The sequence below is a fragment of the Cellulosimicrobium sp. I38E genome, from assembly GCF_001647255.1.
Classification (GTDB): domain Bacteria; phylum Actinomycetota; class Actinomycetes; order Actinomycetales; family Cellulomonadaceae; genus Cellulosimicrobium; species Cellulosimicrobium cellulans_E.
Genome location: NZ_LUAZ01000002.1, coordinates 1 through 110,775 on the forward strand (window position 1 = coordinate 1; position 110,775 = coordinate 110,775).

Genomic DNA, 110,775 nt, shown 5'->3' on the forward strand with positions numbered 1-110,775 from the left:
GCCGCTGCTCTACTGCAACGGGCAGTTCGCGACGCAGCGCTACTGGAAGCGGGTCGTCGCCGCGCTCGGCCCCGGGTACCGGCACCTCACCTTCGACGAGCGCGCCCGCGGCCGTTCACGCACCTCGGCCGACTACGGCTTCGAGGCCGCGGTCCGCGACGTCGCCGCCGTGCTCGACGCGCGCGGCGTCGAGCGGGCGCTCCTGGTCGGCTGGTCCTACGGCGCGGTCGTCGCGGCGCACTGGGCCGACCGTCACCCCGAGCGGACGGTCGGCACCGTCCTCGTGGACGGCGCGTTCCCGCACGACTGGCTCGACGACGCGATGGAGGAGCGCATCCGGATGCTGTTCCGGCGCCTCGCCTTCCTGCGGCCCGTGCTGCGACCGCTCGGCCTGCTCCCGCAGATGACGGCCGCCCAGCAGGCGGAGAGCAACATCGAGCTCGGGAGGATCTCCCGGGAGCGGGAGCTCGCTCCCGTGCTGGACCGCATCACCGTGCCGACCCGGTACGTCGTCGCCTCGGGGACGTCGTTCGGCAGCCGCGGCGACGAGCAGGAGGTCATCCGCGCGAGCCTCGACCAGGTGACGCTCCGCAACCCGCACGTCGCGCTCGCGGCCAAGGTGCGGAGCAACCACGGCGCGATCCTCCGCAACGACGCGCCCGCCGTCGCGGCGGCGGTGGAGGCCGTCGCGACGCTCGCGGCGGACTCCCCGGGCACGCCGGGCTCCTAGGGTGGGGGGACGACCCGAGGAGGACGACGTGCTCGATCCGAGCGAGACCGACGGCCAGCCCGCCGTGCGGCGCGACGTGCGACCGCACGGGCACGGCGCATGACCACGACGTTCCGTCCGGGGACGGTCCGCGAGGCCACGGGCGGCATCGTCGCCCTGGGTCTCGCGACGTTCGTCGCCATCACGACCGAGCTGGTGCCCGTCGGTCTCCTGCCGCTCCTCAGCGCGGACCTGGACGTCACGGAGTCCGTCGCGGGGCTGCTCGTCACGGCGTACGCGGTCATGGTCGCGGCGCTCGCCGTGCCGCTCACGCTCGGCACGGCGCGCCTCCCGCGCAAGGGCCTGCTCCTGACGACGCTCGTGCTCTACACCGTGAGCAACGTGCTCGTCGCCGTCGCGCCGACGTTCGCCGTCGTCGCGGCGGCGCGGGCGCTGGGCGGCGCGTCGCACGCGGTGTTCTTCTCGGTGAGCATCGGGTACGCGTCGCGGCTCGTGCTGCCGCACCTCACGGGGCGCGCGCTCTCGCTCGTCACCACGGGCGCGGCGGTCGGGTTCGTGCTCGGCGTCCCGCTGACGACGACGCTCGGGACGGCGATCGGCTGGCGTCCCGCGTTCGGCGTCCTCGCGGGCGCGTGCGCGCTGGCGACCGTGCTCATCGCGTTCCTGCTGCCGCCCGTGCCGGGGGGCGGGGCTCCGCCGTCGGACGCGTCGAGCACGAGCCGACGCTCCGCGCTCGCGGTGGCGACGACCACCAACTCCCTCGCGTACCTGGGCCAGTACACGGTCTACACCTTCGTGTCGCTCCTGCTCCTGGGCGCGGGCCTCCAGGAGTCGGCGCTCGGCCCGGCGCTCCTCGTGCTCGGGGCGCTCGGCCTCGTCGGGACGGCGTTCGCCGCCGCGCGCCTCGACCACCGGCCGCGCCGGACGACGGTCGTGACGCTCGTCGCGGTCGTGGCGGGCATGCTCGCGGTCGGGCTCGCGTTCCCCGGAACCGTCGGGGTGCTCGTCGCGATCGGGGTGTGGAGCGCGGGCTTCGGCGCCGTCGCGCCGGTGTTCCAGGCGGCGGCGATCCGCGCGCACGGGGCGTCACCGGATCTCACGGGCGCGCTCGTCAACGCGACGTCGAACGTCGGCATCGGCGGGGGCGCCGCGCTCGGCGCGCTCGTCCTCGCCCGCTCCGGGCTCGACGTCGTCCCGTTCGTCGGGGCGGGGATCGTCGCCGTGGCGCTCGTCGTGGTCCTCGTCGCGCGGCGCACGTTCCCCGCGGCGCCGGCCGCGGCGGTGACGGACGCGGCGGTGACGGACGCGGCGGTGACGGACGCGGCCGTGACGGACGCGGCGGTGACGGAAATGCCCTCCGACCAGGAGCACCCGCGCGCCTAGGGTGGCGGGATGACGACGACGGTCAGGCAGGTCCAGGTCACGTTCGACTGCGCGCAGCCGGAGCGCGTCGCCCGGTTCTGGTGCGAGGTGCTGGGCTACGTCCCGCCGTCGCCCCCGGAGGGCTTCGCGACGTGGGACGACGCGAACACCGCGCTCCCGCCCGAGCAGCGGGACGCGTGGTTCGCGTGCAGCGACCCGACCGGCGCGGGTCCGCGCCTGTACTTCCAGCGCGTCCCCGAGGGCAAGGTCGTGAAGAACCGGGTGCACCTCGACGTGCGCGTCGGCACCGGGCTCGTCGGCGCCGAGCGTCTCGCCACGCTCGAGGCCGAGCGCGACCGGCTCGTCGCCCTCGGCGCGACGTGCGTGCGCGTGATGGTCGCGGACGAGGAGAACGAGTCGTGCATCGTCATGCAGGACGTCGAGGGCAACGAGTTCTGCCTGGACTGACCCCGAGACTGCTGACCGCGGAGCCCGCTCGCCGCGCTGCGGCTCAGCGCAGGAACGGGTCCATGATGGCGGCCACCGCCTCGGCGGCGCGGTCGGCGTCCGCGCCGGCGATCGCCTCGACCAGCTCGTGGTGATGCCGGTGCGCCGCGTCCTCGTCCTCGTTCTCCTCGTCGCGCATGTGGACGGCGAAGACGTCGAGCATGCTCGAGTACAGCGTCACGTACAGGGGGTTGTGCGTCGCCTCCACGATCGCGCGGTGCAGGTCGAGGTCCGCGCTCGCACGCGCGTCGAGGTCGTCGGTCGACCACGCCGCCTCCCGCCGGTCGCGCAGCTCGCGCAGCAGCACGACGTCGGCGTCCGTGCGGCTCGCGGCGGCGAGCGACGCCGCGGTGCTGTCCAGGGCGAGGCGCAGCTCCAGGTAGTGGCGGCGGCTCCCCCCGGCGAGCTGGCGCTCGAGGGTGCCGGTCAGCTCGGAACGGGAGATGACGAACGTGCCGCGCCCCTGCTCGCGGCGCAGCAGGCCGGCGTGCACCAGCGACTGGAGCGCCTCGCGGACCGTGTTCCGCCCGATGCCGAACTCGGCCACCAGGGCGACCTCGGTCGGGATGCGCTCGCCGACCGGCCAGCGACCGGAGACCACCTCGTCGCGGAACCGTGCCGCCGCCTGGTCGATGAGTCCTACTCGACGCAGCGGCTCGCGCGTGTCAGACTGCTCAGGATTCATCCCATGATCCTATCGTCGGCCGACCTCACAGCGGAGCTCTTCATGGCCACACTCTCCCCTACCCGCGTCCCCGCAGGGCGTGTCCGCCTCACCCTGTGGGCCGGGCTCGCCGTCGCGCTGACGGCGATCAACCTCCGGACGGCCGTCACGGGGTTCACCCCGCTGCTGGAGACCATCGGCGCCGACCTCGGCTACGGCGTGGCCGTCGCCGGGCTGCTCGGCACCGTCCCCGCGGTGTCGTTCGGTCTCTTCGGGTTCCTCGCCCCGGTGGTGACACGCAGGTTCGGCCTCGAGCGCACGGCCACGGTCGCGCTGGGGCTGACGGCCCTGTCGCTCGTGCTGCGCGCCGTCTCCCCGTCGACCGGCTGGCTCGTGGCGTCGACCGTGCTGGCCCTCGCCGGGATCGGCGCGGCGAACGTCGTGATCGTCCCCCTGGTGAAGGCGTGGTTCCCCGACCGGATCGCCCTGTGGACGTCGCTCTACCTGATCCTCATGCAGACGGGGCAGTTCGTCGCCCCGCTCCTGGCCGTCCCGGTCGCCGAGGCGACCAGCTGGCGGTTCTCCGTCGGGATCTGGGCGGGCCCGGCGGCGCTGGCCGCCGTCGTCTGGCTCGTCCTGGCGACCCGCCTGCCCGCCGACCACCATGCGCCCGCGGCGACCGCCGCCTCCGGGACGAGGCCGCGGATCGGACGGTCGTCGACCGTGTGGGGCCTCGTCGTCCTGTTCGCGGCGATCTCGCTGTCGAACTACGGGATCATCACCTGGGTCCCGGCCGTCCTCACCGACGCAGGCGGCAGCGCCGCGCTCGGCGGCACCATGGTCGCCCTCTACTCCGCCTGGGGCATGGTCGCCGCGCTGGTCGTGCCGCACCTCGCCACGCGGCTGGCGAACCCGTTCGTCGTGGTCGTCGTGTGCGCCGTCGTGCTCGTGACCGGGTACCTCGGCCTGCTCCTCTCCCCGCTCGACGGCACCGTGCTCTGGATGTGCGCGCTCGGCATCGGGGTGAGCACGTTCCCCCTGTGCATGACCCTCATCAACCGGCGGACCCGGACGCCGCAGTCCGCGTCGGCCGTGTCCGGCTTCGTCCAGGGCCTCGGGTACGCGCTGGCGTGCTTCGGCCCGATCGGCCTGGGCCTGCTGCGCGAGGCGACCGGGTCGTGGTCGATCCCGCTCCTCGTGCTCGCCGCCACCGCCGTCCCCGGGGTGGTCGGCGGCTGGTTCGCCTGCCGCCCGCGCTTCGTGGAGGACACCGTGCCCCCGGCCCCGGAGCCCGTCGCCGACCGGCTGCCGCCGCGCTGATCGCTACCTGCACGAACCTCGCACGTCGGGCGCACCGGCGGCGCCCGACGGTGCGCCAAGGTCGTCCCCATGCTCCTCTCGCCGGCCGACACGGTCGCGCTCGTCGCCCTGTGCGCCGCCACCCTCGTCGTGACCGGGGCGATCTCGACGCATACCGGGCCGAGCAGCCGGCTCGCGGACGCGGCACGCCGCGCGTCGCCGTCGTTCCTCGTCGCCCTCGTGCTTATCGGCGCGGTGGCGGCCACGCAGCTCGGCACCGACGAGTCCTTCTGGTACCGGCACGGTCTGGTCGGCCTGTTCGCCGGGCTCGCGCAGTACGCGGCCGTCCTGATCGCTGCGCTGGCGGTCGTCGTCGGGGTCGGACGGCTCGTGGTCGCCGCCGCCCGACGGCGCGTGCCGGCTCCACCGAGCACCTCGACGCCCGTCGGGCCGCGCACCCCGACGTCCGCGGAGCCCAGGACGCGGGAGGCGACGGACGACACGCTCGTCCGACGCCGCACCGGGCCGTGGGTGGCCGTCGCGACCGGGACGGCGCTGCTCGCCGCGCACGTCGCCGTCCGCGCGCTCTCCGGCGACGGGTTGCTCGTGCTGCACGGCGTCGCGCTCCGGGCCGCCTGGGTGAACGTCCTGGTCCCCGCCGGGCTCGGGCTCGTGCTGGCCGGGTCGTGGGTGCTCAGTGTCCGGGGGCGGCGACCCGAGGGCTCGTGGCGCCTTCCCGCAGGCGCGGAGGTCGCCGGGTGCCTCGTGGGCGTCGGCCTGCTCGGAGGCGCGGCGCTCGACCTGGCCCTGACCGGGGGCACGACGACGCTCGTGCTCCCGGCGCGCGCGGGGGCGACGTGCGACGTCGTGGTCGAGCAGTGGACGTTCCTGTTCACGGGTGGAGTCGACGTGCTCGCTCTGCCCCACGGCGACGTCGTCGCGACGAGCGTCCTGACCGACGGCCCGGTCACTCTCGAGGAGCGCTTCCCGTTCCGCGAGCCACCGGCCTTCTCGGCGTACGACCTCGCCTGGGACGAGCACGGCGCGACGCTCTCGTTCGACGCCTCCGACGAGGAGACCCCGTGGGAGGTCGTGCGGGTCGACTGCCCGTGAAGCACCTCAGCCGCAGGGCAGCAGGGCGGAGCGGGTCTCGGTCACGTCGGCGAGCTGGACGTGCGCGCCGTCCGCGGTGAAGCCCACGGCGTACCGACCGTCGCGGAGGGGGTAGCCGACCAGGTCGGGGATCGTCGTCACGCGCGTCACGACCGACCCCGACCCGGAGTAGAGCGTGACCGGCCCGGTGAAGATGTCCTCGCTCTGGCGGACGACGATCGTGCAGGCACCCGCGGGGTCGCGCGCGACGACGACGTCCGTGCCGGTCGCTCGCACGGCGTGCCCGGTCACGGTCCCCACCAGGAGCAGCGCACCGGCCGCGCATCCCACCCGAGCCCAGAAGCGCCCGAACGGCATGACCGCCACGCCCCGCTGACGCTGCCGCGCCCTCGTGACGACCGCGCCGACCTGCACCGCCGCCAGGACGAGGACGATCAACGGCCATCCTGCCTGCGCGACGGCGAGATCGAGCAGCGCCTGCAGAATCCTCGCGATCCACCACCCGCCCGTCAGCGCGAGCACCGCGGTGAGGGCTGTCGCGACAGCCCCGACCCAGACGACCGCGCCCTCCCACACGCGCACCGGCCCGGGACGACGAAGCAGGGCACGCGCCACCACGCCGGCTGTTGCGGCCACCCCCAGCGCGGCGAGGGAGGTCACGGTCGGGTCCAGCGCTCCCCCGGGACCGACCAGCAGCAGCCGGTCGGCGAGCGCGGGGACGAGCGCACCGGTCGCGAGCACCGCCGCGGCGAACACCGCGAGGACGGTCCCGGCCCGCCGCCGTCGGTCTCGCGGCTCCGGCTCGCGGACGGTCCCGTCACCGGCCACGGCGCCGTCACCCGCGCCGGGATCGAGGTCGCCGATCGGCTCTGCACCGGGACGGTGGGGCGTCGTCACGCTCCGCACCCTAGATGCCTTCACGCCCGTCAGATCGGCCGCGCACAGGATCGGCGCGGGCTTCTCACAGGTGCACTCTCCTTGCGGACGACCTGGCGCCGGGCCACGTGCCACCCCGGGACCCCAGAGGCCCTACACCGGGGCGACCGCGCGTCAGGTGGTCGTGACAGCCGCTCGTGGGACGACGGCCGGGACGCCGTCGAGCACGACGCTCCCCGCCCTCGAGAACGACATGGGGGTCGTTATCCGGCGGATAACGACCCCCATGTCGTGTTCGGCACCGTCGGGACGGGTCGAGAGGGTCCTGCTATTGGCCCGTGAACGTGAACTGCGAGCCGGGCTCCTTCGCGACGTCGCCGTCACGCGAGTTCGTGACGGTCACGTTCGACAGGATCGCGTTGCCGCGGGCGCCGCCCATCGCGAGGATGCCCGAGCCGTTGTTGGACTGGTCGATCCGCACGTTCGTGATCTTCACGTCCGGCATGTTCCCGCCACCGTTCTTGAACTGGATGCCGTCGTACGTGGAGTCGACGATGTCCGTGTCGCGGATGGTGACGCCGACGATGTCGTGCGTCTGCGGGAAGATCGTGATCGCGCCGAACTCCTGGTCCTCGTTCCAGAACGCCCCGCCGGTGCGGTAGAGCCCGTTGTTGGCGATGAGCGTCGTCCCCGAGAACGGCAGGGGGTCGTGGTCGGTCGCCAGCATGATGCCCGGGTAGTTCATGGTGTCGTAGACGAGGTTGTTCTCGATCGAGTTGTCGTAGCCGCCGTAGATCGCGATGCCGTTGGCACGCCACGGGAGCTGGACGGTGTTGTTGCGGAACGAGTTGGAGTGGCCGATGTCCACGGCCCGGTCCTTGACGTACGGGTTGGCCCAGACGGCGAGCGCGTCGTCGCCGGTGTTGCGGAACGTCGAGCTCACCACCGTCGAGTTGCGCGTCCCGTTGCTGAAGTTGATGCCGTCCGCGTAGGTGTTCCGGATCCGCATCCCGGAGAAGACGATCCCGTCGCCCGGGTTCCACAGCTCCGGGATGTTGGAGTAGTCGCGCCCGACCCACACGCCGACGTTCGCGTGCTCGATCCACACGTTGGTGATCTTCGTGTTCTTGCCGAAGCGGCCGTTGAGCCCGACGCCGCCCTCCTCCTGGGCGTTGTTGCCGCGGATCGTGCCGGAGCCGAAGATCGCGAGGTCGGAGATCTGGGTGTTGTCGTCGATGTCGAACCCGAAGTTGCCCTCGTGCGGGTGGTTGATGACGCCCGGGGCGAGGTGCGGCGGGATGAGGCTGTAGAGCTGCGAGTGCCACATGCCCGCACCGCGGATCGTCACGTCGCGGATGCCCACCTGGTTGTGCATGCCGCGGTTGAGCGGGTCGTCGGTGAGGATCTTCTTCTCCTGGCGCCACTGCCCCGCCGGGATCCACACGCAGTCGATGTCGCCGTTCTGGTTCGCGGTGACGGCGGCCTGGATGGCGGCCGTGTCCTCGAGCCCGTCGTTCGGCACGGCGCCGTACTCGGTGATCGACGTGCACCCCGCGGGCTTCGCCAGCGGCGGGGCGACCTGCTCGAGCTCGACGAGGTCGATGACGTAGAACGCCGCGTCGTCGCCCGCGTCGCGCTGGAGCTTGAACACCGTGCCCGCGGGGAACGACCGGCCGAGCAGCGCGTGCGACTCGTCGAAGAGGCGGCGTGCGTCGCCGCCCGGGGTGTTGACGAGGCCCTCGGGCTGGTCGGTCGTGCCGTAGAGCCAGGCGTGCTTGGACGAGAGCGTCAGCTTCTGCACGAACTGGCCGTCCGCGTAGAGGCTGATCGTCTTCTCCTGGCCCCCGCCGCCGGGGGCGTCGGGGATCGAGTTGCGCACGACGATCGAGTTCGTCGGGTTGGTGGACGTGAACTGGACGTACTGGCCCGTGCTGGTCAGGCGCACGGACTGGCGGCCCGACGACTCGGTCGCGAAGTTCGTGTGCCCGAACGTGCGCAGCGCGTCGGTCTGGAGCAGCGTGCCCGTGTACTGGCCGTCCTCGGCCTCGTACGTCGTGTACGGGACGGCAGCGCCGCGCCCGACGGTCACGGCGAGCGTGCCGGTGTTGTTGTCCTCGTTCGTCTCGGCGACGACGCCCGTCGCGTCGGCCGTCGCGGTCACGGTGACCCCGCCGTTCGTCGCGGTCCACGAGCCGCTCGGCGTGACGGTGACGGTCGCGCCCGCGGCGACGGCCGGCGTCGTGCCGTTGAGCGTCGTGGAGCCGGCGACGACGCGTGTCACGGACCCGGCCGCGACGGGCTGGTTGCCGCGGTTGCGGACCTGGACCGAGAACGTCACGGCCGAGCCGACGGCCGGGTTGGCCGGGTTCGAAGAGACCGAGACGACCTCGAGGTCCGGACCGGGCGCCTCGCCCACGACGAGCTTCGCCGGGGCCGTGAACGCGTTGTCCGTCTCGTCCTGCTCGGCCACCGTGTTCGCCGGGTCGACGACGGCGCCGACCGTGTACTCGCCCGCGGGCCGGGTGCCCGCGGCGACCTGGACCTGCGCGCTCGCGCCGGGCTGGAGCGCGGCGACGGCGGCCGAGCCCGCGGTCGACCCGCCGAGCTTCCCGTCGAGGGTCGTGGCCGACGACGCGCGGTCGCCCGTGTTCTTCACCGTGGCCGTGAGCGTCACGGGGGTCGTCGCCGTGGGCGACGCCGGGGACGCGGTCACCGCGGTGACGGTGAGGTTGGGGTTGGGCGCGGGGGCGCCGTAGACCTCGAGCTCGGCGACCTGGCCGTTGCCCGCGCCCGTGTTGCCGGTGAAGCGCAGGCGCACGTCGGTGGCGGTGCCGGTCACGGGCACGTCGACGAGGTTGCCGCTGCCCGGCGCGAACGCGTAGCCGGCGGACGCCTTGAGCTCCTGCCAGGCGCCCGTGCCGGTGCGGCCCCACACGGAGAACGTCTGCGTGCGCGGCCCCCACGCGGGGTCGGGGTTGAGCCGGACGCGGACGCTGCTGAGCTGCGTGGGCGCGGCGAGCGCGACGTCGAGCGTCGACGGGTACTGCCCGCCCGCGCCCTCCCAGTAGGTCGTCGCGCTGCCGTCGACCGCGTTCGCGGCGACGAACTGCCACTCCGTCGAGGAGGCCGTCGCGGGACGGCTCTTCGCGTAGTTGGTGCCGGTCGGGTCCGTCGGGCCGGTCGGATCGGTCGGGTCGGTGCCGCCCGTGGGCGTGCCCCACACCTGGAGCTCGGACACCTGGCCGTTGCCCGCGCCGGTGTTGGCCGTGAAGGCGAGGCGCACCTCGTCGACCTCGGCGTCGAGCGGGATCTCGACCTTGTTGCCGCTCGCCGGGTCGAACCCGTACGCCGCCGACGCCTTGAGCGTCCGGAACGACGACTCGCCGTCGGAGCGGCCGAGCACGCTGAACGTCTGCGTCCGCGACGACCACACGGAGGGCGGGGGCAGCGTGACGACGACCCGGTCGACGTCGGCCTCCGCCCCGAGGTCGACGGTGAGGTGCGACGGGTACTGGCCGCCCGCGCCCTCCCAGTAGGAGCTCGCGTTCCCGTCGTTGGCGTTGCCCGCGACGTACGTCTGCGTCACCGACGACGCGGCGATCGGCTTGCCGAGCGCCAGGTTGGTGGCGTTCGCGGCGTGCGCCACGGCGACGACGCCGAGCGGCGCGACGAGCGCCAGCGCGGCGCCCGCCACGACCGTGTGCTTCCAGGGGGTTCTCATGAACGTCCTCGTTCTCCCGCAAGGGCGGGCTCGTCCACCCGCGGGCAGCGGTGCCCGACGGCGGGCGCGACCGTGCTGGTGCCGCGCCACCGTCACGGGTGGGTCGGGTCAGGGCTGGTTCAGCGTCGGGACCGGGATCGACGCAGGTCGAGACCGGTCGGCCGGGAGTGCCACGAACGACCCGTCAGGGATGGTCACCGGTCGGACCCGTGGCGGAATTCGAGAGTTGCAGCGTGTGCACTGCTTTGTGCTGGGCTTCTGTCAACTTCTTGCGTCGTGCAGTACGGACGTTACGAGACGGACATCCGGGGCGTCAAGGGTGGGCGCGGAGCGGGTACCTGGCGCGACGATGGACCGGGAACCCCGGAGACGAAGGAGTCGTGCGATGGCGAAGTACCTGATCTCGTTCCCCAGCGGCGAGATGGACCTCGGTCCCGGCGGCCTCGAGGCGGCCGCGGACGCGGCGCACGCGGTCGTGCGCGAGGCCAAGGAGGCCGGCGTCTGGGTGTTCGGCGGCGGGATCGACGAGAGCGTCCCGCCGGTCCTGGTCGCCGGGGACGGCACCGTCACCGACGGCACGTACCCGCAGACGGCCCGGCTCGAGGGCGGCTACACCGTGCTGGAGGTGCCCACGCGCGACGAGGCGCTCCGGTGGGCCGCGAAGATCGCCGTCGCCTGCCGGTGCCGGCAGGAGGTGCGCGTGTTCCAGGACGACCCCGAGAGCTGACGGTGCCCTGTGCGCCGTCGGCCCCGGGTGGCGCTCGGCCGAGCGGCGACGTGACAGGGTAGGCCCGTGCCCGACGACGCCACGCTGCGCGATCCGCTCCCTGATCCGACCCTCGACACGGAGACCGGCGCCAGTACGGCGCCCGGCGCGGGCGACGACGACGTCACGCCGACCGGGCGCCGCCCACGTCGACCGTCGCTGCTGCGCGAGACGGCGATCATCGTGGTCAGCGCGCTCGTGCTGTCGCTGCTCCTCAAGACGTTCCTGGTGCAGGCGTTCTTCATCCCGAGCCCGTCGATGGAGGACACGCTGGTCGAGGGCGACCGGGTGATGGTGTCCCGGCTCGTGCCGGGCGCGTTCGACGTGCACCGGGGTGACGTCGTGGTGTTCAAGGACCCGGGCGGGTGGTTGCCGCCGCCGGTGCCGCAGGCCGAGAGCCCGGTGTCGGAGGCGGTGCGCGCGGCGCTGACCTTCGTCGGTCTGCTGCCGCAGGACACCGGCGAGCACCTCATCAAGCGGGTGATCGGCACGCCGGGCGACCACGTGGTCTGCTGCGACGCGGAGGGGCGCGTGAGCGTCAACGGGGTGTCGATCGACGAGGCCTACATCAAGCCCGGATCCGAGCCGAGCGAGCTCGCCTTCGACACCACCGTGCCCGCGGACATGCTGTTCGTCATGGGCGACAACCGGCAGAACTCGGCGGACTCCCGGTACAACACGGACAAGCCCGGGGACGGGTTCGTGCCGATGGGCAACGTCGTGGGGACGGCGTTCGTCAAGGTCTGGCCCCTGTCCCACCTGGGCCTGCTGCGCAACCCCGGCGACGTGTTCGCCGACGTCCCCGCTCCGGGCGTCGGCGACGAGGGGTGACGACGCGCTGACCGGTCGCGGCTACCCGGCGGTGTGCGCGAGGCCGGCCGACACCGCCGCCGCGCGCAACGCCTCGCGGGCGGCCGCCACCTCCGGGTGCGTCCCGGACCCGCGGCGGTAGGCCAGGGCGGTCCTGCGGCGGATCGCCAGGGGCGTGAGGACCACGCCGTCCGGGGCGCCCCCGGCCGCGAGGTCCGGCACGAGGGCGACGCCCTGCCCGGACGCGACCAGGGCGAGGACGGCGCCGAAGTCGTCGGCGTGATGACGGATGTTCGGCGCGTAGCCCGCGGCCTCGCAGGCCCTGGCCGTAAGGGCGTGGCACAGGGTCCCGGGCGTCCCGGCGATCCAGGGTGCGTCCCGACGGTCGGCGAGCGACCCCGCGTCCAGCGCGGCCAGGTGGACAGTCTCCTCCATCAACGGCTCCGCCTCGATGCCGGGGCCGACCGCGAGCGGGACGTGGTCGTACTCCTGGACCAGGGCCACGTCGACCGCGTCCCCGCGCAGCGCGTCCGGGACCGTGGCGGGGTCAAGCTCGGAGACCAGGAGGCGCAGTCCGGGGTGGTCGGAGCTCAGGCGCACGACGGCGGGCGTGAGCAGGGTCGGCACGGCCGTCGGGAAGACGCCGATGCGCAGCGTCCCGCGGAGCGTCGAGGCGGCCGACGCGAGGTCGGCGTCGGCCTCGCGGAGGATCTCGAGGATCTTCTCGGTGTGCCCGACGAGCGTCTCGGCGGCCGCGGTGAGCCGGACCCGGCGGCCCGACCGCTCCAGGAGCGGCACCCCGGCGTCGCGCTCGAGCGCGGAGAGCTGCTGAGACACGGCCGAGGGCGTGTAGGTGAGCGCCTCGGCCACGGCGGCGATCGTCCCGCGGTGCGACAGCTCGCGGAGCAGCCGGAGCCTGCGGACGTCGAGCATAAGAAGAACTTACGGCATGCCGTACGAACCTGAACTGGACCGGGGGGAATTGACGGCCGAGAGTTGCGGCCATGGAGCTCTCCGGCCTCTACGTCCCCCTCGTCACGCCGTTCACCGACGACGACCGCCTCGATCTCGACGCGCTCGCAGCGCTCGTCGCAGCGGTGCTCGACAAGGGCGCGACCGGCGTCGTCGCCCTGGGCACGACCGGAGAGCCGGCGACGCTGACCCGCACCGAGGCGCGCCAGGTCGTCGACGTCTGCGCCGCGGTCTGCGCGGGACGCGACCGGCAGCTCGTCGTCGGCACGGGCACGAGCAGCACCGCCGCGTCGGTCGACCTGATCGCCGACCTCGACCCCGGGGCGACCGCGGCACTCGCCGCGGTCCCTGCCTACACGCGTCCCTCCCAGGAGGGCGTCGTCGAGCACTTCCGGCACCTCGCCGCGGCGTCCCCCGTCCCGCTGGTCGTCTACAACGTCCCGTACCGGACGGGCCTGTCCCTGACCGCGGACACGCTCCATCGGCTCGCCGACCTGCCCGGCGTGGCCGGGTTCAAGCACACGGTGGGCTCGATCGACGACACCACGGTCGCGTTCCTCGGCGCGCTGCGACCCGACGTGTCGGTGCTGGCCGGTGACGACCTGTACATCGGCCCGCTGATCTCCCTCGGCGCCCGCGGCGCGATCACCGCGAGCGCCAACGTCTCCCCGCGCGCCTACGCGGAGCTGGTCAGCGCGTGGAGGCACGGGCCGGCCCACCACGCCCGGGCGGCGCACGACGCGCTGGTCCCGCTCACGCGCGCCCTGTTCGCCGAGCCCAGCCCGGCGGTGATCAAGGCCGTCCTCGCCGCCGAGGGCCGCATCGCCAGCCCGCGCGTGCGGCTCCCGCTGCTCCCGGCGACCCCGGCTGCCCTCTCGGCGGCCCTCGCGTACCGTGACGCGCCGTCGGCTCCCTTGAGGTGACGGGACCCGACCGTCCGCCAGGCGTCCGTCTGCACGACGGCGTCGTACCCACCAGGGGTGCGGCGCCGTCGTCGTGCGGGCCGAAGGTCAGCAGTCATCCCAGGAGTTGAGGCAGAGGCTGTCCTCGAGGCGCGGTTCCTTGGGCAGCACCTCGACAGGCCCCTCCTCGAGGTACGTGTCCCACACGGTGAGCACGACCTCTCCGGAGTCCTCGGGTGGCCCGGCGGTGGTCGTTCCCGAGACCTCCAGGAGACGGCGCTCGACAGGGTCGTACACGTACCGGTAGCGCTCGGTCTGGACGGGCTCGGTCCCTTCGCCCCCGGTGGTGATCACCGACTCCAGCCCCACTCCGACGCGTCCTTGCCGGTCACGGACCTCGCCGAGCGCCGTGGCCGTGGGCTGGTTCGTCATCACCGTCCACAGCGCGTCCCGCAGGGCAGGAGGCGCCGGGCTGCGCCCGATGAAGGAGCCGGCGATCTGCAGCACCTCGTCCTCCCTCGGGTTCGGCCGCTGGTACAGCACGGGGACGCTGTCGCGCAGGACGGTCTCGAGCTCGGCGGGGTCGGTCGGGAGCGCGTAGAAGGTGTCCCAGCCGAGGTCCACAAGCACACCGTCCAGCAGCAGCTCGCGCCCCCAGGGGTGCGGGCCGACGCCGGTGGCGGACTCGAGGTCGCCGTCGTTCATCACCAGCCCCGGCCGGTCGTTGCCGAACCACTCGTCGAGGACGTTGACGTGCTCGTCCCCGTTGCTCTCGACCTCGTGGATCTCGCGGCGCAGGTGCCAGTACGGCGCGTCGGGCCAGCCCGGTCCGAGCGCGGGAGCGGCATCGACCGTCGGAGCCGGCTCCTCGGTCGCGCTCTCCGCAGGCTCCGGGCTCGTCGTCGTGGTGCTCGTGGCGGGCATGACCGGGGTATCGCGTGGTTGCGGTGGTACCAGGGCGAGAGCGCCGGCGACCAGGCCGCCGCACAGCGCTCCGACACCGAGAGTCACGCCGACCGCTCGTCCCGCGCGGCGGCGGCGACCGGCCCGGAGGACCCGGGTGTGGTCGACGGCGACGTCGGGCGTGAGCTGCGAGACGGAGCGCAGCCGCAGGACGAACTCCTCGTCGTTCATCGCTCCTCCTTCAGGGTCTCGGTCGTGGTCGTCTCGTTCGCGAGGATCCGGCGCAGGTGCGCCAGGCCCCGCGACGCGGCCGACTTCACCGCGCCGACGCTCAGCCCCAGCTCGTCGGCGACCTGCCGCTCCGGCAGGTCGAGCAGGTAGCGCAGCACCACCACGCGTCGACGCTGCGGACTCAGCTGCACCAGGGCTCGGACGAGCGCGTCTCGCTCGGCGTGGCTGCCCTCCACCGACGCGCGCTCGCGTGCGGGCACCTCGTGCGGCTCGGTGAGGAGCTCTCGTCGGTGCTTGCGCCAGTGATCGATGCGCGCGTTCGCCAGCACCCGCCGCGCATAGGCGATCGGGTCTCCCTCGCGCGCTCGGGGCCACGCGACGTACGTGCGCACCAACGCGTGCTGCACCAGCTCCTCGGCCCGGTGCACGTCCCCGCACAACAACCACGCCGTCCGAGAGAGCGCCGGCTGCGCGTCGACCATGAACGCCGTGAACTCCACGTCCCGCTGGGTGCGGGCGCCCGCCCCGACAGCAAGCACGACCTCGTCGCCCTCACCGATCGCCGCCACGAAACCCCCCGTCACCGTCATGCACAGAACACGGTCCCGGATCGCCAAAGGTTGCTCGCCGATCCGGGCACGACGGTCGGATCACCGCGGACTGTCCGGAGACCTGACACGCCGGAACGAGGACGGCCCGCGATCCGGTGGCGAATTTCCGTTGCCTCCCGGCGCGCACCCGTCGAGTGTGTCGGCATGCTGATCAGACGCGAGCGCCCGTCGGACGTCCAGGCGATCCGGGCGGTCACCGCGGACGCCTTCTCCGCGGTCGAGCATTCTGCACCACCGGTCGAGCCCGACGGCGCGCCCGGCGAGGCCACTCTGGTCGGGTGGCTGCGCGAGGACAGCGGGTGGATCCCGGAGCTGTCGCTCGTCGCCGAGACCGGGCTGCCCGACCCGCAGGTCGTCGGACACGTCGTCGCCACCCGCGGGCGGCTCGGGGACCGGCCGGCCCTCGGGCTCGGGCCCCTCAGCGTCCGGCGCGACCACCAGCAGCGCGGGGTCGGTTCCGCCCTGATGCACACGATCCTCGGTGCGGCGGACGCCCTCGGTGAGCCCGTCATGGTGCTGCTCGGGGAGCCGGCCCTCTACTCCCGGTTCGGGTTCGTGCCCGCCAGCACCCTGGGGATCGAGGCTCCCGAGCCGGCGTGGGGTGACTACTTCCAGGCGCGCGCCCTGAGCGCCTGGCAGGACGAGTACGCGGGACGGTTCACCTATGCCGCCCCGTTCGACCGCCTCTGACATGACGCCGCGCGCCGCGCGCACGACGGCGAGACGCCGACCACGCACCCGGGTGACGAGCCCGCCCCTTCCTAGCCGAGCGCGACGACCGCGACCCCCGCCGCGACGGCGAGGGGTGCGAGCACGAGTCCTTGGCGCACCACGTGCCATGCGGGCGGCGGCCCCTGCTCGAACGCGTGGCGGCGGTACTGCTGCCACCACAGCACCGTCGCGAGCGACGCCCACGGCGTGATCAGCGGCCCGGCGTTCACCGCGACGAGGAGCGTCGCGAGCCGGTCGACGCTCTCCCCCGCCGCGGGCAGCAGCGCGAGGAACGCGGGCAGGTTGTTCACGAGGTTCGCGGCGACGACGCCGGTCGCAGCGAGCCGTGCCAGGTCGCCCGGCCCGTCGCCCGTGCCCGCGACGGCGGCGAGGAGGTCGCCGAGCCCGTGCGCATGCCACGTCTCCACGAGCACGAACAGCGCCGCCACGACGAGCGCCGACCGCCACGGCAGCATCTCGCGCACCGGCACGAGGGGTCGCACGCGCCGCCACCACGTCGCGAGCGCGAGCACCGCGGCGCCCGCGAGCGCAGTCGGCGCGACGGGGAGCTCGACCGCGAACGCGACCGCCAGGAGTGCGACGACCGCGGCGGTGACGCGCAGGAGCAGCCGGTCGGGCGGCGTCGGGCCAGCTCCCGCGAGGGTGAAGCGTCCGCCCAGGTCACGGCCGTGCAGCGCGAGGAGGACGACGACCGTGACGGCGAGGACCGCGAGCGCCGGCGCCCACATCACCCCGACGTACCCGGTGCCGAACCGGTGCGCCGCGAGCAGGTTGGTGAGGTTCGAGACGGGCAGGAGCAGCGACGCCGTGTTGGCGAGCGCGAGGACCGTGAGCGCGAGCGGCAGGGGCCGCGTGCCCGTGCGGCGCGCGAGGGCGAGCACGACAGGCGTGACGAGCACCGCCGTCGTGTCGAGCGACAGCACGACCGTGCTCGCCGTCGCGAGGACGACGACGAGCCCCCACAGGACCAGGCGCCGCCCCCGGGCGAGCCGCGCCGCCCGGCCCGCGACGGCGTCGAACAGGCCCGCACCCGCGCACAGCTCGGCGACCACGGTGATGGCGAGGAGGAAGACCAGGACCGGGCCGGTGCGTGCGAGCAGGTCTCGGGCGTCGGCGGGCGGGAGCAGCCCGGTCGCGGGCAGCACGACGACGACCACCGCCGCGAGGAGCCAGAGCGGCACGCGGCGGCGCGCCGGTGCTCCCGAGGCGTTCACGTCGTGATCGTAGAGCCCGCGGCACGACCACGAGCGCTCAGGGGCGCGACGTCGGCCCGTCGCCCCGGGGCGCGCAGCACCCGTCGGCGCAGGTGGCTGCCTCGCCCTCGCCGACCAGCGCCGCGGCGGGCGCGCAGCACGCGTCCCCGCGCCAGGCCTCGACGCCCTCCTTGACGGCGACGGCAGCGATGACGAGGGCGGCGACCGGGTCCGCCCAGGACCACCCGAGGGTCGCGTTGAGCACGAGCCCGACGAGCAGCACCGCTGACAGGTACGTGCACAGGAGCGTCTGCCTCGCGTCCGCGACGGCGGACGCCGACCCGAGCTCGCGGCCCGTGCGGCGCTCGAACCACGACAGGAACGGCATGACGACGAGGCTCAGCGCCGCGAGCCAGATGCCCACGACGGAGTGCTCGGGCTCGGCAGCGCCGAGCAGCGACCGGACGGCGTCGACGGACACGAAGACCGCGAGGCCGAAGAACGAGACGGCGATGACGCGCAGCGCGGCCCGCTCGCGCCGGTGCGGGTCGGGCGCGGCGAACTGCCAGGCCACCGCGGCGGCGGAGAGCACCTCGACGAGCGAGTCGAGCCCGAACCCGACGAGCGCGGCCGACGACGCGACGCGGCCCGCGGTGATCGCGACGACCGCCTCGACGACGTTCCACGTGATCGTCGCCGCGACGACCCACCGGACCCTCCGCTCGAGGACGGCACGACGCGTGGCGGTCGGGGCAGCGGGTCCGGGCGGCGTGCGGCCGATCGAGACGGACGTCATGAGCACGAGCACCCGTCGGGGCCGCAGCACGTGGGGTCGACCTGGACGACGAGCCGCAGCAGGTCGTCGAGGGCGGGGGCCAGGTGAGGGTCGGCGAGGCGGTACCAGGTGCGACGACCGTCGGGGATCGCCTCGACGAGCCCGCACCCGCGCAGGCACGCGAGCTGGTTCGACATCACCTGGCGCGAGACGCCGAGCGCGTCGGCGAGGTCGGACGGGTAGGCCGGCGCCTCGCGCAGCGCGAGCAGGACCCGCGTGCGCGTCTCGTCCGACAGGGCGTGTCCCAGCCGCGCGAGCGCCGCGGTGTGGGTGAGCGTGACCGTCTCGACCATGCACGCGACAGTACACGCTCCCATGTATTCATGGAACCATGTATCAACACGGCGCCACGGGCCGCGGCGCCTTCCGTTAGTATCTGCGTATGCGTGAAGATACGAAGGCGTGCACCTTCGGGGTCGACAGTCAGTACGTCGAGCTCGCGGCGGAGGTGTTCTCGCTGCTCGCGGACGCGACGCGGGTCCGGATCGTCCTCGCCCTGCGCGACACCGAGCTGCCGGTCAACGCGCTCGCGGAGATCGTCGGCAAGTCCCCGACGGCGGTCTCGCAGCACCTCGCCAAGCTCCGCTGGGGCCGCATCGTGCGCGCGCGCCAGGAGGGCAACCGCGTCTTCTACTCGCTCGTCGACGAGCACGCGCGCACGCTCGTGACCCAGGCGGTCTTCCAGGCGCAGCACGCCGTCGACGACCATCCCGCGCACCACGCCGACGACGCGCACGCCGCGCTCGACGGGTCCTCCCCCACCGCCGGGGACGCTGTGGATGCCGAGGTACGGCGGTGAGCACGACCCGCCCGGCCGCCGTCGACCACGACCACGACCACGACCACGACCACGACCACGACCACGACCACGACCACGACCACGACCACGACCATCCTCACCCGACCGGGCTGCGCGGCTGGCTGCACGAGGTGTTCGTGCCGCACTCGCACGACGCCGCGGACTCGATCGACGACGAGCTCGTCGCGAGCGGCCAGGGCATCCGGGCGGTCAAGGTGTCCCTCGTCGTGCTGGGCGCGACGGCGCTCGCGCAGCTCGGCATCGTCGCGGTCAGCGGGTCCGTCGCCCTGCTCGCGGACACCGTCCACAACCTCTCCGACGCGCTCACGGCCGTGCCGCTGTGGATCGCGTTCGTGCTCGGCCGTCGTGCCGCGACGCGCCGGTACACCCACGGTTACGGCCGGGCCGAGGACCTCGCGGGGCTGTTCATCGTCGCGATGATCGCCCTCTCGGCCGTCGTCGCGGGCGTCGAGTCGGTGCGGCGCCTCGCCGATCCCCAGCCTGTGGACAACCTGGGCTGGGTGATCGCGGCGGGGATCGTCGGCTTCGCGGGCAACGAGGCGGTCGCCGTCTACCGGATCCGTGTCGGGCGGCGCATCGGCTCGGCCGCGCTCGTCGCGGACGGCGTGCACGCGCGCACCGACGGGTTCACGTCCCTCGCGGTCGTGCTCGGCGCGCTCGGCGTCCTCGCGGGCCTCCCCCTCGCGGACCCGCTGGTCGGCCTGCTCATCACCGCCGCGATCCTGGTGCTCCTGTGGGGCACCGCGCGCGACGTCGGGCGCCGGCTCCTCGACGGCGTCGACCCGGACCTCACGGACCGGGCGCGCCACGCGCTCGACGGCGTGGACGGGCTGGACGGTGTGGACGACGTCCGGCTGCGCTGGTCGGGCCACCGCCTGGCCGTCCAGGCGCGCGTCCTCGTGCCGCCGCAGACGCCGGTCGCCGCAGCCGACCAGGTCACGGCCGCGGCCGACGCCGCGCTGCGGCGTGCGCTGCCGTCGGTCGGGACGATCGACGTCGTGGTGGCGCCCGCCCGCTGACCGGCCGCCGGCGTCCCGCGCCGCCGAACCGGGGCTCGCTCCCGATCGGGCGCTCCCCCGGGCCGCCGAACCCGGGGTTCCTCCCCACGGGGCTGCGATCGTCGGGAGCGACCCCGGGTCCGGCACCGGAGGGAGCGCGGGCGGACGTGGGTGGTCGGCGTGAGGATGGAGCATGCTGCTCGCCGAGGTCGCCGCCACGTCCGACGCCGTCGCCGCCACGCGCTCGCGCCTCGCCAAGCGCGCGGCCATCGCGGACCTGCTGCGCCGCGTCGCCGCCGACGCCGGCCCGTCCGGCACCGCTGACGACACCGACGACGGCGGCGACGGAGGCAGGCGCGACGAGGTCGAGATCGCCGTCGCGTACCTCGCGGGCGAGCTGCGCCAGCGTCGCACGGGACTCGGATGGCGGTCGCTGCGCGACCTGCCCACCCCGGCCGAGGAGCCGAGCCTCACGCTGACCGCCGTCGACGCGGCGTTCGCCCGCATGGCCGACCTCTCCGGTCCGGGCTCGGCGACGGCCCGCCAGGCCGAGGCTGGCGCGCTGTTCGGTGCCGCGACGGCGCGGGAGCAGTCGCTCCTCGCGGGGCTCGTCTCGGGCGAGCTGCGGCAGGGCGCGCTGGACTCGGTCGTGGTCGACGCCGTCGCCGAGGCCGCCGGGGTCCCCGCCGACGCGGTGCGCCGCGCGGTCATGCTCGCCGGAGCGACGGGACCGGTCGCGCGCGCCGCGCTCACGGCCGGGAGCCCCGAAGCCGCGACCGAGGCCCTCGCGACGTTCCGGCTCACGGTCGGCCGCCCCGTCCGGCCGATGCTCGCGCAGTCCGCGCCCGACGTCGGCGCCGCGCTCGAGAAGCTGGGCGCCGGCCCGGCGACGGGCAGCGACGACGACGCGGGCGACCACCCGCCGTCGGGCACCGCCGTGGCCGTGGACGTGAAGCTCGACGGGATCCGCATCCAGGTGCACCGCGACGGGGACGACGTGCGCGTGTTCACGCGCTCGCTCGACGACATCACCGAGCGCGTCCCGGAGATCGTCGCCGCGGCCCGGACCCTCCCGGCCCGGACGCTCGTGCTCGACGGCGAGGCGCTCGTCGTCGGGCCCGACGGCGTCCCGCGCCCGTTCCAGGAGACCGCCGCCCGCTCCGCGACCCAGGGCGAGCGCAGCGCCGCCGAGGAGGCCGAGCTCGCGGCCTCGCTCGAGCTGTCGCCGTTCTTCTTCGACGTGCTGCACGTCGACGGCCGCGACCTGCTCGACGAGCCGCTGCGCGACCGGCTCGCGGTGCTCGACGATGTGGCCGGGACGCACGCCGTCCGGCGCCTCGTCACCGACGACGCCGACGCCGCGGCCGCGTTCTTCGAGGGCGCCGTGGCCGAGGGGCAGGAGGGCGTCGTCGTGAAGTCGCTCGACACCCTCTACGCGGCCGGGCGGCGCGGCGCGGGCTGGGTCAAGGTCAAGCCGCGGCACACGCTCGACCTCGTCGTGCTCGCTGTCGAGCAGGGCTCGGGCCGGCGCCGGGGGTGGCTCTCGAACATCTGGCTCGGCGCGCGCGACCCCGACGGCGGGTTCGTCATGCTCGGCAAGACGTTCAAGGGCATGACGGACGAGACGCTGGAGTGGCAGACGCGACGGTTCCGCGAGCTGGAGACCTCTGACGACGGGTACGTCGTGCACGTGCGGCCCGAGCAGGTCGTCGAGATCGCGTTCGACGGGCTCCAGCGCTCCACCCGCTATCCCGGCGGCCTCGCGCTCCGGTTCGCGCGCGTGCTGCGCTACCGCGACGACAAGACCGCCGCCGAGGCCGACACGATCGACGCCGTGCGCGCGCTCGCGCGGTAGGGCGCGGTCAGCGCGGGCGGGCCGAGGGGTCCGGCGCGACGAGCCGGACGGTGCCGTCCCGGTCGACGAGCGCCCGTCGGCCGGACGCGTGGTCGAGGACGTCGACGACGTCGTCGTCCGGCGTCACCGTCACGGTGAACAGCGGCCGGCTCCCGCCGAACGGCGGGTACGGCTGGAGCGCACCCACCCCGGCCTCGGCGCGCGCCCTCTGCTCCGGCGTCAGCAGCGCCCACGAGAGCCGCTCGCGCAGCCAGGGCGGCTGCGTCTCGACCGACCGCGGGAACCGCTCCAGGTCGCGGGCGAAGTCGGCGGGCCCGGCCGGGGGCAGGAAGCCGGGTTCGGTGTCGAAGTCGTACGACGCGTCGACCTCGCCGTCGGCGCGGACCGTCAGCGAGATCGTGAACCAGGCGCCCAGACCGGTCGGCGCGGTGACGGCCCGCAGCTCGGCGAGCGCCTCCGCGAACGCCGGGGAGGTCGGTCTCTGCGCGGGGGGCGGCGGCCATCCGCCGACGACCGACACGTGCTCCTGCGTGCGGTCGGCCACGACGAACGCGCGGTACGACAGCTCGCCCCAGGGCTCGGTCTGAGCTGCCGCCAGCTCCCGCGCCAGCACCGTCACCAGACGCCTCTGCGCCTCGACCGACATCGCCCGCCTCCCGTCCCGGTCCCGGGGACCGGGGCCGACCTCCGCGCATTCTTCCGCACACCCGAGCGCTCCCGTCCCGAGAGACGACCGTGCCCGCGTCACGGCGCGAGGCCGTGACGCGGGCACGTCGGGTGCGGTCAGCAGGTCGGGACGGTGACCGTCTGCTCGACCGTCTGCTCGCCGTCCGGACCGGTGGCGGTCACGGTGACCACGAGGTCACCGGTCACCCCGCGGGCCGCGAACGACTGGTAGGCGTTCGCCCCGGGCGCGACGTCCGTGAACGTCTTGGCCCCGAGCGCCGAGGCGAGCTCGACGTCCACCGCGGCGTCGGAGACGTTCACCGCGCGGACCGCGACGTACGGCTTGCCGGCGAGGCAGCGCGGGGTGAGCGTGACCTCGACGAGCTCGACGTCGGCCGGCTCCTCCAGGCCGTCGATCGCACCCTGGAGCGCGAGGCGCGCGTCGCGCAGCGCCTCGTCCGACGCCGCGGCGTCGTCCCGGGTCTCGGTCGCCGCGGCGAGCGCCGTGCGGAACGCCTGCCACGACTCGGGGCTGTACCCGTCGTCGGTCAGGGCCTCCGCGCTCGTCACGAGGTTCTCGAGACGACGGCGCTCGGCCGGCACGAGCTGGTCGGTCGCCAGCCCGAGGCGCCGTGCCCGCTCGTCGACCTGCGCCTGGGTGGCGCCGGCGTCTGAGAGGAGCGACCGTGCGGCGGCGAGCTCCCGGGTGAAGACGCCCGCGTCGATCCGGCCGTAGCGGTCGATCTCCGCCTCGAACGCCTCGGCGTCCTCGACGGACGCGGCGAGCGCCGCGGTGTCCGTGGAGGGAGCCTCGACGTCGTACGCGTCGGTGAAGAACCGCATGCTGTCGAGGTTCGCGACGTACGGGTGGTCGGCGTACGCCTCGGTGGACAGGCGCACCCACACCTGGTGCTTGCCGCGCACCGTGCTCGGCAGGTCGACGACGGCGGTCCCGTCCGTGGTCCAGCTCGACCCGGTGTTCGCCAGCGGGACGCTGACGAACGGCTCGCCCGGGTTCGCCGGGTCGAACGCGTCGAGGTACACCGACAGGGCCGAGTTCCGACCTGACCGGTTGGAGTTGTGGACGTAGTGGACGGAGAGCTGGTCGAGCGCGGCGGAGCCGAGGTCGATCTCGCCGTACGCGAGCCAGTCGCCGTCCGCGGTGCCGCCGACGTTCGTCACCGGCCCGCTCGTCCACGTCGAGCTCTCGTTCTTCAGCCCGCGACCCGAGTTCGAGGTCCAGGCCTCGGACTCGACGACGACCGACGTCGGGCCGCCCGGCGCGAACGTGAGGCTGTCGAGGTTCGCGACGTACGGGTGGTCGGCGTACGGCTCGGTCGTCAGGCGCACGAACACCTCGTGCGTCCCCTGCACCGTCTCCGGCAGGACGACGGTCGCCGTCCCGTCGGCGGTCCAGCTCGACCCGGTCGTCGGCAGCGGCACGGTGACGAACGGCTCGCCCGGGTTCGCCGGGTCGAACGCGTCGAGGTACACCGACAGCGCCGAGTTCTTCCCGGACCGGTTGGAGTTGTGCACGTAGTGGACCGACAGCTCACCGAGCGGGAGCTCACCGAGGTCGACCTCGCCGTAGGCGATCCAGTCACCGTCCGCGGTGCCGCCGACGTTCGTCACCGGCCCGCTCGTCCACGTCGAGGACTCCTTCTTGAGCCCGCGACCGGAGTTCGCGGTCCAGTCCTCGGCCTGGATCGTCACGGTCGGGGACTCGCCCGGCTGTCCCGGGGCCGTCGGATCCTCGGCGCTGAACCGGAACCAGTCGAAGTTGCCGACCCAGCTCCGGCCCGACGGCGCGAGGAGCTCGAACGTCACGACCTTCGCGTCGACCAGGGCCTGCACGTCGCCGAGCTCCGCCGTCACCTCGGTGTACTTGCCCCAGCCGCTGGTGCCCTTGAGGTCCACGGTCGCGACCACGGGGCCACTCACGTCGCCGGCGTGCACGCGCACGGTGCTCGGCGTGTCCGTCGGGGCGAAGCTCGTGTCGTACCGGACCGTGAGGAAGCGCGGCGGGGTGTCCCCGGCGGCGGTCTCGAAGGTCATGTCGCGGTACTGCACCCACGACCCGGAGCGCACGCCACCGAGGTTGCCGGACGAGCTGTTCGCCTCGTTCTTCAGCTCGCCGCCCGACCACGCCTCGGACTGCTCGGCCTCGAGCGTGCGGTAGCCGCCGCCCGTGAGGTCGAGCGCGTCGATCGCCGCGCCGAGCCGGTCGGCCGCGAACCGCAGCGCGATGCTCGTCGCGGCCTCGTCACCGAGAGCCTCCTGCGCCTTCGTCAGAGCGGTGGAGAACCGGTCGAACGTCACCGAGGAGTAGTTCCCGTGCCGCACGAGCACGGCGTCGTCGACGAGCCCGGCGAGCGCGTCACGCTCGGCGGACGCCACGGACAGGCGGAGCGGGGAGAGCACCGAGACGCCCTGCCCGCGCAGCGCCGACGCGGCGACGCCGTCGGCGAGCGCACCGTCGCCCAGGTGGACGTAGAAGCGCGCGTCGGCGGACGCCGTCCCCGTCAGGGAGACGGTGAGCGCGGTCGGCGACGCGACCGTCACGGCCGCGGCGACGCCGTCGGGCAGACCGACGACGCTCGCCGCCCCGCTCGCGACGAGGTCCGTGCCGGCGGACGCGGCGAGCCGCGCGCCGTCGAGCGTGAGCGTCACGGTCGCGTCGAGCGCGCCGCCGTCGCCGGTCTGCACGGTCGGGGGGTCGGCGCTGACGCGCGGCCCCTCGACCGGCTCGTCGGTGGCGGTGCTCATCGAGAACGCGGGCTCGGTGTCCGTGCCCCAGTCGCTCGGCTGCTCGCCCATGCGGAACGCGAGGTCCGCGCCCCCGATCACGGTCCCGTAGTCGACCCACGTGTTGCCGAACGGTGCACCGTCGAGCGTCGCGGACTGGACGTAGAACGCGTCCTCGGAGACGCCGTCGGCCGTCACCGTGAAGGCGCTGCCGTCGTCGTAGGTGATGGTCGTGGCGTCGAAGAACGGCGACCCGATCTGGAACTCGGACGACCCGGCGGTCACCGGGAACAGCCCGACGGCCGCGGCGACGAACATCGTCGACATGGTGCCGGCGTCGTTGTCCATCGTGGGGAGCATGCCGCGCGGGTCGAGCTGGTAGACCTTCGTCTTCACGGGCGGGGTGAACTCCCCTCCGCCGCTCGGGACCGCGCTGGAGGATCCGGTCGCGATGTACCGGTTCCAGGTCTCCTGCGTGTAGATCGCGCGGGTCCACTTCTGGGTGAGGCTCGGCTCGCCCGTGTAGTTGAAGAGGTACGGCGCCTGGAGGTCGATCTCGTTGGCGTTCGAGTGGAGCATGGCCTTGCCGTCGTCCGGCGCGTGCTCACCGAACATGTGGCGCATCGCGAGCCGTGCGGCCTCGGGGCCGCCCATCGCCTCGACGAGCGCGTCCATGTCGTACGCGTCGTACCAGTGGTACTGCCACAGCGTGCCCTGGTAGAGGCTCGCGGCCTCGAACTTCGCGTAGTCGGCGCTCTGCCACGAGCCGTCGGCAGCGCGCGGGGTGAGGAGGCCGACCTGCGTGCCGTCGGCCGCGGTCCACGCACCCGGCTTGGTGAGCTTCTCGATCGGCCACGACGCCTGCTCGCGCATCGTCCGCGCCTCGTCGGCCAGGCCGAGCTCGTCCGCGATCACGGACAGGCCGTACTGGTCGTAGCCGCGCTGCACGGACGCGCCGGGGTTGCCCGCCACGTAGCCGCGCTGGAGCTCGTCCGCGCTGTACTGCCCCACGAGGCGCTTCAGCGCCGGGTACGCCTCGTCGAGGCGGTCGAACCCGTCGAAGCCCTTGGCGATCGCGTCCGCGACCACGACGGACGACCGCTCCCAGCGGACCGTCGGGACCGAGTGCACGAACCCGCCGAGACCGCTGCCCGTGCCCGTCGCCTCGGCGTCGGCGAACAGGTAGACGAGCGACTGCACCATGTCGCGGTACAGCGCCGGGTCGATGTAGGCGATGACGGAGAACTTGCGGAAGTCGTCCCACGTGGCCCACGAGTCGTAGTACGTGAAGCCCTGCGCGGCGTGCACCGCGCCGTCGACCCCGCGGTACGTGCCCGAGGTGCTCGTCGCGTTCATCGGCATCGCGAACATGCGGTAGAGGTGCGTGTAGAAGAGCTTCTGGAGCTCGCCCGTCGGGTCGGTCGCCGTCGAGGCGTCGACCGCGACCCGCCCGAGCGTCGCGTTCCACTCGGCGCGCGTGCGGTCACGGATCGCGTCGAAGGACAGGTCCCCGAGCTCGACCTGCTGGTCGATCCGCGCCTGCTCGACGCTCACCGGCGACAGCGTGACCTGCAGGCCGACGTCCCCCGCGTCGGCCGGGTCGAACGTGAGGATCGCGCCGGTGTCGACGCCGTCCTGGGACGTCGCGTCGACGAGCTTGTCGTCGTCGCCCCACGTCTGCACCGTCGCGGGCTGGAGCGTGCGCGCGGTGTAGTACAGCGTGTACGCGGCGTTGTAGAAGTAGCCCGTGACCTGCCCGGACAGCTCCACGGTGCCGTCCGCGCGCGTCTCGACCTGCACCGACGACGACCGGCGGCTCGTGTTGTTGGTCTCGAGGTCGACGACGAGGCTCGGCGTCGAGCCCTCGGGGAACGCGTAGCGGTGCACGCCCGAGCGCGTGGTCGCCGCGACCTCGGCCTCGATCGTGCCCGGCGCGGCCGCGATCGCGCCGTCCTTGCCCGCGATGTTGCCGAGCCCGACGGCGTAGGAGCCCGGGCCGGCCTGCTCGTCGTCGTGCGAGAACGGGTGCGCGTACGTGCCCGTGCCCGGCCGCGCGGTGTACGACCCCGACGTCGGGACCACGAGGATGTCACCGCCGCCGCCGGAGCCCCCCACCCCGTCGAGGTTGGTGTGCGTGAAGCCCGAGATCTTCGACTGCGCGTAGTCGTAGCCGGTGTTGTTGCGCCCCGGCATGGTGCGCGGGTTCACCTTCGCGAGGCCGTTGGGCGCCTGCGCGGCCGGCATGTCGTTGCCGTAGTCGCCCTCGGTGCCGACGAACACGTCGACGAGCGACGCGAGGTCGCTCTCGGCGGCGTTCGCCGCGGGGGCCGCGACCGCGGCGGCGGGCGGCAGGACGCCGACGGCGAGCGCGGCGGTGAGGGCGCCCGCGAGGGCACCCACGAGCCGGCTGCGACCGCCTCGTCGGGGGTGGGGGTCGGACGTCGGGCTGGCCCCGCGTCGTCCGACAGCGCTGTCAAGACGCGCGGCAGATGGTCTGGCCACGAAAGCTCTCCTTGGGGGGTCGTGCCGAGGCTGCTCCGCCTCGCCGCGCCCACGGTACGTGCCGGACCGGGCCGCCTCAAGACCCCGTCCGCGAAGTTCACCTGCCCGACGGGCGCGGTTCCCTGCCCCGACACCGGTCTGCCGAGCGCCCGCGGCCGTCCGAGAACTCGTGCCGAGACGCTGCATCCGCGCGGGCCTCCGCGCCGGAAGAGGGGGTGTCAACAGCCCGAGCGCCCGGTCCCGACCGGGCCCCCGCAACCGGAGGACACCATGCACCGCACCGCACGACGCAGCGCCGCGCTCGCGGGCGCAGCCACCCTCGTCACCACCCTCGCCGGGGTGGGAGCTCTCGCGCTCCCGGCCCACGCCGCCACCGCCGACGGCGCCTCCCTCTCCGTCCTGCACGGCGTGCCCGACACCCCCGTCGACGTCTGGGTGAACGACGAGCTCACGCTCGACGACTTCCAGCCGGGCGACCTCGCCGGCCCGCTCGACCTCCCGGCCGGGGCGTACAGCGTCGCGATCACCGCGCCGGACGCGACCGACACGAGCTCCCCGGTCATCGGCCCGGTCGACCTCGAGCTCGCGGCCGGGACGAGCTACACCGCCGTCGCGCACCTCGACGCGGGTGGCGATCCGACCGCGACGCTCTTCACCAACTCGACCGAGCCGACGGCGGCCGGCCAGGGCCGCCTGACCGTCCGCCACGTCGCGGCGGCGCCCGCGGTCGACGTGCTCGCAGGCGGCACCGCGGTCGTCACGGGCCTCGAGAACCCGAAGGAGGCCGTGCTCGACCTGCCGGCCGGCACGGTGTCGGCGTCGATCGCCGCCGCCGGCACGACCGACCCGGTGCTCGGGCCGGCCGACCTCACGGTCGCCGAGGGCGTCAACACGATCGCCTACGCGTGGGGCAGCCTCGAGGCGGGGAACCTCGCGCTCGCCACGCAGACGGTCGAAGGGCTCCACTCGTCACCGTCCGGCGTGCCCGCGGGCCTCTCCGGCCTCGCGGCCGAGGCACCGAGCAGCACCGCCACGGGCGTCGCGATCGCGTTCGGCGCGTCCCTGTTCGGGCTGCTGCTCGTCGCGGCGGTCGTCATGCTCGCACGCGCCTGGCGCGAGCAGCACGCGCACGCCACGCACCCCGTCCGGAGCGACCGGGACGCATGACGCAGCGCACGAACCCCGGTCCCGCGCACCCCGCACGGGGTGCGCGGGCCGGGCTCCTGACCCTCCTGGGGGCGGTGCTCGTCACCGCAGCGGTCGTCGGCGGATGTTCCCCGCCGTCCGTCGACGAGCCGGCCGACGGACTCCTCGGACCGACGGCCGACACCCCGCCCGTCCCGGCCCCCGGCCGGGACGGGACGGGGACCGCAGGCCCGTCCGGGCCCACCCAGGTCGTCCCCGTCCGACCAGCCCAGGACGTGCCCGACCCCGCGCCGCCCGCGCCCACGCGCGTCGTCGTCGCCGACCTCGACGTCGACCTCCCCGTCGAGCCGGCGGGCGTCGACCCCGAGGGGCGGATGGCGCTGCCGGGCAGCGGGGACGTCGCCGCGTGGTACCGGTTCGGCCCGGCACCCGCGAGCCCCGCCGGCACGACGGTCGTCGCGGCCCACGTCGACGACCCCGACGGCGTCGGGCCGTTCGCCCGGCTCGCGGAGATCACGACGGGAGCGCGCGTCGACGTCGTCGACGCGACGGGCGCCTCGTACACCTACACAGTGACGGACGTGCGGAGCGTCCCCAAGCCCGACGTCCCGCTCGACGAGCTCTTCGACCGCACGGGCGAGCGCCGCCTCGTGCTCGTGACGTGCGGGGGCGCGTGGGACCGCGACCGGCGCTCGTACTCGGACAACGTCGTCGTGACCGCGACGCCCGTCCGGTGACGCCCTTCGCCGGCAGGCGCCTGCGGGTCGCCCCGCGAGCGTGCGACGCCCTCGGCGCTACGATCGCTGCTACCCGCTCGCCGCTGCCGCCCGGGCGGTCGGCGCCGACCCTCGAGGACCCGCCCTGAACGTGACCGAGACCGGGACGCCCGACCCGGACCTGTGGCGACTCGGCCGCGCGTTCGCGGACGGCGACGAGGGCGCCCTCGCGGAGGCCTACCGGCGGTGGTCCGCGCTCGTGCACACCCTCGCCCTGCGGTCGCTCGGCACGCGCGCCGACGCGGAGGACGTGACGCAGCAGGTGTTCGTCGCCGCCTGGCGCAGCAGGTCCCGGTTCGACCCCGACCGCGCCCGGCTGCCCGCGTGGCTCGTCGGGATCACGCGGCACACCGTCGCCGACGCGCACGAGGCCCGCGCCCGGGTGCGACGGTCCGAGCAGGCGGCCGCGACGGAGCCGCGGCCCGCCGTGGACGAGGACGCCGACGTCGGACGCGTCGCCGACCGCGTGCTCCTCTCCGACGAGCTGCGGCGGCTCGGCGATCCCGGCCGGACGATCCTCGAGCTCGCGTTCTTCCGCGACCTGACGCACGTGCAGATCGCCGAGGAGCTCGGCCTCCCGCTGGGTACGGTCAAGAGCCACGTACGACGAAGCCTGATCCGGCTGCGCGACCGATTGGAGGTGGACGGTGCAGCACATCGATGACGAGACCCTCGCGCTCCTCGCGCTCGGCGAGGACGTGCTCGACGACGACACGCGCGCGCACCTCGCCTCCTGCGCGGCGTGCGCCGACGGCGCCGCCCGGCTCGCGCGCGTGGCCGACGCGTTCGACGGCGCCGACGCGCCCGACGAGCTCGTCGAGCCGCCCCCGGCGGTGTGGTCCGCGATCCGTGCCGCGCTCGACCTGCCTACGGCGAGCACGGACCTCGACGAGCCCGCCGCCGTCACCCCGTCCCGCGCCGACGCGCCGGACGGCGAGCGCGCGGGGGCCGTCGTCGTGCCGCTCGCACCGCGTCGCCGACGGGTCTGGGTACCGGTCGCGGCGGCCTCGGCCGCGCTCCTCGTGGGCGTCGCGGGCGGCGTCCTGTGGGAGCGGCGCGAGGCCGAGCCGCCCGAGACGACGGTGGCCAGCGCGACGCTCGACCCGCTGCCCGACTGGGAGGGCGCGAGCGGCGACGCGCGTGTCGAGGAGCAGCCCGACGGGCGGCGCCAGGTCGTCGTGACGGTCGATGCGCCGGTGCCCGAGGGCACGTATCGCGAGGTGTGGCTCCTCGCCGAGGACCTCAGCGGCCTCGTGAGCCTCGGCGTGCTCGACGGCGCGGAGGGCCGGTTCGACCTGCCCGACGGCCTGGACCTCACGCAGTTCCCCGTCGTCGACGTCTCGGAGGAGCACTTCGACGGCGACCCCGCGCACTCGGGCGACTCCGTCGTGCGGGGACCGCTCGACGTCTAGCCTCGCGCCCGCACCACGCCGCGCCTCACGCCCGCTCGTACTCCGCGAACGTCACGCCGGAGCGGAACGTCTGCGTGCTCGTCGACCGCCAGGACAGGGGTGCGTAGGTCCGCTCGCCGAACAGCGGGATCCCGGCTCCGAGCATCACCGGGTTGACCTTGAGCGCGAGCCGGTCGATCTCGTCGACGAGCACCGCGGCCAGCGCGCCTCCGCCGCACAGCCAGATGCCCTTGCCGTCCTCGCGCTTCAGCGCCCGAACCGTCTCGACCGGGTCGGAGCCCGTGAACTCGACCCCCTCGCTCCCGCTCGGCGCCTCGTGCGACCGGGTGAAGACCACCTGCCGCAGGTGACGGTAGGGGTTCGTCAGGTGGTGGTCGGGGAGCCCGACGGCATAGGTGTTCCACCCCATGAGGACCGTGTCGAAGGGGCTGTCGGCGATCGGGAGCCCCGCGGCGGCGGCCAGGTCCGTCGGCGCGGTGCCGCCGTACCGCGCCCAGATCGGCTGCATGTGGTCGCCTTCGGCGAGGAACGCGTCGAACTCGCCGTCCGGACCCGCGATGTACCCGTCGAGGCTGACGGCGACGTAGTAGGTCAGTTCTCGCATCATCTCTCCAACTACTACAGGTGAAGTGGTCGCCATGAGACTACAACAGGTGCAGTGGTTGCGATACCGTCAGCGCATGGCGAAGAACTCCACCCGGCGGAGCGCCCTGGCGGACGCGGGCATCGCCGTGCTCGCACGCGAGGGGTCGCGCGGCCTGACGCATCGCGCGGTCGACGAGGAGGCGGGCGTCCCGACGGGCACGACGTCGAACTACTTCCGGAGCCGGGACGCCCTCGTCGCGGGGCTCTTCGAGCGCATCGGCGCACGCCTCGCGCCCACACCGGACGACCTGGAGCGACGCGCCGCCCAGAAGCCGGACCGCGCGCTCTTCGCGGACTACCTCCGCGACATCGTGCGCCGGCTGTCGGCGGACGCCGACGTCACGCGGGCCCTGTTCGAGCTGCGGCTCGAGTCCGGCCGCCGTCCCGAGCTCGCAGCCCTGCTCGGGCCGTGGCTGCGCGCGGGGTTCGAGGCCGACGTCGAGTTCAACCGGTCGGCCGGCCTGCCTGGAGGGCCCCGCGAGATCGCCCTGTTCCACTACGCGATCGACGGGCTGCTCCTCGACCTGCTCACGACCCCGATCGACCCCGGCGTCGCGGCCGACGACGTCATCGACGCACTCGTGGCAGGGCTGCTCCCGGAGCGTTGATCGGGCGAACCCCCGGCGGCGATGACAGCCCTACGCGCGGCGACCGTCGAGGCGGTCGAGCCACGCCCGGACCGGGCCCGCGGACACGAGCCCCGAGCCCGCCCCGGCGAGCTCGTCCGGCACGCGCGCGAGCGCGTGACGGGCACGCCGCGCCAGGCCCGCGTCCCCGAGCCGAACGGCGGTCTCGGCCACGAGCGTCCACCGCAGCTCGCACAGGTGGTCCGCCGGGGGTTCCGGGACCGCGCGGGCCAGGTCGGCGGCGCCGCGACGGTCGCCGGCGTCGAGCGCGAGCAGCGGCTCGACCCACGGCGCGTACGGCCCTGGGTCGCCGAGCCCAGCGAGCGGGCGGCCGTGGCGCAGACGGACCGTGAGCAGCGCGAGCGGGAGCAGCCCGTCGCGCACGCCCGGCATGCGCACGCCGGCCAGCAGGTCGTCGGCGGCCCGGTACGCGCGCGCCGCCGCGTCGGGCGGGGCCGTCTCGGCGTCGCGCATCGCCCGGTACCAGGCCGTGAGCATGGGGACCACGGGCGACTCGTACTCCGCGGCCACGCCCTCGGCCGCGGCGGCACGGTCGTCGGCGTCGCCGAACCGCCCGGCCCCGGCGGCCGCCTGCAGCCGGACGAGGTGCCCGAGGATCGCGAACGTCGGCAGGTCGTGAGCCTCCGCCAGCGCGACGAGCTCCGCGCCGGTCCGGTCCCGCTCGGCGCCCGCCCCCGGCCGCTGGAACGACTGGAGGAACCGGGCGTTGAGCGCCAGCGCGAGCGTGCCGGGGTCGCCGACGTCGCGCGCGATCCCCACGGCGTCCTCCGCCGCCGCCCACGCCCACGCGTCGCGCGTCCCCCGGTGCTCGATCCCGACGACGGCGAGCAGCCGCGCGCGCAGGACCGGCGCCGCGTCGGGGCCCAGGCGGCGCAGCGTGCGTCGTGCGACGCCGACGAGCGCGTCGGCAGCCTCGGGGTCGTCGCTCCGCGTCCAGACGGCGGGGACGTCGTACGCCGTGACCGTGCGGGCGGTGAGCACCGGGTCGCCCGTCGCCTCGGCGGCGAGCGCCGCGGCGACCCGCTGCTGCTGCGCGGTCGCGAGGTGGTCTCCCCCGGCGATCGCGAGCGTGCGCGCGACGTCGACCGTGGACCGCAGCTGCGTGCGCGAGGTCGGGGCCGTCACCGCGAGGCGGGGCCCCGGCGTCGGGCCGTCGAGCGACGGAGCCTGGTCGAGCACGTCGCGCTCGAGTCGCGCGAGCTCCGGTCCTGGGTCGAGGCCGAGCTCGTCGGCAAGCCGACGGCGCGCGCGGCGCACGACGTCGAGCGCGTCCGCCTGGCGGCCCTCCCGGTACAGCGCGAGCGCGAGCAGCGCCCACGCGCGCTCGCGCCACGGGTGCGCGGCGGCGTGCGGGTCGAGCGTGGCGACCGCCTCCCCCGGGCGGCCGTCCGCGAGCAGCGCCTCCGCGAGGAGCTCGACCGCCCGCGCGTGCGCCTCGGCGAGGTGCCGCCGTTCGGACCGTACCCACTCCCTGTCCGGCAGGTCGGCGTACGGCTCGCCGCGCCACGCCGCGACCGCGTCGCGCAGAGCACGCGTGCCCGACGGCGCGTCCCCGGCCCCGATCCCCGGCGTGGCGCCGGGCGCGGGGGCGTCCGGACCGTGCGTCGTCGGTCCACCCACCGGGGCGACGGCCGACTCCAGCCGCGCCGCGTCGAGCGCGCCGTCCGGGAGCCGCAACGCGTAGCCGCCGTGCTCGGTGACGAGCACGCGCGGCCGCGTGCGCGGTGCCCGCTCGGGTTCGAGGCGGCGGCGCAGGTCGCCGACGAACGTCGCGAGGGCACCGCGCCGGGCGCGGGGGTCGTGCTCCGCGTCGTCGTCCCACAGGTCCGCCGCGAGCCGCTCGAACGAGACCGGGCGACCGCGTGCGGCGGCCAGCCGCGCCAGGAGCTCGCGCTGACGAGGCCCGCCCGGGTCGACCTCCGCGCCGTCGCGCAGCAGCCGGACGGGCCCGAGCACCTCGACGCGCAGCTCCACCACCCCGCCATTCTCGCCGCACCCCGATGCCGCGGCGCGGGCGCGCGGGCGGGCGGCACGCGGCACTGATCGGATGCTGATCCGCCGCTCCGAGGATGGTCACGAGCCGCCCGGGCACGACCTGCGGCGGCCCGCACCACCCCGAGAGAGGACCCACCCATGCACATCCCCGGCTTCGAGACCCGCACCGTCGAGGTCGCCCCGGGAGTCACCCTGCGCGCCGAGACCGCGGGCGAGGGCACGCCCGTCGTCCTGCTGCACGGCTTCCCCCAGACCCGCCACATGTGGCGGCACGTCGCCGCCGACCTCGCGCGCGACCACCGCGTCGTCGTGCCCGACCTGCGCGGCTACGGCGACAGCGCCAAGCCCGTCGCGACCACGCCCGACGTCTACGCCAAGCGCACGATGGGCGCCGACGTCGTCGCGCTCGCCGACGCGCTGGACGTCGACCGGTTCGTCCTCGTCGGCCACGACCGGGGCGCGCTCGTCGCGTTCCGCGCCGCGCTCGACCACCCGGACCGCGTGAGCCATCTCGGCATCCTCGACGTGGTGCCCACGCTCGACACGTGGGGCGTGCTGCACGGCGCGGACGCCGCGGTCGCGTTCCACCTCTACCTCATGGCGCAGCCTCCGGGCCTGCCGGAGACGATGATCCGGCACAGCGCCGACGCGTTCTTCGGGTCCTTCCTCGACGCGTGGACCCAGGACCCCGCCTCGATCCCCGACGACGTCCGTGCGCACTACCTCGCGGCGAGCCGGGCCGCCGTCGACTCGATCGTCGCGGACTACCGCGCGACGGCGACCGTCGACGTCGAGCACGACCAGGCGTCGCTCGACGCCGGCGACCGGCTCACCATGCCCGTCACCGTGGTGCAGCAGGACTGGGGCGCACGGCTCGGGTACGACGCCGCGGGCGTCTGGCGCCGCTGGGCACCCGACCTCGAGCACCTCACGACGACCGCCGGGCACTTCATGGCCGAGGAGGCCCCCACCGACGTCGCGGCCGTCGTGCGGGCGCTCGGCCGGCGCTGACCGACCGGCCGCGCGGCGCCAGGAGTCAGCGGGTCTTCCGCTCCGGGGCCCACGTGCGGGCGGTCACGGCGAGCGCGTTCCACGCGTTGATCGACACGAGCAGCGCGAGCACCGCGGCGGTCCCCTGCTCCCCGAGCGCGTCGAGCGCGACCCGCGCGACGTCGTCGGGCACGTGCGTCTCCGAGAGCCGCGTGACCGACTCGGTGAGCTCGAGCGCCGCGCGCTCGCGCGCCGTGAAGAAGCCCGACTCGCGCCACACCGCGACCGCCTGGAGGAGCTGCTCGTCCGCGCCCGCACGGCGCGCGGTGCGGGAGTGCAGTTCGACGCAGTACGCGCAGCCGTTGAGCTGCGAGGCGCGCAGCCGCACGAGGTCGGCGAGGACCGGCGAGATCCCGGCGCGCTCCGCCTCGGCGGCGGCCGCCTTGTCGACCGCGGCGACGGCGGCGTAGAAGTCGGGCGTGAGCGCCTCGACGTCGAACCGGGCGGGGACGGGGACGGGGGTGTCGGCAGGGACGGCGGTCTCGCTGGTCGTGGCAGTGGTCGTGGTCGTCATGCCTCCGACGCTACGGAGCAGAGGCCCAGCGCTACAGTGCAATGTCGTGGGAGAAATACGGGCCAATCCGTCGCTCGCCGGTGCCCTCGACCTCCACCTCGCGCTCTCGCCGACGCGTCCCGCGCGGTCGCTCCAGGACGCCCTGCGCACGGCGGTGCTCGACGGCCGCCTCGTCGCCGGCACGCGCCTGCCGGCGGCGCGCGCGCTCGCCGCGGACCTCGGCGTCGCGCGCGGCACGGTCGCCGACGCGTACGCCCAGCTCGCCGCGGAGGGCTGGCTGGAGTCCCGCGTCGGCGCCGGGACGTGGGTCGGGCGCCGTGTCGTCGGCCCGACGCCCGCCCCGCCCTCCCCCGGTCGGCCACGCCTGCCGCTCGACCTGCGGGCCGGCGTGCCCGACCCGTCGTCCTTCCCCCGCGGCCCGTGGCTCGCCGCCGCGAGACGCGCGCTCGCGGACGCGCCGGACGCCGCGCTCGGCTACGGCGACCCACGGGGTGCGGAGCCGCTGCGGGTCGCGCTCGCCGCCTACCTCGGCCGCGCCCGGGGGGTCCGGACCGACCCCGACCGGGTCGTCGTCACGCACGGGTTCGCCGACCTGCTCTCCCTCGTCGCCCGGGCGCTCGTCGCGCGCGGCGCCCGGCGCGCCGCCGTCGAGCAGTACGGGCACGCGGCCCACCGCGCGGTGCTCGCCGCGGCCGGTCTCGAGGTCGTCGCGCTCCCCGTGGACGACGGCGGCGCGGACGTCTCGCTGCTCGACGCGCTCGGCCGCGAGCGCCCGGTGGAGGTCGTCCTGCTCACCCCGGCCCACCAGTTCCCCACGGGCGTGCCCCTGTCGCCCGCGCGCCGCGGCGCGCTCGTCGCGTGGGCCGCGCGGACGGGTGCGACGGTCGTCGAGGACGACTACGACGGCGAGCTCCGGTACGACCGCCGCGCGGTCGGGGCGCTCCAGGCGCTCGCCCCCGACCACGTCGTGTACGCGGGGACGGCGAGCAAGGCGCTGGCGCCCGGCGTCGGGCTCGCGTGGGGCGCGGTCCCGGCGGGGCTCCTGGACGACGTCGTCGCCCAGCGCCGCGTGCTCGGCGGGTCGCCGGACGCGATCGGCCAGCTCACGCTCGCCCGGTTCCTCGCCGACCACGAGTACGACCGTGCGGTCCGCCGGGCGCGCGCCCGCTACCGCGCCCGCCGCGAGCGGCTCGCGACGCTCGTCGCCGAGCACCTGCCCGGCGGCCGCCTGCTCGGCCTGCCCGCCGGGCTCCAGGCGGTGCTCGAGCTCCCGCCCGGCACGGACGAGGACGCGGTGGTCGACCGCGCCGCACGCCGCGGCGCGGAGCTGCTCGCGCTCGGCGCCTACGCGGTCGAGCCGGGGCTCCCGGGGGCGGGCGCCCCGACGACCGGGAGCCCGCCCCCGTCCCGTGCCCCTGCCGTCGTCGTGGGCTACGGCGCCCCGCGCGACCACCAGGTCGAGCAGGCGTTCGCCACCCTCCTCCGCGAGATCGACCCGCTCAGCGGTACCAGTCCTCGTCGATCGTCGCGAGGCGCGACGGGTGCGCCTGGGGGCCGAGGCCGTAGAAGCGCTGGAAGCTCATGAGGAGCGGGCGCCACCGGTCGGGGTCGACGCGGTGCGCGGTCCCCGGCATGCGGATGCTCTCGTGGACGTGCACCCGGGTCACGCGGACCTCGAACGCGACGAGCGACCCCGCGCGCGCGGCGTCGTCGCGACCGAGCGGATGAGCGTGCACCAGCCGCGCCTCGACCGCGACGGGGCACTGCGCGGCGCGCGGCGGCGCGACCGTGTCCGACGCGACGGGCGTCAGCCCGGCGCGGGCGAACTTGTCCGGCTCGTAGCGGTAGCCCACGGACGCCTTGCGGTCCGGGACCGGGTCGCGCCCCGTCGTCAGGGCGAGGCGGTCGACGGCGTCGACCTCGGCCGTCGAGGGCAGGTTCACCACGACCTCGCGCGTCGCGAGGAGGTTGAGCGCCGTCTGCGACCGCGCGCCCAGGCCGAGCACCGCCGTCCGGCCGAGCCAGAACACCGACGACATCGGGGCGAGGTTCACGCGTCCGTCCCCGGCGACCGTGCTGAGCAGCGCGACGGGCGTGCCGAAGTACAGGATCCCTGGGTCGATGACGACGTGCGAGGGGGCGGGACGGGTCGAGGTGGTGGTCATGGACCCAGCCTCGTCGCGCGCGGGCGGGGCGTCTGGCGGGCGTCGGACGTCGCGTCCGCGGCGATGACGGCGGCTACGAGAGCAGCGCGGCGACCCGGTCGACGCGGTCGGCGTCGGGCCGCGTGCCCTCTTCGACGACCTGCCGGGCGAGCTCGCGCAGGCGGACGTTGCGGTTGTTCGACACGCGCTTGAGGACCGCGAACGCCTGCTCGGGGGCGATCCCGAACGCCGCGGCCACGACGCCCTTCGCCTGCTCGATCGGCCGCCGGCTGTCGGCCGCGGCGGCGATGTCGCGCTGGGCCTGGAGCCCGGCCTGCGTCCGGACGGGTCGCGTCACGTCGACGAAGTACCCGAGCAGCTCGACGACCTGCCCCGTGGCGCGGTCGCGACGGCCCTGGCCGACGAGGACGAGGACGCGCTCCCGGCCGCGCGCGTCCATGATGCGGTGCAGGCTCGAGAAGGGCGCGCCGTCGCGACGCGCGCTCTCCAGCACGTCCCGGACGCGGTCCCGGTCGTCGGGGTGCTTGTGCGCCAGGACGAGCGACGTCGTCGGCACGACGTCGCCCGGCTCGAAGCCGTGCAGGCGGTACGTCTCGGCCGACCACCACCAGGTGTCGGTCGCCAGGTCGACCCGGTACTGCCCCAGCGTCGTGTCGTCGCCGAGGGACAGCGGGTGCAGGGTTGCGTGGTCCTCCACGGACATGGGTCGTCTCCGTCGTCGTTCTGCGGGTCGTGAGCCAGGTCCAGACTCGACTCCCGGACTCTAGTCCGGCGGCGGGGTTCTGCAACCCGACGCCTGCGCCGACGTGACGACGTAGGTCGCGTCGCCGAGCGAGCGCCCGAGGTGGTGAAAAACTGGACGGCGGTGCACGAGGACCGGACGGAGGCGGACGTGGGCGCGTCGGAGCTGCTGACACTCCTGGCCCGCGCGCTCGCCGAGGCCGACGACGCCCTGTCGACGCCCGCACGCATGTGTCAGGCGTGCGCCACGGTGCTCGGTGCCGAGAGCGTCGCGCTCACCGTCGCCGCGACGGCGGACGACCGACTCACGGTCGCCACGTCCGACGGCGTCGCCGCCCGCATCGAGGACCTCGAGGAGACGCTCGGCGAGGGGCCGGCCCAGCTCGCGCTCGCCGAGGACCGCGTCGTGGTCACCGAGGTCGACGGGAACCGTGACGTGAGCGCGTTCCCCGTGTTCGCCGGCGTCGCCGCGACGATCAGCGGGCCCGCGACGTACCACGCCGTCCCCATGCACGCGGGAGGCCAGGTCGTGGGGGTGCTCGGCCTCCTCACCGCCTCGCCCAGGCTCGCGCGCGAGCCGGACGACGTGCAGTTCCTCGCGGACGTCGTCGGGCTCGCGCTCCTGGCCGACCTGGACTCGCTCGACTGGTCGATGCGCGCCGAGGTGCACCAGGCGACGGGGATGGTCACGGCCCAGCTCCGCGTGGCCCCGCGCGACGCGCTCGCCGTGCTCCGGGCGCACGCCTTCGCCCGGTCGACGACGCTCGAGGAGGTCGCCGCGGACGTCGTGGGACGAAGGCTGAGCTTCACCTACGACGAGAGCAACGCCGTGCAGACCCAGAGGACCGAGGAACCGTGACGCCCCGGACGCGCCTTCCCGGACGGGCCGCGGCGGGCGCTCGGCCGTAGGCTCGACGGCGTCCCGTCCGCCCGCCGAGGGAGCCACCGTGCGCGCGACCGTCATCCACGCCCCGTACGACGTCCGCGTCGAGCAGCGCGACGACCCGCGCCTGCTCGCGCCCACCGACGCGATCGTGCGCGTCGAGGCAGCGTGCGTGTGCGGGTCGGACCTGTGGACGTACCGCGGCGTCAACCGGATCGAGCACCCCGTCGCGATGGGCCACGAGTACGTGGGCACCGTCGAGGAGGTCGGCGCCGACGTGCGCACCGTCCGCCCCGGGCAGCTCGTCGTCGGGTCGTTCTTCGCGTCCGACAACACGTGCCCGATCTGCCGCGCCGGCTACCAGACGTCGTGCGTCCACCGCGAGCCCGTGCGCGGCGCCCAGGCCGAGCTGCTGCGGGTCCCGCTCGCGGACGGGACGCTCGTCGCGACGCCCGAGCGCCCCGACGACGACCTCCTGCCCGGGCTGCTCACCGCGTCCGACGTGCTGGGCACCGGCTGGTTCGGCGCCCGCGCGGCCGAGGCGGGACCGGGCCGGACGGTCGTCGTGGTGGGCGACGGCGCCGTCGGCCTGCTCGCGGTCCTCGCCGCCGCGCAGCTCGGGGCCGAGCAGGTCATCGCCATGAGCCGGCACGCGCCGCGCCAGGAGCTCGCGCGGGCGTTCGGCGCGACCGACGTCGTCGCGGAGCGCGGCGAGGAGGGCGTCGCGCGCGTCCTGGACCTCACCGACGGGCTGGGCGCGCACGGCGTGGTCGAGGCCGTCGGGACGCCGGAGTCCGTGGCCCAGGCGCTCGGGTCGGTACGTCCCGGCGGGCACGTCGGCGTCGTCGGGCTGCCGCACGGGGTGGAGCTCCCCGTCGTCGACATGTTCTACCGCCACGTGCACTGGTCGGGCGGCCCGGCGCCGGTCCGCCAGTACCTGCCCGAGCTGATGGACCTCGTCCTCGACCGGCGCATCGACCCCGCGCGCGTCTTCGACCTCGAGCTCACCCTCGACGACGCCGCCGAGGGGTACGCCGCGATGGACGAGCGCCGCGCGATCAAGTCCCTGCTGCGTCCCTGAGGCCCGGTCCGCAGGTTCGGCCTCAGCCGAGCCAGGACGGGTCGTCGACGAGTTCCTGGAGCTCGTTCACGAGGCGCGCCACGTGGAACCCGTCCGCCGCGGCGTGGTGCACCTGGACCGCGACGGGGAGGAACGTCCGCCCACCCCGCTCGACGTACCGTCCGAGCGTGACGATCGGCGCGAGGTGGCGCCAGCCGTCGCGGATCGCGAGCGTGAAGCCGGTGAACGAGGCCCACGGCAGGCTCGACACGTCGAACATGTTCGGCGGCCGCGCACCCTGCGGGAAGAACGCCGTCGCGGTCCGGTGCTCGGCGAGCAGCGCCGAGGCCGCGGCGTGGAACGCGTCGAAGTCCGCGTCGTACGGCGCCCACACGGCCGAGAACGTCTCCCGCTCCGGGTTGAGCACGGTGAACGACGGGTGCACCACCGGCCAGACCGCCGGGGCGCCGGCGTCGTCGAGCAACAGACGGAACTCCTCGTGCCGGTTCACGACCGTCGCGAGCGCCCAGACCTGCGCGACGTACGTCTTGCGGGACGACCCGGCCAACGCGGCCGCGAGCGCCGTCACGTCCAGCTCGACGGTCATCGCGTACGTGCACGGTGACGCGTGGAGGAAGTGCTCGAAGTGCTCGCGGCGCGGCCACGTCTCGAGATCGACCGGTACGGGGGTGTCCACGCCGCCAGCATCACAGTCACCCGTACGGAGGGCACGGGCATTTCGGGCGCACCGATGCGGTCGCGGGCCAGGCACGACCCCGACGAGGTCGTCCGCGTGCGGACGCCCGTCGCGAGCGGGACCATCGCTGACGTGGGACGTCGCGCGCGCAACACCCGATCCGGGTCCGTGCTGGGGCACGTGCTCGTGCTCGTGGTCGTGCTCGGGACGACGGCGGGCTGCACCGTGAGCCGGCAGGACCCGGGGCAGGCGACCGCCGCCGTGGCTGACGCGCTCGCGCAGGCCGGGTCGGCGGTCGAGACGACGCGACTCACCGTGCGGCTGCTCGACGACGACCGCGTCACCACGCCGGTCGCGGACGCCGCCGTGCTCGACCAGGTGCGGGTGCTCGAGGAGTCGACCACCGCGCTGACGACGCTCGTCCCGCCCGACGACGTGTCCTCCGCGCAGCGCGACGCCGGTCTCGTGGCCGTCGCGGACGCGACGCGCGAGGTGGTCGCGGCGCGCGCCTGGGTCGCGCGCGAGGCGGGCGGCGACCTGTCGGCGGCGGGCGCCGTCCCGCTCACCGCGTCCGAGCTCGAGGCCGACCTCGCGCGCGCCGCCGATGACGTGGACACCGCGCTGGCCCTGGCGGGTGGCGCGTGAAGCGGCTCCTCGGCGTCGCGCTCGGCATCCTCACGGCGATCGGCGGGTTCGTCGACATCGGCGACCTGGTGACCAACGCCGTCGTCGGGTCCCGGTTCGGGCTGTCGCTCGTGTGGGTCGTGGTCGTCGGCGTCGTCGGCATCTGCCTGTTCGCGTCGATGTCCGGCCGCGTCGCGGCGGTGAGCGGGCGCGCGACGTTCGAGATCATCCGCGAGCGCCTCGGCCCGCGCGCCGCGGGCGCGAACCTCGCGGCGTCGTTCGCGATCAACCTGCTCACCCTCACCGCGGAGGTCGGGGGCATCGCGCTCGCGCTGCACCTCGCGAGCAGCGTCGAGCCGCGCCTGTGGATGCCGGTCGCGGCCTTCGCCGTCTGGCTCGTGCTGTGGCGCGTGAAGTTCCAGGTCATGGAGAACGTCGCGGGCCTGCTCGGGCTGCTGCTCGTCGGGTTCGGGGTCGCGCTCTTCCTGCTGGGACCGGACTGGGGCGAGCTGCTGCGCCAGGCGGTGCCCCCGTCTCCCCCGGCGACGGAGCACGTCGCGACGTACTGGTACTACGCCGTCGCGCTGTTCGGCGCCGCGATGACGCCGTACGAGGTGTTCTTCTTCTCCTCCGGCGCCGTCGAGGAGGGGTGGACCGCGAAGGACCTCGCGCAGAACCGGGTCAACGTGCTCGTCGGGTTCCCGCTCGGCGGGCTGCTGTCCGTCGCGATCGCCGCGTGCGCGGCCGTGGTGCTCCTGCCCGCGGGGATCGAGGTGTCGTCGCTGTCGCAGATCGTGCTGCCGGTGGCCGAGGCCGGCGGGACGCTCCTGCTCGCGCTCGTGATCGTCGGGATCGTCGCGGCGACGTTCGGCGCCGCGCTCGAGACCGCGCTCTCGAGCGGGTACACGCTCGCGCAGTACCTCGGCTGGTCGTGGGGCAAGTTCCGCCGCCCGGCGCGCGCCGCGCGCTTCCACGTGACGATGGTCGTCGCGCTGCTGCTCGCGGTCGCGATCCTCATGACGAGCGTGGACCCGGTCGCCGTCACCGAGATGTCGGTCGTGTTCTCGGCCGTCGCGCTGCCGCTCACGTACGTGCCGATCCTCCTCGTCGCGAACGACCCGGAGTACATGGGCGAGCACGTCAACGGGCGCGCGACCAACGCGCTGGGCATGGTGTACCTGGTGATCGTGGTCGCCGCGGCCGTCGCGGCGATCCCCCTGATGATCGCGACGGGAGCGGGGTCATGAGCCGGGAAGCCTCCGCGCCGACGGGGGTGCGCGTCGTGGACGCGCGCCTGCACCTGCTGAGCCGCCAGGTGCTCGACGTCGACGGCGAGCCGGTGACGACGGTCGACGACCTCGAGCTCGTCGCCGCGGACGCGCCGGAGGGCGGTCGCCGCGACGCGGTGCCCGGGGAGGCCGCCGAGGTCGGCGCGATCCTCACCGGGCCGGTGCTCCTCACGCGCCTCCTCGGCGGCCGCCCGCCCGCGTCGCGCTGGGAGCGGGTCTCGTGGTCCGACGTCGGGCACGTCGGGACGGCGATCGAGCTCACCGTCCAGGCGGACTCGCTCGACCTGCACTGGACCGAGGACTGGCTGCGCGAGCACGTCGTCGGGCGCATCCCCGGCGGCCGGCACGACCCCGAGGAGGGGTCGTGATCCTCGGCGACCTGCTCGACGCGCGCGTCCTCGGGCCCGGCGGCGAGAACCTCGGCTTCCTCGTGGACGTCCGGCTCGCGCTCGACACGCTGCCCGACGGCGGCCCCTCCGACCGCGACGGGCGGCACCGCCCCGGCGGGGCGGCGGGCGAGGCCGACCCTGACGACGCCCACCCCGACGACCGTGCGCTGAGCCAGGGCGTCCGCCGCCGCGACCGGGTGGGGCGGGCGCGCGTCGTCGGCGTGCTCGTGAGCCCGCGCACGGGCGCGTCGTTCCTGGGGTACGAGCGCACGGACGTCACGGCGCCGTGGCCGGTCCCGCAGCTCGTCCGCCGCCGCCACCGCGGGAGGTTCCTCGTGCCGTGGGACGACGTCGCCGCCGTCGCGCCGGGCGAGGTGCGCCTCGCCGCGGGGTACCGGCGGGAGGACGCGGCCCTGCCCTGACCGGCCCCTGCCGCTCGGCGCGTTGCGAGCGGGGCGCGGCCCCGTGACGCTGGACGGGACGGTGAAGCCACCCGCCGTCGGCCGCCCGGGCGGAGGCACGAAGGACCCGTCGCCCCGTCCGGCGACACGGGAGGTCCCATGAAGGCGCTGTTCGTGAGCTGCACGCTCAAGAAGTCCCCGGAACCGTCCAACACCGAGGCGCTCGGGCGCGTGGTCGCCGAGGCGCTCCAGGACCGCGGGGTCGAGGTCGAGCACGTCCGGCTCGTCGACCTCGACGTCCCGCCGGGCGTCGTCACCGACGTCGGGGAGGGCGACGAGTGGCCGAGCGTGCACGCGCGGCTGCTGGACGCGCAGATCCTCGTGGTGCTCACGCCGACGTGGCTCGGGCGCCCGGCGTCGCTCGCGCAGCGCATGCTCGAGCGCATGGACGCGATGATCTCCGAGGAAGGCCCGGGCGGTGTCCCCGTCGCCTACAACCGGGTGGCGGGCGTGGTGGTCACGGGCAACGAGGACGGCGCGCACCACGTCATCTCGGAGGTCAGCGGCGCCCTGGCCGACATCGGGTACACGATCCCCGGCCAGGCCTGGACCTACTGGAACCAGGGCCCCGGCCCGGGCCCCGACTACGTGCAGACGGGGCACGGCCACGAGTGGGCCCGGGAGACGGGCCGCCTCATGGCGCACAACCTGCACGCCGTCGCGACGGCGCTCGAGGCGCACCCGGTCCCCGCCCCCGGCTCCTGACCGACGGCGGCTACGACTCCGCGATGCGCTTGATCGCCGCGAGCCGGCGGTCCCACGCCGCGCCGATGGCCTCCAGGGCGCGCGCGGTCTCGCCCAGCCGCGCGCCGACGGCGCGGTAGCGCACCTCCCGGCCCACGCGGACGGACTCGACGAGCCCGACCTCCGCGAGCACCCCCAAGTGCTTCGCGATGGCCTGGCGGCTCACCGGCAGGCGCTCGGCGAGCGCCGACGCCGAGAGGTCCGCGCTGCCGAGCTCCTGGAGGATCCGCCACCGGGTGTCGTCCGCGAGGGCCGAGAACACGGGGGCGAGCTCCGTCGCGGGTGCGGTCACGCGCGACCGCCCTCGGCCGCGAGCGCCCCCTCGAGGAGCTCGACGAGCTCGTCGAGCTCGCTCGTCCACCCCTGCTGGTGGCTCTCGAGCAGGCCGTCCGGGTCCGCGACGAGGTCGAACCCGGTCTCGACGACGCGCAGGACGGTCGTCGGCCCCTGGGGCTCGAGCGTGAAGCGCGCGACGGTCGAGCTGGTCTCGTCCATGACCTGCCCCACCGGGGTCCCCCACCGGAAGGCGAACGCCGTCGTGGGGTCGTACTCCTCGATGCGCACCTGGACGTCGGGCGCGTCCGGCCAGCTGAACACGCCCTCGCCGCCGACGCGCAGGTCCGGGAGCTCGGTCCGCTGGCCGAACCAGCCGCTGATGAGGTCCTCCTGGGTGAGCGCCGCCCAGACGCGTGCCGCCGGGGCGTCGATGGTCACGGTCCGGGACACGGTGTACGCCTCGCGGTCGACGACGGCCGGCTCGTTGGTGGTGGTCATGGTGCTACCTCTCCGCTGGGAAGAACGACTGTCTGCAACTTCAGAGTTGCACATGGATCCCGTCAGCGCAACCCCTCGGTTGCGTCGTGTCGAGGGCGCGCTCGCTCATGCACTCCCGGCCGCGATCCCCGCCGCCGCGGCCGCGAGGCACACGACGAGCATCCCGAGCGCGTGCGCCAGCGCGACGGCGCCGCGGCCCGCGAGGAGCAGGCATGCGCCCTCGACCGACGCCGTCGAGAACGTCGAGTAGCCGCCCAGGAAGCCGACCCCGAGCACCGCCGCGGCGTCGCCGTACCCCGGGTGCGTCGCTCCCCAGCCCGTGAGCAGCCCCAGGAGGAAGCACGCGGTGACGTTCACGGCGACCGTGCCGAGCGGCGTCGACCACCGGTTGTGCCGGGCCACGAGCGTGTCCAGCAGGAACCGCGACGCCGCGCCGAGCCCACCGGCGAGAGCGACGAGCGCCAGCTCGGGGACGCCCGTCACCGCGCCCCACCGCCCCGGGCGACCAGGCGCCGTCGGACCGCGGCGGCGAGCGCGATGCCGGCCACCGCGGCCGCGACGCCGAGCACGACGCTCCCCAGCGCGTACGCCGCGCCGAGGGCGGCGTGGCCCCCGCTCGCCAGCCGCTCGACCTCGACGGCGAACGTCGAGTACGTCGTGAACCCGCCGAGGACGCCCGTCCCGCAGCCGAGCCGCACGCCCCGCCGCCACCCGGCGTCGGGACCCGAGCGGAGCAGCGTCTCGAGCAGCGCGCCGAGCACGAACGACCCGGCGAGGTTGATCCAGAACGTCGTCCACGGCCACGACCCGGGCACGGGGGCGAACGCCTGCTCGAGGAGCGCGCGCGCCGTCGTGCCGACCGCTCCCCCCAGCGCGACGAGCCCCGCGAGCGCGAGGAGCGGCGTCCGTCGTCTCACCTCTCCCACGGCGTGCGGAGCTCCTTCCAGTCCACGACCGCGAGCGGGACCGTGAGCACCGGCCGGTGCTGATGGTGGGCGAGGTGCGCGGCGACGGACCCCTCGACGAGCTCGCGCAGGTGCGCCGTCGACCCGGGCGCGCGCGTCCCGACGACGATCACCGCGGCGTCGACCGCCCGCGCGAGGTGCGTCAGCGCGCGGTCGGGACGGCCCGCGAGATAGTGCAGGTCCCATGCCACGCCCGTGCCCTGCAGCGCCTCCGCGACCTCGGTCCGCAGCCGCGCCTCGACGTCCTGCCAGGAGTCGTCGGCGGAGTCCGGGTCGAGCGGCGCGTGCGTCACCGAGCCGTCGGGGCGCTCCTCCACGACGTGGCGGGAGGTGTCGGCGAACGCGGCGACCACGCGGGACCCGACGGCACCCGCCCAGGCCGCGGCCGTCCGGACGACGAGCGGGTCGCCGCCCGGCACGACGCCCACGACCACGGGGTGCCCGGCGAACGGGACCATGCGGTCGAGCGCGGGCTGGGGCACGGGTCTGGCTCTCATGCGGACCTCTTCCCGCGGGCAGCACCCTGCCCGCCGACGTGCGACGAGACAGGAACCATCAGCCCTGGCGGCGGTTCGGGCGGCTATGCCCCGGCGGGATCCATCACCGCCCTCAGCGTACCCAGCCCGGCAGACCCGCGCTCAGCCCGCCTTCGTGTCCAGCCACTTCTTCTCGCCGAACGACTTCGCGAGCTCGTGGTCCGTGATGACGAACCCGACGGCCTGCGCGACGGGCAGGATCTGGTCGCGCTCCAGCCCGTCGTCGATACCGAGCCGGTACAGCATGACGACGGTCCCGGTGTTGAGCATGACACCCGGCGAGTCCCCGTCGTCGAGCAGCGCGTACGTGCCCTGGAACCCCGGCTGCGGCACCGCGGCGGCGAGGGTCGGGTGCGCGGGCCCCGTGGTGTCCGCGAGGGGGTCGCCCTCCGGCGCGTCGTTGAAGGCGGCGGCCGCGCGCTCGGCCTCCTCCTCCGACCCGACGTCCACCAGGACCAGGTCGAGCGCGAGGGTCGGGCCGTCGTCGGACACGACGCGGGCCTCGAACCCGGCCTGGCACGAGCCCGCGAGCGCCTCGATCGCCGGGATCGCGGGCAGGTCGTCGCACGCGAAGTCCCGCCGCGCCACGAGCGCGATGCGGTCCTCGTTGACCAGGTAGTCGTTGTCGGAGAAGTAGTCCCACGACATCGGCGCGAGCGCGGGGCCCGACTCCGGGTCCATCTCCGCGCCCGCGCGGTACTGCTGCTCGAGCCACGGCTCGTCGTCCGTGACGTCGGTGTCGACGGGCTCCTCGGTCGGCTCGGGCTCCTCGGTCGCCTCCGGCTCCACCGGCGCGTCCGTCGCGGGCGCCTGCTCGGCTGTCGTCGGCTCCGGGGCGGGCGGGGCGTCATCGCGCACCGCGAGCCACACGCCGAGGCCGCCCGCGACGACGACGAACGCGCCCACGCCCGCGAGGACGGGCACGAGCCACTTGCGCGAGCCGCGGCCGGGGGGCGTCCCGTACGAGGAGAAGCCGTAGGGGTCCGACGGCGGGCCAGGCGGCCCCGGCACGACCGTCGCGTCGTCCGGCGCGCCGTAGGCGGGGCCGGACGGGGTGGCGTACGGAGCCGTCGGCGTGCCGTACGGGGCGCCGTGCGCGTGGGGGCCCGCGGGCGCGCCGGGCGGCGGGGGCGGCGGCGCGTACCCGGGCGCCGTCCCCGCGGGCGGCCAGGTCGCCCCGGTGTCCGCGGGCGGGAGCGTGGCGTGCGGGTCGCCGGGCCGGCCGTGGCCTCGGCGACCTCCCGTGCCGTACGGGTCGGTGTCGTACGGCGCCTGCGCGTGCGGGCTCGCGTAGCCCGGCGCCGGGGCGCCCGCAGCGCTCGGGCTCGTCCCGCCGTCCTCCCCGTACCGTCGCGGCGGCCGCATGACGGTGTGGTCGTCGACCGGCTCGTACGGGTCGGTGGGGTGGGACATCGGGCGGGTCCTCTCGTCGCGGGCGGCTCGTGCAGGGTAGCGGGTCACCGCTCGCGGGCCGAGACACCGACGAGGGGTCATGCTTGCCCCATGGCCTCGATCCTGTTGACGGCGATGCCCTTCGCCGGGCACGCGCGGCCGGTCCGGGCGGTCGCTGCCGAGCTCGTCCGCCGCGGCCACGGCGTCCGCGTGTACACCGGCAGGTCGTACGTCGCGATGTTCGACGACGTCGGCGCGCGCGGCGTCCCCTGGGTCGCGGCTCCCGACTTCGACGAGCGCGACCTGGCCGCCACCTTCCCCCGCCTGCAGGACCGCAAGGGGTTCCGCCAGGTGCTCCTCAACCTCGAGGACCTCTTCCTCGGGACCGCGCCCGCGCAGGCCGAGGACCTCCTCGCGCTGCACGACGACGAACCCTGGGACCTGCTCGCGGGCGACCCCATGGCGCTCGGGACCCGGCTCGCGGCCGAACGGCTCCGGTCGCCGTGGGCGACGGTCTCGCCGATCGCGGTCTGGCTGCCCGGCAAGGGCATCCCGCCGACGGGCCTCGGGCTCGCCCCTGGCGTCGGCGTCGTCGGCAGGGCGCGCGACGCGGTGCTCGGCGCCGTCGCCGGGGCGGGCACCGCCGCGCTGACCCGGCGCTACCAGCGCACGCGGCGGTCGGCCGGGCTCGCGCCGGACACCGCGACCTTCGCGACGATGTGGTACTCGCCGTTCCTCGTCGTCGCGGCCGGTTCGCCGGGCCTCGACTACCCGCGCGACGACCTGCCACCGCACATCCGCTTCGTCGGTGACCTCACCGACGACGGGACGACGCCCGCGCCAGGCTCGCTCCCGCCGTGGTGGGACGACGTCGTCCGCGCCGGCGCGCCCGTCGTCCACGTCACGCAGGGCACCGCGAACGTCGACCCGCGCGACCTGATCCTGCCCACGCTCGAGGCGCTCGCCGACCAGGACGTGCTCGTCGTCGTCGGGCTGGGCCACCGGACCGAGCCACTGCCCGGTCCGCTGCCCGCGAACGCCCGCGTCGCACCCATGGTCCCCTACCCCGAGCTCCTGCCCCGGACCTCGGTGATGATCACGAACGGCGGGTACGGCGGCGTCCTCCAGGCGCTGCGGCACGACATCCCGCTCGTGGTCGCGGGCGGGGACCTCGACAAACCGGAGGTCGCGGCGCGCGTCGGTTGGCACGGCGCCGGCGTGAACCTGCGCACCGGGACCCCGCGGCCCGAGGCGGTCCGGAACGCCTACCGCGAGGTCGCCACCGACCCGGCCTACCGTGCCGCGGCCGCCCGCCTCGGGAGCGAGCTGCGGTCGCTGGGTGGCGCACGCGCCGCCGCGGACCTCCTGGAGGAACGCCTGGGGTAGCCGGACGTGAGGAAAGCGCGGCGACAGAGCTGTCGCACGGCGGTGCCGTGTGATGCGCCCGACGGGTGATCTCCTCCTCAGGGTGGACACGCCCGCGGAGCGGGCAGCGTACGCTGCGGGTGGGTCACCGGACGGCGGACAGGGGGAACTACCGCTCGACCGACGAGAGACCGGACCGCCGTCCGACCCGCACCAGCGCTCATGAACACACTCACCTGGACTGCCGAAGACGACGCGACCTGGCGCGCGCGCAGCGCGTCGCGCGAGTACGTGATCCGGCGCGACGACACCGACGGCTGGACGCTCGACGGGCCGGGGCGCACCTGGGTCGCGCTGCCGAACCTCGAGGTCGCCAAGGAGGTCGCCGCGCTCGCCGACGACGTCCACCACGACGACGACAGCATGACCAGCTACCGGGTGGTCACCGCCACCGGCGCACGCCGCGGGGAGCCGTTCGGCGCGGACAGCGACGAGGACGCGATCGACGTGCTCCGCGCGCGCCGCCGTGCCGGCAACCTCCCCCTCGCGCCGTTCCGGCTCGAGACGAGCGACGGGCGGCTGGTCGGGTCGTGGCAGAAGGCGACCGAGATCCCTGCCCGGCCGGCCACGTCGCACGACGGGACCGCCGGCCCCGTCTGAGCCGGCCCGGGCGAGCCCACGGTCCCGACGAGGCCGGGTCAGCGCCCCGAGCGCAGCGCCGCGACGTGCGCGGCGCGCTGGCGCCGGCTGCTGTCGACGTGCGCCTCCGCCAGGGCGGCGGCACGCTCGCCGTCCCGCGACGCGACCGCCTCGAACAGCTCCGCGTGCTCCTCGGTCACGTGCGCGAGGTCGTCGTGCTGCGACAGCGCCCAGCGCACGCGGCTGCGGATGCCCTGCATCATGTCCCGCAGGAGCTGGTTGTCGGCGAGGTCGGTCACGATCTCGTGGAAATCTGCCGCGGACCGGCGCGACCCGACGCTGTCGGCGGTGCGCGCCCCTTCCTGCTCGCTCGCGAGCGCGCTCCGCAGCCGGTCCAGCCCCTCCGGGCCGTGCCGCTGGGCCGCGAGGCGGAACGCGAGCGGCTCCAGCACCTCGCGGACCTCGTCGAGGTCGGCGAGGTCGGCGTCGGAGAACTCCCGCACCACGGCCCACGTGTGGGGCCGCAGCACGACGAGCCCCTCCCCCTCGAGCGCCTTGAGCGCGTCGCGCACGGGGATCCGGCTCACGCCGAAGTCGGCCGCGAGGTCCCGCTCGACCAGCCGGGAACCCGGGCGTCGCACGCCGTCGAGGATCTCGTCGCGCAGCGTCGCTGCGACCCGGGCGGACTCCAGCACTCGCTCCTCGGCTCCGGACACCGGTCGATTCTCCCACCGCGCCCGACGCGCGCACGCGGGTGCGGAGGGTGTGCGCCCCCGGGCGCGCGCTCGCTCCCCGTGCCGTGGAGAGCGCCCGGCATCCGTGCGAGGGTGGAGGGACACGCGTCGAACGAGGGAGTTCCGATGTCGAGCACCACCCGTCCCCCCGTCCTCCGCCGGGCGCACCGCGCCCGCCTCGCAGGGGCCGCGCTCGCCGTCGGGGTCGCCCTCGCGGCGCCGGCCGCGGCGGTCGTGCCCGCGGCACCGGAGCCCGCGGGGCCCGCGGCCACGACGGCCGTGGCCGCGGCGCCCGACGACGGGTACGACGTGATCTTCGACGGTACCGCCGAGTCGTTCGACGCCTGGGAGTACGCGGGCGACGGCGGGTTCGACCTGCTCGACGACGGCACGATCCGCTCCCGGGCGGGAGCGGGCGGCGGGTTCGGCACCCTCTGGTACCCGGTCCGGCAGTACGGCGACTTCTCGCTCGTCGTGCAGTTCCGCGACGACGCGCCCGAGGACGCGCGCGCCAACAGCGGCGTGCAGGTCCGGTTCCCCGACCTGTCCGGCCCCGTCGAGGGGTGCCCGACGACGTTCAACGGCAACGAGACGGGCAACCTCTCGTGGATCGCGGTCAACTGCGGGCACGAGATCCAGGTCAACGACTCCCCCGAGGGCGGGTCGAACGACCCCCGCAAGACCGGGTCGGTCTACGGGTTCGCCGACATCGGCCTCGACCGCGCGCGCCCCACCGCCAAGGGCACGTGGAACGAGCTGGAGGTGCGCGTCGTCGGGCAGCACTACACGGTGATCCGGGACGGGGTCGTCATCAACGAGTACGAGAACCTGCCCGGCGTCCCGTTCCCCGACCGCCCGCTCGACCCGGACTCGAGCAGCCGCGGCCTCGTCGGGTACGTCGGTCTCCAGGCGCACGGGTCCGCGCCCGACGTCGTGTCGTACCGCGACGTCCGGATCCGGGAGCTCCCGCCCGTCCACGTCGAGGTGGACGCGCGGTGCCTGGCGGGGACGGCGCACGTCGCCGTGCGCGCGCTGAACGTCGGCGAGGACGCCGTGGACGTCACGCTCGGCACCGCCGCGGGCGAGCGTTCGTTCGCCGACGTCCAGCCGGGCCGCAACGCGTACCAGTCGTTCAGCACGCGGGCCTCGTCGGTCGAGCCGGGCACGGCCACGCTGACGGTCGCGACCGACGACGGCCCGACCGTCGTCGAGACGCCGTACGCCGGGATCGACTGCGGCTGACCGGCCCGGGCAGGTGCGCCCGCCCCGGCGCGGCGGTCAGCCGGCGAGCTCCTGGAAGGTCCGGACGCCGCTGATCGCACCCAGGATGAACCCGAGGGCCGTGCACGCGATCGCGATCCCCAGCGCGATCTTCGCCGTCTTCTCGTTCCGGCGGACCGCGATCGCGGAGAAGACGATCGCGAGCACGCCGAAGACGATCGGCAGGAAGAACACCGCGATCGGGCTGAACACGTACGCGAGGATCGTGCGCCACGTCATCGGCTGCGGGCCGACGGGTGCGTACGCGCCGTAACCCAGCTGACCGCCGTAGCCCGGCTGACCGTAGGGCGCGCCGTACGGCTGCTGGCCCTGCGGCGGGTACGGCGCCCCGTAGGGCTGCTGGCCCTGCGGCGGGTACGGCGCCGCGGGAGGAGCCTGCGGCGCCATCTGCCCGTAGGCCGGCTGGTGCTGCTCGGGCTGCGCGGGCTGGCCGTAGGCGGGCTGGCCCTGGCCGTACGGCGCCTGCCCGCCGTAGGGCCCGGGCGCGGACGGCTGCCCGTAGGCGGGCTGGCCCTGCCCGTACGGCCCGGGGGCCTGCGGGGGCTGCTGGGCGTCGCCGCCCGGGTGCTGCTGGTACGGAGGCTGGCTCACGGCGTGTTCCTTCGTCGCGGGTGGCGCCGTCCCGACGGCGGCGTGGTCCGAAGGCTAGCGCCTCGAGCCCACGCGCGGGGCCACGCCCGGGGACGGCAAGATCTCGGGGTGCTACGACCCCGCGGGCACCGTGATCTCGACGAACCCCGCGTCACCCAGGTCGCGCGTCGCGACGACGACGCCGCGCTCCCGGTAGTCGCCGGCCCGCACGGTCGCGGGGACGTCGACGAGCGCACCGAGGTCGGACCCCACGCGCACCCGGACGCCCTGGCCAGGCTCGGCGACCCGGTAGCCGACCCGGCGCGTCCGCCCGGCGAGCTCGAGGTCGACGGCGAGCCCGTCCGCCGTCGCGGGCAGCACGGGGTCGACGACGAGGGTCCCCGGCTGCTCCGTGAGCCCGAGCACGCCCTGCACGAGCTGACGCAGGTAGATGCCCGGCCCGCTGGAGTACACGCGCCAGCCGCCGCGCACGCCCACGGTCCCGTCGCGCAGGCGGTCGAAGTCGCGCGCGAAGCTCTGGCGGTCCGGGAAGTCGGCGTCGCTCGACGAGAAGTACGCGTTGCGCTGGCGCGGCGCGGCGTGCGCGAGGCGGCGGCCCAGGTCGACGGGGCTGATGCGCAACAGCTCGTCGAGCGCGCGGCCGCGGCCGAGGGCCGCGAGGGCCTCGACGTAGCGGATGTGCGCGTGCACGTACATGAGACCGATCTCGCGGCCGACGTTCGCCGCCTGCTCGGCCCGCAGGAACGTGTGCGGGATCCCCTCGTCGAACGCGGCGGGGTGGTCCATGAGGCGCACGCCGTCGGGGAAGTGGAGGTGCTCGACCACGAGGCGCTCGTGCTGCTCCGCCTCCTCCGGCGTGAGGATGCCCGCGATGATCGACTGCGTCATGGGGATGAGGCGGTAGCGCATCCCGGACACGGTGTCGGACGGGTGGATGACGAGCTCGTCGCCGTCGGCGCCGTGGCGCACGTACCCCGCCATGACGCCGTGGACGAGCGCGCGCTCGCGCAGGTCGGCGCGCACCTCCGCGGCCAGGGCCCCGGCGCGCGCCGAGAGGGCGGCGTGGACGTCGCTGCCGGACGTGGTGCGGGCGAGCAGCTCGGCGGCCTGCACGAGCAGCGCGGACGTCCACGTGGACGCGAGGTCCGTGCGCATGCGCGGGTCGGCGGGCTGGAGCGTGTCGTCCCAGTCGCCCTCGCCGTACGCGGGCAGGGCGGTGCCGGGCAGGCGGTCGCGGTCGAGGTGGTCGAGCAGGCGCGCGACGTGGTCGCGCACGGTCGCCGCAGCGTCGGGCCCTGCCACGGCGGGGCGCCGGTGCGCGTGGTCCCAGAACGGGACCGGCTCGTCGAGCACCGCGAGGTCGCCGCTCGCGTCGAGGTACTGCGCGAGCGCGAACAGCGGCCACACCACGACGTCGCCGTGCGAGGAGTCGTTGTAGCGCTCGCCGTACGCGTCGAACATGAACCACTGCGGGAACTCGCCCCACGTGTGCTGGTGGGCGAGGACGCGCAGCACGATCGCCCGCGCGACGTCGTACCGTCCGCCCGCGAGCGCGAGCTCGAACGGCCCCTGGCACACGTCGCGCGTGCCCCACGCCGCGCCCGAGTACTGCTCGAGCCCGTGCGGCACGAGGAAGTGGATCAGGGCGTCGTGCGCGTACCAGGGCACGAGGAGGTCGAGCTCCTGCGTCTCGAGCGCCGCGTGCGGCGCGAACCGCAGGCCGCGCACGACCCCGCGGACGGTCGCGAGGTGGCCCGCGAGCGTCGCGTCGAGGTCGGCGAGCGGGTCGTGGGTCGACGCGGCGAGGGCGAGCGCGGCGTCGGCACCGTCCAGCGAACCGGTGATCGCGAGCCGGAGCGCGCCGGTGTCGCTCGCGCTCGTGAGGCGGTGCGCGGTCCCGGTGGAGGCGCGCGCGGAGCTCTCGGAGTCGAGCGCGACGGGCGCGCTCGACGCCACGACGTACCGCAGGTCGGGGTAGTGCGCGTCGACGTCGCCGCCCGGGACGGGGTGCACGACGACGGCCTCGCCGGCGTCCGACGTCGGGGCCACGTGCTCGACGACCCAGCCGCCGGCCTCGTCGTCGAGCTCGAGGGTCGCCGTGACGTGGAGGGGCCGCTCGCAGCGCACGTCCACGTCGATGCGGTTCTCGTGGTCGTGCGCGACGGTCCGCACGTCGACGCGGCCGAGCGGCGTCACGTAGACCCAGCGGACGCCGCCGACGTCGAGGACGAGCGCGGAGGGCAGCCCGAGCAGCCGGGGCCCGCGGCCGTCGTCGACGAGGACCCGCAGGCCGCTGCTGCGCAGCAGGTTGAGGTGGTGCCGGTGCACGGTCGCGAGGCGGTTCGCCGTCGTGTTGCCGAGCACGACGTGCGACGCGAAGACGCCCGGCGCGAACGCCGTCGTGGAGAGGACGTCGTCCGTCGGGAGCACGTCGTCGCCCGCCTTGAGCACGTGCCCGTGCGAGCGCTCGGTGACGGTGTCCTTGCGCGCGTCGACGACGTGCGTCCCCGCCGCGGTGAAGAACGAGAGGAGCGTGCCGTCGGCGTCGCGCTCGGGCAGGAGCACGTCGTCGGCGCCGAGCCCGACCGCCGCGAGCAGGTCGGCCTCGCCGAGCTCGTCGCCCGCGAGGAGCGGGGCGTCGCGCAGCACGGACGCACTCCGCGGCCGCGGGGTGGTCGAGCGCTCGTCGGCGGCGGCGTCGACCGCGGCTGCCGCCCAGCCGGCCACCTCGTCGAGGTGCGCGGCGAGCGGTCCGGGCGCGTCGGGGTCGACGACGGTGACCGCGTGCACGCGCGCCGTCCCGCCCGACAGGTCGAGGGGGCGGGACACGAGGGTGGGCATCGCGTACTCGTACTGGAGCACCGCGGAGTCGACGGTCCCGAGCAGGCCGTGCGGGACGCCGTCGCGCCGCGACCGGGCAGTGAAGACCTGCAGCGAGTCCGTGAGGTGCGCGACGGCGCCCTCGACGAGGAACGCGACGGCGAGCGGGAGGCGCGGCTGGGCGGACATGGTCTGCCGGCTGACGAGCACGGTGCTCGCGTCGGGGTGCTCCATCGCGCGGTGCAGCAGGTACTGGCACACGTACGGCTCGCTCGACAGCGCCGCCGCGGGCGGCGCGAGCGCGAGATCCTGCGCGTGCACGACGTCGTAGCGCGCGTCCGCCGGCGTGCTCGCGCCCGCCGTGAGGTCGACGCGCCAGACGAGCGTGCGCCCGTCGAGCGTCAGCGCGACGCGCGTGGCGAGCCCGAGCGCCTCGCCCGACCACACGACGCGGTCGGTGCCGACCTCGACCGACGTCACCGCGGGCGCCGAGCCGGTGAGCCGCGCGACCTCGACCGTGCCGTCCGCGCGGGTCGCGCGCAGCAGGACGCCACCGGGCATACGGTCGTGCTCGCCCGGCAGGTACTGGTTGACGAGCAGGCCGCCCGTGCTGACGGCGCGCACGTCGCCGCCGCCGGTGAGCTCGACGGTCAGGTCGCCCGAGGCGAGCGTCGCGCCCTCGAGGGTGGTCGTGCCTGCGGGGCTGGCGGTGAGGGTCACGCGGTCTCCTGCTCGGTGGTGCGGGGCGCGGGCGCTGCGGGGGCCGAGCCCTCGGGGCGCAGCAGCGCGAGGAACTGGTCGAAGAGGGCGACCATGTCGACGTTGTCAGGGTCCAGCAGCCACTGGAGCTGGAGGCCGTCCATGACGGCGGAGAAGAGCTGGCCGATCGCCTGCGGGTCGACCTCGGGGCGCAGCTCGCCGCGCGCGACGGCGTCCTGGAAGCGCGTGTCGTCCTGGTGGCGCAGGGCGCGGTAACGGTCGCGCACGACGTCGTGGGCCGGGTGGGCACCGTCCGTCGCCTCGGCGGCGACCACCACGTGGAGCGAGACGAGACCGGGCGTCTCGGCGTTGCGCCGGACCTGGTCGCGGATGGTCGTGAGGAGGTCCGCGCCCGCGGCCTCGTCCTCGGTGCGCCGCACGAGGTCGCGCCGGTCGCGCTCCTCGAGCGTCGCGGTCAGGAGGCCCGCCTTGCTGCCGAAGTGGTGCAGGAGCCCGGCCTCGGAGATGCCGACGCGCGCCGCGATCTCGCGCAGCGAGCTGCCGCGGAAGCCCTGCTCGCCGAACACCTCGACGGCCGTGCGCAGGATCTCGCGACGGCGCTGCTCGCCCCGGACGATGCGTCGGTCGGGCAGCCCCGCCGCCGTCGTGCCGCGCGTCGCGGTCGTCGTCGTCGCTCGGCTCGCCACGCCCCCTGCCGTCCCCGTCGTGGCGCCGCCACCTGCGGAGTCGCTCTCGTTCATCACCGTCTCCTTCGCCAGTCCCTCGGCGCCAACGGTACGGCCTGGACGCCCCGGTTGAAAATACTAACCGAGCGCACGCTAAGGTAGTTTCCACAGCGGCTCACACCAGACGAGCCGACTGCTCGATGAGGAGGATTGCTCATGAAGCTCGGACGCAAGGCGGTCGCCATCGGCGTCGTCGGACTCCTGGCCCTGACCGCGTGCGGTCGCGCGGACGACGACTCGACGGGTGGCGAGAGCGCCGCCGGGTCCACCACGACGGTCGACGACTCGCCCGCGGAGGGCGACATCACGATCTGGGCGATGGGTGAGGAGGGCGAGAAGCTGCCCGACTTCGTCCAGGGCTTCACGGAGGAGAACCCCGACGCGAACGTCGAGGTCACCACGATCCCGTGGGCCGACGTCATGACGAAGTTCCAGACCGCCGTCGCCGCGGGCACCGTGCCCGACGCGATCATGATCGGCTCGTCCTTCATGCCGACGATGGTCGCCACCGGCGGCCTCGCGCCCGTCCCGGACGGCCTCGTCGACAGCGCGGACTTCGTCGAGGGCGCCGCGGCCTCGACCGTCGCGGACGGCGTCGACTACGGCGTGCCGTGGTACGTCGAGACCCGCGTCCTGTACTACCGCTCCGACCTGGCCAAGGCGGCCGGGGTCGAGGCGCCCACGTCGTGGGAGGAGCTCACGTCGTTCGCCGAGGCGATGAAGGCCAACGGCTCGACCTACGGCCTCCAGCTCCCGATGGGCGACGCCGAGGACTCCACGCAGGTCATCCTGCCGTTCTACTCGCAGGCCGGCGGCTCGGTCCTCAACGAGGCGGGCGACGCGTTCGACCTCGACAACCAGGCGATGGTCGACGCGCTCGACTACTACGCGTCCTTCTTCACCGAGGGCCTGTCGCCGCTGTCCGGCTACGGCGACTCGCAGAACAGCGCGTTCGTCGACGGCTCCGACCCGGCCTTCATCTCCGGCCCGTGGATGGTCAACGTGCTCGCCGACCTCCAGGGCGAGGACTGGGTCGAGCAGAACGTCGCCACCGTCCCGGTGCCCGCGGGCTCCGCGAACAACGACTCCTACATCGGCGGCGCCCACCTCGGCGTGTTCGCCGAGGCCAAGAACGCCGACGGCGCCTGGAAGCTCGTGCGCTGGCTCGCCCAGCCCGAGACGCAGCAGGCCTGGTTCGACGCCACGAGCGACCTGCCCGCCCTCACCACCGCGTGGGACTACGAGCCGCTGACGTCCAACCCGCGCACCCAGGTGCTCCAGGAGCAGCTCGAGAACACGATCGCCCCGCCGACCGTGCCGAGCTGGGACGAGCTCTCCGCGACGATCGAGACCGAGGCCGAGAAGGTCGCGAACGGTCAGGTCACGTCCGAGGACGCCGCCAAGGCGATCCAGGCCAAGGCCGACACGCTCGGGCTCGGCTGGTAACAGGGCCCGTCAGTCATGACCACCACCACCGAGGGACGGCGCCGGCGTACGGCCGGCGCCGTCCACCGGCGACGGCAAGCGCTCGTCGCCTGGCTGTTCGCTCTCCCGTTCGTCGCGGTCTTCGCGGTCTTCATGCTGGGGCCGCTGCTCGCGTCGTTCGGGATGTCGTTCTCGGACCTCACGATCCGTGACATCAAGACGCCGTTCGCGGTGAACTTCGTCGGGCTCGAGAACTTCACCGGCGTCTTCCAGGACGAGCTGTTCCGCAAGGCGCTGCTCAACACCTTCTACTTCGTCCTCGTCGGCATCCCGCTGACGATGGTGCTCGGGCTCGCACTGGCCGTCGCGCTCAACTCGGGCATCGAGAAGTTCCGCAGCGTCTTCCGCGTCGGCTTCTACACGCCCGTCGTGACGTCGATCGTCGCCGTGGCGGTCGTCTGGCGGTTCATCCTTCAGGACTCCGGCCTCGTCAACACCGTGCTCGGCTGGGTCGGCATCGACGGCCCGGACTGGCTCAACGACAGCGCGACGGCGATGCCGTCGATCATCGTCATGGCGGCCTGGCGCAACATGGGCACGCTCATGATCATCTTCCTGGCCGGCCTCCAGGCGATCCCGCGCGACGTCTACGAGGCCGCCGAGGTCGACGGCGCCGGCTCGTGGCGGCGCTTCCGCTCCATCACGGTCCCGCTCATGCGCCCGACGCTGCTGCTCGGCGCGGTGCTGCTGTCGGTCGGCTTCCTCCAGGTGTTCGAGGAGCCGTTCGTCATGACCAAGGGCGGCCCGGTCAACTCGACGCTGACCATCAGCTACTACGTCTACAACCAGTTCGGGTACGGCAACTACGCGTTCGCCTCCGCAGCCGCGTACGTGCTCTTCGCGCTGATCGCCGCGCTGGCCGCCGTCCAGTTCCGCCTGCTGCGGTCGAAGGAGGATTGACATGACCGTCACGTCCTCGCGGACCACCCCCGCGACGTCGACCCCGGAGGGCGCGCCCCGCCGTCGGGCGCGGCGCCCGATCCGCTGGTCGCGCGGCGCCACGTACACCGCGCTCGTCGTCGGGCTGCTCCTGACCCTCATGCCGTTCATCTGGATGGCCCTCGGCAGCTTCAAGACACAGGGCGAGCTCCTCCAGCGACCCATCACGTGGTGGCCGCAGAACCCCACGCTCGACAACTACGAGCGGTGGCTCTCCCAGCTCAACTACGGGCAGTACTTCACCAACTCGATCGTCGTCGCCGTCGTCGTGGTGCTCGGCAACATCATCTTCTGCTCGATGGTCGGCTACGCCCTCGCGAAGATGCAGTTCCCCGGCAAGAAGGTGCTGTTCGCGCTCGTCATGCTCACGCTCATGGTCCCGGGCGTCGTCACGCTCGTGCCGATGTTCGTGCTCGTGTCCAACATGGGGCTCGTCAACACCTACCCGGCGCTCATCCTGCCGTTCCTCGCCGGTCCGCTCGGCGTGTTCCTCATGCGGCAGTTCATGCTCGGCATCCCGGACGCGCTCATCGAGGCCGCCCGGATCGACGGCGCGGGCGAGTTCCGGGTCTTCTTCCGGATCGTGCTGCCCCAGTGCGGGCCGCCGCTCGCGACGCTGAGCATCCTCACGTTCCTCGGGTCGTGGAACAACTTCCTCTGGCCCCTGGTCGTCGCGCAGACCGAGAACATGTACACCCTCCCGGTCGCGCTCTCGCTGTACTCGGTCGGCTCGAACGGCACCTACTACGGCCTGCTCATGGCCGGGTCCGTGCTCGTCGTGACGCCGATCCTCATCCTGTTCCTGTTCCTGCAGCGCTACTTCGTGCAGGGCATCGCCATGACCGGCATCAAGTGACCGGCGACCGACGAGGAGAGCCTGTGTCGATCACCTTCCCCGAGTCCTTCCTCTGGGGCGCCTCGACGGCGGCCCACCAGATCGAGGGCAACAACGTCAACAGCGACTGGTGGGCGCGCGAGGTCGACCCGGCCTCGACCCTCGCCGAGCCGTCGGGCGACGCCGCCGACTCCTACCACCGGTACGCCGAGGACATCCGGCTGCTGGCCGAGTCCGGGCTCACCGCATACCGGTTCTCGATCGAGTGGGCGCGCATCGAGCCCGCCGAGGGCCGCTTCTCGCGCGCCGAGGTCGACCACTACCGCCGCATGATCGACTGCTGCCTCGAGCACGGGGTCACGCCGCTCGTCACGCTGCACCACTTCACGTCGCCGCGCTGGTTCGCGGAGGACGGCGGCTGGACCGACCCGCGGTCCGTCGAGCGGTTCGCGCGGTACGTCGAGCACGTGCTGCCGCTGCTCGACCGCGCGTCGCACGTGTTCACCATCAACGAGCCGAACATCCTCGCGATGATGATCACGGCCGCCAAGGGCACCGAGCAGCTCCAGGCCGGCACGATGCACGCGCCCGACCCGGTCGCGACCGAGCACCTCATCGCCGCGCACCGCCGGGCCGTGGAGCTCGTGCGGACCGTCGGGGTGCCCGTCGGATGGCCGGTCGCGCCCCAGCAGTTCTTCGCCGACCCGGGCGCCGAGGAGGTCCTGCGCGAGTACGCCTACCCGCGCGAGACGGTCTTCCTGGAAGCTGCGAAGGGCGACGACTTCATCGCCGTCCAGGCCTACACGCGCACGCGCATCACGGTGGACGGCCCGCTGCCCGCCCCGGAGGACTCCGAGAAGACGCTCACCGGGTGGGAGTACTACCCGGCCGCCATCGCCGAGGCCGCGCGCCTCGGGCACGAGATCACCGGCCTACCGGTCCTCGTCTCCGAGAACGGCATCGCGACGGCGGACGACGCACGCCGCATCGACTACACGCGCGACGCCCTGCGCGCACTGCACGCCGAGATGGAGGCGGGCCTCCCGCTGTTCGGCTACCTGCACTGGTCGCTGCTCGACAACTACGAGTGGGGCTCGTTCGCCCCGACGTTCGGGCTCGTCGGGTGGGACCCGGAGACGTTCGAGCGCACGCCCAAGCCCAGCCTCGGCTGGCTCGGCGGCGTCGCGCGCGGCACCGTCTCGCTCGACGACTGACCGCACGCACGACGGCCCGGTCCGGACCTCGCGGTCCCGGGCCGGGCCGTCGTCGTCCCCGGGGCTCGTCCCCGCACTGGTTCCGGGGCGTCACGACGATCCGAGCGTCGAGAGCCTCGGCCGGACCTCGGCCGGGCCACAGCACGGAAGGAGGGATCCGATGGCAGCGTCGCCGCCCGGACGGTCGTCGGTCCCGCTGGCCCGCATCGCGGCCGACGCCGGGGTCTCCGTCCCGACGGTGTCGAAGGTGCTCAACGCGCGGCCCGACGTCGCGGCGACGACGCGCGAGCGCGTCGCGGCCGTCCTGCGCCGGCACGGCTACGAGATCCGGCCCCGCACGGCGAAGCGGACCGGCCTCGTCGACGTCCGCATCGTCGACCTCGAGGGGCCGTGGTCCGAGGCAGTCGTGCGCGGCGCGGTCGCCGAGGCACGGCGTCGAGGGCTCGACGTCGTGCTGTCGGTGGAGCTGGACCCCGACGACTGCGGCGCGTGGGTCCGGCACGCGCTCGCCCGCGGCACGGACGGGCTCGTGAGCGTGGTCGCCGTGCCCGACGCCGAGGCGCGTGCCACGCTGGCCGAGGCGGGCGTGCCGCTCGTCGTCGTCGACCCGCGCCGGCTCCCGCCCGAGGACGTCCTCAGCGTCGGAGCCGCGAACTATCAGGGCGCGCTCGAGGCGACGGCGCACCTGCTCGCCCAGGGGCACCGGCGCGTCGCGACGATCACCGGCGTCCCCGAGCAGGACAACGCGATCGCGCGGCTCGCCGGCTATCGCGCCGCGATGATCCGCGCGGGCGTCCCCGTCGACGACGACCTGGTCTGCCTGAGCACGTACGGCGTGCCCGCGGGCTACGAAGGGGTCCAGCGGCTCCTCGCCCTCGACGAGCCGCCGACCGCGATCTTCGCGTGCAGCGACGACACGGCCCTCGGCGCGCTGCGGGCGCTGCGCGAGGCCGGGCTGTCGGTGCCGCGCGACGTCTCGCTCGTCGGGTTCGACGACCTGCCCGTCGCGGCGTGGACCGACCCGCCGCTCACCACGGTCCGCCAGCCGCTCGTCGAGATGGGCGCCTCGGCCGTCGAGCTCGTGCACCGCGCCCGCACCGCGAGCGGGCACACGCTGCGCACCGAGCTCGCGACGAGCCTCGTCGTCCGCGAGTCCACGGCTCCCCCGCGCTCGTAAGGGGACCTGACGCGTCCCTGAGCATCCGAGCACCTGAGCCGCTCAGGGCACGGCGGACGGGAGGGGCACGGTCCGCGCCCCTCCCGTCATCGTGTGCCGGTCAGCCGGTCAGCCGCAGGAGATCCCCGGGTAGCGGTAGGACAGCTCCTGGGTCGTCGACCCGTCCGCGGACGTGACCGTCACCGTCGCGGTGCCGGACGGGATCTCCGCCGTGCGCGCCGCGAACGACTGGTAGGTGCTGCGGTGCGGGACGACGTCGCCGAACGACCGCGTCCCGTAGGGCGTGGCGAGCGTGACGTCCGCGCGACCGTCCCCCGTGCTCGTCGCCCGGACCGCGACGGCCGCGCGGTGCCCCACGCAGCGCGCCTGGACCTGGACGTCGGCCCCCACGCCGGGCGTGAGGTCGGCCGTGGCCGAGAACGTCTCCGCCTCCATGAGCGGCCGCAGGCGCTGCTCGAGCTCGTCGTCGACGAAGTAGTCCTTGAGGCGCGAGTCGTCGAGGACGTTGCCGATCGCGGCGACGATCATCGCCTGGTCGAGCGACAGGTAGCGCTCGGCGACCGTGCCCGACCGCACGGCGACGGAGTCGTAGAAACCGCCCGGCCCGTAGGCGCCGAGGTCGTCGGCGAGGTGGGCCAGGTTGTCGAGCACGCCGTCCGTGTCGTACGCGAGGCCGAGGAACGACGCGTGCGGCGTCACGACGCCGTCGCCGAACTCCGGCGCGGGGTTGGTCGTCTCGCGGCAGCCCTCGAACCCGAGGTCGACGTCGGTCTCGCCGTCGGACAGGTAGCCGTCCGAGCGCAGCCCGATCGCGTCGACGCCGTACTCCGCGTACCCGCCGAAGGGGTTGCTCGCGGGCGAGAAGCCCCAGGCCCCGTACCCGGCCTCGTCGAGCCCGTGCTCCTTGTGCGCGCGGACGACGAGCGGGTGGTTGACGCCCCACGACGTCGGGCCCCACTCCGCCTCGGGCACCAGCATGTCCGGCATGAGCGCCTCGAACATCGAGCCGCCCCAGCCCGGCACGACCGCGAGGTCGCGGTACCGGTACGCGCCCTCGAAGACGGGCACGCCCAGGTACTCGCGCGTCTCGCCGATCGGCTTCTGCTCCTGCCAGGACCAGTCGCACGTGTCCGGGAAGGTCCGGTAGCTCGCGTAGTACGCCTCCGGGGGCACCTCGCCCTCCGCGATGCCGAGGTAGGTCGCGATGCGCGTCTCCGAGATCGTCGTGTCGTAGTGGTGGCACGTGTAGAACACGTCCGTCCCCGTGCCGAGGTAGTCGCCGGCAACCGAGCAACCGGGCGGCTCCTCGTCCCAGAACCCGCCGCGCAGCAGCCCGACGCCCAGGTCGGGGCGCGCCTCCGGGTTGTAGAAGGCACCGAAGTGCATGTCGTCGTAGATCGCGCGCGCCTCCTCGGCGAGGCTCGGCTCCGCCTCCACGACGACACGCAGGCCCGCGGCCAGCCAGCCGTTGTCCACCGAGCTGAGGAACTGGTGGACCGTGTTCCCGTCGTCCGGCCACGTCTCGACCCGGTCGCCCGTCGCCGGGTCGTACCAGTTGTAGAACATCCCGCTCGCCTCGTGCCGGTCGAGCGACGCGACGGTGTCGAGCGTCGTCGCGAGACGGTCGTGCGCCTCGGCGTCGTCCACCAGGCCGAGGTCGCGCGCGACGACCGTGGACCAGAGCCAGCCACCGATGTTCGTCGGCGACGTGTACGCGCTGCTCGACGCGGGGTCCAGGTCGCCCTCGATGTTGTCCGCCGGCAGGCCGGTCTCCTCGTCCGTCATGGCGACCAGCGAGGTGTACGTGTCCTCGAGGTAGGTCTCCAGCGTCGCGCGCTGCGCGCCGGTCAGACCGGACGGCCCGACGCCGGGCTCCGCCTTCGCGGGGACGCTCGCCGCCGGGACGCTCTCCGCCGCAGCGGGGGCGGCGAGACCGGCCGCGAGGGCCAGCCCGCCGACGAGCCCGCCCGCGACGAGCGCGGCTCCCCGGCGGCGGGGTGGATCGCTCCGGTGGGGCGTGGTCGATGCATCCATCAGGCACTCCTTCGTGTCGTGACCCCCGAAATTTCGGGCGCACTTTCCGAATGGGGGCGCAGAGAGTAGCCCGGGTGCCGGAGCAGGTCAACGGGTCACGGCACGGGCGTCGAGGCTCGCGGACCGTGGGACGACGCGCCGGGACGACGCGCGGTGGGGCGCGCGACGTCGTCGTGCCGAGGCGGTCAAAGACGCTCGGGCGCGGCGATCCCGAGGAGGCCGAGGCCCGTGGCCAGGGTGCGGCTCGTGAGCGCGCACAGCGCGAGACGGTTGCCTCGCGCGGCGCCCTCGGCCTTGAGTACGGGACAGAGGTCGTAGAACCGCGTGAACGCGGTGGCGACGTCGTAGAGGTACCCGCAGAGCCGGTGCGGCTCCAGGGTCGCCGCGACGTCGCGCAGGGTCGCCTCGAACGCGTCGAGCGTCAGGACCAGGTCCTTCTCGGCGGGGTGAGCGGGCGCGGCGTCGTCGACGCCCTGCGCCTTCTCCCCCGCCCTGCGCAGGATGGACCGCACGCGCGCGTGCGCGTACTGGAGGTACACACCCGTGTTCCCCGACGAGGCGACCATCTGGTCGACGTCGAAGACGTAGTCCCGGGTCCGCGTGGTGGAGAGGTCGGCGTACTTGACCGCTGCCGTCGCGGCCGCGTGCACGACGGCGTCCCGCTCGGCCGGGGTGAAGTCGTCGCCCTTCTCCCGCAGCACGGCGCGGGCGGCCGCCTCCGCGTCGTCGAGCAGGTCGGTGAGGCGGACGGTCGCGCCGGAGCGGGTCTTGAACGGCTTCCCGTCCGCGCCGAGGACGGTGCCGAACGGGACGTGCTCCGCGGATACCGTGTCGGGGAGCCAGCCGGCACGCCGGGCGGTGTCGAACACCATCCGGAAGTGCAGCGCCTGGCGCGCGTCCACGACGTAGAGGATGCGGTCGGCCCGGTAGTGCTCGACGCGCAGGCGCAGCGTCGCGAGGTCTGTCGCGGCGTAGCCGTAGCCGCCGTCCTTCTTGCGCACGATGAGCGGTACCGGCTCGCCGTCCGGGTTGTCGACGCCGTCGGTGAACGTCACCACGGCGCCCTCGGACTCGACGGCGATGCCCGCGGCGAGCAGCTCGGCCACGATCCCGGGGAGCGCGACGTTGTAGCGGGACTCGCCGTCGAGGTCCCCGGCGTCCAGCAGGAGGCCCAGGCGGGCGTAGACCCGCGCGAACGCCTCCTCCGACTCCTGGACCAGCGCGCGCCAGACAGCCAGCGTGGGCTCGTCGCCCGACTGGAGCGCGACGACGCGGGCGCGCGACCGGTCGGCGAAGCCGGGGTCCGCCTCGAACGCCGCGCGGGCCGCCCGGTACAGGGCGTCGAGCGCCGACATCGTCGCGGCTCCTTGGCCCTGCCACGCCGCCTCGGGATGCTCGTCGAGGTACTGGATGAGCATCCCGAACTGCGTGCCCCAGTCGCCGACGTGGTTCTGCCGCACCACCTCGGCTCCCAGGTGGCCCAGCACCCGCACGAGCGCGTCGCCGATGACCGACGACCGCAGGTGACCGACGTGCATCTCCTTGGCGACGTTCGGCCCCGAGTAGTCCACGACCACCCGCTCGTCGCTCCGGGACTTCCCGACGCCGAGCCGCGGGTCCGCGAGGCGCTGGGCCACCGCGGCCCACACCGCGCCGTCCGGCACCGTGACGTTGACGAAACCCGGCCCCGACACCTCGACAGGAAACGCGTCGGCCTGCCGACTGATCTGGCGGACGACCTCCATGGCGACATCGCGCGGCGGGCGACCCAGCCTCGACGCGACGGCGAGCGCACCGTCCGCCTGGAAGTCCGCCCGCGCGGACCGGCGGACCACCGGGTCCACGCCGGCCAGCTCGACCGGGAGCACCTCAGCCAGGGCGGCACGAACCGCCGCCTCCACCTGTACGGAATCGCGACGACGTCGGCCATGAGCCCCTCACCCCCCAGAACGTGTCTTTGAGCGCCTCAGCCTACGAAGCCGCACCAACGCTTTTGTCTGGGACGGCTGGGTGGACGAAAGACCGGGGCCTCATCGCTCCACCGGCTCGCGCTCACGGGGCACCCGGCGTCACGAATCGAACTGCTCAGACGCGCATACTTGCACCGCCTGGATGCAGGCGGCTCCGAGCCGTATCGCAGCGCCCGCATCAGGCGTGCGAGACTGCGCGACACCTCCGGCGTTCAGCCGTTCTGCCATCATCACGAGATGGAGCGCCCCTGCCGCCGATGCCACCGGTCAGTCACCGTCGGCGCAGCCGACTACGACACGTTCGAGCAGATGCACTACATCTGCTTCCACTACGAGTTCGAGCACCGCGACGTCGACGTCGACGAGAGTTGCGGGCTCGCTGGATGCCCATCGACCGCGCGCGGGTCGGGGAAGCACGCCGTGATTGCGACGGCAAGAACCCTCGCCGTCGCGGCAGCTGCTGGTGAGCCGTGGGCCAACCCCACGCTGCACCAGTACCTCGAAGCTCTCGCGGGCTGGCTCGACGACTCCGACGGGTACTACTTCAACGTCAGGGGGCGCCGGGTTCCACCCCAGGACGGCTGGGAGGTCTTCAACGACGCGCTCCAGGCGGCGACGAACTACGAGTGACACCGCTGCCCCACACCTGGCGGCCACCAAGGGGCCACTACTGCGTCAGGTGGTCACCAACGAGCACGGGAGCGCTTTGCAACAAAGGCCGCTTGCAAACTGGGTTGCACGTCCACAACTGTTGACGTGCAGCGCAGATCGCGCGGACCCGCCGCTGTACCGTGCACGACCTCGGGCGTGTCGGTCGGGTCGCGCAGGGTTGGTTGCACTCAGCGGTCCACGGCAGCGGAAGAGGGCGTGTCTCGTGGCCGCGTGAGCCATAGGGTGATAGCTCGTCAGACAGCGTCGGCGCGGGTAGGCGGTGGCCTGTAGCGTCGCCGAGATGGAACGCTCCGAGATCTTCGACATCGCCCACCTGCGCCATCCGATCGGGGCGCCGGTGGCACCCGAGCGGCTACGCGAACTGGTCGGCTGGCTGAGCCCGAGCGACGGCGCCCGCGCCGTCGACCTCGGGTGCGGCGAGGGCGAGTGGCTGCAGGAGCTGCTGCTCGCCCATCCCGGAATCACCGGCGTGGGGATCGACCACATGCTCCCGGCCTCTGCCGCCCGGCGTGCCGAGGAGCGGAAGCTGAGCGACCGGGTGCGCTGGATCGAGACGGATGCTGCCACCTGGGACGACGGGGTCTTCGACGTGGTGGTGTGCATCGGTGCAAGCCACGCCTTCGGCAGGCTGGAGGACATGCTGGCCGCTGTCCGGCGGCGCCTGCGCCCCGGTGGCCAAGCGCTGATCGGTGACAGCATCTGGGAGGGCGCCCCGTCGGCTTCTGCGCTGGCAGCGCTCGAGGTTTCCGTCGACGCCTATCCCGACCTCGTCGGCTTCGTGCGGGCCGTCCGCGAGCACGGGTTCGAACCGTCGTACGGGCACGTCAGCACGTTGGCCGAGTGGGACGACTACCAGTTCAGCTGGACCGGGTCGCTCGTCGACTGGGCCGTGCGGGAGGCCCCGACGACCGAGGATCGCGATCAGGCACTTGCCGCTGCACGTGGGAATCGCGACGCCTGGCTGAGCGGCGCACGACGCGAACTAGGGTTTGCCACCTTCGTCCTGCACGACATCGCCGTCAGCACGCGTGACTGACCGGCATGCACGTCGCTGTCACGTGATGACTGCCGCCGTACTGCCGGACGCCGCCGCACACGTCGCTGCACGTCGACACGCAGACAACCACTACATCTGCATGTCTGCGAACCGTTGGTAGTGGCCCTGGAACGCGACGGTGATCGTGTCAGTGGGGCCGTTACGGTGCTTGGCCACGATCAGGTCGGCCTCGCCCGCGCGGGGTGACTCCTTTTCATAGGCGTCCTCGCGGTGGAGCAGGATCACCACGTCAGCGTCCTGCTCGATACTGTTGTGTGCGGCAATGCCATTGGCGACGAAGTTGTGCCCGTCGAGGACGGTGGCGTCGTAGACCTGCTTCTCCCCCATCGGTTCGATCGAGACGACCTCGTCCCACAGGAGGTCGTTGACCGCCATGATCTCGAGCTCCTCGCTCTCGAGCACGGCCGCGATCTTGCCGAGGCGATGCCTCGATGGAGAGTTCTTCCACAGCGCGCTGCCGCAGAACTCGGTGCCGATCGCTGCCGCGAACTCGCGGTGCGTCATGCCGCGCTCGACGAGGATCTCGCGGACGTCGTCCCAGACCCGACGCGGAACGGTGTCGACGTTCGTGTTGGCGCGCGTCTCGCGGATGATCGTCAGCAGCTTCTCGGCGATATCGCCTCGGTCACCGTGCACGCCGATCTCCTGGAGGAAGCGGCGCTGGTCGTCCACCCCGCTCACGTCCAGGGTGTACCCGGGACGGTACGACCCCTTGGGCGTGGCCGTCCGCACCCGCGTCGAGATGCCGAAGCGCAGCAGGAGACGGGACAGCCCATCGACCAGCTGACGGGACGTCGAGGCGTAGTAGATCCGCCCGCTGCGCCCGTTCTTGTTGATCGTGACCGAGCCGTCCGTGGCCCAGATGTGCTTGATGAAGAGCGCGATCTGGCGCTTCGGCAGGTGGAAGACGCTCGTGGGGATGAACTTCTCGTGGCTGCGTGCGCCGAACAGCCCCATGTCGTCGAGCCACTCGGCGATCGGGTTCCGGCGACCCCGGGCGAGCCGGTAGGGCGCGGGGAGGCGCAGGGACGTGACTCGGGCCGCGGCGTAGTCGTCGCGGATCGGGGTGATGCCGAAGGCGCCCGCCGCCTCGGAGACGGCGGCGAGGTTCCGCTCGTCGATCGAGGCGTAGCGGATCGGCTGTCGCTTCACGAACGACCCGTCGCCCAGGAGGTGCGCCAGCATCACGACCTTGCGGTCGTCCCACTCGAGGTTCCGTTCCGGGCCGGGGACGTGGCGCGGCACGCCGATGCGCGAGCCGACCTCGAGGTCGCCGAGCGCGGTCCAGCCGTCGTAGGTGAGGAACGGGTGGTTCGCCGTCGCCTCGATCTCCTTGCCCGACGCAAGGCGCATGCGAAACACGGGCTTCACGCCCGTGGGGAACACGTGCGTCAGATGGCGGCGCACGTATTGGAGTCGGTCGTTGAGCGCCCATACCGGGACGTCCTTGGCGTTGAGCGCGAACAGCTCGCCCAAGCTGGTCTCTGCGCCAGTGTCGGCGCGCAGGATCTTCGTGTCCTCGGTGAGGCAACCCGACTCACGCAGGTCGCTCATCTGCGGCTTCTTGTCGCCGCGCTGCTCCGGACCGCGGTTCAGCTGCGAGATCGCGATGACCGGAACCTCGAGCTCCTTTGCGAGGAGCTTCAGCGCACGCGAGAACTCCGAGACCTCCTGCTGGCGCGACTCGACGCGCTTGCCGGAACTCATGAGCTGGAGGTAGTCGATCACGACGAGCTTGAGGTCGTGCCGCTGCTTGAGGCGGCGGCACTTCGCCCGGATCTCCATGAGCGACATGTTGGGCGAGTCGTCGATGAACAGCGGCGCCTCAGCGACCTTGCCCATCGTCGACGCGAGCTTCTGCCAGTCCTGCTCGTCCATCTTCCCGGACCGCATCCGCGTCAGCGGCACCCGTGCCTCGGCGGCGAGCAGACGCATCGTGATCTCGTTGCGGCTCATCTCCAGGGAGAAGATGACGGACGACATCTGGTGGTGCACCGCGGCGTGCGTCGCGACGTTGATGCCGAGAACCGAGTTGTGCGTGGGCACCATCGATCGTCCTGCCAGGTACAGGTGCGAGGGATGGTCGACCTCGACGCAGCGCACCGGCACCGACTCGACCCGGCGGACGTCGACGACGAACCGTGACGTGAGCCGCGCGGTGCCCGGACGGCGACGCTCCTTGTGGACGAGGCGCTTGCGCTCCAGCCAGAACACATCGTCCTCGGTCGTGAAGGTGATCGTGTACGCCGTCGACGACGCCTCGGTCCGCCCCTTCACCGTCTTCGTGGACCATCCCGTGCGGTACCCGAGCGACAGTACGAGCTCACGCGTCTCGCGCGCGAGGCGCTCGTTCGTCAGGCTGATCTGGACGCTGCCCTGCGGCATGACGGTGCCGTCGGTGTCGAGCAGACCCGCCAGAAGGTCTCGACGCTGGGACTCGCTCGCGCGCAGGTAGGAGGTGGGGATGTGCTTGTTCGACAGCACACCGAGCGTCCGGAGCCGACCTCCCATGGTGCCTTTCGCGGTGTGGCACTCCTGGCACCGGCGGAAGCCCCAGCCGGGCTTGCCGCAGTCGGGGCACGTCGGTGGCGCCGGCCGCTCCATGCCGCGCGAACGCGCTGCGCACACCTTTCCGCACGCCAAGAGCGTCGCCCTCTTGGGCGCGAACTCGGTGCCGCAGACGATGCACGCTCGAACCAGGGCCTCGGCCTCGGGGAGAAGCATGTTGTACGCCCGCGCACGACCCTTCGCGCTCCCCTTCGGCTGTGCGACGTACCCGAGGCCTTCGATCCGCATGGCGATCTCAGGGTCGGCCGAGGTGAACTCGGCGCGTCGGGAACTGCCGTCGCCCAGCCAGACGCCGAGCGCGTAGGGATGGATCGGGAGGTCGGCCTCGGGAAGGTCGAGGGGTGCCGTGGTGGCGATCGAGTGGTTCGCGCGTCGCTCAGCCGTCGCGGTCCGGACCGTGGCGGCGAGCTCCTCAGTCGTGCGCACGGACGACTCGGGTGTCTCACCCGCACGCACCGCGCGTCGCTGGGCGCGGGTCGAGGTCACCCACTGGTGCTGCGCGTCCGCGACGATCACCGTGCCGTCGTCGAGCTCGACCTCGTAGCACGGGCGGTCGACCATGACCTCGGTCGCCGCGACGACCCGCGTGGGCGTCCCGTCTGCGGAGACGAGCAGGTCGCCGACCGCGACGTCGCCCATCGTCGTCCAGCCCGACGGCGTGGCGAGCGGCGTGTCGAGCGCGAGGGCCTTGCCGATGGCCGGTCGCGCCGCGACGACGATCATCTGGCCGGGGTGCAGGCCGTTGGTGAGCCGGTCGAAGTCGGAGTAGCCGGTCGGGACGCCGGTCATACCCTCGCCGCGGCCCTGGGCCGCCTCGATCTCGTCGAACGTCGGGCCGAGGATCTCCGAGAGCGGGAGGTAGTCCTCGGTCGTGCGCCGCTCGGTGACGGCGTAGACCTCGGCCTGGGCGTTGTTGACGATCTCGTCGACGTCGCCGCCGTCGGTCGCGTAGCCGAGCTGCACGATGCGCGTGCCGGCCTCGACGAGGCGCCGGAGCACGGCGCGCTCGCGCACGATGCGCGCGTAGTACCCGGCGTTCGCGGCGGTCGGCACGCCGGCCATGAGGTCGTGGATGTACGGGGCGCCGCCGATGCGCTGGAGCTCGCCGCGCTTGGTCAGCTCCGCGACGACGGTGATGGCGTCGGCGGGCTCGCCGCGGCCGTAGAGGTCGATGATCGACTCGTAGACGACCTCGTGCGCGGGGCGGTAGAAGTCGGAGCCACGGATCTGCTCGATGACGTCGGCGATGGCGTCCTTGGACAGCAGCATGCCGCCGAGCACGCTCATCTCCGCCGCGACGTCCTGGGGTGGCGTCCGGTCGAAACCTGACGGCCCCGGTCCCCCGTAGCTCTCCTCGAGCTCCTCGATCGACATGCGCCCCTCGCTCCCCCGAGCCCGTCACGACCCACCGAGGGACCGCGCGACCGGGACAAACTTACGTCGTACACGTGTTCTACAGCGGGCCACCCACACGACTGTCCCGGTGGCCGCGCCTCCCGCCTCCGACAGGCACGACCCCGCGACACTAGATCGCTGTTCCACGCCCCGCAAACGGCCCTGTGCACGCCCGGTGGACAGGGACCCCCGAACCTGTGGACACACTCCCCCACACTGTGCACACCCGGTGGAAAACGGTGTGGACAACCTCACGATCTCCCTGTGTACATCAGCGTGAGCGGCCCCTGACCTGCCTCGTCACTACCCTCAGGGGTGTGGAAGAAAGAAAGTCCGACGACACGCCGACGACACGCCGGACACCGCCCGGCCACCCCGGCGACACCCGGACGCCACCCGACCCCGCGCCGTCGTCCACAGGTCGCCGCACCCGCTCCGTGCTCGACCGCGAGATCCTCGCGCTCGCCGTCCCGGCCCTCGGCGCGCTCGTCGCGGAGCCGCTCTTCGTCCTCGTGGACAGCGCGGTCGTCGGTCATCTCGGCACCGCCCAGCTCGCCGGGCTCTCCCTCGCCTCGACGCTCCTGGTCACGCTCGTCGGGCTGTGCGTCTTCCTCGCCTACGCGACCACGGCCGCCGTCGCCCGCCGCATCGGTGCCGGGCACACGCGCGAGGCGCTCCAGTCGGGGGTCGACGGCCTGTGGCTCGCCGTCGGGCTCGGCGTCCTGCTCGCCGCCGCGCTGTGGGCGACCGCGCCCTGGGCCGTCGGCGCGACGGGCGGGACCGGCGAGGTCGCCGAGCACGCGGTCGTCTACCTCCGCTGGTCCGCCCTCGGCCTCCCCGGGATGCTCCTCGTCCTCGCCTCCACGGGCGTCCTGCGCGGCATGCAGGACACGAGGACGCCCCTGTGGGTCGCGGCGGGCGGTGCGACGTTCAACGCGGTCCTCAACGTCGTCCTCGTCTACGGCGCAGGCCTCGGGATCGCCGGCTCGGGCATCGGGACGGCCGTCGCCCAGCTCACCATGGGCGCGGTGCTCGTCGTCGTGGTCGTGCGCGGCGCGCGCCGCCACGGCGCGTCCCTGCGCCCCGCCGCGGGCGGCATCTGGTCGAACGCGCGCGCCGGCGCCCCGCTCTTCGTCCGCACCCTCTCTCTGCGCCTCGCGATCCTGCTCACCGTCTTCGTCGCGACCGGGCTCGGCGAGGTCACGCTCGCGGGCTACCAGGTCGTGAACTCCGTCTGGGGGCTCGCCGCCTTCGCCCTCGACGCGCTCGCCATCGCCGCACAGGCACTCGTCGGCCACGGGCTCGGGGCCGACGACGTCCCGCGCGTCCGCGCCGTCCTGCGGCGCACGCTCCAATGGGGCGTCGCAGCGGGCGCGGCGATCGGGCTCGTCATGGCCGCGGGCGGCTGGTGGTTCGCGCTGCTCTTCACGTCCGACCCCGACGTCCGCACCGCCGTGGCGGTCGGCATGGCGGTGTGCGGTCTCCTGATGCCCATGGCGGGGTGGGTGTTCGTCCTCGACGGCGTCCTCATCGGCGCCGGCGACGGTCGCTTCCTCGCCTGGGCGGGCATGCTCACGCTCGTGGTCTACGTGCCGTTCGCCCTCGCCGTCCGGCAGTGGGCGCCCGACGGCGCAGCGGGCCTCGCGTGGCTGTGGCTCGCCTTCGCGGGGGTCTTCATGGCGGCCCGCGCCGTCACCACCGGCCTGCGCGCCCGCGGCAGCGCCTGGATGGTCACCGGCACCACGTGAACAGCACGAGGGCCCGGCCCCTCCGTGGAGGGACCGGGCCTTCGAGGACTGCTCAGCAGCAGATCAGGCAGCGACGACCTTCACCGCGAGGGTCGCGGAGACCTCCGGGTGGAGGCGGACGGAGACCGTGTAGTCCCCCGTCGCCTTGATCGGCTGGCCGATCTCGATCTTGCGCTTGTCGACCGACGCGCCCGCGGCCGTCACGGCGGACGCGATGTCCGCCGTCGTCACGGCACCAAAGAGGCGACCGGCAGCGCCGGCCTTCGCCTCGACGACGACCGGCTTCGACTGCAGCGAGTCGCGGATCGCCTTCGCGTCGTCGAGCGACGCGATCTCGCGGGCCTTGCGCGCCTTGCGGATCGCAGTCACCTGCGACTCGGCGCCCTTGGACCACGGCGTGGCGAGCTTGCGCGGGACGAGGAAGTTACGGGCGTACCCGTCCTTCACCTCGACGACGTCGCCGGGCTCACCGAGACCGGTGACCTCGTGGGTCAGGATCAGCTTGGCCATGAGTTCTCTCCCTTCCCGCTCAGCGAGCCGTCGACGTGTACGGCAGCAGCGCCATCTCGCGCGCGTTCTTCACCGCACGGGCGATCTGGCGCTGCTCCTGGACGGAGACGCCGGTCACGCGACGCGCGCGGATCTTGCCGCGGTCGGAGATGAACTTGCGCAGCAGCGCGGTGTCCTTGTAGTCGACCGACTCGATCTTGGCCGACTTCAGCGGGTTGGACTTCTTCTTGGGCTTGCGCACCACAGGCTTCGCCATGGTGTTGCTCCTCTACAAGGTGCGATCCCCGCGCGCGGTCCGCACCGACGAACGGTGCGGCACCCGCGGGGACGGGTGTGTGTTCTGGGAGTGGCGGGCGATCAGAACGGGGGCTCGTCGGAGAACGAACCACCGGACGACGCGGGGCCAGCCGAGGCCCACGGGTCGTCGCTCTGCTGCTGACCGCCGCCGGAGCTGAATCCGCCGCCGGAGGCACCGCCGGAGTTGGCGCCACCTCCGTAGCCGCCACCGCCGCCGAAGCCGCCGCCACCGCCACCCGAGCGCTGGGCGCGGGTGACCTTCGCGGAGGCGTAGCGCAGGGAGGGACCGATCTCGTCCACCTGCAGCTCGACGACGGTGCGCTTCTCCCCCTCACGAGTCTCGTACGAGCGCTGGACGAGGCGGCCCTGCACGATGACGCGCATGCCCTTCGTCAGCGACTCCGCGACGTTCTCCGCGGCCTCGCGCCAGATCGAGCAGCGCATGAACAGGGTGTCCCCGTCCTTCCACTCGTTCGACTGGCGGTCGAAGGTCCGCGGCGTCGACGCCACCGTGAAGTTGGCCACCGCCGCACCCGAGGGGGTGAAACGCAGCTCCGGGTCTCCCGTGAGGTTCCCGATCACCGTGATGACGGTGTCACCTGCCATGGCCAGCTCCTTCGTGTGTCGTCAGCATCGTCGCGTTCGTGCTCGTAACGGGTCTCGCGTCGCTCATCCCATCACGCGGCGCCCACACGCGCTACGGCGTGCAGCATCCCGGTGCGGGACGGTCGGACGGGGGACGCGGGGAGGATCAGCGAGCGTCCGTGCGCAGGATCTTGGTCCGCAGGACGACCTCGTTGAGGCCGAGCTGACGGTCCAGCTCCTTGGCGGTGTCGGAGGTCGACGTGAAGTCGACGACCGCGTAGATGCCCTCGGACTTCTTCTTGATGTCGTACGCCAGGCGGCGACGACCCCAGATGTCCACCTTGTCGACGGAGCCGCCGTCGGTCTTGATGACCGACAGGTACTTGTCGAGCGACGGGGCGACGGTGCGCTCCTCGATCTCGGGGTCGAGGATGATCATCAGTTCGTACTGACGCATGCGGATAACCCACCTCCTCTGGTCTTCGCGGTCACGGTCTCTCCGTGACAGGAGGGTTCATGCATTCGTGCTGCTGCCGTCCGACGAGCGGACGGCAGCTCCCCAGGGTACCCGCTCGGCGCGGGCCCCTGGAAATCTGCGGAACAGCCGGGCGTCAGCCGCCCTGGCCGGGGTTCGTCCCTCCGCCACCGCCGCCACCGCCGCCACCGGGACCCCCGCCGCCCCCGTCGCCGGGGTCGGGCGTCTCGGTCGGCTCCTCGGTCGGCTCCTCCGTCGGCTGCTGCCCCGGGTCGACGCCCTTCGAGACGACGAGCGAGATGGTCGATCCCGGTGGGACCTCGCTCATGGACGACTGGCTGATGACGAAGCCGCGTGGCTGCTGGTCCGAGAACTCCTCGGTGATCCGCACCTTCAGGCCGGCCGCCTCGAGCTGGGCGCGCGCGGCCCGGCTCTCCATGCCGACGACGCCGGGCACCGTGACGTTCTCCGGCTGCTGCGGCTCCTCGGGCTCCTCCGTCGCGGGCGCCTCCTCGGTGGGCTCCTCCGTCGGCGTCTCTGTCGGAGTCTCCGTCGGCTTCGGCTTGGGCGGCGTGTACGGCAGGAACTCGCCGACCGGCAGGTTGGCCGTCGCGGCCTGCATGTACGAGGTCCACGCCTCGACCGGCCACGAACCACCCGTGATCTCGGGATTGTTCATGTTGGCCCACTTGCCGAACGGCGTGATCTGCTCCTGCTCGTTCTCCGGCCCGGTCTGGTAGAGACCGACGACGGTCGCGAGACCCGGCGTGAAGCCGGCGAACCATGCGGACTTGTTCTCGTTCGACGTCCCGGTCTTCCCCGCGGCGGGACGACCGAGCGCCTTGGCCGGCTCCCCGGAGCCCTGCTCGACGACCTGGGACAGCGCGTACTGCGTCGCCGCCATCGTCTCGGTGTCGAACTCGGCGGTCCGCTTGTCGGCGCCCGGCGCCTCGTACTTGACGTTCCCGCGCGCGTCGACGACCTTCGCGACGATGTGCGGCGTCGCCTTCTGCCCACCGGCCGCGATCGTCGCGTAGGCGTTCGTGAGCTCGAGCGGCGTCACCGTCGCGGTGCCGAGCACGTTGGACGCGTTAGGTGCGACCTTGCCCTTCGTGATGCCCAGTCGGGTCGCGACCTCGGCCGTCTTGTCCGGGCCGGTCTCGATGTTGAGCTCGGCGTACACGGTGTTCACGGACTGTGCGGTCGCCTTGACGAGGTCGATGTTCCCCCACGAGTGGTCGCTGAAGTTGCGGACCTTCCAGTCGCCGCCGTCGTTCGCTCCCTCGAACGTCATCGGCGAGTTTCCGTCGTACCGCTCGTCGAGCGTGTGGCCGTTCTCGAGCGCCGCGACGAGCGTGAACGGCTTGAAGGTCGACCCGCCCTGGGCGGCGCCGAGCGTCGCGTTGTTGTACTGGTTCTGGAGGAAGTCGGCGCCGCCGTACAGCGCGCGGATGGAGCCGTCGTTCGGGTCGATGGACACGAGCGCCGCGCGGAGGTTCGGGGAGACGGGGTTGTCGTCGCCGCGGCTCTCCTGGGGCAGCGTGTCGATGGTGTCGACCGCGGCCTTCTGCATCGCCGGGTCGATCGTCGTGGTGATCTGGTAGCCCTTGCTCGTCAGGTCAGCCTCGGAGATGTCGATGCCCTCGCTCGCGAGCTCCTTCTCGACCATGGCGAGCAGGTACCCCGTCGGCCCGGCGTACTTGTCCGACTTCACGTAGGGGATCGCCTCCGGGAAACCGGCCCCGATCGCCTCGTCGTACTGGGCCTTGTCGATGTGCCCGTCCTTGAGCATGTTGTCGAGGGACCGCTTCCAGCGGTGCTCGGCCTGCTCGGGGTTGTTCGCCGGGTCCCAGTTGGTCGGGTTGGGGATGATGCCCGAGATCATGGCGGCCTGCGACACCGTGAGGTCGGCCGCGTTCACGCCGTAGTACTTCTGCGCGGCCGCCTGGATCCCGTACGCGCCGCGACCGAAGTAGATCGTGTTGAGGTAGTTGCCGAGGATGACTTCCTTCTTCTGCTGCTGCGTGATCTTCAGCGCGAGGATCGCCTCGCGGGCCTTGCCCGCGTAGTCCGTAACCGTGTCCGTGTAGTAGCGCTCGACGTACTGCTGGGTGAGCGTCGAGGCGCCCTGGCGGCCGCCACCCTTGAGGTTGTTGTAGAAGGCACGCGCGATGCCACGGAAGTCCACGCCCGAGTTCGTCCAGAAGGTGCTGTCCTCCGAGGCCACGACGGCGTTGCCCACGTAGTCGGGCAGCGTCTCGTAGTCGACGAGGGTGCGATCCTCCGAGGCGTACTTCCCCATCTCGGTCGTCCCGTCGCCCCAGTAGACCGTCGAGGTCTGGGCACCCACGCTCGGGAGCTTCGTCGGGACGTCGGTCGTGACCCACGCGGCGACGAGCACGCCTGCGACGAGCGCGACGCCGGTCAGCATGGTGCCGACGACGACGCGCCAGGACGGCAGCCAGCGGCGGAAGCTCTTGACGTGCGAGCGGGGGTAGTTGAAGAACCGACGGCGCCCGCGGGGGGTCGTCCGTCCGTTCGTCCTCGTGGATCGCGCCACGGTCTACCTTCCTCTGGGGGGCAACGGGAAGCCGGTTCCACGTCGTCCGCGGACCTGCTCGTGGCCCGCCGCGAGCGGACCGCCTGCCCGACGGCGCGTCCCCGCCTCGGGCGCGGGACGTCGTCGGGCACGGGGTCGGCACACGCCGGACCACCCTGAACAATAGGGCGTCGCCCTGTCGGGACAAGGGTCTGCGGCACTGACAGCGCGATCGTCCGCCATTGATTCGCCGCGGCGTCCCGCCGCCTCCGCGGGTCCTTCACATCTGTGGCGCGATGCGCGACACTCCCCGAAGATTGCACGACACATCGAGACGACCTAACCTGTCGATGTATCGACTCGATACATCGAGTCGACCTCAGGTCACAGCGAGCTCGCCAGGGCACGCCCGAGGAGCGTCAGGAGGTGGGTTCGTGCGCAGCAAGACACCGGTGCTCGAGACCGCGATCCTCGGCCTCCTCAAGGAGTCCCCGCTGCACGGGTACGAGCTGCGCAAGCGGCTCAACCTCATGCTCGGGTCGTTCCGCGTGCTGTCCTACGGCTCGCTGTACCCCGCCCTCAAGTCGTTGGTGGCCCGCGGGCTCATCACCGGCACGGAGCAGTCCGCGGCGCAGTCGACGCTCGCGCCCGCCCTCTCGGGCAAGCGCGCGCGGATCGTCTACGAGCTGACGGCCGAGGGCAAGGAGCACCTCCAGAGCGTGCTGGCCTCGTCGGGGCCGGCCGCGTGGGAGGACGAGAGCTTCGACGTCCGGTTCGCGTTCTTCGCGCAGACCGACGCCGAGACCCGCATCCGCATCCTCGAGGGCCGGCGCACCCGGCTCACGGAGAGGCTGGAGGCGGTCAGGGAGTCCGCGGCTCGCACCCGCGAGCGGCTCGACGAGTACACGCTCGAGCTGCAACGTCACGGACTCGAGCAGGTCGAGCGCGAGGTGCGCTGGCTCGACGGTCTCATCACCACCGAACGCGACCGGAGCTCCGGGCACTCCCGGAGCACCACCCGTGCGCGGACCAGCAGCACCCCGCATCCTGCGGAACCATCCGAGCAGGAGCCCGACGGCGCGAGGCGTCCCGAGGACCCTGGAACAACGAACACCAAGGAGCGAGGATGACCTCCATCCGCGTCGCCATCGTCGGCGTAGGCAACTGCGCATCGTCCCTCGTCCAGGGCGTGCACTTCTACCGTGACGCCGACCCGAGCAGCACCGTCCCGGGCCTCATGCACGTGCAGTTCGGCGACTACCACGTGTCGAGCCTGGAGTTCGTGGCGGCGTTCGACGTCGACGCGAAGAAGGTCGGGTTCGACCTCTCGGAGGCCATCAACGCCTCGGAGAACAACACGATCAAGATCGCGGACGTCCCGCCGCTCGGCGTGACCGTCCAGCGTGGCCCGACCCTCGACGGCATCGGCAAGTACTACGCGCAGACGATCGAGGAGTCGGACGCGGAGCCGGTCGACGTCGTCGCCGCGCTGCGCGAGGCCCAGGTCGACGTGCTCGTCTGCTACCTCCCCGTCGGCTCGGAGCAGGCCGCGAAGTTCTACGCGCAGGCCGCGATCGACGCCGGCGTGGCGTTCGTCAACGCGCTGCCCGTCTTCATCGCGTCCGACCCGGAGTGGGCCGCGAAGTTCGAGGAGGCCGGCGTCCCGATCGTCGGCGACGACATCAAGTCGCAGGTCGGCGCGACGATCACGCACCGCGTGCTCGCCAAGCTCTTCGAGGACCGCGGCGTCGTGCTGGACCGCACGTACCAGCTCAACGTCGGCGGCAACATGGACTTCAAGAACATGCTCGAGCGCGAGCGCCTGGAGTCCAAGAAGATCTCCAAGACGCAGGCCGTGACCTCGAACCTCGAGGGCCCGCTCGGCGGCAAGAAGGAGGACCGCAACGTCCACATCGGCCCGTCGGACTACGTCGCGTGGCTCGACGACCGCAAGTGGGCGTACGTGCGCCTCGAGGGCCGCGCGTTCGGCGAGGTCCCGCTGAACCTGGAGTACAAGCTCGAGGTCTGGGACTCCCCCAACTCGGCCGGCATCATCATCGACGCGGTGCGCGCCGCGAAGATCGCCAAGGACCGCGGCGTCGGCGGCCCGATCCTCTCGGCCTCGACCTACTTCATGAAGTCCCCGCCGGTCCAGATGGAGGACACGAAGGGCCGTGCGCAGCTGGAGGCCTTCATCGCCGGTGAGGTCGAGCGCTGATCCGGAGTGCAGCGAAGGTTGGGAGCCCGGCACGCTTTTCGCCGGGCTCTCGGCCGTAGCGGAGCGCAGGACCAGCGCGACCGAAAGGGTCGAGCGCTGATCCGGAGTGCAGCGAAGGTTGGGAGCCCGGCACGCTTTTCGCCGGGCTCTCGGCCGTAGCGGAGCGCAGGACCAGCGCGACCGAAAGGGTCGAGCGCTGCTCCGGAGCGCGACGGAGGTGTGAAGCCCGGCGCGTTCGGCGCTGGGTGACGACGGGCGAGGCCCCTGCCGGTGATCGGCAGGGGCCTCGCTCGTGTGCTCGTGGTGCGGTGCGTCAGGCGCAGGGGCTGCCCGCGTCCCAGGCGCCGTGCACGTCGGTGCCGGGCCGGGACCCGGTGGTCCACCACTGCGCGGTGTAGTTCACGCCCGCGCGGGTGACGACGTCGCCCTTGGTGTAGGTGCGGCCGGCGTCCCAGGCGTCGCCGCAGGCGGGTGCCTCTCCCGCCGGGGCGCTGCCGGCACCGCCGATGGCGCGCCAGGGGCCGTTCGGCTGGCCGGGCTCCTGGTTCCGGGTCCACCAGGCGGCGCGATACTCGACGCCGTCGTGGTAGACGACGTCACCCTTGGTGTACACGCCCGACGCGTACCAGGGGGCCGCCGCGTCGGCGGGGACGAGCGGGCCGGGGGTGGCGCTCTCGAACGTGCCGCGGAGGGTCCCGAGGAGCTCGTTGTCGTCGTCACCGGCGAGGTCCCAGAAGTAGCCGCCGCCGTAGCCGTGGGTGGCGAGGTACTCGGCCTTGGCCGTCACGGAGCGCGGGGTGTCCGCGCTCCACCACTCGCCGTCGCCGTAGAAGTAGCCCTGCCCGGCGACCTCGTCGTAGTACTCCGGGAGGCCCTTGGCCTTGATGTCGGAGTAGTAGGTGAACGGGAGGGCGCCGTCGGCCGCGGCACCGGGGGTCGGGTCGGTGACGTTCTTCCAGCCGTAGCCGTACGCGGCCATGCCGAGCACGAGCTTCTCCTTGGGCCACCCGGCCGCGTGGTACGCACCGAGGACGCCGTCGGCGGCGAGGCCCCAGTTGGCCGGCTCGCCCGTCGTCGGGTCGTCGTAGACGTGCAGGTTGCCCTGGTGGCCGGTCCGGGTGGTGTTCCAGTCGCCGTGGTAGTCGTAGCCCTGGACGTTGATGAAGTCGAGCGCCTCGACGAAGCGCGGGTCGAGCCAGCCGCCGTAGGTGCGCGGGGCCCAACCGGCCGGTGCGAAGCCGGTGATCTGGTAGTCCTGGCCCGTCTCGGTGCCGAGCTCGTCGAGCTCGGCGCGCAGGAGCTGCGCGAACTGGACGAAGTTCTCCGCGTCCTCCTCGGGTCGCGGCGTGGGGTGCTCGCCGGTCGCGCCGGGCCACTCCCAGTCGAGGTCGACGCCGTCGAAGATGCCGGCGGCGACGCCGTCGCCACCCTTGGTGCCGTTCTCCGCGTCCTGGACGACGGGGAGGTTCCCGCGGAAGTACACGTCGAGGCAGGACTCGACGAGCCGCTCGCGGTTCTCCGGCGTGGACACGGCGTCGGAGAAGTTGTCCGACCAGGTCCAGCCGCCGAGCGAGATGAGGACCTTCAGGCCCGGGTTGGCCTCCTTGAGCTTCTTGAGCTGGTTGAAGTTCCCCGCGAGCGCCTGGTCGGCGGTGTCCGCGACGCCGTCGACGGCCTGCCCGGCCGGCTTGAGCTGCACGTAGTCGTTGAGGGGGTCGCCCTCGAGCCCGCCGTCGACGGGGTCCTCCCGGTCGGTGATGTCGCAGACCAGGTCGGTCGTGACGTTGCCGAACGCGTAGTTGAGGTGCGTCAGGTCGGACGCCGCTCCCGTGCTCTGAAGGTCGGCGACCTGGTAGCCGTCCTCGTTGCCGGCGTCCCACGCGGGGTAGTAGCCGACGGTCTTGTAGCCGTTGGCGCCGTCTCCGCCGGCCGTCGCGGGTGCGGCGTGCGCCGCCCCGACCGTGCCGGCGACGAGCGCCGCCGTCGCTGCGAAGGCGAGCCCTGCGGCTGCCGTCCTGGGGGTTCGTGTCATTCGAGAATGCCTCGCTGCTTCTCCGGGCCCGGCCTCTGCGGCGGGTCGTGACGAAAAAGCAAAGGTAACCTTCCTAATCATTCTTGCCCAGAGGGTTCCCAGGATGCGAGAACGGCGAGTCGTGGCCCGGGTCGGCCGACGTCGGCCCGTCGGGTCGTGCGGACCACCTAGGGTTGGGGGGTGAGTGTCGTCGCCGAGCTGCGAGCGCTGCTGCGGCTGCGCGGGTTCCGCAGGCTGTTCGCCGTCCGCCTCGTCTCGCAGGCCGGGGACGGCATGTTCCAGGTCGGCCTGGCGTCGCTGCTGTTCTTCTCGCCCGAGTCGCAGGGCACGGCAGCGGCGATCGCGGGCGCGTTCGCGGTGATGCTCGCGCCGTTCACGATCGTGGGGCCCTTCGCGGGCGTGTTCCTCGACCGCTGGCAGCGCCGACAGGTGCTCGCGTGGGGCAACGCGGTGCGCGTGGTCATCACGCTGGGGATGGCGGCCCTCATGCTCTCGGGCGGCGTGAGCGGGTGGATCTACGCGCTCGGCCTCGCGGCGCTCTCGGTGAACCGCTTCCTCCTCGCGGGCCTGTCCGCGGGCCTGCCCCGCGTCGTCGACGGCCCGCTGCTCCTCACCGCGAACTCGCTCACGCCCACGCTCGGCGCGGGCGCGGCGTTCCTCGGGGGCGGGATCGGCCTCCTGCTCGGGCTCGCGTTCGAGCCGGGCCGCGTCAAGGACTCGTCCGCACTCGTCTGCGCCGCGCTCGTGTTCGGGATCGCGTCGCTCCTGGCGCTGCGCCTCGGGCGCACACAGCTCGGTCCGGAGCACCCGGCCGAGGCCGCGATCCGGTCGGAGATCGCGCGCGTGGCGCGCGGGCTGGCCGACGGCGCCCGGTACCTGGTCGCACGGCGCACCCCGGGGCAGGCGCTGCTCGCGATGGCGACGCACCGCTTCCTCTACGGGGTCGTCTTCATCGCGTCGATCCTCATCTCGCGGAACCTCCTCGACCCGGGGAGCCAGACGGCCGGCATGGCGACGTTCGCGATCGTCGTCGGGCTCACGGGCCTCGGTGGCGCGGGCGCGATGGTGCTCACCCCGACGCTGTCCCGCTACACGGGGCCGCAGGTGTGGATCGCGATCATGCTGCTGCTCGCCGCGGCGAGCCAGCTCCTGCTCGTGACGACGCCGGAGCGCGCGGTCGTGTACACGGGCGCGGCGCTGCTCGGGCTCGCCGCGCAGGGCACCAAGATCGCGGTCGACACGATCGTCCAGCGCGACACCGACGACGCGTTCCGCGGTCGAGCCTTCGCCTTCTACGACGTCCTGTACAACGCGGCGTTCGTCGGCGCGGCCGCCCTGGCGGCGTTCACCCTGCCGGACACGGGCTGGTCGCGCGGCGTGTTCGTCGCCCTCGCGGTCGCCTACGCGCTCGCCGCCCTCGTGATGTGGACGCGCGGGGCACGGACTCCGGCCGGGGTGGGGGACGCCGTCGGGCACGACGGCGCACGGCCGGCCTCCGAGGCCGCCGCACCCGGCCAGGGCTCGGCCACCGGCGACGGCGTCCCGGCCGCGCGGCCCGGCGACTGACGGGGCGCAGCCGCCCGACGGGCTCAGCCGAGCTCGGTGGCGAAGGTCCGGAGATCGTCCACGATGAGCTGCGGTTCCTCGAGCGCGGCGAAGTGCCCGCCGCGCGGCATCGTGGTGAACCGCCGGACGTCGAAGAACCGCTCCGCGTACTCGCGCGGCGGCTGCGAGATGTCGCGCGGGAAGACGGCGAGCGCCGTCGGCACGTCGATGCGGACTGACCAGCCGGCGTCGGCACCCTCCCCGCCCGACCATGCTCCGTCCGCGCCCTCCCCGCCCGACCGTGCGGCGTCGTCCCCGGAGTCACCCCCTGCCTCAACGCCCCAGTCGCCGTCGAGCCCCTCGTTGTAGAGGCGCATCGACGAGCGGATCGAGTTGCCGAGCCAGTAGAGCATCACGTTGGTGAGCAGGTCGTCGTCCGACGGCAGGGTGTCGGAGAGGTAGCCGAAGTGGTCGACGAGCCACGCCGCGAGGCCCACGGGCGAGTCGCTCAGGCCGTAGGACAGCGTGAGCGGGCGCGACGACTGGATCCCGACGTACCCGCCGTGCGTCTCGCCCCACGCGTCGACGGCGGCGAACATGGCGCGCTCCCCCTCGCTCGCCGTACCGCGGTCGACGAGGAACAGGTTGGGGAACGGGACGTCGGTGAGGTGGAGGCCGACGACGCGGTCGGGGTGGGCGCGCGCCACATCCTGCGCGACGACACCGCCCCAGTCGCCACCGTGCACGAGGTAGCGGTCGTAGCCGAGGCCCTCCATGAGGCTCGCGACGACCTCGGCGCTCTGGGCACCGCTCACCGTCCCGGCATCGGGCTGCTCCGAGAAGTCGAAGCCCGGCAGCGACGGGACGACGACGTCGAACACCGGCTCGTCGGGGCCGACCGCGGGATCGCGGCCCGTGAGGCGGTCGACGACGTGCGCGAACCGGTAGAACGAGTCCGCCCAGCCGTGCAGCAGCAGGATCGCTTGGGCGTCCGGGCGCACCGCACGCTCGTGGATCGCGTGGAGGTCGCGGCCGTCGACCGTGGCCACGACGTGGTGGAGACGGTTGAGTCGCGCCTCCTGCGCGCGCCAGTCGTAGCCGTCGAGCCAGTGCGCGACGAGGCGGCGCATCGTCGCCACCTCGGTGCCGCGCTCCCAGCCGCGTTCCTGGAGCTCGGCGGGCCAACGGGTGCGGGAGAGGCGCTCGCGCAGGTCGTCGAGCTCGGCCTGGGGGACGTCGATCGTGAACGGTCGGAACTCCATCAGGGCCTCCGGTGTCTGGGTGGTGGGTCCGTCCTCGACGCTAGGCGGGGTAGCGGTCAGCTGCCGTCCTCTTCTCGTCGCTCCTCCCCGCCCCGCGACCGTGGCGTTCTGCTGTCGGCAGCACCGATGAGTCCGCGAGCGAAAAGAGGTCGTCACGTCGGGCGGGAATAACGCAGGATGGTGGATGGTCGTACAGGGTACGGATCGACGTGGCTGGGCCGCGCCGATCGGCCCGGGCCCTCCCCTCCCCGTGGCCCGCCGACCGAGAACCGACACCGTCGTCGCGTGCACCGCACGCGACTCCCGTGCTGCCCCCACGCAGCCCGCCCTGCCCCGACCGGGTTCGACCATGTGCCCGGGCCGCCACCGACGCGAGCGGAGACCCCCGTGACAGCCTCCCCCACCCACGACACCTCGGCACCCGTCGACCGGCTCCCCCGGGCGGACTTCCTCGTCATCGCGCTGCTGCTCGGCTCCGCGTTCGTCGTGATCCTCAACGAGACGACCATGAGCGTCGCGCTGGCACCGCTCATGGAGGACCTCGGCATCACGGCGAGCACCGGGCAGTGGCTGACGACCGCGTTCATGCTGACGATGGCGGTCGTCATCCCGGCGACCGGGTTCCTGCTCCAGCGCCTCGGCACGCGAGGGGCCTACCTGCTCGCGATGTCGCTGTTCAGCGCCGGCACCCTGCTCGCGGCGGTCTCGCCCGGCTTCGCGTGGCTGCTCACCGGCCGCGTCGTGCAGGCCTCGGGCACGGCGATCATGATGCCGCTGCTCATGACGACGATCATGACCCTCGTCCCGCCGACGATCCGCGGCAAGGTCATGGGGAACATCTCGATCGTCATGGCCGCGGCGCCCGCGCTCGGCCCGTCGCTCTCCGGCCTCATCCTCAACTCGCTGAGCTGGCGGTGGGTGTTCGGGATCGTGCTCCCCATCGCGCTCGTCGCACTCGTCCTCGGCTTCCTGTACATCCGGGACGTGGCCGACCGTACGCACTCGCGGCTCGACCCGTTCTCGCTCGTCCTCGCGGCGTTCGCTTTCGGCGGGCTCGTCTACGGGCTCTCGAGCATCGGCGAGGCGGCGCGCCACACGCCCGTCGTGCCGCCGGCCGTGCCCATCGCGTTCGGTGCCCTCGCGCTCGGCGCGTTCGTGTGGCGCCAGCTCGTCCTCCAGCGCGAGGACCGCGCGCTGCTCGACCTCCGCGTGTTCACGCACCGCGGGTTCAGCGTGCCGCTCGGCATCATGGCGGTCGGCATGGTCGCCATGTTCGGCTCCCTCATCCTCCTGCCGCTGTTCCTCCAGGACGCGATGGGCCTCGAGCCGCTCGCGACCGGTCTCATCGTGCTCCCCGGCGGGCTCCTCATGGGTCTGCTCGGCCCGACCGTCGGCCGGCTCTACGACCGGGTGGGTCCGCGCCCGCTCGTCATCCCCGGCGTGAGCGTCGTCGCCGTCGCCCTCGCGGCGTTCACGACGATCCACGCGGACTCGTCGCCGTGGTTCGTCCTCGCGCTGCACGTCACGCTGAGCCTGGGCCTCGCGTTCATGTTCACGCCGCTGTTCACGTCCGCGCTCTCGGCGCTCGAGCCGCACCAGTACTCGCACGGGTCGGCCTCGATCGGCACCGTGCAGCAGCTCGCGGGCGCCGCCGGCACCGCCATGTTCGTCGCCGTCATGACGACCCGCTCCATCGCCTACGGCGAGGCGGGCGCGTCGCCGCAGGCCGCGCTGGCCGAGGGCGTCGGTGACGCGTTCGTCTGGGGCACGGCAGTCATGCTCGTGGCCGTGGGCCTCTCGTTCCTCCTGCGCCGCCCCGCGCCGCAGGTCCACGGCCCGGGCCACGGCCCCGCGCAGGACCGCACGCAGGACGCGCCGGTCGAGGACGCGCGCACCGAGGACGTCAAGGTCGAGGCCGCACTGGCCACGGACGACGTCTGACCCGTCACCGCGGCGTCGACCACGACGTCATCCGCCCTCGAACACGACATGGGTGCCGTTATCAGCCCGATAACGGCACCCATGTCGTGTTCGGCCCAGCGCAGACCAATCTCAGGACGTCGACGACTCCGGCTGGTTGGCCCACCAGGCCAGGAGGTCCGCGCGCGCCGTCTCCTCGTCGACGGGGCCGCGGTCCAGGCGCAGCTCGAGCAGGTGCTTGTACGCCTTCCCCACCACCGGTCCCGGCCGGATCCCGAGGATCGCCATGATCTGCTGGCCGTCGAGGTCCGGGCGGACGGCGTCGAGCTCCTCCTTCTCCTGGAGGTCCGCGATGCGGCGCTCGAGGTCGTCGTACGACTCGCGCAGCCGCTGCGCCTTGCGCCGGTTCCGCGTCGTGCAGTCGGCGCGCGTGAGGCGGTGCAGCCGCTCCAGCAACGGACCGGCGTCGGTCACGTACCGGCGCACCGCGGAGTCGGTCCAGGCGCCGTCGCCGTAGCCGTGGAACCGCAGGTGCAGCTCGACGAGCCGCGCGACGTCCTTGACGACCTGCTTGTCGTACCGCAGCGCCTTGAGGCGCTTGGCGACCATCTTGGCGCCCACGACCTCGTGGTGGTGGAAGCTCACGCCGCCCCCCGACTCGAAGCGCCGCGTCGGCGGCTTGCCGACGTCGTGCAGCAGCGCGGCCAGCCGGAGCACGAGGTCGGGTGCCGGGACCGCGCCGTCGGGCCCGGTCTCCTGCGCGATCGCCTGGTCGAGGACCGTGAGCGAGTGCTCGTACACGTCCTTGTGCCGGTGGTGCTCGTCGATCTCGAGCTTGAGCGCGGGGAGCTCGGGCAGCACGTGGTCCGCGAGGCCCGTGTCCACGAGCACCTCGAGCCCGCGACGCGGGGACGCCGCGCACAGCAGCTTCGACAGCTCGTCCCGCACGCGCTCGGCGGACACGATCTCGATGCGCTCGGTCATGAGGACGAGCGCGGCGAGCGTCCCGCCGTCGACGTCGAACCCCAGCTGGGCCGCGAACCGCGCGGCGCGCATCATGCGCAGCGGGTCGTCGTCGAACGACCGCTCGGGGGCGATCGGCGTGCGCAGCACGCGGCGTGCGAGGTCGTCGAGGCCGTCGAACGGGTCGACGAACGTCATCTCCGGGACGCGCACCGCCATCGCGTTCACGGTGAAGTCCCGGCGCGACAGGTCGCCCTCGAGCGTGTCGCCGAACGCGACGACGGGCTTGCGCGACGTCGGGTCGTACTCGTCGGTGCGGTACGTCGTCACCTCGACGACGAGGTCGTCCCCGGGCCCTCCACGGCCGAAGCGCTTCGCGCCGATCGTCCCGAACTCCTTGCCGATGTCCCAGTGCGCGTCGCCCCAGCGCGCGAGGAGCGCCTCGGTCTCGTCGGGCGACGCGGACGTGGCGAAGTCGAGGTCGTTGCTCGCCCGCCCGAGGAACGCGTCGCGGACGGGCCCGCCCACGAGCGCGAGCTCGTGACCGGCGGCACGGAACGCCTCGCCGAGCTCGATCGCCGCGGGTGCCATCTCGGTGAGCACGGCGAGGGCGCGGCGCTGGAGCTCGAGCGACTGCGGCGTCGGCTGCGATGTCGGCTGGGGCGCCGGCTGGGGCGACGAAGGCTGGGGCACGACACCCAAGCCTGCCAGATGCGACGCCCGCACCGGGGAGCCGGTCCCGGGGAGCCGACGTCCACTCGGTAAAGTTGGGACATGTCCACCCCTGCGCACGCCGACGAGCCCCGGAGGGATCCGGCGGGCGGGCGTGACAGCGGTCGCGGGCAGCCCCTCCCGGTCCCCGCGCCGCCCGGCGGGCACGCCCTGCGCATCGACCCGCGCTCGCGCACGGCCCCCGCGCCGCCGCCGCTGCCCGTGGTCGACGAGGTCTCGGCCGGCGGGCTCGTCGTCACGGTCGCGGGCGGCGACCTCTGTGCGGCGATCATCGCCCGGCGCAACCGGGGAGGACGCCTCGAGTGGTGCCTGCCCAAGGGCCATCTCGAGGGCGACGAGACGCCGGAGCAGGCCGCGGTCCGCGAGATCGCGGAGGAGACGGGCATCCAGGGGGCGGTGCAGGAGCCGCTGGGTGTCATCGACTACTGGTTCACCGGCGACGACCGCCGCGTGCACAAGGTCGTCCACCACTTCCTGCTGCGCGCGACGGGCGGCTACCTCACGGTCGAGGGCGACCCGGACGGGGAGGCCGAGGACGTCGCGTGGATCCCCGTGGCGGACCTGCCCGACCGGCTCGCCTACCCCAACGAGCGCCGGATCGCCGCCGTCGCGCAGAGCGTCCTCGAGGGCAGGCCGGCGCGGTTCCACGGGGTGGTCGAGAGTAGGGTGACCCGGACGATCGTCCGCTCGCCCGGCCGTCCGCACGACGGCCGTGGCGGCCCGGCACCGCCCGCCCCACGGAGCTCGACCGACCACTCATGACGCCCTCCCCCAGCAGCGGCGCGCGCCCCGGCGGCGCCGCGTCGGCTCCGCTCCTCGGCAGGTCCGCTCACCTCCTCGTCACCCTGGTCGCCCTGCTGGTCCTGACCGTCGGCGTCGTCCTCGGCGGTGCCGGCGCGGCGTTCGGCGTGACGGCGAGCACGACGACGCGCACCTCGACGAGCGCCTCGACGAGCACCTCGACGAGCACTGCGGCCGAGACCGAGGACGCGGTGACGCTCGAGGTCTCGTCGCTCCAGCCGACCGTCCTCGGCCCGGGCGACACGCTCACCGTGACCGCGCGCGTGACCAACGGGACCGCGGAGACGCTCGGGTCGCCCGTGGTGGCGCTCGGCATCGACCGGCGGGTGCTGAGCACCCGGTCGGCGCTCGAGAGCTGGACGACGATCGGGCTCGACGGTCGCGTCGGGGTCCGCGTCACCGGCGAGGACCTCGGGGCCCTCGCTCCGGGTGCGACGGCGGAGACGACGCTCACCGTCCCCGTCGCGGAGCTCGACCTGCACGCGGGCAGCGACTGGGGCCCGCGCGGCATCTCCCTCACGGTGTCCGACGGCGGCGCACGCCAGGCCGTCCAACGCACCTTCGTCCTCTGGGAGCCGTCGGGCGAGGTGACCCCGCTGCGCCTGAGCGTGGTCGCCGCCCTGACCGGCCCGCCGGTGGACCCCGACCCCCAGGCGTACGACGACGCGCTCTCGGCCGCGGTGGCGACGGACGGTCGCCTCGGGCGCCTGCTGGCGGCGACCGGTAGCGCGCCGGAGGTCGCGTGGGTCGCCGACCCGGCCCTGCTCGCCGCGGCGACGGGAGCCGGCGACCCGGCCGTGAACGCCTGGGCCGACGCCGTGAGCGCCGCCGCCGCCGGCCGGTCGGCGTTCGCGCTGCGCGCCTACGACCCGGACGTCGCGGCATTCGCGCACGCCGGTCTCGCACTGCCGGAGGGCACCCCGCTACCGGCCGCGACCGAACCGACGACCGAGGACCCGACGACCGACGACGAGACCCTCGGCGAGGCGACGGACGGCGAGGCGACGGACGGCGACGCGACGGAGGACGACGCGGCTGCCACGGACGAGACGCCCGACGCCGCTGCCGACCCGACGGCGTCGTGGCGGACCGACCTCGCCTGGCCGGGCGACGCCGTCCCCGACCTGGCCACGACGACGCTCGCCGCGGCGTCGGGCGCGACCGCGACCGTCGTCGGTCCCGGCGGGCTCGTCCCGGACGAGTCGCTGACCTACACGCCGTCCGGCGTCGCCGAGATCGCGACGACCGCCGGGCCCGTGAAGGCGCTCGTCGCGGACGCGGTGCTGACCGCCCTCCTGTCGGCCGGCGACGGCTCGGGTGTCACGGCGACACAGCGGATCCTCGCCGAGACGGCCGTGATCGCCCGCGAACGCCCTGCGGAGCAGCGCCACGTCGTCATCGCCCTGCCCCGGAGCTGGGAGGCGGAGCCGACGCTCTTCACGGCACGGCTCGACGCTCTCCGCGCGGCTCCCTGGGTCGACCTGGCCCCGGTGGACGACCTCCTGGCGTCCGCGCCGCCCGCCGTCGAGCGGACGACGCTGCCGGACGACGTCGTGGGCGAGGGCGAGATCACCGTCGCCCAGCTCCGTGCTCTCGACCGGTCGCGCGCGGACCTCGCCGCCTTCGCGACCGTCGCCACCGATCCCGCGACGATCACGCGCCCGCTCGAGCCCGGTTTCGTCACCCCGACCGCCGTCGCGTTCCGCGCCGCGCAGCCCTCGCGCGTGCTCGCCGTCCAGCACGCCGAGCAACGGTCCGCCGCCGTCCGGGGCACCCTCTCCGTGGAGACGCGCGCTCCGTTCCTCTTCGTGGCCGAGCAGGAGGACCTCCCCGTCCGGGTGCGCAGCACCCTCGAGCAGGAGGCGACGGTCGAGGTCGTGCTCCGGCCGGACGACCCGCGGCTGCGCGCACCGGAGCGCCGGACCGTGACGATCCCGGCCGCCACCCGGGACGCCGACGGCGACCTGGTCGCGGCCGAGACGAGCGTCGGCGTGCCCGTCGAGGGGTTCGGGAGCGGGAACGTCACGGTGGAGGTGGAGCTCGTCAGCGCGGCGCAGCCCCAGGTCCGCGTCGCGGAGCCGCAGGAGTTCGTCGTGCGCGTGCGCGCCGACTGGGAGTCGGTGGGCACCGTGGTCGTGGCGGTGCTCCTGGTCCTCGCGCTGGTGGCGGGGATCTGGCGCACGGTGCGCCGCGGCCGCTCGCCCCGCCGTCTGGCGGGCGCCACGGTGGACCAGCCGGCGCCGCCCGCGCAGGACCAGACGCCGTCGGCGCAGCCCGCCCGGCGGGACGAGGAGCGCGTCGAGTGAGCCCCGACCAGCCGCGGCACGTCCGGCCCCCGGGCGCCGGGCACGGCACGCGTCCCGGCACGACGCGCGACGTCGTCCCGTCCGGGGCGCTCCCGGGCGACCCGGCGGCGTCGGGCACCCCGGACGAGACCGCCGAGGCCGGGGCCACGGAGGCGCCCGCCCGCCGCGCGGGCGGCCTCGGCCGCTCGTCCGCGCTCATGGCGTCGGGCACGTTCGTCTCGCGCGGCCTCGGGCTCGTCCGCAACGTCCTCCTCGTGGCCGCGATCGGGACCACGGGCCTGGTCGCGGACGCGTTCGACGTCGCGAACAAGATCCCCAACGTCCTCTTCGCGATCCTCGCGGGCGGCGTCCTCAACGCCGTCCTCGTGCCGCAGATCGTCCGCGCCTATCGTGCGCGCAACACCCAGGAGCGGCTCGACAAGCTGCTCACGCTCTCCGGCGTCGTGCTGGTCGCGCTCTCGGCGCTGCTCACGGCGGGGTCGAGCATCCTCGTCGCGCTCTACACCGGGCCGGGGTGGACGGCACCGCAGACGTCGCTCGCCGTCGCCTTCGCCTTCTGGTGCACGCCACAGCTCTTCTTCTACGGGCTGTACACGCTCCTCGGGCAGGTGCTCAACGCGCGGGGCCAGTTCGGACCCTTCATGTGGGCACCGGTGCTCAACAACGTCGTGTCGATCGTCGGGTTCGCGGCGTTCATCGCGATCTACGGCCCCGCGGCCACGGGGAACGTCGACGACCTCACGCAGTGGGACGGGCCCAAGATCGCGCTGCTGGCCGGCACCGCGACGCTCGGGGTCGCCACGCAGGCGCTCATCCTCGTCGTCCCGCTGTGGCGGGCCGGCTTCCGCTGGCACCTCCGGTTCGGCCTGCACGGCATCGGCCTGCGGTCCGCGGGCCAGGTGGCGCTGTGGACGTTCGCGGCCGTCCTCCTCGAGCAGGTCGGGGTCCTGTTCACCACACGCTTCGCGAGCGAGGCGCCCCGCGCGGCGCTCGCGCAGACGTTCGGGCCCTACCGCGACGACCCCGGGACGCTCGGTGCGGTCACCGGGCTGATCACGGGCGCGCCCGACGCGTTCTCGGGAGCCCTCGCCGTGGCGGGCAACGCCGCCTACACGCAGGCGCTCATGATCTACCTGCTGCCCCACTCGCTCGTGACGGTGTCGATCGCGACGGCGCTCTTCACGGGCATGAGCGCCGCGGCGCACGCGGGCGACCTTGCGCGCGTCCGGCACGACCTCTCGCGCGGCGTGCGCACCGTCGGGGTCTTCACCGTCTTCGCGACCGTCGTGCTGGTCGTCCTCGCCCTGCCGATCACCAAGCTGCTCGTCCCCTCCGTCGACGCCGCGTCCGGCGAGGCCGTCTCCGAGGTGCTGCGCGCCATGGCGCTCGGGCTCGTCCCCCTGGGCGGCATGGTGCTCATGAAGTGGGTCTACTACGCGTTCGAGGACGGCCGGACCGTCTTCTGGATCCAGGTGCCGGGCACGCTCGTGCTCGTCGGCATGTCCTGGCTCGCGACGCAGGTGCTGGCACCCCAGCTCTGGGTCGTGGGCATCGGCCTCGCGATGAGCGTGTCCAACCTCGTGGCCGTCGCGCTGCGGACCGTCGGGCTACGACGCACGCTCCGCGGGCTCGACGGCGCCCGGATCCTGCGCCTGCACGTCAAGGCCGGGATCGCCGCGCTCGTCAGCGGCGTCGCGGGCTGGGGCGTGCTGCGGGGTTTCGTCGTCCTCACCGGCGACGGCCCGGACGGCATCTACGGGCTCTCGTGGTGGCAGGCCGTCGTCGTGGTGTCCGTCGCCGGGGCCGTGATGACGGCCGTCTACGCGGGCGGGCTCAAGCTCATGCGCGTGCGCGAGCTCGACCAGCTCGCCGGTCCGGTCGTGGGACGCGTCCGACGGCTCGTGCGACGGTGAGCGGCGCGCGGCCGCCGGGCCGCAATCGGGTGATACGCGGGCAATCAGGGCCCGCGTACCATGGTGTGTCGACCACGAGTCCCACGGAGGAGGTCCGGTGAACGGCGTGGCCCCAGGAACACTGCTCGTCGCGCGCTACCGGCTCGACGAGCAGCTCACGTCCGACCTGTCGGACGTCACCGCATGGTCGGCGCACGACCAGATCCTCGACCGTCCCGTCCGGATCTCGCTGGTCTCCGGTCCGCACGTCGCCGACGCCCTCGACTCCGCGCGGCGCGCCGCGCTCGTCGTCGACCCACGCCTGACGCGCGTCCTCGACGTCGGGACGGAGGACGGCGTCGCGTACGTCGTGACCGAGCGGTACACGGGCATCACGCTGAGCGAGGTCGTCGCGGGCGGCATCGTCGACCCGCAGCAGGCACGCGCGATCGTCGGCGAGGCCGCGGCCGCGCTCGAGGTCGCCCGGCGGCGGGGGGTCCACCACCTCGCGCTCCGGCCCGACGCGCTCCGCGTCGACGGCAGCCGGGTCCTCGTCACGGGCCTCGGGCTCGACGCCGGCGTCGCGGGCCACGACCAGCACGACGCCGACCTGACGTCGCGCACGGACGCCGTCGGGCTCGTCGCGCTCCTCTACTACGCGATGACGGCGCGCTGGGCCGGGCCGTCCCTGGACGTCCCGTGGATCGCCCCCGACGCCATCCACCCCCTTCCCGCGCAGCGCGCGGGCGACGGGGTCCTCCCGCTCTCCGCCGTCCGCCCGGACGTCCCCGCGGAGCTGGACACGCTCTGCGCCGAGGCTTTCGCGGGCACCCACGGCACGGTCGAGGAGTGGACGGCTCCGCCCGCGGGCGACGCGCCCCGCTCCCCCGCCGACGTCGTCGGCGCGGTCGAGCCCTGGGGCGAGGTCTCGGTCGTCGCGGCACTGCCGTCGTTCGTGCAGCCCGCGACAGCTGGCGTGAGCCGCCAGTCCGTCCGCACGGCGTTCGACGGTGCGACGAGCGCGCCTCCGGGGACGCCGCCGCCCGCACCACCGGTCCGACGCCCGACGACGGGACGCATCCACCGCGTGGGGGACGTGCCGGGCTCCGCCGGTCCGGGCGTCGCGTACGCCGCCGGGGTCGCCACGGGCGCCACGGCAGCGGTCCCGCCGCCTGCGCCGGACCCGGCGACCGCGGCCTACGCGGTGCCCCCGCCCCCCGTGGGCTACGACACCGGGACCGCGCCCGTCCAGTACGCGGCCGCACCGCCGCCCGTGCCCCCGACCACCGAGGCGCCGCAGGCCTGGAGCGAGCCCGCGCCACGCCGGCGCGGACCGCGCCGGTTCAACGCCACCCCGATCGTCCTCGTCCTCGTCCTGGGCCTCGTCGTGTGGGGCGTCGTGTGGGCGGTGAACACCGCGTTCGACGGGTTCGGACCCGCGCTCCAGACGAGCGAGGAACCGACGGGCGAGGGGTCGGAGGCTCCGTCCGAGGGCGGAGAGGGCACCGCGGACGGCGAGCAGGCCGCTCCGCCGACGGAGGTCCGGCCCGTGATCGCGTCGGGCCAGGCCCTGGACCCCGAGGGCGACGCCTCGGGCAACAACGACGGCGAGCACCCCGAGCTCGCGCCGCTCGCCTACGACCAGCAGCCCGACACGACCTGGATCTCGCGACGTTACAACGCCGCGGACTTCGCCGGCCTGCGCTCCGGGATCGGGTTCGCGGTCACGCTCGAGCAGAAGGCGCCGGTCTCGACGGTCGTGCTCGACACGGCCGTCACCGGTGGCAACGTCGAGATCCGCGCGACCAGCCCGGACGCGCCCACCGAGGGCACCGTCCTCGCCTCCGGGCCGCTCGCTCCCGGCGCGGAGTTCACCTTCGACCAGCCGGTCGAGGCGGAGTCGATCGTGCTGTGGTTCACCGAGCTGCCGCAGAACCCGGCCGGCGAGTTCCGCGCGGAGATCAACGAGATCCTCGTCTCCTGACGCTCCCCGGGCCAGGCGACGCCCGACCGGGTCCGGCCTGACCGTCGCCGACCCGCGGGTGCGTGGACGGCACGCGCGCCGTGCGCCGGGGCCCCGTAGCGTGGTGAACACCCGTACCGTGGAACAGAAGCCGCCTCGGCGGCGTTCACACTCTCGCGTGGTCGGCCGCCACGCACCGAGCATCGAGGAGAGCACGTGACCGAGCAGTCTGCCGTCCAGAACCTGATCGTCGTCGGGTCCGGTCCCGCGGGGTACACCGCGGCGATCTACGCGGCGCGCGCGGGGCTGGCCCCGCTCGTGCTCGCGGGCTCCGTGACCGCCGGCGGTGCGCTCATGAACACGACGGACGTCGAGAACTTCCCCGGCTTCCCCGACGGGATCATGGGCCCGGACCTCATGGAGAACATGCGCAAGCAGGCCGAGCGGTTCGGCGCGCGCATCGAGTGGGACGACGCCACGCTGCTCGACCTCGAGGGGCCGGTCAAGACCGTCGTGACGGGCAACGGCGAGACCTACCGCGCCCGCGCGGTCATCCTCGCGACCGGGTCCGCCTACCGCGAGCTCGGCCTGGACGACGAGAAGCGCCTGTCCGGGCGCGGGGTGTCCTGGTGCGCGACGTGCGACGGGTTCTTCTTCCGTGACCAGCACATCGCCGTCGTCGGCGGCGGCGACTCCGCGATGGAGGAGGCGACGTTCCTCACCCGGTTCGCCGAGAAGGTCACCCTCGTCCACCGCCGCGACGAGCTGCGCGCGTCGAAGATCATGGCCGACCGCGCGCTCAACGACCCCAAGATCGACTTCGCCTGGAACAGCGAGGTCGCCGGCATCGGCGGCGAGAACAAGGTCGAGGCGCTCACGCTGCGCGACACCGTGACGGGCGAGGAGCGCGAGCTGCCCGCGACCGGCCTGTTCGTCGCGATCGGTCACGAGCCCCGCACCGAGCTCGTCAAGGGTCAGATCGACCTGGACGACGAGGGCTACATCCAGGTCGTCGGGCGCACCACCGCGACCAACCTCGAGGGCGTGTTCGCGTGCGGCGACGCCGTCGACCACACCTACCGCCAGGCCATCACCGCGGCCGGCTCGGGGTGCGCCGCCGCGCTCGACGCGCAGCGCTACCTCACCGAGCTCGCCGACGCCGCCGGCCTGGCGGACCTCGCCGGTACGCCGAGCACGCCGAACCCGGACGAGCTGCCCGAGGCGCTCGCCGAGCTCCAGGCCTGAACCAGCGTCCCTCACTCCCACCGAGTCCTACTGCAGGAGGTCAACCATGCCGACCGTTCCGGTCACCGACGACACCTTCCGTGCCGAGGTCCTCGAGTCCGAGGTCCCCGTCCTCGTCGACTTCTGGGCGACGTGGTGCGGCCCGTGCCGCCAGGTCGCGCCGATCCTCGAAGAGCTCGCCGAGGAGTACGACGGCAAGATCAAGATCGCCAAGCTCGACACGGACGCGAACCCCGAGACGACCGGCGCCTACGGCATCGTCTCCATCCCCACGCTGAACGTCTACGTGGGCGGCGAGCTCCAGAAGTCGATCATCGGGGCGCGCCCCAAGCGGGCGCTCACCGAGGAGATCGACGCCGTGCTCGCCACGAGCGTCTGACCCGCGCCACCACCACGCCGCCGGAGGGCGGACCGCGAGCACCGCGGTCCGCCCTCCGGCGTCTTCACGGGATCCCCCGATGCCCCGTGCGACACTGGGGGTCGTGACTGGACCGACGACTCCCCCGCAGCAGCCCGCTCCCAGCGGCACCCGCCTCGACCCGTGGTTCGGTGCCTACGCAGAGCGAGCGCACGGGATGCGAGCGTCGGAGATCCGAGCGCTGTTCGCCGTGGCGAACCGACCCGAGGTCGTCTCGCTCGCCGGCGGCATGCCGTACCTCGAAGGACTCCCCCTCGACCAGATCGCCGACACGATGCAGCGCCTCGTCGCGACGCGTGGTGCCACGGTCCTCCAGTACGGCTCCGGGCAGGGTGACGAGACGCTGCGCGAGCGGATCCTCGACGTCGTCCGGCTCGAGGGGATCGAGTGCCACCCCGACGACGTCGTCGTCACGACGGGGTCGCAGCAGGCGCTCGACCTCGTGACGAGAATCTTCGTCGACCCCGGCGACGTCGTCGTGGCCGAGGCGCCGAGCTACGTCGGGGCGCTCGGCGTGTTTCGCTCGTATCAGGCGGACGTCGTGCACGTGCCCCTCGACGAGCACGGCCTCGTCCCTGAGGCGCTCGAGGAGACGCTTGCCCGCCTCGCCGCGGACGGTCGCCGCGTCAAGCTGCTCTACACCGTGCCGAACTTCCACAACCCCGCCGGGGTCACCCTCACCGCGGAGCGCCGACCGCGCATCCTGGAGATCGCGCAGCGCTACGGCGTTCTCGTCATCGAGGACAACCCCTACGGCCTCCTCGGCTTCGACGGACAGACACTCCCTGCGCTGCGCTCGCTCGACGAGGACGGCGTCCTGTACCTCGGGTCGTTCTCCAAGACCTTCGCGCCGGGATACCGCGTGGGCTGGGTCGTGGCGCCTCACGCCGTCCGCGAGAAGCTCGTCCTCGCGAGCGAGTCGGCGATCCTCTGCCCCTCGAACGCCTCGCAGCTCGCCATCGCCGCGTACCTCGACACGTGCGACTGGAAGGGTCAGATCAAGCAGTTCCGCGAGCTCTACCGGGAGCGCCGGGACGCCATGATCGGCGCGCTCTCCGAGCACCTCCCCTCGGCCAGCTGGACCGTGCCCGACGGCGGCTTCTACACGTGGGTCCAGCTCCCGGAGGGCCTCGACGCACGGTCGATGCTTCCGCGCGCCGTCACGGCACGCGTGGCCTACGTGCCGGGTACCGCCTTCTACGCCGACGGCACCGGCTCGAGCCACGTTCGCCTGTCCTACTGCTTCCCGACCCCCGAGCGGATCCGAGAGGGAGTCCGACGCCTCGCCGGGGTCGTCAACGCCGAGCAGGAGCTCGTCGAGATCTTCGGGACCAACGCCGAGCTCGACCCGGACCTCACGGACGTCGAGAACCCCTCGCCCAACCTGGCCTGAAGCACCTCACCACGACGCCGAGCCGGCCCTCACCGGGCGACGCCGGCACCGAACAGGAGTCCGTCAACAGTGGACACGACCACGGGTACCCCGGCGGCCACGGGTGAGGCTGCCACCGCAGCCCAGACCGACGCGCAGCGCCCTGACCAGCACCTTCACCTTCTCCGGCCCGACGACGCCGTCCCCCCGGGCGGGCACGTCACGATCCTCGCCGGCGGCCTCTCCCACGAGCGCGAGGTCTCCTTGCGGTCCGGGCGCCGCGTCGCCGAGAGCCTGCGTGCCGCCGGTCTCGAGGTGACGATCCACGACGTCGACGCCGACCTCCTCCCGTTCCTCGCCGCGACGCGCCCCGACGTCGTGTGGCCGCTCCTGCACGGCGCGAGCGGCGAGGACGGCTCGATCCGCGACGTGCTCGAGCTGGTCGGGGTTCCCTACGTGGGCACCGGGCCGCGGGAGAGTCGTGCAGCCTGGAGCAAGCCCGTCGCGAAGAGCGTGGTGCTCGGAGCCGGCCTGTGCTCACCCGAGTACGTGACCCTGCCGCAGAGCCTGTTCCGGGAGCTCGGCGCCCAGCCCGTCCTGGACGCCGTCGTCGCGCGCCTCGGTCTCCCCCTCGTCGTCAAGCCGACCCATGGCGGATCGGCACTTGGCGTGACCCTCGTCGAGCGTGCCGACCAGCTCCCCCGAGCCATGGTCGACTGCTTCGCGTACGGCGACGTCGCCCTGATCGAGCGCGCCGTGCGCGGCGTGGAGCTCGCGGTCAGCGTCGTCGACCTCGGCCACGGTCCTGAGGCGCTGCCGCCTGTCGAGATCGTCACCGCCGGTCCGTACGACTTCGACGCGCGATACAACCCCGGACGAACCGAGTACTTCGCTCCCGCCCGCCTGGACGGCGACGTGCTCGGCATCGTCCGCGAGGTCGCCGTCCGCGCTCACGTCGCGCTCGGCCTGCGCGACCTGTCACGTACCGACGTGATCCTCGACCAGGACGGCGTCGTGCAGTTCCTCGAGGTCAACGTCGCACCCGGCATGACCGAGACGTCGCTCCTCCCGCAGGCGGCACGTGCCGCTGGGCTCGACCTCGGTCACCTCTACCGATCACTCGTCAACGCCCACGTGCGACATTGAGCGGCTACGGTGGGAGTTCCATGCTGCCGGTCGCCGTTTCACGTGAAACGTCGAGTTGACGAAGGCTCGACGGGTCGGCGGTCCTCGCTCCCTCGCCGCGGTTCCTGATCTCCGTCGTTTCGTACTGCCGTGTCGTGGTCCCGCTTGCCTGGTACGCCTCGCTGGGTCTTGCTCGCTCGTCGTGCTCGGCTGGTGCTGCCCGCCTCGTACTGCCCGCCTGGTGCTGCCTGCTCGGTGCTGGCTTTCTCGCCGTCATCGCCTGGTCTCGGTCACGGCTCTTGATCACTGGCATTGATCGATCGGCCTTTCTTGCCTGGTGGTGCTCGTCGGTCGTCTACTTCGGTCGTTCGGGTCTCTGCGGGGCTACGCCGTCTCCGGAGCGTCGTGAAGGACTTGGCTCCCGGCTGGTCCTCGCCGCGGACATCCGGAGACACGCCTTCCACGACGCATGGTCGATCCCGCCCCACGTCACGCTCCTCGGGCCGACGGTGCTCGACCCGGCCGACAGGATCGTCCCCGCCGACGCCCACACACGTCGTGGTCACGACAGCTCACCGTCCGGTCAACCGGGCCGCGGGTCCATCGCCCTCACGGTCGGGCGCACGCTCCTGACCTCAGGCCTCATCGATCCTTGCCGACGCCCTCTCCCCTGATCCCGTACTGCACACCAGGCGACCTCGGTCCGTGGAGAGGAAGAAGGGACACGCATCGCGTCGGTCCAGAAGCCCTGGGGTGCGGTCATCGGTCGCGCGATCGACCGCGGACGTTCGAGGGTCAGCGTGGCTCGAGCAGACGATCCGGACGCTGCGCCGCATCTCATCCGCGGAACCTCGGTGAACATGCCGACCACATGACGACGCACCACCGCCTCGGCCCGAAGCCCCAGGGTTCCAGGGACATGACCCGTTCTTCCGGTGCCGACGCCACCCGGCGGCCCGATGCCACTCTGTCCCGTGCTGTGGCGCGAGCGTCCCGTGCCGTGGCGCGAGCCGATTCGCCGAGAGGACTTCCTCATCAGGCGCCCCCACCGTCCCGGATGAACACCACTCATCCGTCCGCCGCGCCGCGTCGTGCTGCGGATCGCTCGTCCGGGGCCAACTCGTCTGCCAGATTCCACACGAACGTCACCGCAGAGGTTGCTCACCCGTCACGCGCTTCCACGGTTCGATGAGCTCCCTGTGGTCGAAGCGGGACGGCGCACGGCGCGACAGTGCGCCGCACGGGACCGGGTTGGTTCGATCGGATCGGGCATGGGCTCGAACTCAGGCGCTCGTTAGGACACGAGGTCCGGCTTGGGCTCGGACACCCGGCTCAGGCCCGGACGCGGCCTCCCTCGGACTGGGGCTTAGATAGGGGAGGGTGACGTGACTTCAGGCCTGGTTTCGCTCTCGGGCGGTAGTTCGGTCGAGGCACTAGTTCAGACGCGGCTCAGTTTTCAGGCGCAGCACTAGTCCAGACGCGGCCCAGTTTGGGGGCGCAGGCTCAGGTTCAGACACCGGCCCGATGGCAGACCCCGGCTTAAGCTCCGGCACTAGTGCGTGCTCTGGCGCTCTCTCGGGCACTTGTACGGACGTGGACCAGAGCTTGGGGGCCGTGTGGCGGCTGCCGTCGGTCGCGGCCCTGAGCGCTGATGCCGTTAGCGATGAGCACGGACCGAGCGGGGCCCGCGCGCCGAAGTCCCCGCCCCGTAGAGACCGGGCGCCAGCGCTTGCGTGTACCCCTCCCCCCGCAGAGAGCCAGGGAACCCGAGTGCGTCGGAAGGCCCCGTGCCGCGGGACGCCTCGTCATCGGTCAGCGGGCACCGCCGGACTGTTTCACGTGAAACGGCCCCTCCGCGCGCGGCTCTCCGCCACGTAGTTCCACGTGAAACAGCGGACGGGTTTGTGGTCTCCGACACCGTGCTCTCCGCCGCCCGGAGTTCACACTGTCCTGACATCTGGCGAACGGCGCGCCATCACGGATACAGCCTGACTCAGCGACGCGAGACCGTCACGTGTTGTCCAGATCGTCACGTGATGTCGAGATCGTCATGCGGTATCGAGATCGTCATGCGGTATCGAGATCGTCATGCGGTATCGAGATCGTCATGCGCCGCGAGACCGTCACCGGATGCGCGGCCCTCCGCGAAGTACCCAGCGCGGAATCAACTACGGTGCGGGTCGCGCGACGTACTCCGGCTCGAATCATGCCGTGAGGCCCACGCGCCGTTTCGAGCTTCTGCGGCCTCCCTCCTCACTCCGTGGGTGACGACGACTCCGCGAGTGCGTTGCCCCTGGAGTCCTCGCCGGCGCACAGGCCCCGTCCAGCGGTAGGAGCGCGTTTCACGTGAAACGTTGCGGGGGGCGGCCTCGCCATCATGTGCCCGCAGACCGAGCGGTAGGTCGCGTGGAGCGCAGGGCTGGCTGAAAGCGATGACCCACCGGCACGAACGGCGTCGGTACGTGCCCGGGGCGTCGGGCCGGCCCAGGCAATGTCGGTTTCGAGCACACGCGAGCGGGACGCGGCGGCCGCCCCCAGTCGCCGCTTCACGTGGAAGACTTCGTCGGCCGCACCGCTCGCGCTCGAAGGAAGAAGTGCACACCCTCCCCCGGCGAGAGCGGCGAACATGCGACCGGGACTGCCGCGGGTGCGGGCGAGCACCTCACGACAGTCCCGGTATCGGCTTCGGCCGTGCGCTGCGCTAAGAGCGCCCGACTGGGATCGCTACTTGCGGAGAAGGCCCGGGTCGTCGGGCGCCATCACGTCGAGGATCCTGTTCAGGTCCTCGACCGAGGCGAACTCGACGGTCAAGCGCCCCTTTTTCTTGCCGAGGTCGACCTTCACGCGCGTCTCGAAGCGGTCGGAGAGGCGATGAGCGAGCTCGTCGATCGCAGCGGAGCGCTGACCCGCGCGCGGCGCGCGCGGCGCACGCCTTTCGCCGTCCAGACCGCCCATCGCGACGATCTCCTCGGTTGCACGGACCGAGAGCCCCTCAGCCACGATCCTCTGGGCGAGGCGCTCGATCTCCGCACCGTCGGTGAGACCCAGGAGCGCGCGCGCATGACCAGCGGAGAGAACGCCCGCCGCGACCCGCCGCTGGACCAGGGGTGGGAGTCGCAGAAGCCTCAAAGTGTTGGAGATCTGCGGTCGACTCCGAGAGATGCGTTCAGCGAGCTCCTCGTGCGTGCATCCGAAGTCGTCGAGGAGCTGGCGGTACGCTGCCGCCTCCTCCAAGGGATTGAGGGCGCTCCGGTGCAGGTTCTCGAGCAGTGCGTCGCGCAGCAGGTCAGCGTCATCTGTCTCGCGGATGATCGCGGGAATCACGTCGAGTCCGGCGGCCTGCGTCGCGCGCCACCTCCGCTCCCCCATGATCAGCTCGAAGGAACCGTCCTCCCCGGGGACGGGTCGAACGACGATGGGTTGAAGAACGCCGATCTCACGGATCGAACCGACGAGCTCGTCGAGATCCCCCTCGTCGAAGACCGTGCGTGGCTGGCGTGGATTCGGACGGATGGACGCGGTCGGCACCTCGGCGAATCGTGCGCCGGGGACCGGTACGAGGTCCTCAGCCGCGCTCCCCATCCACTCCTCGGTGCTGGGGGTGGGCTCGCCGCGGGGATCCGCCCGAGGCGACTTCGCGATCCCCTCGCCCGGCGTGTCCACGCCATCCGTCGTGGCGCTCGTCGTTTCACGTGAAACGACGCTCGCGGCATCGTCACGGATCGAAGGCGCACCCTCGGTGCTCTGCTCGGTCCCCTCCGCGCTGTCGTGCTCCCTGGGCCGCGCCGGCTCGTCGTCACTCCGGCCGAGCGCACCATCGTCTCCCGCGCTCACGGCTTCCAGCTCGGCGAGGTCATGAGCCGAGAGCGATGTCAGAGAGTCCAGGTCCGCAGGACCTGAGCCGGCCTCCGCGACAAGGGTGACGACAGGAGTGCCCTGCGTCCCGCTCTCGGCCGACCCCTTCCCGCCCCCGTCACCTGCGGAAGCGCCCTCGTTCAGCGCGTCGGTCGCGGGCTCCTCAGTCGTCGGGCTCGGAAAGAAGACGTCTACCGGTCGCTTCCCCTCTGAGCTGGTCGGAATGAGAGCCCCGAGCCCCCGGCCGAGCCCTCGACGCTTCTCGCTCATCGCAGTTCCTCCTGCCGCAGGCCGGGACCACCGATGGTGCCGGCAAACTCATGTTCGGTTCGGACCGCCTCGGGCACAGGGGCAGTCTCGGGATCGTCGCCGTGCTCGAGAGCCGCATCCTGCCCTGCGGGCGCACCCAGCTCGCGATCGGCAGGCCTGTTCGCTCCGCGGTGCGTCAGCTCACGTGCTGCCTCGAGATACGCGAGCGCACCCGTCGAGCCCGGATCGTAGGTCATCACCGTCTGCCCGTGGCTCGGGGCCTCTGAGATGCGCACCGAGCGCGGCACGGTCGTCCGCAAGGTCTGGTCAGGGAAGTGCTCGCGCACCTCTGCCGCCACCTGCTGCGCGAGATTGGTTCGCCCGTCGTACATCGTCAGCAGGATCGTCGAGACGTGTAGGCCGGGGTTGAGGTGCGACTTGATGAGCTCGATCGTCTTCAGGAGCTGGCTCAGTCCCTCGAGCGCGTAGTACTCGCACTGGATCGGGATGAGCACCTCCCGACCGACGACGAACGCGTTGACGGTGAGAAGGCCCAGGCTGGGCGGGCAGTCGACCAGGACATAGTCGATAAGTTCCAGGCCCTCACGCTCTCGCGCTGCCAGGTACTCGTCCAGAGCGCGGCGGAGCCGTGTTTCACGTGAAACGAGGGAGACCAGTTCGATCTCCGCGCCCGAGAGGTCGATGGTCGCCGGAACACACCACAGTGTCGGGATGTCAGGGCACTGCTGAACCGCGCTGGCGAGCGGATCGCCGTCGACCAGGACCTCGTAGACCGACGGGGTCCCGGCGCGGTGCTCGACGCCGAGCGCGGTCGATGCGTTGCCCTGAGGATCGTTGTCGATCACGAGCACGTTGAGACCTGCCAGGGCGAGACCGGCAGCGAGATTCACTGTCGTCGTGGTCTTCCCCACGCCGCCCTTCTGGTTCGCCACCGTGATGATGCGCGTCGACGCCGGACGTGGGAAGCGGCGGCCTTGGAGGTCGATGCGGCGCCTGGCGTCCTCGGCGAGCTGAGCGGCGAGCGGTGTCGACTCGTCCGTGACCGGCAGGCTCGCCATCAGGGCTGCTCTCCGGTCGTCCTCACTCCCGGAGTTCCGAGCCCCTCCCCCGTCCCGGGAGAGCGACGTCGCCGACCGATCCTGAGGTCCTCCAGGGTCGACAGGGCTTTCCGTCACGCGTCTCATCCTCTCCGTCGTCGCGTCCCAGCATGCGCCGTCCAGCCCACCCATCGGTGGATGTCGAGCGCTCGTCGCCCCCGTGTCGTCACACAGCGGTGCCGACGTCGAGGGTTGGGTTCAGCGTGCCCCAGTCTGCCGCACGATGCGCACCACAGTGGTGGTCTCCACACCGGGGATCGTCGGCGCGTCAACGATCTCGGGTTCGCCCCCCTTGAGCCGTCGCAGCACCTTGCGGGCGGGCTCCACCTCGCGCGCCACGTTGCGCCCCTTCAGCACGATCATCTCGCCGCCCGGTCGAACGAGCGGCAGCGAGAGCCGGACCAGCTTGTCCAGGGCGGCCACGGCGCGAGACGTCACCGCGTCGCACTCGAACGCGCCGTGGTACTCCTCCGCACGGCCCCGCTTCACCTCGATGTTCGTGAGGTTCAGATCCGTGGCGATCTCCGACAACCACGCGCAGCGCCGCTCCATCGGCTCGACCAGGTACACGGAGGCCCCTGGCCGCATCGCTGCGATCACGACCCCGGGGAGCCCCGCGCCGGATCCGATGTCTGCGATGAGCCCTGTCTCCGGAAGGAACGGGACGACCGCGGCAGAGTTCAGGATGTGCCGGTCCCAGATGCGAGGAACCTCGCGGGGACCGATCAGTCCCCGCAGCTCGCCTTCCTCGCGCAGGCGGTCCGCAAACCGTTCGATGGTCGGGTACGCCGCACCGAAGTACTCGGTCAGCGCCTCCCGGGAGATCTCCGGCTCCGCGTTGCCGTCTACCAGGTCGCGCATCGGCTCCTCTGCTTCCTCGTCAATGGGCACGCCACATCGTTTCACGTGAAACGCCCGACGGCGTGCCCGACCACCACGTGATCCGCGTCGTCCCGTGCGACTCCCAGGCACCCGAGCCACATCAGTGCTCCCCCCGCTCCCGCGTCAGCTCGAGCGCGAGCCGAAGGCCACCCGTTGAAGGAGCACAGGAGTGACGCCGGGCCGGACGCAAGACCGCCAGCGACCGGTACCGGCTCCTGCGACGGCCGAAGAAACCGTTCGCCCCCCGTTTCACGTGAAACGGGGGGCGAACGGCATCCGACACCAAGCAGTGAAGCAGTGTCAGTCAGCGGGGTAGATCACCACGTAGCGCTGAGGCTCGACACCCTCGGAGTCGCTCCGGAGGCCGGCGGCAGCCACCGCGTCGTGGATCACCTTGCGCTCGAAGGCGTTCAGCGGTTCCAGCGAGACCTTCGCCCCACCGGACTGAACACGAGAGATCGCCTCCTCAGCCTGAGCGGTGAGCTCACGACGTCGAGCGGCGCGGAAACCGGCCACGTCCAGCATCAGTCGACTCCGCTCCCCCGTCCGCGCCTGGACAGCGAGGCGGGTCAGCTCCTGGAGCGCGTCGAGAACGTCGCCGTCCTCACCGACGAGGGAACGCAGCGCGGCGGGATCGTCGGCGACGATCTCGACGGCCGCGCGGTCGTGCTCGACGTCGATGTCGATGTCACCGTCGAGGTCGGCGATGTCGAGCAGCTCCTCGAGGTAGTCCGCTGCGATCTCACCCTCCTCCTCCAGGCTGGTGGTCTCGCGCGTCGACTCCTCGGTGGCGGCGTCTTCAGGTGCTGGGGTCTCGGTAGGCGTCATGACGGTGCTCCTCACGGCGGGGGCGCGCACGCGCGCGGGTCTACTTCTGCTTCTTCTTCTTGGGCGCGGGCTTGGACGCCCCGGTGGCCGGAGAGCCCTTCGCGCCGTCGTTCGTCCCAGATCCGTCTGCCGCCTTGGGGGCGTCCTCGACGGGAGCGTCCTCGACCGGAACGTCGTCGACGTTGGGTGTGGTCGTCCCGACCGGACGGGGCGCAGCCTTCTGTCGGTCCTTACGCTTCGGCTGCTGACGCTGCCCGCGCGGCTGCTCGATCACCGGCGTGGCGTCCTCGACGACCCCCTTCGCCGCGCGCTTGCGCGCCTGGCGCTCCTTGAGGAGTCGCTCCGCCTCGGAGCCCGGCGCCGGCATACGACGGATCGTGTAGAACTGCTGACCCATGGACCAGAGGTTCGTCGTCGTCCAGTACACGAGCACACCGACCGGGAAGTTGACACCCGAGACGGCGAAGATGAACGGGAAGACGTAGAGCATCATCTTCTGCGTCGACGCCATCGGGCCCTCGAGGGCGGCCTTCGGCATGTTCTTCATCGTGAGCTGGCGCTGCGTGAAGAAGGTGGTGGCGCACATCGCGACGATGAGCACGGCGATGACGATCTTGGTCTGCAGGTCGTCTGTACGCAGGAACACGTCGGACAGCTGCGCTCCGAACACCGACGAGCTCTCGATGTCGCTCGCGACCGCCGAGTTGATCGGACCGATCGGGTCGTCCGTGCCGTTGGAGATGGGCACGAGGCCGTTGAGCACGCGGAAGAGCGCGAAGAAGATCGGGGACTGCAACAGGATCGGCATGCACGACGCGAAGGGGTTCGTCCCGTGCTTGCGGTACAGGTCCATCGTCTCGCGGCTCATGGCCTCGCGGGACGCCGGGTCCGTCTTGCCCTTGTACTTCTTCTGGATCGCCTGCATCTCCGGTTGCAGCATCTGCATGCCGCGCGATGCCTTGATCTGCTTGAAGAACAGCGGGATCAGCAGGATGCGGATGATGATGACGAGCCCGACGATCGACAGGACCCACGCCGGGCCGGGGCCGTCGGAGAACCCGAGGAACACCAGACCCTGGTGGCACAGGTACATGATCCACGCCACGACCCACTCGATCGGGGCGAGGAACGCGAAGAAGTCCATCGGTGACTGCTCCCTCAACTTCAGACAAAGCTTGTGAATCGCCCGATGTCGGGCTGCGGACTAGTGCGTGTGTCGTGCCGGCGGAACGTCGTCGACCCCACCGAGGCTCCAGGGGTTGCAGCGCAGCAGCCGCCAGAGGGCGAGGCCCGTTCCGCGCAGGGCGCCGTGACGACGCACCGCCGTGAGGGCGTACTGGGAGCAGGACGGGTAGTACTTGCACGTGGGCCCGGTCATCGGGGAGATCACCGACTGGTAGGCCCGGATCATGCCGATGAGGGTGAGCGCCGGGACGCGACGCAGCACGGCGACGACGCGACGCACGAAGCCGGGAGCTCCGCGGTCGGCGGCGTCCTCAGGGGACGTCGCGCCGGGAGCGTCGACCGGGTGGGTGGTCGTCATCGATCCACGCCCGCACGCTCGTGGAGGCGCCGTACGGCGCGATCGAGGCCGCGGTCGAGGTCGGCGCTCAAGTCGCCGAACGTCGCCGCGGCGGAGGCGGGAAGCGCCCGGACGACAGCACGCCCGTGGTCGGGCAGCACGTCGAGGCGCGCCGCAGTGGCGGCGCGCAGCCGACGCTTCACGAGGTTGCGGTGCACCGCGTTCCCCACCGCCTTGGAGACGACGAAGCCGACCTGTGGTCGCGCATCACCCTCGAGATCCTCGGAGAGGTGCACGACCACGGTCGACCTACCCGCACGCACGCCACGGCGCACCGCCCGCTCGAAATCGACGGAACGGCGCAGTCGGTGCGCCGCGGGGAGCACGTGGGATCAGGCAGAGAGCTCGGTGCGGCCCTTGCGACGGCGGGCAGCCAGGATGGCGCGGCCGGCACGGGTCCGCATGCGCAGCCGGAAGCCGTGGGTCTTCGCCCGGCGCCGGTTGTTCGGCTGGAAGGTCCGCTTGCTCACGAGGTACTCCAAGAACGTCGGGGAGGTACACCGTCTATGTCCTCGACGATGCAGTGACAGGTCCCGGTTGGAGCCTGTCGGTGGTTCAGGTCGTGCACCGCGCGGTCACCCGCCCGGTCGCCGTCCAGGCACGCGGATCGAGTGGGCCATTGCTGGGGGCACCGGATCTTTGCAGGCAGCTCAGGACGCGAGGCCTCGTGTCGAGTCTCCTCCACGCGGGCGCGCCAAGAACACCTGGAACGGCTGTCTGACGTTACGCTGCGCGACCCCTCCGGGTCAAACCAGGAGAGGTGAGAGGCGCCGCGCCGCGAGTGCCGCGCCGACGCGGTCCCAACGACACCCCTCGGGGCTGAGAGCATCCTCACCCTACAACCCACAGCCTGTGGACAACTATGTGGACGAGGGGTTCCCATGGCACGATCGACCCCAGCATCACCACACCCGTGACCTTCTTTCGTCGGCGCACCCCGCCCGGCCCGTCAGCGCGCGCTCGACGGTCGGCTCCGCGTGCCGGCGCACACCCTCGACCTGTGAGGAACTGCCCGTGGCCAACCCGGACGAGAACATCGCCGACGTCTGGGCGCAGACCCTGAGCATCCTCGAGGCGAGCCCGGACATCACACCGCGGCAGATCGCCTTCATCCGGCTGGCCAAGCCGCTCGCGATCCTCGACGACACGGTGTTCATCGCGGTGCCGCACGAGCAGACCCGCACCTACCTCGAGACCCGGGTGCGCGACGAGCTGGTGACGGCGATGTCCTCGTGCCTCGGACGCGACGTCCGCTTCGGCATCACGGTCGACCCGGAGCTCAGCTCGGACCCCGTCGTCGCCCCAGCCTCCCGCCCGGCCGTGGAACGCCCGTACATCGAACCGGACGACGGTCTTCCCGACCTCCCTCCCCCT

At 73.3% G+C, this 110,775-nt stretch carries 95 protein-coding genes, 1 pseudogene and 1 riboswitch; of the genes and pseudogenes, 50 read left to right on the forward strand and 46 right to left on the reverse strand.

Annotation, left to right across the window (positions count from 1 at the left end; translation table 11 throughout):
* The 3 genes from A0J59_RS01035 to A0J59_RS01045 all read left to right on the forward strand — a co-directional run.
* Positions 1–730 (forward strand): alpha/beta fold hydrolase (locus A0J59_RS01035; protein WP_064314945.1); only part of this gene is annotated, 730 nt, incomplete at its 5' end.
* A gap of 99 nt (positions 731–829) precedes the next feature.
* A complete protein-coding gene (locus A0J59_RS01040) occupies positions 830–2,113 on the forward strand; it encodes an MFS transporter (RefSeq protein WP_082918634.1) in 1,284 nt (427 codons plus the stop codon).
* 9 nt (positions 2,114–2,122) lie between these two features.
* Positions 2,123–2,560, forward strand: a complete 438-nt coding sequence (locus A0J59_RS01045) for a VOC family protein (protein WP_047230961.1) — start codon at positions 2,123–2,125, stop codon at positions 2,558–2,560.
* 43 nt (positions 2,561–2,603) lie between these two features.
* Here the strand turns inward: A0J59_RS01045 and A0J59_RS01050 are convergent, their stop codons facing one another.
* Complete coding sequence (locus tag A0J59_RS01050; RefSeq protein ID WP_064314946.1) at positions 2,604–3,284, reverse strand: FadR/GntR family transcriptional regulator; 681 nt, start codon at positions 3,282–3,284, stop codon at positions 2,604–2,606.
* Between the two features lie 42 nt (positions 3,285–3,326).
* Here A0J59_RS01050 and A0J59_RS01055 point away from each other — a divergent pair, with 42 nt between their 5' ends.
* Together A0J59_RS01055 and A0J59_RS01060 are read left to right on the forward strand one after the other, a co-directional pair.
* Entirely contained in the window at positions 3,327–4,583 is a 1,257-nt protein-coding gene (locus tag A0J59_RS01055) for an MFS transporter (RefSeq protein WP_172819987.1), read from the forward strand.
* Positions 4,584–4,652: 69 nt separating this feature from the next.
* Complete coding sequence (locus A0J59_RS01060; protein WP_047230959.1) at positions 4,653–5,675, forward strand: hypothetical protein; 1,023 nt, start codon at positions 4,653–4,655, stop codon at positions 5,673–5,675.
* A gap of 6 nt (positions 5,676–5,681) precedes the next feature.
* Here the strand turns inward: A0J59_RS01060 and A0J59_RS01065 are convergent, their stop codons facing one another.
* Positions 5,682–6,572 (reverse strand): hypothetical protein, encoded by an 891-nt coding sequence (locus tag A0J59_RS01065; RefSeq protein ID WP_156532722.1) that lies wholly within the window; start codon positions 6,570–6,572, stop codon positions 5,682–5,684.
* A 307-nt stretch (positions 6,573–6,879) separates the two neighbouring features.
* Positions 6,880–10,272 (reverse strand): CARDB domain-containing protein, encoded by a 3,393-nt coding sequence (locus A0J59_RS01070; RefSeq protein WP_064314948.1) that lies wholly within the window; start codon positions 10,270–10,272, stop codon positions 6,880–6,882.
* Between the two features lie 385 nt (positions 10,273–10,657).
* Here A0J59_RS01070 and A0J59_RS01075 point away from each other — a divergent pair, with 385 nt between their 5' ends.
* Together A0J59_RS01075 and lepB are read left to right on the forward strand one after the other, a co-directional pair.
* On the forward strand, positions 10,658–10,999 hold the full coding sequence (locus tag A0J59_RS01075) for a YciI family protein (protein ID WP_053370414.1): 342 nt from the start codon (positions 10,658–10,660) through the stop codon (positions 10,997–10,999).
* Positions 11,000–11,065: 66 nt separating this feature from the next.
* Positions 11,066–11,869, forward strand: a complete 804-nt coding sequence (gene lepB / locus A0J59_RS01080; protein WP_255364861.1) for a signal peptidase I — start codon at positions 11,066–11,068, stop codon at positions 11,867–11,869.
* A 21-nt stretch (positions 11,870–11,890) separates the two neighbouring features.
* Here lepB and A0J59_RS01085 read toward each other — a convergent pair whose 3' ends face one another.
* A complete protein-coding gene (locus A0J59_RS01085) occupies positions 11,891–12,781 on the reverse strand; it encodes a LysR family transcriptional regulator (RefSeq protein WP_064314949.1) in 891 nt (296 codons plus the stop codon).
* A gap of 71 nt (positions 12,782–12,852) precedes the next feature.
* On the opposite strand from A0J59_RS01085, the gene dapA reads away from it, so the two are divergent.
* Positions 12,853–13,743 (forward strand): 4-hydroxy-tetrahydrodipicolinate synthase, encoded by an 891-nt coding sequence (gene dapA, locus A0J59_RS01090; protein WP_064314950.1) that lies wholly within the window; start codon positions 12,853–12,855, stop codon positions 13,741–13,743.
* A gap of 87 nt (positions 13,744–13,830) precedes the next feature.
* Here dapA and A0J59_RS01095 read toward each other — a convergent pair whose 3' ends face one another.
* Together A0J59_RS01095 and A0J59_RS01100 are read right to left on the reverse strand one after the other, a co-directional pair.
* Positions 13,831–14,856 (reverse strand): hypothetical protein, encoded by a 1,026-nt coding sequence (locus A0J59_RS01095; protein WP_064314951.1) that lies wholly within the window; start codon positions 14,854–14,856, stop codon positions 13,831–13,833.
* Entirely contained in the window at positions 14,853–15,446 is a 594-nt protein-coding gene (locus A0J59_RS01100) for a SigE family RNA polymerase sigma factor (protein ID WP_064314952.1), read from the reverse strand. Before A0J59_RS01100 ends, A0J59_RS01095 begins: the two co-directional genes overlap by 4 nt.
* Positions 15,447–15,611: 165 nt before the next feature.
* Between A0J59_RS01100 and A0J59_RS01105 the strand changes: the two genes are divergently transcribed.
* Positions 15,612–16,157, forward strand: a complete 546-nt coding sequence (locus A0J59_RS01105) for a GNAT family N-acetyltransferase (protein ID WP_064314953.1) — start codon at positions 15,612–15,614, stop codon at positions 16,155–16,157.
* A gap of 71 nt (positions 16,158–16,228) precedes the next feature.
* Here the strand turns inward: A0J59_RS01105 and A0J59_RS01110 are convergent, their stop codons facing one another.
* From A0J59_RS01110 to A0J59_RS01120, 3 genes are read right to left on the reverse strand one after another with little or no spacing between them, the layout of a single operon-like run.
* Complete coding sequence (locus A0J59_RS01110) at positions 16,229–17,413, reverse strand: SLC13 family permease (RefSeq protein ID WP_082379771.1); 1,185 nt, start codon at positions 17,411–17,413, stop codon at positions 16,229–16,231.
* A 37-nt stretch (positions 17,414–17,450) separates the two neighbouring features.
* Positions 17,451–18,188, reverse strand: a complete 738-nt coding sequence (locus A0J59_RS01115; protein WP_064314998.1) for a cation diffusion facilitator family transporter — start codon at positions 18,186–18,188, stop codon at positions 17,451–17,453.
* Positions 18,185–18,520, reverse strand: coding sequence for a helix-turn-helix transcriptional regulator (locus A0J59_RS01120; RefSeq protein WP_064314954.1), 336 nt, complete (start codon positions 18,518–18,520; stop codon positions 18,185–18,187). The genes A0J59_RS01115 and A0J59_RS01120 overlap by 4 nt, the downstream gene beginning before the upstream one ends.
* Before the next feature lie 89 nt (positions 18,521–18,609).
* Between A0J59_RS01120 and A0J59_RS01125 the strand changes: the two genes are divergently transcribed.
* The 3 genes from A0J59_RS01125 (at position 18,610) to A0J59_RS01135 (ending at position 21,900) form a co-directional block, all read left to right on the forward strand.
* On the forward strand, positions 18,610–19,026 hold the full coding sequence (locus A0J59_RS01125) for a metalloregulator ArsR/SmtB family transcription factor (protein WP_047230948.1): 417 nt from the start codon (positions 18,610–18,612) through the stop codon (positions 19,024–19,026).
* Positions 19,023–20,066 (forward strand): cation diffusion facilitator family transporter, encoded by a 1,044-nt coding sequence (locus tag A0J59_RS01130; protein WP_064314955.1) that lies wholly within the window; start codon positions 19,023–19,025, stop codon positions 20,064–20,066. Before A0J59_RS01125 ends, A0J59_RS01130 begins: the two co-directional genes overlap by 4 nt.
* A gap of 172 nt (positions 20,067–20,238) precedes the next feature.
* The gene (locus A0J59_RS01135; protein WP_064314956.1) at positions 20,239–21,900 is read left to right on the forward strand and encodes an ATP-dependent DNA ligase; all 1,662 of its coding nucleotides are present in this window, start codon (positions 20,239–20,241) and stop codon (positions 21,898–21,900) included.
* Positions 21,901–21,907: 7 nt separating this feature from the next.
* On the opposite strand, the gene A0J59_RS01140 is transcribed toward A0J59_RS01135, so the two are convergent.
* Positions 21,908–22,519, reverse strand: coding sequence for a hypothetical protein (locus A0J59_RS01140; RefSeq protein ID WP_156532724.1), 612 nt, complete (start codon positions 22,517–22,519; stop codon positions 21,908–21,910).
* A 164-nt stretch (positions 22,520–22,683) separates the two neighbouring features.
* Entirely contained in the window at positions 22,684–27,711 is a 5,028-nt protein-coding gene (locus A0J59_RS01145) for a glycoside hydrolase domain-containing protein (protein WP_064314958.1), read from the reverse strand.
* Positions 27,712–28,083: 372 nt separating this feature from the next.
* On the opposite strand from A0J59_RS01145, the gene A0J59_RS01150 reads away from it, so the two are divergent.
* The 4 genes from A0J59_RS01150 to A0J59_RS01165 all read left to right on the forward strand — a co-directional run bounded on the left by A0J59_RS01150 (position 28,084) and on the right by A0J59_RS01165 (position 31,147).
* Positions 28,084–28,980, forward strand: a complete 897-nt coding sequence (locus tag A0J59_RS01150; RefSeq protein ID WP_064314959.1) for a DUF4397 domain-containing protein — start codon at positions 28,084–28,086, stop codon at positions 28,978–28,980.
* The gene (locus tag A0J59_RS01155) at positions 28,977–29,696 is read left to right on the forward strand and encodes a class F sortase (protein WP_064314960.1); all 720 of its coding nucleotides are present in this window, start codon (positions 28,977–28,979) and stop codon (positions 29,694–29,696) included. Before A0J59_RS01150 ends, A0J59_RS01155 begins: the two co-directional genes overlap by 4 nt.
* Positions 29,697–29,826: 130 nt before the next feature.
* A complete protein-coding gene (locus A0J59_RS01160) occupies positions 29,827–30,399 on the forward strand; it encodes an RNA polymerase sigma factor (protein WP_064314961.1) in 573 nt (190 codons plus the stop codon).
* The gene (locus tag A0J59_RS01165) at positions 30,383–31,147 is read left to right on the forward strand and encodes an anti-sigma factor (protein WP_064314962.1); all 765 of its coding nucleotides are present in this window, start codon (positions 30,383–30,385) and stop codon (positions 31,145–31,147) included. The genes A0J59_RS01160 and A0J59_RS01165 overlap by 17 nt, the downstream gene beginning before the upstream one ends.
* A gap of 25 nt (positions 31,148–31,172) precedes the next feature.
* Here the strand turns inward: A0J59_RS01165 and A0J59_RS01170 are convergent, their stop codons facing one another.
* Complete coding sequence (locus A0J59_RS01170) at positions 31,173–31,751, reverse strand: dihydrofolate reductase family protein (RefSeq protein ID WP_064314999.1); 579 nt, start codon at positions 31,749–31,751, stop codon at positions 31,173–31,175.
* A gap of 76 nt (positions 31,752–31,827) precedes the next feature.
* On the opposite strand from A0J59_RS01170, the gene A0J59_RS01175 reads away from it, so the two are divergent.
* Positions 31,828–32,400: a TetR/AcrR family transcriptional regulator gene (locus tag A0J59_RS01175; protein WP_047230940.1), complete on the forward strand. Its 573-nt coding sequence runs from the start codon at positions 31,828–31,830 to the stop codon at positions 32,398–32,400.
* A gap of 30 nt (positions 32,401–32,430) precedes the next feature.
* Here the strand turns inward: A0J59_RS01175 and A0J59_RS01180 are convergent, their stop codons facing one another.
* Positions 32,431–34,416 (reverse strand): BTAD domain-containing putative transcriptional regulator, encoded by a 1,986-nt coding sequence (locus A0J59_RS01180; RefSeq protein ID WP_220084418.1) that lies wholly within the window; start codon positions 34,414–34,416, stop codon positions 32,431–32,433.
* A gap of 156 nt (positions 34,417–34,572) precedes the next feature.
* Here A0J59_RS01180 and A0J59_RS01185 point away from each other — a divergent pair, with 156 nt between their 5' ends.
* A complete protein-coding gene (locus tag A0J59_RS01185; RefSeq protein WP_064314963.1) occupies positions 34,573–35,445 on the forward strand; it encodes an alpha/beta hydrolase in 873 nt (290 codons plus the stop codon).
* Between the two features lie 25 nt (positions 35,446–35,470).
* Here the strand turns inward: A0J59_RS01185 and A0J59_RS01190 are convergent, their stop codons facing one another.
* Complete coding sequence (locus tag A0J59_RS01190) at positions 35,471–35,998, reverse strand: carboxymuconolactone decarboxylase family protein (protein ID WP_064314964.1); 528 nt, start codon at positions 35,996–35,998, stop codon at positions 35,471–35,473.
* Positions 35,999–36,044: 46 nt separating this feature from the next.
* Between A0J59_RS01190 and A0J59_RS01195 the strand changes: the two genes are divergently transcribed.
* A complete protein-coding gene (locus A0J59_RS01195; protein WP_064314965.1) occupies positions 36,045–37,583 on the forward strand; it encodes a PLP-dependent aminotransferase family protein in 1,539 nt (512 codons plus the stop codon).
* Here the strand turns inward: A0J59_RS01195 and A0J59_RS21055 are convergent.
* Positions 37,498–38,163: a flavin reductase family protein gene (locus A0J59_RS21055; protein ID WP_082918635.1), complete on the reverse strand. Its 666-nt coding sequence runs from the start codon at positions 38,161–38,163 to the stop codon at positions 37,498–37,500. The genes A0J59_RS01195 and A0J59_RS21055 overlap by 86 nt on opposite strands.
* Positions 38,164–38,236: 73 nt before the next feature.
* Positions 38,237–38,866 (reverse strand): PAS and ANTAR domain-containing protein, encoded by a 630-nt coding sequence (locus tag A0J59_RS01205; protein ID WP_156532726.1) that lies wholly within the window; start codon positions 38,864–38,866, stop codon positions 38,237–38,239.
* A gap of 189 nt (positions 38,867–39,055) precedes the next feature.
* Here A0J59_RS01205 and A0J59_RS01210 point away from each other — a divergent pair, with 189 nt between their 5' ends.
* Together A0J59_RS01210 and A0J59_RS01215 are read left to right on the forward strand one after the other, a co-directional pair.
* Positions 39,056–39,763 (forward strand): GAF and ANTAR domain-containing protein, encoded by a 708-nt coding sequence (locus A0J59_RS01210; protein WP_220084419.1) that lies wholly within the window; start codon positions 39,056–39,058, stop codon positions 39,761–39,763.
* A gap of 88 nt (positions 39,764–39,851) precedes the next feature.
* Positions 39,852–40,868, forward strand: coding sequence for a zinc-binding dehydrogenase (locus tag A0J59_RS01215; RefSeq protein ID WP_064314968.1), 1,017 nt, complete (start codon positions 39,852–39,854; stop codon positions 40,866–40,868).
* 22 nt (positions 40,869–40,890) lie between these two features.
* Here A0J59_RS01215 and A0J59_RS01220 read toward each other — a convergent pair whose 3' ends face one another.
* Entirely contained in the window at positions 40,891–41,544 is a 654-nt protein-coding gene (locus A0J59_RS01220) for a CatA-like O-acetyltransferase (protein WP_064314969.1), read from the reverse strand.
* 96 nt (positions 41,545–41,640) lie between these two features.
* Between A0J59_RS01220 and A0J59_RS01225 the strand changes: the two genes are divergently transcribed.
* From A0J59_RS01225 to A0J59_RS01245, 5 genes are all read left to right on the forward strand, one after another.
* Positions 41,641–42,189 carry a hypothetical protein gene (locus A0J59_RS01225; RefSeq protein ID WP_220084420.1) on the forward strand — a complete coding sequence of 183 codons (549 nt, stop codon included), beginning with the start codon at positions 41,641–41,643 and terminating at the stop codon, positions 42,187–42,189.
* The gene (locus A0J59_RS01230; RefSeq protein WP_064314971.1) at positions 42,186–43,415 is read left to right on the forward strand and encodes an NRAMP family divalent metal transporter; all 1,230 of its coding nucleotides are present in this window, start codon (positions 42,186–42,188) and stop codon (positions 43,413–43,415) included. The genes A0J59_RS01225 and A0J59_RS01230 overlap by 4 nt, the downstream gene beginning before the upstream one ends.
* Positions 43,412–43,825 carry a hypothetical protein gene (locus A0J59_RS01235; RefSeq protein WP_064314972.1) on the forward strand — a complete coding sequence of 138 codons (414 nt, stop codon included), beginning with the start codon at positions 43,412–43,414 and terminating at the stop codon, positions 43,823–43,825. Before A0J59_RS01230 ends, A0J59_RS01235 begins: the two co-directional genes overlap by 4 nt.
* Positions 43,822–44,268 (forward strand): hypothetical protein, encoded by a 447-nt coding sequence (locus tag A0J59_RS21430; protein WP_064314973.1) that lies wholly within the window; start codon positions 43,822–43,824, stop codon positions 44,266–44,268. The genes A0J59_RS01235 and A0J59_RS21430 overlap by 4 nt, the downstream gene beginning before the upstream one ends.
* Positions 44,269–44,406: 138 nt before the next feature.
* Complete coding sequence (locus A0J59_RS01245) at positions 44,407–45,012, forward strand: flavodoxin family protein (RefSeq protein WP_064314974.1); 606 nt, start codon at positions 44,407–44,409, stop codon at positions 45,010–45,012.
* Positions 45,013–45,022: 10 nt separating this feature from the next.
* On the opposite strand, the gene A0J59_RS01250 is transcribed toward A0J59_RS01245, so the two are convergent.
* From A0J59_RS01250 to A0J59_RS01275, 6 genes are all read right to left on the reverse strand, one after another.
* A complete protein-coding gene (locus A0J59_RS01250) occupies positions 45,023–45,343 on the reverse strand; it encodes a helix-turn-helix transcriptional regulator (protein WP_047230931.1) in 321 nt (106 codons plus the stop codon).
* Positions 45,340–45,825 carry an SRPBCC domain-containing protein gene (locus A0J59_RS01255; RefSeq protein WP_064314975.1) on the reverse strand — a complete coding sequence of 162 codons (486 nt, stop codon included), beginning with the start codon at positions 45,823–45,825 and terminating at the stop codon, positions 45,340–45,342. Before A0J59_RS01255 ends, A0J59_RS01250 begins: the two co-directional genes overlap by 4 nt.
* 105 nt (positions 45,826–45,930) lie before the next feature.
* The gene (locus tag A0J59_RS01260; RefSeq protein ID WP_064314976.1) at positions 45,931–46,308 is read right to left on the reverse strand and encodes a CrcB family protein; all 378 of its coding nucleotides are present in this window, start codon (positions 46,306–46,308) and stop codon (positions 45,931–45,933) included.
* Positions 46,305–46,751: a CrcB family protein gene (locus tag A0J59_RS01265; RefSeq protein ID WP_047230928.1), complete on the reverse strand. Its 447-nt coding sequence runs from the start codon at positions 46,749–46,751 to the stop codon at positions 46,305–46,307. Before A0J59_RS01265 ends, A0J59_RS01260 begins: the two co-directional genes overlap by 4 nt.
* A complete protein-coding gene (locus A0J59_RS01270; RefSeq protein WP_064314977.1) occupies positions 46,739–47,287 on the reverse strand; it encodes a universal stress protein in 549 nt (182 codons plus the stop codon). The genes A0J59_RS01265 and A0J59_RS01270 overlap by 13 nt, the downstream gene beginning before the upstream one ends.
* A gap of 42 nt (positions 47,288–47,329) precedes the next feature.
* A riboswitch (Fluoride riboswitch) is annotated at positions 47,330–47,404 on the reverse strand.
* Between the two features lie 24 nt (positions 47,405–47,428).
* Positions 47,429–48,739 (reverse strand): hypothetical protein, encoded by a 1,311-nt coding sequence (locus tag A0J59_RS01275; RefSeq protein WP_064314978.1) that lies wholly within the window; start codon positions 48,737–48,739, stop codon positions 47,429–47,431.
* Between the two features lie 90 nt (positions 48,740–48,829).
* On the opposite strand from A0J59_RS01275, the gene A0J59_RS01280 reads away from it, so the two are divergent.
* The gene (locus A0J59_RS01280) at positions 48,830–50,104 is read left to right on the forward strand and encodes a glycosyltransferase (protein WP_053370389.1); all 1,275 of its coding nucleotides are present in this window, start codon (positions 48,830–48,832) and stop codon (positions 50,102–50,104) included.
* Between the two features lie 201 nt (positions 50,105–50,305).
* Complete coding sequence (locus tag A0J59_RS01285) at positions 50,306–50,743, forward strand: hypothetical protein (protein ID WP_047230924.1); 438 nt, start codon at positions 50,306–50,308, stop codon at positions 50,741–50,743.
* A 38-nt stretch (positions 50,744–50,781) separates the two neighbouring features.
* Here the strand turns inward: A0J59_RS01285 and A0J59_RS01290 are convergent, their stop codons facing one another.
* Entirely contained in the window at positions 50,782–51,438 is a 657-nt protein-coding gene (locus A0J59_RS01290) for a GntR family transcriptional regulator (RefSeq protein WP_064314979.1), read from the reverse strand.
* A 144-nt stretch (positions 51,439–51,582) separates the two neighbouring features.
* On the opposite strand from A0J59_RS01290, the gene A0J59_RS22180 reads away from it, so the two are divergent.
* On the forward strand, positions 51,583–52,698 hold the full coding sequence (locus tag A0J59_RS22180) for a DUF1080 domain-containing protein (RefSeq protein ID WP_255364862.1): 1,116 nt from the start codon (positions 51,583–51,585) through the stop codon (positions 52,696–52,698).
* Positions 52,699–52,734: 36 nt separating this feature from the next.
* Here A0J59_RS22180 and A0J59_RS01300 read toward each other — a convergent pair whose 3' ends face one another.
* The 3 genes from A0J59_RS01300 to A0J59_RS01310 form a co-directional block, all read right to left on the reverse strand.
* Complete coding sequence (locus tag A0J59_RS01300; RefSeq protein WP_064314980.1) at positions 52,735–53,328, reverse strand: hypothetical protein; 594 nt, start codon at positions 53,326–53,328, stop codon at positions 52,735–52,737.
* 111 nt (positions 53,329–53,439) lie between these two features.
* Complete coding sequence (locus A0J59_RS01305) at positions 53,440–56,868, reverse strand: GH36-type glycosyl hydrolase domain-containing protein (protein WP_064314981.1); 3,429 nt, start codon at positions 56,866–56,868, stop codon at positions 53,440–53,442.
* Complete coding sequence (locus tag A0J59_RS01310; RefSeq protein ID WP_082918636.1) at positions 56,865–57,608, reverse strand: TetR/AcrR family transcriptional regulator; 744 nt, start codon at positions 57,606–57,608, stop codon at positions 56,865–56,867. Before A0J59_RS01310 ends, A0J59_RS01305 begins: the two co-directional genes overlap by 4 nt.
* Positions 57,609–57,749: 141 nt before the next feature.
* Between A0J59_RS01310 and A0J59_RS01315 the strand changes: the two genes are divergently transcribed.
* From A0J59_RS01315 to A0J59_RS01335, 5 genes are all read left to right on the forward strand, one after another.
* Positions 57,750–59,039: an extracellular solute-binding protein gene (locus A0J59_RS01315; RefSeq protein ID WP_047230921.1), complete on the forward strand. Its 1,290-nt coding sequence runs from the start codon at positions 57,750–57,752 to the stop codon at positions 59,037–59,039.
* 15 nt (positions 59,040–59,054) lie between these two features.
* Positions 59,055–59,978, forward strand: coding sequence for a carbohydrate ABC transporter permease (locus A0J59_RS01320; RefSeq protein ID WP_047230920.1), 924 nt, complete (start codon positions 59,055–59,057; stop codon positions 59,976–59,978).
* A gap of 1 nt (position 59,979) precedes the next feature.
* Positions 59,980–60,873, forward strand: a complete 894-nt coding sequence (locus tag A0J59_RS01325; RefSeq protein ID WP_053370384.1) for a carbohydrate ABC transporter permease — start codon at positions 59,980–59,982, stop codon at positions 60,871–60,873.
* A gap of 23 nt (positions 60,874–60,896) precedes the next feature.
* Positions 60,897–62,066: a glycoside hydrolase family 1 protein gene (locus A0J59_RS01330; RefSeq protein WP_064314982.1), complete on the forward strand. Its 1,170-nt coding sequence runs from the start codon at positions 60,897–60,899 to the stop codon at positions 62,064–62,066.
* Positions 62,067–62,226: 160 nt separating this feature from the next.
* Complete coding sequence (locus tag A0J59_RS01335; RefSeq protein WP_064314983.1) at positions 62,227–63,243, forward strand: LacI family DNA-binding transcriptional regulator; 1,017 nt, start codon at positions 62,227–62,229, stop codon at positions 63,241–63,243.
* 108 nt (positions 63,244–63,351) lie between these two features.
* On the opposite strand, the gene A0J59_RS01340 is transcribed toward A0J59_RS01335, so the two are convergent.
* Positions 63,352–65,277: a glucoamylase family protein gene (locus A0J59_RS01340; RefSeq protein ID WP_064314984.1), complete on the reverse strand. Its 1,926-nt coding sequence runs from the start codon at positions 65,275–65,277 to the stop codon at positions 63,352–63,354.
* Positions 65,278–65,462: 185 nt separating this feature from the next.
* Positions 65,463–67,121, reverse strand: coding sequence for an arginine--tRNA ligase (argS, locus tag A0J59_RS01345; protein WP_369799736.1), 1,659 nt, complete (start codon positions 67,119–67,121; stop codon positions 65,463–65,465).
* Between the two features lie 363 nt (positions 67,122–67,484).
* On the opposite strand from argS, the gene A0J59_RS01350 reads away from it, so the two are divergent.
* Together A0J59_RS01350 and A0J59_RS01355 are read left to right on the forward strand one after the other, a co-directional pair.
* Positions 67,485–67,877 carry a hypothetical protein gene (locus A0J59_RS01350; RefSeq protein ID WP_064314986.1) on the forward strand — a complete coding sequence of 131 codons (393 nt, stop codon included), beginning with the start codon at positions 67,485–67,487 and terminating at the stop codon, positions 67,875–67,877.
* 322 nt (positions 67,878–68,199) lie between these two features.
* Positions 68,200–68,955, forward strand: coding sequence for a cyclopropane-fatty-acyl-phospholipid synthase family protein (locus A0J59_RS01355; RefSeq protein WP_064315003.1), 756 nt, complete (start codon positions 68,200–68,202; stop codon positions 68,953–68,955).
* Positions 68,956–69,045: 90 nt separating this feature from the next.
* Here A0J59_RS01355 and A0J59_RS01360 read toward each other — a convergent pair whose 3' ends face one another.
* Positions 69,046–72,918, reverse strand: coding sequence for a replicative DNA helicase (locus A0J59_RS01360; protein ID WP_064314987.1), 3,873 nt, complete (start codon positions 72,916–72,918; stop codon positions 69,046–69,048).
* Between the two features lie 458 nt (positions 72,919–73,376).
* On the opposite strand from A0J59_RS01360, the gene A0J59_RS01365 reads away from it, so the two are divergent.
* On the forward strand, positions 73,377–74,687 hold the full coding sequence (locus A0J59_RS01365) for an MATE family efflux transporter (protein ID WP_064314988.1): 1,311 nt from the start codon (positions 73,377–73,379) through the stop codon (positions 74,685–74,687).
* 63 nt (positions 74,688–74,750) lie between these two features.
* Here A0J59_RS01365 and rplI read toward each other — a convergent pair whose 3' ends face one another.
* From rplI to A0J59_RS01390, 5 genes are all read right to left on the reverse strand, one after another.
* On the reverse strand, positions 74,751–75,197 hold the full coding sequence (gene rplI / locus A0J59_RS01370) for a 50S ribosomal protein L9 (RefSeq protein WP_047230914.1): 447 nt from the start codon (positions 75,195–75,197) through the stop codon (positions 74,751–74,753).
* Between the two features lie 19 nt (positions 75,198–75,216).
* Positions 75,217–75,453 (reverse strand): 30S ribosomal protein S18, encoded by a 237-nt coding sequence (gene rpsR, locus A0J59_RS01375; RefSeq protein ID WP_021481584.1) that lies wholly within the window; start codon positions 75,451–75,453, stop codon positions 75,217–75,219.
* Between the two features lie 101 nt (positions 75,454–75,554).
* Positions 75,555–76,100 (reverse strand): single-stranded DNA-binding protein, encoded by a 546-nt coding sequence (locus tag A0J59_RS01380; protein WP_047230913.1) that lies wholly within the window; start codon positions 76,098–76,100, stop codon positions 75,555–75,557.
* A gap of 145 nt (positions 76,101–76,245) precedes the next feature.
* Positions 76,246–76,536 (reverse strand): 30S ribosomal protein S6, encoded by a 291-nt coding sequence (gene rpsF, locus A0J59_RS01385; RefSeq protein ID WP_172819989.1) that lies wholly within the window; start codon positions 76,534–76,536, stop codon positions 76,246–76,248.
* Positions 76,537–76,690: 154 nt separating this feature from the next.
* On the reverse strand, positions 76,691–79,114 hold the full coding sequence (locus A0J59_RS01390) for a transglycosylase domain-containing protein (protein WP_064314989.1): 2,424 nt from the start codon (positions 79,112–79,114) through the stop codon (positions 76,691–76,693).
* A 413-nt stretch (positions 79,115–79,527) separates the two neighbouring features.
* Between A0J59_RS01390 and A0J59_RS01395 the strand changes: the two genes are divergently transcribed.
* Positions 79,528–80,223: a PadR family transcriptional regulator gene (locus A0J59_RS01395; RefSeq protein ID WP_047230910.1), complete on the forward strand. Its 696-nt coding sequence runs from the start codon at positions 79,528–79,530 to the stop codon at positions 80,221–80,223.
* Entirely contained in the window at positions 80,220–81,311 is a 1,092-nt protein-coding gene (locus A0J59_RS01400; protein WP_047230909.1) for an inositol-3-phosphate synthase, read from the forward strand. The genes A0J59_RS01395 and A0J59_RS01400 overlap by 4 nt, the downstream gene beginning before the upstream one ends.
* Positions 81,312–81,624: 313 nt before the next feature.
* Here the strand turns inward: A0J59_RS01400 and A0J59_RS01405 are convergent, their stop codons facing one another.
* Positions 81,625–83,343, reverse strand: a complete 1,719-nt coding sequence (locus tag A0J59_RS01405; RefSeq protein ID WP_064314990.1) for a glycosyl hydrolase family 18 protein — start codon at positions 83,341–83,343, stop codon at positions 81,625–81,627.
* A gap of 180 nt (positions 83,344–83,523) precedes the next feature.
* Here A0J59_RS01405 and A0J59_RS01410 point away from each other — a divergent pair, with 180 nt between their 5' ends.
* Entirely contained in the window at positions 83,524–84,909 is a 1,386-nt protein-coding gene (locus tag A0J59_RS01410; RefSeq protein ID WP_047230907.1) for a hypothetical protein, read from the forward strand.
* Between the two features lie 23 nt (positions 84,910–84,932).
* On the opposite strand, the gene A0J59_RS01415 is transcribed toward A0J59_RS01410, so the two are convergent.
* Positions 84,933–86,150, reverse strand: coding sequence for an epoxide hydrolase family protein (locus A0J59_RS01415; protein ID WP_064314991.1), 1,218 nt, complete (start codon positions 86,148–86,150; stop codon positions 84,933–84,935).
* A 387-nt stretch (positions 86,151–86,537) separates the two neighbouring features.
* Between A0J59_RS01415 and A0J59_RS01420 the strand changes: the two genes are divergently transcribed.
* On the forward strand, positions 86,538–88,091 hold the full coding sequence (locus A0J59_RS01420; RefSeq protein ID WP_255364865.1) for an MDR family MFS transporter: 1,554 nt from the start codon (positions 86,538–86,540) through the stop codon (positions 88,089–88,091).
* 111 nt (positions 88,092–88,202) lie between these two features.
* On the opposite strand, the gene A0J59_RS01425 is transcribed toward A0J59_RS01420, so the two are convergent.
* The gene (locus tag A0J59_RS01425; protein ID WP_082140822.1) at positions 88,203–89,726 is read right to left on the reverse strand and encodes a CCA tRNA nucleotidyltransferase; all 1,524 of its coding nucleotides are present in this window, start codon (positions 89,724–89,726) and stop codon (positions 88,203–88,205) included.
* Positions 89,727–89,807: 81 nt separating this feature from the next.
* Here A0J59_RS01425 and A0J59_RS01430 point away from each other — a divergent pair, with 81 nt between their 5' ends.
* From A0J59_RS01430 to A0J59_RS01465, 8 genes are all read left to right on the forward strand, one after another.
* On the forward strand, positions 89,808–90,527 hold the full coding sequence (locus tag A0J59_RS01430) for an NUDIX hydrolase (RefSeq protein WP_082140821.1): 720 nt from the start codon (positions 89,808–89,810) through the stop codon (positions 90,525–90,527).
* Complete coding sequence (locus tag A0J59_RS01435) at positions 90,524–92,872, forward strand: DUF6049 family protein (RefSeq protein WP_047230905.1); 2,349 nt, start codon at positions 90,524–90,526, stop codon at positions 92,870–92,872. The genes A0J59_RS01430 and A0J59_RS01435 overlap by 4 nt, the downstream gene beginning before the upstream one ends.
* The gene (murJ, locus tag A0J59_RS01440) at positions 92,869–94,785 is read left to right on the forward strand and encodes a murein biosynthesis integral membrane protein MurJ (RefSeq protein WP_255364866.1); all 1,917 of its coding nucleotides are present in this window, start codon (positions 92,869–92,871) and stop codon (positions 94,783–94,785) included. Before A0J59_RS01435 ends, murJ begins: the two co-directional genes overlap by 4 nt.
* Before the next feature lie 97 nt (positions 94,786–94,882).
* Positions 94,883–96,748 carry a protein kinase family protein gene (locus tag A0J59_RS01445; protein WP_064314992.1) on the forward strand — a complete coding sequence of 622 codons (1,866 nt, stop codon included), beginning with the start codon at positions 94,883–94,885 and terminating at the stop codon, positions 96,746–96,748.
* Between the two features lie 195 nt (positions 96,749–96,943).
* Positions 96,944–97,972, forward strand: a complete 1,029-nt coding sequence (gene trxB, locus A0J59_RS01450) for a thioredoxin-disulfide reductase (RefSeq protein ID WP_064314993.1) — start codon at positions 96,944–96,946, stop codon at positions 97,970–97,972.
* A 46-nt stretch (positions 97,973–98,018) separates the two neighbouring features.
* A complete protein-coding gene (trxA, locus tag A0J59_RS01455; RefSeq protein ID WP_047230902.1) occupies positions 98,019–98,351 on the forward strand; it encodes a thioredoxin in 333 nt (110 codons plus the stop codon).
* A gap of 79 nt (positions 98,352–98,430) precedes the next feature.
* Positions 98,431–99,783: a PLP-dependent aminotransferase family protein gene (locus A0J59_RS01460; protein ID WP_082918641.1), complete on the forward strand. Its 1,353-nt coding sequence runs from the start codon at positions 98,431–98,433 to the stop codon at positions 99,781–99,783.
* A gap of 204 nt (positions 99,784–99,987) precedes the next feature.
* Entirely contained in the window at positions 99,988–100,908 is a 921-nt protein-coding gene (locus tag A0J59_RS01465; RefSeq protein ID WP_047231208.1) for a D-alanine--D-alanine ligase, read from the forward strand.
* A 2,703-nt stretch (positions 100,909–103,611) separates the two neighbouring features.
* On the opposite strand, the gene A0J59_RS01470 is transcribed toward A0J59_RS01465, so the two are convergent.
* From A0J59_RS01470 to rpmH, 8 genes are all read right to left on the reverse strand, one after another.
* Positions 103,612–105,012: a ParB/RepB/Spo0J family partition protein gene (locus A0J59_RS01470; RefSeq protein WP_064314995.1), complete on the reverse strand. Its 1,401-nt coding sequence runs from the start codon at positions 105,010–105,012 to the stop codon at positions 103,612–103,614.
* Positions 105,009–106,070: a ParA family protein gene (locus tag A0J59_RS01475; RefSeq protein ID WP_156532730.1), complete on the reverse strand. Its 1,062-nt coding sequence runs from the start codon at positions 106,068–106,070 to the stop codon at positions 105,009–105,011. Before A0J59_RS01475 ends, A0J59_RS01470 begins: the two co-directional genes overlap by 4 nt.
* Positions 106,071–106,307: 237 nt before the next feature.
* Entirely contained in the window at positions 106,308–107,000 is a 693-nt protein-coding gene (gene rsmG / locus A0J59_RS01480) for a 16S rRNA (guanine(527)-N(7))-methyltransferase RsmG (protein WP_255364867.1), read from the reverse strand.
* Between the two features lie 291 nt (positions 107,001–107,291).
* The gene (locus A0J59_RS01485; protein WP_047230899.1) at positions 107,292–107,819 is read right to left on the reverse strand and encodes a R3H domain-containing nucleic acid-binding protein; all 528 of its coding nucleotides are present in this window, start codon (positions 107,817–107,819) and stop codon (positions 107,292–107,294) included.
* 40 nt (positions 107,820–107,859) lie between these two features.
* Entirely contained in the window at positions 107,860–108,963 is a 1,104-nt protein-coding gene (gene yidC, locus A0J59_RS01490) for a membrane protein insertase YidC (protein WP_047230898.1), read from the reverse strand.
* 60 nt (positions 108,964–109,023) lie between these two features.
* Positions 109,024–109,362 carry a membrane protein insertion efficiency factor YidD gene (gene yidD / locus A0J59_RS22595; RefSeq protein ID WP_082379762.1) on the reverse strand — a complete coding sequence of 113 codons (339 nt, stop codon included), beginning with the start codon at positions 109,360–109,362 and terminating at the stop codon, positions 109,024–109,026.
* Complete coding sequence (rnpA, locus tag A0J59_RS01500; protein WP_064314996.1) at positions 109,359–109,727, reverse strand: ribonuclease P protein component; 369 nt, start codon at positions 109,725–109,727, stop codon at positions 109,359–109,361. Before rnpA ends, yidD begins: the two co-directional genes overlap by 4 nt.
* 6 nt (positions 109,728–109,733) lie before the next feature.
* Entirely contained in the window at positions 109,734–109,871 is a 138-nt protein-coding gene (rpmH, locus tag A0J59_RS01505) for a 50S ribosomal protein L34 (protein WP_034225701.1), read from the reverse strand.
* Between the two features lie 394 nt (positions 109,872–110,265).
* Between rpmH and A0J59_RS22190 the strand changes: the two are divergent.
* Positions 110,266–110,775, forward strand: a pseudogene (locus tag A0J59_RS22190) (hypothetical protein); the annotation flags it as partial.

What these genes read in the sequence shown, in the direction of transcription:
- A0J59_RS01095 (WP_064314951.1), bottom strand. Translation starts at nt 14,856, where the DNA reads ATGAACGACGAGGAGTTCGTCCTGCGGCTGCGCTCCGTCTCGCAGCTC.
- A0J59_RS01400 (WP_047230909.1), top strand. Translation starts at nt 80,220, where the DNA reads ATGACCTCCATCCGCGTCGCCATCGTCGGCGTAGGCAACTGCGCATCG.
- yidC (WP_047230898.1), bottom strand. Translation starts at nt 108,963, where the DNA reads ATGGACTTCTTCGCGTTCCTCGCCCCGATCGAGTGGGTCGTGGCGTGG.
- A0J59_RS01135 (WP_064314956.1), top strand. Translation starts at nt 20,239, where the DNA reads ATGCTGCTCGCCGAGGTCGCCGCCACGTCCGACGCCGTCGCCGCCACG.
- A0J59_RS01055 (WP_172819987.1), top strand. Translation starts at nt 3,327, where the DNA reads ATGGCCACACTCTCCCCTACCCGCGTCCCCGCAGGGCGTGTCCGCCTC.
- A0J59_RS01270 (WP_064314977.1), bottom strand. Translation starts at nt 47,287, where the DNA reads ATGAGAGCCAGACCCGTGCCCCAGCCCGCGCTCGACCGCATGGTCCCG.
- A0J59_RS01050 (WP_064314946.1), bottom strand. Translation starts at nt 3,284, where the DNA reads ATGAATCCTGAGCAGTCTGACACGCGCGAGCCGCTGCGTCGAGTAGGA.
- A0J59_RS01150 (WP_064314959.1), top strand. Translation starts at nt 28,084, where the DNA reads ATGCACCGCACCGCACGACGCAGCGCCGCGCTCGCGGGCGCAGCCACC.
- A0J59_RS01405 (WP_064314990.1), bottom strand. Translation starts at nt 83,343, where the DNA reads ATGACACGAACCCCCAGGACGGCAGCCGCAGGGCTCGCCTTCGCAGCG.
- A0J59_RS01075 (WP_053370414.1), top strand. Translation starts at nt 10,658, where the DNA reads ATGGCGAAGTACCTGATCTCGTTCCCCAGCGGCGAGATGGACCTCGGT.
- A0J59_RS01070 (WP_064314948.1), bottom strand. Translation starts at nt 10,272, where the DNA reads ATGAGAACCCCCTGGAAGCACACGGTCGTGGCGGGCGCCGCGCTGGCG.
- A0J59_RS01040 (WP_082918634.1), top strand. Translation starts at nt 830, where the DNA reads ATGACCACGACGTTCCGTCCGGGGACGGTCCGCGAGGCCACGGGCGGC.
- A0J59_RS01045 (WP_047230961.1), top strand. Translation starts at nt 2,123, where the DNA reads ATGACGACGACGGTCAGGCAGGTCCAGGTCACGTTCGACTGCGCGCAG.
- A0J59_RS01105 (WP_064314953.1), top strand. Translation starts at nt 15,612, where the DNA reads ATGCTGATCAGACGCGAGCGCCCGTCGGACGTCCAGGCGATCCGGGCG.
- A0J59_RS01335 (WP_064314983.1), top strand. Translation starts at nt 62,227, where the DNA reads ATGGCAGCGTCGCCGCCCGGACGGTCGTCGGTCCCGCTGGCCCGCATC.
- A0J59_RS01285 (WP_047230924.1), top strand. Translation starts at nt 50,306, where the DNA reads ATGAACACACTCACCTGGACTGCCGAAGACGACGCGACCTGGCGCGCG.
- A0J59_RS01060 (WP_047230959.1), top strand. Translation starts at nt 4,653, where the DNA reads ATGCTCCTCTCGCCGGCCGACACGGTCGCGCTCGTCGCCCTGTGCGCC.
- A0J59_RS01255 (WP_064314975.1), bottom strand. Translation starts at nt 45,825, where the DNA reads ATGACCACCACCAACGAGCCGGCCGTCGTCGACCGCGAGGCGTACACC.
- A0J59_RS01275 (WP_064314978.1), bottom strand. Translation starts at nt 48,739, where the DNA reads ATGTCCCACCCCACCGACCCGTACGAGCCGGTCGACGACCACACCGTC.
- A0J59_RS01120 (WP_064314954.1), bottom strand. Translation starts at nt 18,520, where the DNA reads ATGGTCGAGACGGTCACGCTCACCCACACCGCGGCGCTCGCGCGGCTG.
- A0J59_RS01325 (WP_053370384.1), top strand. Translation starts at nt 59,980, where the DNA reads ATGACCGTCACGTCCTCGCGGACCACCCCCGCGACGTCGACCCCGGAG.
- A0J59_RS01435 (WP_047230905.1), top strand. Translation starts at nt 90,524, where the DNA reads ATGACGCCCTCCCCCAGCAGCGGCGCGCGCCCCGGCGGCGCCGCGTCG.
- A0J59_RS01125 (WP_047230948.1), top strand. Translation starts at nt 18,610, where the DNA reads ATGCGTGAAGATACGAAGGCGTGCACCTTCGGGGTCGACAGTCAGTAC.
- A0J59_RS01360 (WP_064314987.1), bottom strand. Translation starts at nt 72,918, where the DNA reads ATGTCGATCGAGGAGCTCGAGGAGAGCTACGGGGGACCGGGGCCGTCA.
- A0J59_RS01190 (WP_064314964.1), bottom strand. Translation starts at nt 35,998, where the DNA reads ATGACGACCACGACCACTGCCACGACCAGCGAGACCGCCGTCCCTGCC.
- A0J59_RS01205 (WP_156532726.1), bottom strand. Translation starts at nt 38,866, where the DNA reads ATGTCCGTGGAGGACCACGCAACCCTGCACCCGCTGTCCCTCGGCGAC.
- A0J59_RS01310 (WP_082918636.1), bottom strand. Translation starts at nt 57,608, where the DNA reads ATGAACGAGAGCGACTCCGCAGGTGGCGGCGCCACGACGGGGACGGCA.
- A0J59_RS01430 (WP_082140821.1), top strand. Translation starts at nt 89,808, where the DNA reads ATGTCCACCCCTGCGCACGCCGACGAGCCCCGGAGGGATCCGGCGGGC.
- A0J59_RS01415 (WP_064314991.1), bottom strand. Translation starts at nt 86,150, where the DNA reads ATGGAGTTCCGACCGTTCACGATCGACGTCCCCCAGGCCGAGCTCGAC.
- A0J59_RS01235 (WP_064314972.1), top strand. Translation starts at nt 43,412, where the DNA reads ATGAGCCGGGAAGCCTCCGCGCCGACGGGGGTGCGCGTCGTGGACGCG.
- A0J59_RS01315 (WP_047230921.1), top strand. Translation starts at nt 57,750, where the DNA reads ATGAAGCTCGGACGCAAGGCGGTCGCCATCGGCGTCGTCGGACTCCTG.
- A0J59_RS22180 (WP_255364862.1), top strand. Translation starts at nt 51,583, where the DNA reads ATGTCGAGCACCACCCGTCCCCCCGTCCTCCGCCGGGCGCACCGCGCC.
- A0J59_RS01320 (WP_047230920.1), top strand. Translation starts at nt 59,055, where the DNA reads ATGACCACCACCACCGAGGGACGGCGCCGGCGTACGGCCGGCGCCGTC.
- A0J59_RS01185 (WP_064314963.1), top strand. Translation starts at nt 34,573, where the DNA reads ATGCACATCCCCGGCTTCGAGACCCGCACCGTCGAGGTCGCCCCGGGA.
- A0J59_RS01155 (WP_064314960.1), top strand. Translation starts at nt 28,977, where the DNA reads ATGACGCAGCGCACGAACCCCGGTCCCGCGCACCCCGCACGGGGTGCG.
- A0J59_RS01245 (WP_064314974.1), top strand. Translation starts at nt 44,407, where the DNA reads ATGAAGGCGCTGTTCGTGAGCTGCACGCTCAAGAAGTCCCCGGAACCG.
- A0J59_RS01115 (WP_064314998.1), bottom strand. Translation starts at nt 18,188, where the DNA reads ATGACGTCCGTCTCGATCGGCCGCACGCCGCCCGGACCCGCTGCCCCG.
- dapA (WP_064314950.1), top strand. Translation starts at nt 12,853, where the DNA reads ATGGAGCTCTCCGGCCTCTACGTCCCCCTCGTCACGCCGTTCACCGAC.
- rpsF (WP_172819989.1), bottom strand. Translation starts at nt 76,536, where the DNA reads ATGCGTCAGTACGAACTGATGATCATCCTCGACCCCGAGATCGAGGAG.
- rpsR (WP_021481584.1), bottom strand. Translation starts at nt 75,453, where the DNA reads ATGGCGAAGCCTGTGGTGCGCAAGCCCAAGAAGAAGTCCAACCCGCTG.
- rplI (WP_047230914.1), bottom strand. Translation starts at nt 75,197, where the DNA reads ATGGCCAAGCTGATCCTGACCCACGAGGTCACCGGTCTCGGTGAGCCC.
- A0J59_RS01170 (WP_064314999.1), bottom strand. Translation starts at nt 31,751, where the DNA reads ATGCGAGAACTGACCTACTACGTCGCCGTCAGCCTCGACGGGTACATC.
- A0J59_RS01475 (WP_156532730.1), bottom strand. Translation starts at nt 106,070, where the DNA reads ATGGCGAGCCTGCCGGTCACGGACGAGTCGACACCGCTCGCCGCTCAG.
- A0J59_RS21055 (WP_082918635.1), bottom strand. Translation starts at nt 38,163, where the DNA reads ATGACCACCACCTCGACCCGTCCCGCCCCCTCGCACGTCGTCATCGAC.
- yidD (WP_082379762.1), bottom strand. Translation starts at nt 109,362, where the DNA reads ATGACGACCACCCACCCGGTCGACGCTCCCGGCGCGACGTCCCCTGAG.
- A0J59_RS01175 (WP_047230940.1), top strand. Translation starts at nt 31,828, where the DNA reads ATGGCGAAGAACTCCACCCGGCGGAGCGCCCTGGCGGACGCGGGCATC.
- A0J59_RS01280 (WP_053370389.1), top strand. Translation starts at nt 48,830, where the DNA reads ATGGCCTCGATCCTGTTGACGGCGATGCCCTTCGCCGGGCACGCGCGG.
- A0J59_RS01350 (WP_064314986.1), top strand. Translation starts at nt 67,485, where the DNA reads ATGGAGCGCCCCTGCCGCCGATGCCACCGGTCAGTCACCGTCGGCGCA.
- A0J59_RS01100 (WP_064314952.1), bottom strand. Translation starts at nt 15,446, where the DNA reads ATGACGGTGACGGGGGGTTTCGTGGCGGCGATCGGTGAGGGCGACGAG.
- A0J59_RS01460 (WP_082918641.1), top strand. Translation starts at nt 98,431, where the DNA reads ATGCCCCGTGCGACACTGGGGGTCGTGACTGGACCGACGACTCCCCCG.
- A0J59_RS01380 (WP_047230913.1), bottom strand. Translation starts at nt 76,100, where the DNA reads ATGGCAGGTGACACCGTCATCACGGTGATCGGGAACCTCACGGGAGAC.
- trxA (WP_047230902.1), top strand. Translation starts at nt 98,019, where the DNA reads ATGCCGACCGTTCCGGTCACCGACGACACCTTCCGTGCCGAGGTCCTC.
- A0J59_RS01085 (WP_064314949.1), bottom strand. Translation starts at nt 12,781, where the DNA reads ATGCTCGACGTCCGCAGGCTCCGGCTGCTCCGCGAGCTGTCGCACCGC.
- A0J59_RS01355 (WP_064315003.1), top strand. Translation starts at nt 68,200, where the DNA reads ATGGAACGCTCCGAGATCTTCGACATCGCCCACCTGCGCCATCCGATC.
- A0J59_RS01470 (WP_064314995.1), bottom strand. Translation starts at nt 105,012, where the DNA reads ATGAGCGAGAAGCGTCGAGGGCTCGGCCGGGGGCTCGGGGCTCTCATT.
- A0J59_RS01340 (WP_064314984.1), bottom strand. Translation starts at nt 65,277, where the DNA reads ATGGATGCATCGACCACGCCCCACCGGAGCGATCCACCCCGCCGCCGG.
- A0J59_RS01485 (WP_047230899.1), bottom strand. Translation starts at nt 107,819, where the DNA reads ATGACGCCTACCGAGACCCCAGCACCTGAAGACGCCGCCACCGAGGAG.